This window comes from Paenibacillus sp. sgz302190, from assembly GCF_059820445.1.
Map to the genome: position 1 here is coordinate 1 of NZ_JBZYAO010000008.1, position 115,343 is coordinate 115,343.

At 49.7% G+C, this 115,343-nt stretch carries 102 protein-coding genes, 1 tRNA gene and 6 pseudogenes (1 of these 109 running past the window's edge); 30 read left to right on the forward strand and 79 right to left on the reverse strand.

The annotated features are described in order from the left end of the window. From AC6RNO_RS11385 to AC6RNO_RS11440, 12 genes and pseudogenes are all read right to left on the reverse strand, one after another. A pseudogene (locus tag AC6RNO_RS11385) lies at window positions 1-751 on the reverse strand (sensor histidine kinase); the annotation flags it as partial. Window positions 752-1,090: 339 nt separating this feature from the next. Beyond that, a complete protein-coding gene (locus tag AC6RNO_RS11390; RefSeq protein ID WP_474679291.1) occupies window positions 1,091-1,690 on the reverse strand; it encodes a flavin reductase family protein in 600 nt (199 codons plus the stop codon). Between the two features lie 38 nt (window positions 1,691-1,728). Further along, window positions 1,729-2,340: a dienelactone hydrolase family protein gene (locus AC6RNO_RS11395; RefSeq protein ID WP_497105517.1), complete on the reverse strand. Its 612-nt coding sequence runs from the start codon at window positions 2,338-2,340 to the stop codon at window positions 1,729-1,731. After that, window positions 2,337-2,672: pseudogene (locus AC6RNO_RS11400) on the reverse strand (VOC family protein); the annotation flags it as partial. The pseudogene AC6RNO_RS11400 and the gene AC6RNO_RS11395, both read right to left, overlap by 4 nt. A 612-nt stretch (window positions 2,673-3,284) precedes the next feature. Continuing rightward, window positions 3,285-3,461, reverse strand: a pseudogene (locus AC6RNO_RS11405) (transposase); the annotation flags it as partial. Window positions 3,462-3,518: 57 nt separating this feature from the next. Then, window positions 3,519-4,412: a LysR family transcriptional regulator gene (locus tag AC6RNO_RS11410; RefSeq protein ID WP_488434738.1), complete on the reverse strand. Its 894-nt coding sequence runs from the start codon at window positions 4,410-4,412 to the stop codon at window positions 3,519-3,521. A gap of 60 nt (window positions 4,413-4,472) precedes the next feature. Beyond that, window positions 4,473-5,354 (reverse strand): LysR family transcriptional regulator, encoded by an 882-nt coding sequence (locus tag AC6RNO_RS11415; RefSeq protein ID WP_474679294.1) that lies wholly within the window; start codon window positions 5,352-5,354, stop codon window positions 4,473-4,475. Between the two features lie 567 nt (window positions 5,355-5,921). Next, on the reverse strand, window positions 5,922-7,010 hold the full coding sequence (locus AC6RNO_RS11420) for a low temperature requirement protein A (protein ID WP_497105518.1): 1,089 nt from the start codon (window positions 7,008-7,010) through the stop codon (window positions 5,922-5,924). 28 nt (window positions 7,011-7,038) lie between these two features. Further along, window positions 7,039-8,037, reverse strand: coding sequence for a type I glyceraldehyde-3-phosphate dehydrogenase (locus AC6RNO_RS11425; RefSeq protein WP_474679296.1), 999 nt, complete (start codon window positions 8,035-8,037; stop codon window positions 7,039-7,041). A 71-nt stretch (window positions 8,038-8,108) separates the two neighbouring features. Beyond that, window positions 8,109-8,540: a cupredoxin domain-containing protein gene (locus AC6RNO_RS11430; RefSeq protein WP_474679297.1), complete on the reverse strand. Its 432-nt coding sequence runs from the start codon at window positions 8,538-8,540 to the stop codon at window positions 8,109-8,111. 255 nt (window positions 8,541-8,795) lie between these two features. Beyond that, window positions 8,796-9,749: a VOC family protein gene (locus tag AC6RNO_RS11435; RefSeq protein WP_497105519.1), complete on the reverse strand. Its 954-nt coding sequence runs from the start codon at window positions 9,747-9,749 to the stop codon at window positions 8,796-8,798. 199 nt (window positions 9,750-9,948) lie between these two features. Further along, window positions 9,949-10,113 carry a DUF1427 family protein gene (locus AC6RNO_RS11440; RefSeq protein ID WP_474679299.1) on the reverse strand — a complete coding sequence of 55 codons (165 nt, stop codon included), beginning with the start codon at window positions 10,111-10,113 and terminating at the stop codon, window positions 9,949-9,951. A 287-nt stretch (window positions 10,114-10,400) separates the two neighbouring features. On the opposite strand from AC6RNO_RS11440, the pseudogene AC6RNO_RS11445 reads away from it, so the two are divergent. Continuing rightward, window positions 10,401-10,588 (forward strand): annotated as a pseudogene (locus AC6RNO_RS11445) (IS5/IS1182 family transposase); the annotation flags it as partial. Window positions 10,589-11,158: 570 nt separating this feature from the next. Here AC6RNO_RS11445 and AC6RNO_RS11450 read toward each other — a convergent pair. From AC6RNO_RS11450 to AC6RNO_RS11535, 18 genes and pseudogenes are all read right to left on the reverse strand, one after another. After that, window positions 11,159-11,563 (reverse strand): annotated as a pseudogene (locus AC6RNO_RS11450) (family 43 glycosylhydrolase). A 38-nt stretch (window positions 11,564-11,601) separates the two neighbouring features. Further along, window positions 11,602-13,584 (reverse strand): YjhG/YagF family D-xylonate dehydratase, encoded by a 1,983-nt coding sequence (locus AC6RNO_RS11455; RefSeq protein WP_474679300.1) that lies wholly within the window; start codon window positions 13,582-13,584, stop codon window positions 11,602-11,604. A gap of 46 nt (window positions 13,585-13,630) precedes the next feature. Next, window positions 13,631-15,100 carry an alpha-ketoglutaric semialdehyde dehydrogenase GucD gene (gene gucD, locus AC6RNO_RS11460; RefSeq protein ID WP_497105520.1) on the reverse strand — a complete coding sequence of 490 codons (1,470 nt, stop codon included), beginning with the start codon at window positions 15,098-15,100 and terminating at the stop codon, window positions 13,631-13,633. Between the two features lie 53 nt (window positions 15,101-15,153). Further along, window positions 15,154-16,035, reverse strand: coding sequence for a fumarylacetoacetate hydrolase family protein (locus AC6RNO_RS11465; protein WP_497105521.1), 882 nt, complete (start codon window positions 16,033-16,035; stop codon window positions 15,154-15,156). A gap of 85 nt (window positions 16,036-16,120) precedes the next feature. Continuing rightward, a complete protein-coding gene (locus tag AC6RNO_RS11470; RefSeq protein ID WP_474679303.1) occupies window positions 16,121-16,885 on the reverse strand; it encodes an IclR family transcriptional regulator in 765 nt (254 codons plus the stop codon). Between the two features lie 193 nt (window positions 16,886-17,078). Further along, complete coding sequence (locus tag AC6RNO_RS11475) at window positions 17,079-18,629, reverse strand: family 43 glycosylhydrolase (RefSeq protein ID WP_497105522.1); 1,551 nt, start codon at window positions 18,627-18,629, stop codon at window positions 17,079-17,081. A gap of 68 nt (window positions 18,630-18,697) precedes the next feature. Continuing rightward, window positions 18,698-19,015, reverse strand: coding sequence for a helix-turn-helix domain-containing protein (locus AC6RNO_RS11480; protein WP_474679305.1), 318 nt, complete (start codon window positions 19,013-19,015; stop codon window positions 18,698-18,700). Beyond that, complete coding sequence (locus AC6RNO_RS11485; protein WP_488434959.1) at window positions 18,907-20,322, reverse strand: family 43 glycosylhydrolase; 1,416 nt, start codon at window positions 20,320-20,322, stop codon at window positions 18,907-18,909. Before AC6RNO_RS11485 ends, AC6RNO_RS11480 begins: the two co-directional genes overlap by 109 nt. Before the next feature lie 367 nt (window positions 20,323-20,689). Beyond that, window positions 20,690-21,088: a beta-L-arabinofuranosidase domain-containing protein gene (locus tag AC6RNO_RS11490; RefSeq protein ID WP_488434744.1), complete on the reverse strand. Its 399-nt coding sequence runs from the start codon at window positions 21,086-21,088 to the stop codon at window positions 20,690-20,692. 72 nt (window positions 21,089-21,160) lie between these two features. After that, complete coding sequence (locus AC6RNO_RS11495) at window positions 21,161-23,485, reverse strand: glycosyl hydrolase family 95 catalytic domain-containing protein (RefSeq protein ID WP_497105523.1); 2,325 nt, start codon at window positions 23,483-23,485, stop codon at window positions 21,161-21,163. 38 nt (window positions 23,486-23,523) lie between these two features. Continuing rightward, complete coding sequence (locus tag AC6RNO_RS11500) at window positions 23,524-23,694, reverse strand: beta-xylosidase family glycoside hydrolase (protein WP_474679307.1); 171 nt, start codon at window positions 23,692-23,694, stop codon at window positions 23,524-23,526. Window positions 23,695-23,934: 240 nt separating this feature from the next. Next, the gene (locus AC6RNO_RS11505) at window positions 23,935-24,732 is read right to left on the reverse strand and encodes a helix-turn-helix transcriptional regulator (protein ID WP_474679308.1); all 798 of its coding nucleotides are present in this window, start codon (window positions 24,730-24,732) and stop codon (window positions 23,935-23,937) included. A gap of 326 nt (window positions 24,733-25,058) precedes the next feature. Beyond that, window positions 25,059-26,609, reverse strand: a complete 1,551-nt coding sequence (locus AC6RNO_RS11510) for a carboxylesterase/lipase family protein (RefSeq protein ID WP_474679309.1) — start codon at window positions 26,607-26,609, stop codon at window positions 25,059-25,061. 165 nt (window positions 26,610-26,774) lie between these two features. After that, window positions 26,775-28,574, reverse strand: a complete 1,800-nt coding sequence (locus AC6RNO_RS11515) for a type 2 periplasmic-binding domain-containing protein (RefSeq protein ID WP_474679310.1) — start codon at window positions 28,572-28,574, stop codon at window positions 26,775-26,777. Between the two features lie 42 nt (window positions 28,575-28,616). Then, on the reverse strand, window positions 28,617-29,585 hold the full coding sequence (locus AC6RNO_RS11520; protein WP_474679311.1) for a carbohydrate ABC transporter permease: 969 nt from the start codon (window positions 29,583-29,585) through the stop codon (window positions 28,617-28,619). After that, window positions 29,582-30,505: an ABC transporter permease subunit gene (locus tag AC6RNO_RS11525; RefSeq protein WP_497105524.1), complete on the reverse strand. Its 924-nt coding sequence runs from the start codon at window positions 30,503-30,505 to the stop codon at window positions 29,582-29,584. Before AC6RNO_RS11525 ends, AC6RNO_RS11520 begins: the two co-directional genes overlap by 4 nt. 688 nt (window positions 30,506-31,193) lie before the next feature. After that, a complete protein-coding gene (locus AC6RNO_RS11530) occupies window positions 31,194-31,463 on the reverse strand; it encodes a copper amine oxidase N-terminal domain-containing protein (RefSeq protein WP_488434746.1) in 270 nt (89 codons plus the stop codon). A gap of 215 nt (window positions 31,464-31,678) precedes the next feature. After that, a complete protein-coding gene (locus AC6RNO_RS11535) occupies window positions 31,679-40,264 on the reverse strand; it encodes a family 43 glycosylhydrolase (protein WP_497105525.1) in 8,586 nt (2,861 codons plus the stop codon). Window positions 40,265-40,661: 397 nt separating this feature from the next. Here AC6RNO_RS11535 and AC6RNO_RS11540 point away from each other — a divergent pair. Both AC6RNO_RS11540 and AC6RNO_RS11545 read left to right on the forward strand, forming a co-directional pair. Then, window positions 40,662-40,928, forward strand: a pseudogene (locus tag AC6RNO_RS11540) (ISL3 family transposase); the annotation flags it as partial. 377 nt (window positions 40,929-41,305) lie between these two features. After that, window positions 41,306-41,851 (forward strand): hypothetical protein, encoded by a 546-nt coding sequence (locus AC6RNO_RS11545; protein ID WP_474679315.1) that lies wholly within the window; start codon window positions 41,306-41,308, stop codon window positions 41,849-41,851. Window positions 41,852-42,112: 261 nt separating this feature from the next. Here AC6RNO_RS11545 and AC6RNO_RS11550 read toward each other — a convergent pair whose 3' ends face one another. From AC6RNO_RS11550 to AC6RNO_RS11645, 20 genes are all read right to left on the reverse strand, one after another. Further along, entirely contained in the window at window positions 42,113-44,734 is a 2,622-nt protein-coding gene (locus AC6RNO_RS11550) for an adenosylcobalamin-dependent ribonucleoside-diphosphate reductase (RefSeq protein ID WP_474679828.1), read from the reverse strand. Between the two features lie 979 nt (window positions 44,735-45,713). After that, window positions 45,714-45,959, reverse strand: a complete 246-nt coding sequence (locus tag AC6RNO_RS11555; protein ID WP_497105526.1) for a hypothetical protein — start codon at window positions 45,957-45,959, stop codon at window positions 45,714-45,716. A gap of 42 nt (window positions 45,960-46,001) precedes the next feature. After that, on the reverse strand, window positions 46,002-46,193 hold the full coding sequence (locus AC6RNO_RS11560) for a hypothetical protein (protein WP_497105527.1): 192 nt from the start codon (window positions 46,191-46,193) through the stop codon (window positions 46,002-46,004). Between the two features lie 78 nt (window positions 46,194-46,271). After that, window positions 46,272-48,530 (reverse strand): glycoside hydrolase family 88 protein, encoded by a 2,259-nt coding sequence (locus AC6RNO_RS11565; protein WP_497105528.1) that lies wholly within the window; start codon window positions 48,528-48,530, stop codon window positions 46,272-46,274. Between the two features lie 135 nt (window positions 48,531-48,665). After that, window positions 48,666-50,405, reverse strand: a complete 1,740-nt coding sequence (locus AC6RNO_RS11570; protein WP_497105529.1) for a hypothetical protein — start codon at window positions 50,403-50,405, stop codon at window positions 48,666-48,668. A gap of 20 nt (window positions 50,406-50,425) precedes the next feature. Then, a complete protein-coding gene (locus AC6RNO_RS11575; protein WP_474679319.1) occupies window positions 50,426-51,094 on the reverse strand; it encodes a hypothetical protein in 669 nt (222 codons plus the stop codon). Then, window positions 51,094-52,065: a sugar phosphate isomerase/epimerase family protein gene (locus tag AC6RNO_RS11580; protein WP_474679320.1), complete on the reverse strand. Its 972-nt coding sequence runs from the start codon at window positions 52,063-52,065 to the stop codon at window positions 51,094-51,096. The genes AC6RNO_RS11575 and AC6RNO_RS11580 overlap by 1 nt, the downstream gene beginning before the upstream one ends. A 10-nt stretch (window positions 52,066-52,075) precedes the next feature. Then, window positions 52,076-52,948: a carbohydrate ABC transporter permease gene (locus AC6RNO_RS11585; RefSeq protein ID WP_474679321.1), complete on the reverse strand. Its 873-nt coding sequence runs from the start codon at window positions 52,946-52,948 to the stop codon at window positions 52,076-52,078. 27 nt (window positions 52,949-52,975) lie between these two features. After that, a complete protein-coding gene (locus tag AC6RNO_RS11590; RefSeq protein WP_474679829.1) occupies window positions 52,976-53,860 on the reverse strand; it encodes an ABC transporter permease in 885 nt (294 codons plus the stop codon). Window positions 53,861-53,973: 113 nt separating this feature from the next. Continuing rightward, complete coding sequence (locus tag AC6RNO_RS11595) at window positions 53,974-55,593, reverse strand: extracellular solute-binding protein (RefSeq protein WP_474679322.1); 1,620 nt, start codon at window positions 55,591-55,593, stop codon at window positions 53,974-53,976. 194 nt (window positions 55,594-55,787) lie between these two features. Further along, on the reverse strand, window positions 55,788-58,037 hold the full coding sequence (locus tag AC6RNO_RS11600; RefSeq protein WP_497105530.1) for a helix-turn-helix domain-containing protein: 2,250 nt from the start codon (window positions 58,035-58,037) through the stop codon (window positions 55,788-55,790). 95 nt (window positions 58,038-58,132) lie between these two features. After that, entirely contained in the window at window positions 58,133-59,143 is a 1,011-nt protein-coding gene (locus AC6RNO_RS11605; protein WP_497105531.1) for a substrate-binding domain-containing protein, read from the reverse strand. Between the two features lie 87 nt (window positions 59,144-59,230). After that, window positions 59,231-60,049 (reverse strand): 5-deoxy-glucuronate isomerase, encoded by an 819-nt coding sequence (gene iolB / locus AC6RNO_RS11610; RefSeq protein ID WP_497105532.1) that lies wholly within the window; start codon window positions 60,047-60,049, stop codon window positions 59,231-59,233. Then, window positions 60,046-61,083 (reverse strand): inositol 2-dehydrogenase, encoded by a 1,038-nt coding sequence (gene iolG / locus AC6RNO_RS11615; protein ID WP_474679326.1) that lies wholly within the window; start codon window positions 61,081-61,083, stop codon window positions 60,046-60,048. The genes iolB and iolG overlap by 4 nt, the downstream gene beginning before the upstream one ends. Beyond that, window positions 61,084-61,962 (reverse strand): class II fructose-1,6-bisphosphate aldolase, encoded by an 879-nt coding sequence (fba, locus tag AC6RNO_RS11620; protein WP_497105533.1) that lies wholly within the window; start codon window positions 61,960-61,962, stop codon window positions 61,084-61,086. A gap of 69 nt (window positions 61,963-62,031) precedes the next feature. Next, on the reverse strand, window positions 62,032-63,492 hold the full coding sequence (locus tag AC6RNO_RS11625) for a CoA-acylating methylmalonate-semialdehyde dehydrogenase (protein ID WP_474679328.1): 1,461 nt from the start codon (window positions 63,490-63,492) through the stop codon (window positions 62,032-62,034). A 34-nt stretch (window positions 63,493-63,526) separates the two neighbouring features. Next, entirely contained in the window at window positions 63,527-64,537 is a 1,011-nt protein-coding gene (gene iolC / locus AC6RNO_RS11630; protein ID WP_474679329.1) for a 5-dehydro-2-deoxygluconokinase, read from the reverse strand. 2 nt (window positions 64,538-64,539) lie between these two features. Further along, on the reverse strand, window positions 64,540-65,457 hold the full coding sequence (gene iolE, locus AC6RNO_RS11635) for a myo-inosose-2 dehydratase (protein WP_497105534.1): 918 nt from the start codon (window positions 65,455-65,457) through the stop codon (window positions 64,540-64,542). Then, window positions 65,454-67,340, reverse strand: a complete 1,887-nt coding sequence (gene iolD / locus AC6RNO_RS11640; protein ID WP_497105620.1) for a 3D-(3,5/4)-trihydroxycyclohexane-1,2-dione acylhydrolase (decyclizing) — start codon at window positions 67,338-67,340, stop codon at window positions 65,454-65,456. Before iolD ends, iolE begins: the two co-directional genes overlap by 4 nt. A 277-nt stretch (window positions 67,341-67,617) precedes the next feature. Continuing rightward, a complete protein-coding gene (locus AC6RNO_RS11645) occupies window positions 67,618-69,336 on the reverse strand; it encodes a methyl-accepting chemotaxis protein (protein WP_497105535.1) in 1,719 nt (572 codons plus the stop codon). Window positions 69,337-69,647: 311 nt separating this feature from the next. On the opposite strand from AC6RNO_RS11645, the gene AC6RNO_RS11650 reads away from it, so the two are divergent. Then, window positions 69,648-69,965 (forward strand): hypothetical protein, encoded by a 318-nt coding sequence (locus AC6RNO_RS11650; RefSeq protein WP_497105536.1) that lies wholly within the window; start codon window positions 69,648-69,650, stop codon window positions 69,963-69,965. Window positions 69,966-70,339: 374 nt separating this feature from the next. Next, window positions 70,340-71,170 carry a D-amino-acid transaminase gene (gene dat, locus AC6RNO_RS11655; RefSeq protein WP_497105537.1) on the forward strand — a complete coding sequence of 277 codons (831 nt, stop codon included), beginning with the start codon at window positions 70,340-70,342 and terminating at the stop codon, window positions 71,168-71,170. Window positions 71,171-71,387: 217 nt separating this feature from the next. Here the strand turns inward: dat and AC6RNO_RS11660 are convergent, their stop codons facing one another. Beyond that, the gene (locus tag AC6RNO_RS11660; protein ID WP_497105538.1) at window positions 71,388-72,227 is read right to left on the reverse strand and encodes a lipoyl protein ligase domain-containing protein; all 840 of its coding nucleotides are present in this window, start codon (window positions 72,225-72,227) and stop codon (window positions 71,388-71,390) included. A gap of 145 nt (window positions 72,228-72,372) precedes the next feature. On the opposite strand from AC6RNO_RS11660, the gene AC6RNO_RS11665 reads away from it, so the two are divergent. The 3 genes from AC6RNO_RS11665 to AC6RNO_RS11675 all read left to right on the forward strand — a co-directional run bounded on the left by AC6RNO_RS11665 (window position 72,373) and on the right by AC6RNO_RS11675 (window position 76,235). Continuing rightward, complete coding sequence (locus AC6RNO_RS11665; protein WP_497105539.1) at window positions 72,373-74,154, forward strand: SNF2-related protein; 1,782 nt, start codon at window positions 72,373-72,375, stop codon at window positions 74,152-74,154. Then, window positions 74,151-75,146: a YqhG family protein gene (locus AC6RNO_RS11670; RefSeq protein ID WP_474679335.1), complete on the forward strand. Its 996-nt coding sequence runs from the start codon at window positions 74,151-74,153 to the stop codon at window positions 75,144-75,146. The genes AC6RNO_RS11665 and AC6RNO_RS11670 overlap by 4 nt, the downstream gene beginning before the upstream one ends. A 132-nt stretch (window positions 75,147-75,278) precedes the next feature. Then, window positions 75,279-76,235: a hypothetical protein gene (locus AC6RNO_RS11675; RefSeq protein WP_497105540.1), complete on the forward strand. Its 957-nt coding sequence runs from the start codon at window positions 75,279-75,281 to the stop codon at window positions 76,233-76,235. A gap of 68 nt (window positions 76,236-76,303) precedes the next feature. Here the strand turns inward: AC6RNO_RS11675 and AC6RNO_RS11680 are convergent, their stop codons facing one another. From AC6RNO_RS11680 to AC6RNO_RS11690, 3 genes are all read right to left on the reverse strand, one after another. Further along, complete coding sequence (locus AC6RNO_RS11680; protein ID WP_497105541.1) at window positions 76,304-76,954, reverse strand: GDSL-type esterase/lipase family protein; 651 nt, start codon at window positions 76,952-76,954, stop codon at window positions 76,304-76,306. Between the two features lie 172 nt (window positions 76,955-77,126). Continuing rightward, window positions 77,127-77,330 (reverse strand): YqzE family protein, encoded by a 204-nt coding sequence (locus AC6RNO_RS11685; RefSeq protein WP_474679338.1) that lies wholly within the window; start codon window positions 77,328-77,330, stop codon window positions 77,127-77,129. A gap of 76 nt (window positions 77,331-77,406) precedes the next feature. Further along, window positions 77,407-77,688: a hypothetical protein gene (locus AC6RNO_RS11690; RefSeq protein ID WP_474679339.1), complete on the reverse strand. Its 282-nt coding sequence runs from the start codon at window positions 77,686-77,688 to the stop codon at window positions 77,407-77,409. 284 nt (window positions 77,689-77,972) lie between these two features. Between AC6RNO_RS11690 and AC6RNO_RS11695 the strand changes: the two genes are divergently transcribed. Next, window positions 77,973-78,383: a DUF2992 family protein gene (locus AC6RNO_RS11695; protein WP_497105542.1), complete on the forward strand. Its 411-nt coding sequence runs from the start codon at window positions 77,973-77,975 to the stop codon at window positions 78,381-78,383. 95 nt (window positions 78,384-78,478) lie between these two features. Continuing rightward, window positions 78,479-78,706, forward strand: coding sequence for a hypothetical protein (locus AC6RNO_RS11700; RefSeq protein WP_488434766.1), 228 nt, complete (start codon window positions 78,479-78,481; stop codon window positions 78,704-78,706). A 646-nt stretch (window positions 78,707-79,352) separates the two neighbouring features. Here the strand turns inward: AC6RNO_RS11700 and AC6RNO_RS11705 are convergent. Further along, window positions 79,353-79,694, reverse strand: coding sequence for a winged helix-turn-helix transcriptional regulator (locus AC6RNO_RS11705; RefSeq protein WP_497105543.1), 342 nt, complete (start codon window positions 79,692-79,694; stop codon window positions 79,353-79,355). A 105-nt stretch (window positions 79,695-79,799) separates the two neighbouring features. On the opposite strand from AC6RNO_RS11705, the gene AC6RNO_RS11710 reads away from it, so the two are divergent. After that, window positions 79,800-80,192, forward strand: coding sequence for a Rid family hydrolase (locus tag AC6RNO_RS11710; protein WP_497105544.1), 393 nt, complete (start codon window positions 79,800-79,802; stop codon window positions 80,190-80,192). Between the two features lie 176 nt (window positions 80,193-80,368). On the opposite strand, the gene AC6RNO_RS11715 is transcribed toward AC6RNO_RS11710, so the two are convergent. Both AC6RNO_RS11715 and AC6RNO_RS11720 read right to left on the reverse strand, forming a co-directional pair. After that, window positions 80,369-81,022 (reverse strand): Bax inhibitor-1/YccA family protein, encoded by a 654-nt coding sequence (locus AC6RNO_RS11715; RefSeq protein ID WP_474679344.1) that lies wholly within the window; start codon window positions 81,020-81,022, stop codon window positions 80,369-80,371. A 261-nt stretch (window positions 81,023-81,283) separates the two neighbouring features. Further along, window positions 81,284-82,024 (reverse strand): SDR family oxidoreductase, encoded by a 741-nt coding sequence (locus tag AC6RNO_RS11720; RefSeq protein WP_488434962.1) that lies wholly within the window; start codon window positions 82,022-82,024, stop codon window positions 81,284-81,286. Between the two features lie 208 nt (window positions 82,025-82,232). On the opposite strand from AC6RNO_RS11720, the gene AC6RNO_RS11725 reads away from it, so the two are divergent. Both AC6RNO_RS11725 and AC6RNO_RS11730 read left to right on the forward strand, forming a co-directional pair. Next, window positions 82,233-82,661, forward strand: coding sequence for a MarR family winged helix-turn-helix transcriptional regulator (locus AC6RNO_RS11725; RefSeq protein ID WP_474679345.1), 429 nt, complete (start codon window positions 82,233-82,235; stop codon window positions 82,659-82,661). A 54-nt stretch (window positions 82,662-82,715) separates the two neighbouring features. Beyond that, window positions 82,716-82,979 (forward strand): hypothetical protein, encoded by a 264-nt coding sequence (locus AC6RNO_RS11730; protein ID WP_497105545.1) that lies wholly within the window; start codon window positions 82,716-82,718, stop codon window positions 82,977-82,979. On the opposite strand, the gene AC6RNO_RS11735 is transcribed toward AC6RNO_RS11730, so the two are convergent. From AC6RNO_RS11735 to AC6RNO_RS11745, 3 genes are all read right to left on the reverse strand, one after another. Further along, on the reverse strand, window positions 82,931-83,536 hold the full coding sequence (locus AC6RNO_RS11735) for a TetR family transcriptional regulator (protein WP_497105546.1): 606 nt from the start codon (window positions 83,534-83,536) through the stop codon (window positions 82,931-82,933). The two genes, AC6RNO_RS11730 and AC6RNO_RS11735, sit on opposite strands and share 49 nt — an antisense overlap. A gap of 91 nt (window positions 83,537-83,627) precedes the next feature. Then, window positions 83,628-84,788, reverse strand: a complete 1,161-nt coding sequence (locus AC6RNO_RS11740) for an NAD(P)/FAD-dependent oxidoreductase (RefSeq protein WP_497105547.1) — start codon at window positions 84,786-84,788, stop codon at window positions 83,628-83,630. Between the two features lie 79 nt (window positions 84,789-84,867). Continuing rightward, window positions 84,868-85,095, reverse strand: a complete 228-nt coding sequence (locus AC6RNO_RS11745; RefSeq protein ID WP_497105548.1) for a hypothetical protein — start codon at window positions 85,093-85,095, stop codon at window positions 84,868-84,870. 532 nt (window positions 85,096-85,627) lie between these two features. Between AC6RNO_RS11745 and AC6RNO_RS11750 the strand changes: the two genes are divergently transcribed. Continuing rightward, the gene (locus AC6RNO_RS11750; protein ID WP_497105621.1) at window positions 85,628-86,572 is read left to right on the forward strand and encodes an acetylxylan esterase; all 945 of its coding nucleotides are present in this window, start codon (window positions 85,628-85,630) and stop codon (window positions 86,570-86,572) included. Window positions 86,573-86,703: 131 nt separating this feature from the next. Here AC6RNO_RS11750 and AC6RNO_RS11755 read toward each other — a convergent pair whose 3' ends face one another. The 3 genes from AC6RNO_RS11755 to AC6RNO_RS11765 form a co-directional block, all read right to left on the reverse strand. Then, window positions 86,704-87,360, reverse strand: a complete 657-nt coding sequence (locus tag AC6RNO_RS11755; protein ID WP_474679834.1) for a YidC/Oxa1 family membrane protein insertase — start codon at window positions 87,358-87,360, stop codon at window positions 86,704-86,706. Continuing rightward, complete coding sequence (locus AC6RNO_RS11760) at window positions 87,257-87,694, reverse strand: hypothetical protein (RefSeq protein WP_488434770.1); 438 nt, start codon at window positions 87,692-87,694, stop codon at window positions 87,257-87,259. Before AC6RNO_RS11760 ends, AC6RNO_RS11755 begins: the two co-directional genes overlap by 104 nt. Window positions 87,695-88,219: 525 nt before the next feature. Then, window positions 88,220-88,891, reverse strand: a complete 672-nt coding sequence (locus AC6RNO_RS11765; RefSeq protein ID WP_497105549.1) for a class I SAM-dependent methyltransferase — start codon at window positions 88,889-88,891, stop codon at window positions 88,220-88,222. A gap of 131 nt (window positions 88,892-89,022) precedes the next feature. Between AC6RNO_RS11765 and AC6RNO_RS11770 the strand changes: the two genes are divergently transcribed. From AC6RNO_RS11770 to AC6RNO_RS11785, 4 genes are all read left to right on the forward strand, one after another. Further along, window positions 89,023-89,919: a LysR substrate-binding domain-containing protein gene (locus AC6RNO_RS11770; protein ID WP_497105550.1), complete on the forward strand. Its 897-nt coding sequence runs from the start codon at window positions 89,023-89,025 to the stop codon at window positions 89,917-89,919. Window positions 89,920-90,185: 266 nt separating this feature from the next. Beyond that, window positions 90,186-90,440, forward strand: a complete 255-nt coding sequence (locus AC6RNO_RS11775; protein WP_497105551.1) for a hypothetical protein — start codon at window positions 90,186-90,188, stop codon at window positions 90,438-90,440. 292 nt (window positions 90,441-90,732) lie between these two features. Continuing rightward, window positions 90,733-91,143, forward strand: coding sequence for a MarR family winged helix-turn-helix transcriptional regulator (locus tag AC6RNO_RS11780; protein WP_488434775.1), 411 nt, complete (start codon window positions 90,733-90,735; stop codon window positions 91,141-91,143). Between the two features lie 109 nt (window positions 91,144-91,252). After that, window positions 91,253-92,092: an SDR family oxidoreductase gene (locus tag AC6RNO_RS11785; RefSeq protein WP_474679353.1), complete on the forward strand. Its 840-nt coding sequence runs from the start codon at window positions 91,253-91,255 to the stop codon at window positions 92,090-92,092. Between the two features lie 104 nt (window positions 92,093-92,196). Here AC6RNO_RS11785 and AC6RNO_RS11790 read toward each other — a convergent pair whose 3' ends face one another. Next, entirely contained in the window at window positions 92,197-93,093 is an 897-nt protein-coding gene (locus AC6RNO_RS11790) for a methyltransferase domain-containing protein (RefSeq protein ID WP_497105552.1), read from the reverse strand. A gap of 101 nt (window positions 93,094-93,194) precedes the next feature. Continuing rightward, window positions 93,195-93,596 (reverse strand): Rrf2 family transcriptional regulator, encoded by a 402-nt coding sequence (locus AC6RNO_RS11795; RefSeq protein WP_488434777.1) that lies wholly within the window; start codon window positions 93,594-93,596, stop codon window positions 93,195-93,197. 88 nt (window positions 93,597-93,684) lie between these two features. Between AC6RNO_RS11795 and AC6RNO_RS11800 the strand changes: the two genes are divergently transcribed. Further along, a complete protein-coding gene (locus AC6RNO_RS11800; protein ID WP_474679356.1) occupies window positions 93,685-94,299 on the forward strand; it encodes an epoxide hydrolase family protein in 615 nt (204 codons plus the stop codon). Next, window positions 94,289-94,792, forward strand: a complete 504-nt coding sequence (locus tag AC6RNO_RS11805; RefSeq protein WP_474679357.1) for a hypothetical protein — start codon at window positions 94,289-94,291, stop codon at window positions 94,790-94,792. Before AC6RNO_RS11800 ends, AC6RNO_RS11805 begins: the two co-directional genes overlap by 11 nt. Window positions 94,793-94,851: 59 nt before the next feature. On the opposite strand, the gene AC6RNO_RS11810 is transcribed toward AC6RNO_RS11805, so the two are convergent. The 3 genes from AC6RNO_RS11810 to AC6RNO_RS11820 are packed head-to-tail and all read right to left on the reverse strand — an operon-like array spanning window position 94,852 to window position 98,058. Beyond that, a complete protein-coding gene (locus AC6RNO_RS11810; protein ID WP_474679358.1) occupies window positions 94,852-95,832 on the reverse strand; it encodes an aldo/keto reductase in 981 nt (326 codons plus the stop codon). Between the two features lie 11 nt (window positions 95,833-95,843). Continuing rightward, window positions 95,844-97,046, reverse strand: coding sequence for an MFS transporter (locus AC6RNO_RS11815; RefSeq protein WP_497105553.1), 1,203 nt, complete (start codon window positions 97,044-97,046; stop codon window positions 95,844-95,846). 22 nt (window positions 97,047-97,068) lie between these two features. After that, window positions 97,069-98,058 (reverse strand): aldo/keto reductase, encoded by a 990-nt coding sequence (locus AC6RNO_RS11820; protein WP_474679360.1) that lies wholly within the window; start codon window positions 98,056-98,058, stop codon window positions 97,069-97,071. Between the two features lie 215 nt (window positions 98,059-98,273). Here AC6RNO_RS11820 and AC6RNO_RS11825 point away from each other — a divergent pair, with 215 nt between their 5' ends. Beyond that, window positions 98,274-99,191: an AraC family transcriptional regulator gene (locus AC6RNO_RS11825; RefSeq protein ID WP_474679835.1), complete on the forward strand. Its 918-nt coding sequence runs from the start codon at window positions 98,274-98,276 to the stop codon at window positions 99,189-99,191. Between the two features lie 93 nt (window positions 99,192-99,284). On the opposite strand, the gene AC6RNO_RS11830 is transcribed toward AC6RNO_RS11825, so the two are convergent. Next, window positions 99,285-100,163, reverse strand: coding sequence for a LysR substrate-binding domain-containing protein (locus AC6RNO_RS11830; protein ID WP_497105554.1), 879 nt, complete (start codon window positions 100,161-100,163; stop codon window positions 99,285-99,287). A gap of 113 nt (window positions 100,164-100,276) precedes the next feature. Here AC6RNO_RS11830 and AC6RNO_RS11835 point away from each other — a divergent pair, with 113 nt between their 5' ends. From AC6RNO_RS11835 to AC6RNO_RS11855, 5 genes are all read left to right on the forward strand, one after another. Next, window positions 100,277-101,662 carry an MFS transporter gene (locus AC6RNO_RS11835; protein ID WP_497105555.1) on the forward strand — a complete coding sequence of 462 codons (1,386 nt, stop codon included), beginning with the start codon at window positions 100,277-100,279 and terminating at the stop codon, window positions 101,660-101,662. 114 nt (window positions 101,663-101,776) lie between these two features. Continuing rightward, on the forward strand, window positions 101,777-102,043 hold the full coding sequence (locus AC6RNO_RS11840; protein ID WP_497105556.1) for a hypothetical protein: 267 nt from the start codon (window positions 101,777-101,779) through the stop codon (window positions 102,041-102,043). Window positions 102,044-102,490: 447 nt separating this feature from the next. Continuing rightward, window positions 102,491-104,080: a spore germination protein gene (locus tag AC6RNO_RS11845; RefSeq protein ID WP_488434785.1), complete on the forward strand. Its 1,590-nt coding sequence runs from the start codon at window positions 102,491-102,493 to the stop codon at window positions 104,078-104,080. After that, entirely contained in the window at window positions 104,070-105,299 is a 1,230-nt protein-coding gene (locus AC6RNO_RS11850) for a Ger(x)C family spore germination protein (RefSeq protein WP_497105557.1), read from the forward strand. Before AC6RNO_RS11845 ends, AC6RNO_RS11850 begins: the two co-directional genes overlap by 11 nt. Before the next feature lie 22 nt (window positions 105,300-105,321). Further along, window positions 105,322-106,431, forward strand: a complete 1,110-nt coding sequence (locus AC6RNO_RS11855; protein WP_488434786.1) for a GerAB/ArcD/ProY family transporter — start codon at window positions 105,322-105,324, stop codon at window positions 106,429-106,431. A gap of 32 nt (window positions 106,432-106,463) precedes the next feature. Here the strand turns inward: AC6RNO_RS11855 and AC6RNO_RS11860 are convergent, their stop codons facing one another. Continuing rightward, window positions 106,464-106,703, reverse strand: coding sequence for a YczF family membrane protein (locus AC6RNO_RS11860; protein WP_474679367.1), 240 nt, complete (start codon window positions 106,701-106,703; stop codon window positions 106,464-106,466). A 149-nt stretch (window positions 106,704-106,852) separates the two neighbouring features. Further along, window positions 106,853-107,215: an ATP-binding cassette domain-containing protein gene (locus AC6RNO_RS11865; protein WP_497105558.1), complete on the reverse strand. Its 363-nt coding sequence runs from the start codon at window positions 107,213-107,215 to the stop codon at window positions 106,853-106,855. A 145-nt stretch (window positions 107,216-107,360) separates the two neighbouring features. Between AC6RNO_RS11865 and AC6RNO_RS11870 the strand changes: the two genes are divergently transcribed. After that, a complete protein-coding gene (locus AC6RNO_RS11870; RefSeq protein WP_497105559.1) occupies window positions 107,361-108,182 on the forward strand; it encodes a MerR family transcriptional regulator in 822 nt (273 codons plus the stop codon). A 143-nt stretch (window positions 108,183-108,325) separates the two neighbouring features. On the opposite strand, the gene AC6RNO_RS11875 is transcribed toward AC6RNO_RS11870, so the two are convergent. Next, a tRNA-Leu gene (locus tag AC6RNO_RS11875) sits at window positions 108,326-108,410 on the reverse strand. Between the two features lie 146 nt (window positions 108,411-108,556). On the opposite strand from AC6RNO_RS11875, the gene AC6RNO_RS11880 reads away from it, so the two are divergent. Beyond that, window positions 108,557-108,733 carry a hypothetical protein gene (locus AC6RNO_RS11880; RefSeq protein WP_497105560.1) on the forward strand — a complete coding sequence of 59 codons (177 nt, stop codon included), beginning with the start codon at window positions 108,557-108,559 and terminating at the stop codon, window positions 108,731-108,733. A gap of 29 nt (window positions 108,734-108,762) precedes the next feature. Here the strand turns inward: AC6RNO_RS11880 and AC6RNO_RS11885 are convergent, their stop codons facing one another. The 3 genes from AC6RNO_RS11885 to AC6RNO_RS11895 form a co-directional block, all read right to left on the reverse strand. Then, window positions 108,763-109,011: a hypothetical protein gene (locus AC6RNO_RS11885; protein ID WP_488434790.1), complete on the reverse strand. Its 249-nt coding sequence runs from the start codon at window positions 109,009-109,011 to the stop codon at window positions 108,763-108,765. 169 nt (window positions 109,012-109,180) lie between these two features. Beyond that, window positions 109,181-109,507 carry a hypothetical protein gene (locus AC6RNO_RS11890; protein WP_474679372.1) on the reverse strand — a complete coding sequence of 109 codons (327 nt, stop codon included), beginning with the start codon at window positions 109,505-109,507 and terminating at the stop codon, window positions 109,181-109,183. Between the two features lie 77 nt (window positions 109,508-109,584). Then, window positions 109,585-110,154, reverse strand: coding sequence for a xanthine phosphoribosyltransferase (locus AC6RNO_RS11895; RefSeq protein WP_488434791.1), 570 nt, complete (start codon window positions 110,152-110,154; stop codon window positions 109,585-109,587). Between the two features lie 313 nt (window positions 110,155-110,467). On the opposite strand from AC6RNO_RS11895, the gene AC6RNO_RS11900 reads away from it, so the two are divergent. Further along, complete coding sequence (locus AC6RNO_RS11900) at window positions 110,468-111,178, forward strand: DUF4309 domain-containing protein (RefSeq protein ID WP_474679374.1); 711 nt, start codon at window positions 110,468-110,470, stop codon at window positions 111,176-111,178. Between the two features lie 75 nt (window positions 111,179-111,253). On the opposite strand, the gene AC6RNO_RS11905 is transcribed toward AC6RNO_RS11900, so the two are convergent. Then, window positions 111,254-111,862, reverse strand: a complete 609-nt coding sequence (locus AC6RNO_RS11905; RefSeq protein WP_474679375.1) for a DedA family protein — start codon at window positions 111,860-111,862, stop codon at window positions 111,254-111,256. A gap of 141 nt (window positions 111,863-112,003) precedes the next feature. Here AC6RNO_RS11905 and AC6RNO_RS11910 point away from each other — a divergent pair, with 141 nt between their 5' ends. Then, window positions 112,004-113,038: a YkvI family membrane protein gene (locus tag AC6RNO_RS11910; protein ID WP_474679376.1), complete on the forward strand. Its 1,035-nt coding sequence runs from the start codon at window positions 112,004-112,006 to the stop codon at window positions 113,036-113,038. Here AC6RNO_RS11910 and AC6RNO_RS11915 read toward each other — a convergent pair. The 3 genes in view from AC6RNO_RS11915 to AC6RNO_RS11925 are tightly spaced (at most 48 nt apart) and all read right to left on the reverse strand, a layout consistent with a single transcriptional unit that may run on beyond the window. After that, window positions 112,976-113,407 carry a hypothetical protein gene (locus tag AC6RNO_RS11915; RefSeq protein WP_497105561.1) on the reverse strand — a complete coding sequence of 144 codons (432 nt, stop codon included), beginning with the start codon at window positions 113,405-113,407 and terminating at the stop codon, window positions 112,976-112,978. The genes AC6RNO_RS11910 and AC6RNO_RS11915 overlap by 63 nt on opposite strands. 27 nt (window positions 113,408-113,434) lie before the next feature. Further along, complete coding sequence (locus AC6RNO_RS11920) at window positions 113,435-113,710, reverse strand: hypothetical protein (protein WP_474679378.1); 276 nt, start codon at window positions 113,708-113,710, stop codon at window positions 113,435-113,437. Window positions 113,711-113,758: 48 nt separating this feature from the next. Continuing rightward, a protein-coding gene (locus tag AC6RNO_RS11925; protein ID WP_497105562.1) for an AAA family ATPase crosses the window boundary here: on the reverse strand, window positions 113,759-115,343 show its end. The gene runs 1,670 nt beyond the window's last position; the window shows 1,585 of its 3,255 coding nt (coding positions 1,671-3,255); the start codon falls outside the window, past its right edge — the gene reads right to left on this strand; its stop codon occupies window positions 113,759-113,761.

Consider the following 115,343-nt stretch of genomic DNA (forward strand, 5'->3'; position numbering starts at 1 on the left):
TCACACTTTCCATCAATTGCTCCGCGCTGTGCTGCTTGAACACAGGTGAAGTCTTCAAGCTGAATACCTGTCCGCTCCTTGCTACTACGATCAGCTGGGAGTTCGTGTCCTGCACACTGCTGAACGTTCGAGTGAAGAAATTCGACAGCTTCATCGATATCTCTAGAATCCCGTTATGTGTTATGTTGTCCGCAAATTTGAATTCCTGCAAGTACGTCATGACGGGCTCATTCAGCGATGGTTCGGATGGTGAATCGGTGAGAACTTTTTCGTCCTGTACAATCTCCCACCAGGGCAAACCGCTCTGTTTCATCACCTTATCATGCCAGGGTTTGTCCTGAATACGTGACTCCTGTAGGATGACTGGCCAAATCTCATTCACATAAGGGTTGGCCGTGAACAACCGGACATTCGCAATTCGTGGATTGTTGAACAGAAAATATTGAAAGCTGCTGACCACATCATTCTTAATATGAAGAACACCAGCTGCATCCTGTCGTTGTTGAATTTGCAGATAACCGTTCATTTCCCCGTTGGATAACGAAAGCTGGGCGGTCCATTTCATCAGCTCCACGTTATTCTCAATGTTCTTTTTCTCGGCCGCCAGCACATTATCGTTGTTCACCGTTATTTCTTTTATTGTATTGGCGGACTCTTCATTAAGCATATACCAGAAGAATAGAATAACCGGTATGAAGATAACGAACACAAATGACAGGATCAGTTTGACTTGAAACGAAAGTTTAAACACAATTGCACATATCCCCGATAACCAACGTTTTGCCGGGAATCCCATCTCCTGCTTCACCTACTGCTTCTTCTATAGAACTATTAATTGAGCGACGACTTCAGCTTCTGTACATTTCGTTCATAGGCTGTTTGTTTGGCGAACTTAATGCCCTATTATTGGGGATACCTACCATATAAAAGCAGACTTACATTGCTAGAAGGTTATTGCAAGTAAAAGAAAAGTTTATATTACAGGTAGGGGTTGCAAGGCTACTATATTTCAGGTTTCCTAAGCCGCTAATGTGAATAAGCGAGCAAGACAAGGAAATATTCCTTTGTCTTGCTTGCTTATTCACGTTAGCTATGATGTTCTATTACGTGATAGATCATGGCATTTGCTTCTGCTCTCGTGCTCAAGCCTTAGTTTGACATCCAACTGGGGGCGCTTTATTGAAAATAGTTCTCCCAGCTTCGAATAGAAATCACCCGCGAGCCGGCTTATAGGCTGAAGTTTATTAGGATCAATCCGTCCATCCTGATATAAAGATTCATGAATATGGAAGTGAACGATGCGCCCGATCAATAGATCGCACCCTGGCATTGCTGCACTCGGAACAGGAGTTAAGCCAGCCCATTCGACCTCGCTTTCGTGTGACGGCAAGCTGACCGCTGTAAGATTGATAGCCTCAATATTCGACTCATCCGAAATGTGAACGACGAACGCTCCCTTTTCTATCGCATTTCTTGCGGTGTCCTTCTGTTTGCCCTGCTGCCGTTGTACGGAAATCGACAGCATAGGCGGATTTGAAGTTACGATATTAAAATAGCTGAAAGGAGCGGCATTAAGTATGCCGTCTGTCGATAAAGTCGTCACAAACGCTATCGGCCGAGGAAGAATACTCCCGATTAGCAGCTTATAATTGTCCCGTTCCGTTTGATTGTTGGGATTGATCGATATCAAAGTTACCCTTCTTCCACTTTTAAAGTATGTGAACAAGGTTAGGAATCGAAATGCTTTTTGAACCAATGAGCTGCCGCATTAATTTCTTGATGCGTTAACTGATGACCTGCATGTTCCCAGTGTATTTCAACGGAAGAGCCTGCACCTTCCAATAGCGACTGCAGCTCTCTGGTTTCTTGTTGAGAAGAGATTGGATCATTCGTTCCGGCACCAATAAATATAGGGATATGAGCTAATTCGCGAAGTATTACACCACGACGAGGAACCATGGGATGGAATAGAATTGCACCTCTTAATGCATTCCTACAATGAAACAAGAGGCTTCCCGCAATGTTGGCACCGTTAGAATACCCAATGGCCACGACATTCCGGCGGTCGAATTCATATTGGTTCGCTGCTTGATCAATGAATCCGTTCAACTCTTCCGTTCGAAACAAAAGGTCTTCCTCGTCAAAAATACCCTCAGCCAATCTCCTGAAAAATCGAGCCATTCCATTCTCCTGAACCTCGCCTCGAGCACTTAGAGCATTGGAGTCCGGAGCGATCTTCTGAGCAACCGGCAATAAATCGTATTCCGTCCCGCCCGTGCCATGTAATAAAAGAAGTGTCGGCAGTTTCGGATTTGAGCCTTTTTGAAAAATATGCTTCATGGCTTGAACGACTCCAATTCGCGTACTTGAATGGGCGGCAAGTTTTTTTCAATTTCAGCACGATTGCGTTGGAACCATTCTGGCAGCATTAATGCCTCACCTAAGCGATCTTGAGGCTCATCCTTTGCAAAACCCGGCGGATCCGTCGCAATTTCAAACAAGATGCCGCCTTCTTCCCGAAAATAGATGGCATGGAAATACTGCCGATCAATGATCGGTGTAGGGTGGAAGCCGTTGTTCTCAACATGGCTTCTCCATGCTGCGTGGTCTTCATAACCCTTGACTCGCCATGCGATATGATGAACGTTACCTGAACCCATGATCCCGCTCCCTTCCTCCCGCTCTAATTGCAAGCCGTCACGATCCGCAAATTTTACGGTACTCTTGTACGACACTCCTTCTTTTATATGAAAAAGATTTACTTGATTCCTATGATAGGGCAAAATGAATTAGCAAACCATTCCTTCATTTCTATACATTGTATAGCTAAAATCTATATATCCAGCACGCTGGCATCTATCTCCTTGATCGATTTCTTACCACAGCCCCAATGCCAAAAGCCGAGTATTTCTCCCTGCTTAATTGGAACGCAATGTATTTCTGCATTTGATCCTCTCTCCTACATAAAGAATCGTCCCTTAGACTTTCGAGCAAAGATGTTGGTATAAGCTGCTCCAAGTCCATGACGAACCCCCAAGGGAGGATCTAATATAAGCAAGCTTCGTATTGTGATGGGAATCGAACCTGCATGAACGGGCTATGATCCGAGGTCATCGCCTCGCGGTGATGGCTTCCTTTGTGGGTGTGAAAAAAACCAGCTCAGCAGCTGATCTCAGACTGTGGACAAAGCCCTGTTTTTTTAGGGCTTTGTTTTTTTATGCATGGTTTTGAATACCATGATTTCGAAAAAGCGAATTCTCGTATAAAATTAAGATGATCTGCCCTCATCCTGCTTTCTTGGCAAGGTGGTTGGCGATCTTTTTCGCGTTCTGACAGATGGCGGTCATGAAGGCCTGTTCCTGCACTTTATTCTTCCCGCGGAACCGGCAATAGCGAAGTCCGTGCAGCTCTTTGGCATCCGCGAAACTTCGCTTAATAGTTTGGTACCGTAATCGGTACAAGCCATCCACTAGGGAACGTATCCCCTTGACATTCTCGATTTAAACCTCATAATTTCCCTATTTGCAATGGCTGTAGTCTGCCAACTTTTTCGATTGTTCTAGAAAAGAATCGATACATTTTTGAACAGAAGGATTATTATAATGATACTTTTTAAAAATAAGCTTGATCTCACGAACAGGCGTTGGATCTATGAGACGAATCATTTTCAATTGCTGACCAAAGTTTCCAATTAAAGAAGCAGGTAAAATAGCTACCCCCATCTTTTGCAGTACCATAAAAAGAAGAATTGCCATGGAAGTTGACTCAAACTTTGATTGCAAGGATTTGGTGATCTTAGCGCTGAATGTATGAAGTTGCTCGATTAAACTTATATCACTAACAAATAAGGAAGATTCTAAATCTTCTAGCTCTTGAAAAGAAATAAAGGTTCGATCTGCCCATGGATGATCCGCATAAACGACCAATACTTGTTCTTCTTTATACAGGTGCATCATATGAATTTCTTTGTTTGGATCATGATTGTCGATAATGCCAATATCGATACTATTATTCAATAATTGCTGTGATATATTTTCTGCACTGGCAAATTTTAAAGTAGTATCAGGATACTGTTCATGGAATTTCAAAAAACGAGGTTTTAAACAAGAAAAGTCCATAGGTGAGATTCCTATCGAAAGTTTATTTGTTCGGGCATTGCGTAACTCGTGAGTTTCTTTCTTAGATTCTTCGATGAGCCTCATCACGGAAAGAGCTTTTTCGTAAAGTATTTTCCCGGCAGCTGTAATCTTTACCCCTCTACCAGCTCTCTCAAACAAAGGGGTTCCAACTTCTACCTCTAGAAAGCGGATCTGTTGACTTAAAGTAGGTTGAGAAATCATTAAAATGTCTGCAGCCTTAGTAAAGCTTCCTTCTTTGCAAATTTGAATGAAACATTCTAATTGCCTGAACATGAAAGATTCACCTCAACCTCACTCCTATTTTCCCAATAGAGTTGTAACTGTGTAATACCATCATCCCGCGTCTCCCATTCTTACATATGAATCTATCTCTTGAACGAATATGCGTGCAGTGGACCTCATACTAACGGAATTAAGATATACAAGAGATATATCCCAACAAGGAGCATGGCCTTCTAATTTTATAATACGCAAAGAATCGTCCCTTATACTTTCGAGCAAAGATGCTGGTATAAGAGCTGCTCCAAGTCTATGGCGAACCCAATGAATCAATACTGAAGTGGAGGACGTTTCTATGGTCGACTTCAAGGTAAACCCACACGAGAAACAATACCTTTCAATTAATGATTTGTTTTGTTCTAGAAACATGATCGAATTCATTTGCTTCAAGGATCGGAAAGGAATCGAAGATTTATCGGCCAAAGGATGTTCTGAGTGAATCAATAGCGCCATTTCTTGTCTATACAAATGAGTCGAAATGACCGAAGCATCAGAAATCGAATTTGCAGTGATTCCAAAGTCTACCACTTGCTCCAGAACTTTTTTCTCGGCATCCTCTGCATCGATAATTTTCAATAAAATATTCGGGTACTTTTGGTGAAATCTCATGAAATAAGGAGCAAGATATTCAAGTTCAGCAGGACAACACCCAATAGAAATTGTTTCTCTAGATATATTGTTTCGGCCATATATTTCATTTCGTGCATCTTCAAGAAGATTCATAATAGCGTTGCCCTTATTCAAGAGAATTTTCCCCGCTTCCGTTACTTCAACCCCCCTACCTACCCGATTGAACAATGGAATATTATACTCGTCTTCCAAAACCCGAATTTGCTGGCTTAGTGTAGGCTGAGTCACACCTAATTCTTCTTTAGCTTTGGTGAAACTTCCCGATTTGCATATTTGAATAAAATATTCAAGCTGGCGCAATTCCATAGTGTATCCCCCTTAGTTAGATGTACAGACCATCAATGGTAAAATCGAGGACGCTATAAGAATGTGAAAGAAAAATTTTAGTTCCGACCCAACTGATCCTTCGTATAATAGCTGATTGGTAGTGATGAGCGTGATCGGGGTGATCTCTGGATGACAATGACTTTGTAATCATTATAAGACGAACCTGTCATATAATATATCCGCTTGATTTCGGGTGAGGTTACTAGATTTTAGGGTTGGTCCGTGTAGTCTGAAAATATGAAGATCAGCCTGTTCAACATGGCCGATTACCTGAACCTGTCTCGCAACTATGTCACTTCCAACTCTCAGCGCAGGGGAGCGTTGTCGATTTTTCGTCTCTACTTTAAATAAAATGGACCTTCAGCATGTACTGAAGATCCATTTATTAAAATAGTAAACCATTTATTAATATTTGTTAACTACAGGTAACCCACTCATACAATTTGCCGAATGAATGCATCTTTCTGGGTGAAATAAAACTTCGATATCTTTCCCTACATATCGCTGGAATTCATCAGACACTTCCTTTCACACTCCTATATAAACTCAAGCCGATAACTTCGCATACACAATAAAAAATATCATGATTTTTCCAATAATTACAAAATTAGGTGCGATATAAACATTGTCCACCGCAAAAAAACAACCTAGCAGTCCTAATAATGTCGCCAAATGATAGGTTTTCAGCCTTAGATGTTTATGTCTGTATCGGTTAAAAACGAATGATGTAGAGATAAAATAAAGCAGAACTGATCCGAAAATAAAAGCCAACATAAATGGATAATGCAGTTGTTCCTGAAATATTAATTGGATCGAAGCAGCTATTAAGCCCATGGATACATATATGAATAAATGACCATAAATAATCGTTTGGCCAGCTGTTTGTATATCCTTCCTCACTTTCCTTTCAATACTATCAAAATATTGCCACCACATGGCAATCACTAATATAAAAGTAAATAAGGCGAACAACATAGTTGCCCAGTTCCAGTAACTAGACTGCAAGACCGAAAGGATACCAATGACCGACTCGCCAATAAGAATAAGTGTAAATAATGCAAAGCGTTCCAATAAGTGATGGGTATGTGTGGGTGTTATTATCAGATACCGCCGGCCGTATAACGGCTGCATGATATCTACGGCAATTCCAGTATACAGAATTGCATAACGGATCCATGAGTCACAGAAAAGTGAACAGCAAGAAATGAATATCCCAATCCAAAATCGCGTCCCCAAATATCGAGCGGTCATCCGCTGATGTGTGCCATTTGATTTGTGTACGGTAAGATATTGAATTGCTGTCAGCGCTCTCGAACCAATATAACCTACAAGGAAGGGAATATAGTATCGATCGAAATCTACGGATAGACTTGCTGTCATAATTAAAGCAAAGAATAATTGAAAGATCATGAATTTTCGATGAGTTCCTATATCTTGGCCAAAACGATTATTAAAGAGAGTTTGTCCCACCCATCCCCACCAAATTGGTATGAATATTAAAACAAATTTGGTTAAGTATTCAAAGGGAATGATCCCATGGTCTGCATGCAACAAGATGTGGTTCGATTTTGACACTGCCGCTACAAAAAGCAGATCATAAAAAAGTTCCAGCCATGTTACCTTTTTCTCGACCATACTAATACTCCCTTTTTATCTAACAATTTTACTTATTTACCAGATAAGCCGCGACTTCGGCTAATCGTGAAGCATAGCCCCACTCATTATCATACCATGCTGCGATTGAGAGAATTTCTCCTTGTACTTGGGTCAAAGGAAGGTCAATGATGGAGGAATGGGAATCGCCTACAATACGAGAAGACGCCCATTCCTCTTCCAAAACGTCCAAGACTCCCTTCAACTCGCCTTCCACAGCGGCTCTGCGGAACATATCGTTCACCTGTTGGACCGTGCACGGCTTTTCCGTCACCAGGTTTAATTCAGCAATACTGCCCGTACGAGTTGGAACTCGGTATGCCTTACCCGTAATCTGCAGATCGTTCCAAATGAACTTCAATGCTCTTGCAGCTCCGGATGAGGAAGGAATGATATTTTCCGCAGCGGCCCATGAATCCCGTCGATCCTTCATAGGCTGATCGGTTAGTGATTGTGTGTTCGTATAGGAGTGAACTGTTGAGAATAAACCGAATTTGATCCCGAAATTTTCCCTGACGACTTTGATGACCGCTGCCAATGCGTTGGTTGTACAGCTCGCCATACTTATGATCCTGTGCTTGACCGGATCAAACTGATCCAGATTTATTCCTTTCAGCAACACGGCATCGCAATCTTCAAAAGTTTTGCTTGGGCCGCTAACCAGCACTCTATTGGCACCACGTTCCAAATGGACCTCGGCAACGGAACGGGTAACGGCCCGGCCTGTGCAGTCGATAACCAAGTCCACATCCAATGCCTTCCAATCCGGGACTTCCTTCGACGAATTGATAAACTTTATTTCCCTGCCGCCGATAACGATACGGCCTTCATGCCCGGAAACATCTTCAGGCCAGCGTCTATAGTTGGTATCCACTTCGAATAGCGCCGCTAGCGTCGCCTCATCTTTGATGTCCGAAATGGAAACCGGAACAAAAAGCTCTTCCTGCAAAGCGACTCTTAGCAATTGCCTGCCAATGCGCCCGAATCCGAATATCGCTATTCCACCCATATTTTCCTCCATTTGATCATATATTGTATTTATAAATCGATGTTATGCGAAGATTCAGAGAGGTGTTACCATTATTTCACCGTAATCTTCGTTATCATCGTGCTGTGGCCGCTGCCACACATGAAAATGCAATTGATCGTGTACTCGCCGGGTTTGTCAGGCGTCCAGGTGACGTCTTTCGTTGCATTTTCGGCGACTTGCGCGATCTTCGAGTCAGTGCCGACGATGGCGAAACCGTGCATGCCCTGCTTCGAAGTGACGGTGAAATGGATCGGCGTTCCGGAGGTAAATTCGGTTTTATCCAGCTTCCACTCAAAATTGGACGCTTCGGCCTTCACTTCGACAGCAGCGGAAGCAGCCGGTTTGGCCGAGGCAGCGTTTTTGTCGACGGGCGCTGCATCTTTCGCCGCCGGAGCGGCAGTGTCTTTGCCGCAAGCGACAAGCTCTAAGGCGAAGAGGAGAATCAGCAAGGATATAATCGATAATTTCACAGTACGATTCATAATCACACCTCTATCCTAAATTTGTTGTATGTTCCCCAGCACTTTCGTGCCGCGTGGCTTCGTCACGAGCGCATCCGGCTCGGGCGTAATGCCGAAGCCGCCGATCTGGACGTCACATTCCCCCTTAGGGAAAGAACGGATGATGGAGGAAACGAGTTTGGAGTTTGGCCAGTGGCAATAAATCTTGCTCCGTTTCGCCTGTGAAAAAGGACAAGTGTAGGCACGTGTAAGCCGCTCCCTTTTCAAAGATATGTCTCATCTTTTGTCTCCATCTAGCGCCCTCACTTCAATTGGCAGCAAGTTAGCTTCAATTTTACCACGTACGGGTTCAAGCCATTCCGGGAGCATCAATTTTTCACCTAATGCATCAGGAGTTTCATCTCGTGCGAAACCTGGAGGATCGGTTGCAATTTCAAATAAGATGTGCCCATCTTCCTGGAAATAAAACGCATTGTAATATCGCTGGTCTACATTATGAGTAGGTACATAGCCACCCTCACTAACTTTCTGGAACCATTGCTCATGCTCCTGAAAGTCTTTTGCACGCCAGGCAATGTGATGAACGGTACCTGCCCCACCATGTCTCCATTGCTTATTCTCAAAAGGAACATCGATCAGGTTCCCGATATGTCCGAATGATTGAAAACGAGCGTAACCGACGTCTTCACCTACTTTTTTCAATCCCAATACGTTTTCAAGCATATGCATCGTTTTCTCTGCTTTCATGCTGAAAAGAACAGCACCGCCAAATCCTTTTATCGCTCTGTCCGTAGGAATTCCGTCAAACGACCACTCGCTGTTCAATCCATCTTCGCGCTCAACAATTTCAAGATGAAGCCCTTCGTGATCCCTAAACTGAAGGTATGATTCTTGAAACCGGACTGACTTTTGTGGGGTTATGCCGAAGCTGTTGAGCCGCTTCTCCCAAAAGTCGAATGAGCCGGGCGGCACGACAAACGTAGTTATTCCTACTTGCCCCCCGCCTACTTCTCCAGGCCTAGAGTCGGGCCAGGGATAGAAAGCCATAATGGAACCGGGGCTTCCGGATTGATCGCCGAAATACAAGTGGTAAACTTCCGGCGTGTCGGCAAAGTCGATGGTTTTCTTTACGAGCCTAAGACCAAGTATGCCTGCATAAAAATTGACGTTCTCCTGCGGATTACGAGCCAATGCAGCAATGTGATGGATTCCTGCAGTTTCTAATGTCAAATATGATCACCCCTAACTTTAAGATCGGACTATTTAACCCGATAATGGTAGCTCTTCTTTGGAGCGGAAACATTTCCATCGAATAAGCCAAAACCGACGGTGGGAACATGGATGCCAAAATGCCGCCCCGTACCTACTTAGTATCATTCGGTATCGATTTATCCCCTCCAAGGTTGAGTTAAAAAGATCAATGGTGATTCTAATTCAACAGCTTTTGAATCCACGGGATAAGCCGTTGTCCGAGAAACATGCCGAAGAGCCCTATCAACCCTAACATTGGAGGAGCTGGAGACGGTATACGGAGAGATTGAAAAACAACCCCTATCACGATCCCAGCACCTAACGCTAATAATATAGACCACATAAAATCTGCCTCCTCTCTCGGGAAACTTGGACTAAAATATTCTTCCCCATAATTTTATTAGCATCATAAGGTGTCCATCAATATGGATATATCTATACAACATATAGGAAATGCCTATGTTTCTTAGACACTGTTACCGCCACGAAATGTTTAATGATCCAGGTATTGGCCGCATCAGTAATATCCGTTTTATTTGATCGGGTAGTGCCTGCCATTGAGAAATTAAAACAGACGCTATTCGATAAATCAGAACAGTTCAAGGGCGTAGTCAAAGTGGACGCACCCATTTGCAGGAATGCACCCGGTCCCGAAATGTCGTTAGAAGACATGTTTGGAGGATAGTAAAGAGTGGGTAAAACAGAACAAAGTAGAAGCAAGTCGGGTAAATATCTTTACAGTTTTCGTTACCAAGCGATTGAGCGAAGCTTCGTGGATGCAAAAGAGCCCCCCCGGGCTTCGCTATTGCTGTTTCCGCGTGGTTCCGTTATTGTTGTTCCAGAATTGATTAGAATTTTCTATGCACCGTGGCGAAATTGACGGTTTGTTGCAGAATTCGTTAGAAAAAATATTTTAGCCTTTCAACTGCACATGCATATATACATTTATTTCAAACGAATTTTAGTTTTACGTATTTTCCATTTTCATTGTTCTCGATCCCCATATAAAAAGCGTATCGAATGATGTTTTCACGGATAGCATCTATCATACCGTAAATTTCATGCATGTAAGCATGGGCTGAGTTTCATTTCTTTACCAGAGCGGATTTATCGGTGTGGCACCCGCCCAATTTAACAAAACTGAGTACGCCAATTGCGCCGTCTGCGTGAACGTTTTCCCTACTTTACAACTTCTCATACTGAGCGTAAATCCTTCGATCACGGCGTCTTCGTCGACCTCAATTAATTATAGATTTCTCAACAATTTTGAGAATCTATCCTCACTAATTCTGAAAATTTTCTTGAAAAAATTGGTTAGACATAGAAGAAAAAGAGGGCAAACCCGGCTGACTGTTTTATGTAACGAACAAGGGCTATGGGATTCATTGTCAACCATCCCAAAATGATTTCGTTTGAAGTCGGCTCGAAAAAGGTTTCCAAAGTCCCATGCAGTGTAGCCGGCGAGGAGCCGGCATATTTTGTTTGCGGGAGTCCCAAAGCATATTGACGAGCCACTTGCGCCCATCATCGTCGTGAAACAAAGACGGATCGAATCCACTGCTATTCAGGTAAATAGGCTCCGACCAAGGCCCACTAATATCCGTAGCTGTTACCAAATAGTTGTGGGTATCCTTGAAAGCTCCAACTGCTTTTTACATCCGTGTAGATCAAATAAAAAACACCGTTCTGATATGATGAATTTGAACACCGGGAAACCATTCAAACGTAGACGTGGCAATATAGTAATTCTCATCAACCCTAAGAATAGAAGGATCTGGATTGAATCCTGGCAAAATCAGTTCGTAATATAGCTCATTTCATACTTCCCCTCCTAATTGTTTTGCACAGCCAAAGCTTTTTTCCCCGCTTCCAAGACAGCAAGAATCCGATCCACATCATAAACGCTCCCTGTCCAGGTTCCTCCGCTGACAGATTGTAATGCAGCCCATAAACGAGTATCGTCAGGAAGTCTTTCGTCTGCGGCGAGCTCCGGGTGAGGGACTCGGGCAGCAAGCACACGTGCTCCTTCTTCGGGGGTCAGCACTTCGTCACCATCGCCTAGAAAATGGATGCTGCCTTCCAAGCTGTTACGATCAACTACGATGTCAATCGTATCTCCATCCCGCAGCTTACCAATCGGTCCGCCAGCTAACGCTTCAGGTCCAACATGACCGATACAGGCACCTGTGGATACGCCCGAAAACCGAGCATCGGTAATTAGGGACACGTATTTGCCGAACGGCAAATGCTTTAGAGCTGAGGTTAATTGATAGGTCTCCTCCATCCCCGTACCCGATGGTCCGCGCCCCATCAACACCATAATATCACCGGCTTGAATACCGCCGATCTTGATTGCCGAGATAGCCGCTTTCTCTGAGGTAAACACCTTGGCTTTGCCCCGATGGCGGTAAACCCCATCCGCTCCAACGGTTGTCGGGTCAATCGCCGTCGATTTAATCACTGATCCTTCCGGAGCCAGATTCCCCATAGGAAACGTAACCGTCGAGGTCAATCCCCTTTCTTTGGCACGTTCTGGACTCATGATGACGTTGTCCGGATCTATGCCGTCCATTTCCATAAGCAGACTTCTCATCCGCCCTCGGCGCTCGCTCGTTTCCCACCAATCCAGTACAGTCCCCAGCGTTTCACCGGTTACTGTCAACGCATTTTCTTTTAGTACCCCCAGACGGCGGAGATGCAGCATCACTTCCGGCACCCCTCCGGCCAGAAACACTCGAACAGTCGGATGATATTCCGGACCATTCGGCAAAACGCTGACTAGTCTTGGTACGTCTTTATTGACACGAATCCAGTCTTGAACGGTCGGAACGGGCAGCCCTGCCACATGAGCGAAGGCAGGAATGTGCAGCAGCAAATTGGTCGATCCGCCAAAGGCCGCATGAACAACCATCGCATTATGGATGGACGCTTCGGTCAAAATATCCTTCATCCGGATTCCCTTTTCCTCGAGCGTCATCATAGCGCGGGCCGACTGCCTGGCCATCTCTTCCCATACGGGCTGTCCCGATGGTGCAAGCGCAGCGTGAGGCACCGTCATGCCCATAGCCTCTGCAATAACCTGCGAAGTAGCTGCCGTTCCAAGAAACTGGCAGCCTCCACCCGGTGTGGCACAAGCCCGGCAGCCGAGGTCGGCAGCGTCTTCCAGACTGATTTCACCATTAGCATACCTTGCACCTATGGTTTGGATTTTCCCAGCGTCCTCGCCCTCCGTGGGGGGTAATGACACTCCGCCGGGCACAATTACGCAAGGAAGTTCGTGCATCCCGGCCAGAGCAATCATCATGGCGGGCAATCCTTTGTCGCAGGTTGCTACACCGAGCACGCCTTTGCGCGTCGGCAAGGAGCGGATGAGACGCCGGAAAACGATCGCTGCATCGTTGCGGTAAGGAAGAGAGTCAAACATGCCTTCCGTACCCTGGGACCTACCGTCGCAAGGGTCGCTCACATATCCGGCGAAAGGAACCCCACCGCTTTCCGTGATCACCTCTGCTGCAGCCTGCGTCAGCAGGCCAACTTCCCAGTGACCGGTATGATAGCCGAGTGCGACGGGACTGCCATCTTCCTTACGTATGCCTCCTTGCGTGCTTAACAAAAGATACTGTTTACCCTTCAGGCGGGAAGGTTTCCACCCCATTCCAACATTTTGGGTAAGACCGAACAATTCTCCGCTTGGAGCATGCAATAACATTTCTTTTGTTAATGGCAATGAGCCTTTTGGGCCTTGCGCGTGCGTACGGATCGTAAACAAATCGTTATTTTCATGAGCCATAATCGATTTTAATTGCTCTTTCATCAACCCTCACCCTTCCGAATTAGGTTTTATAGCAAAAGTGATACGCTTACGCTTTGAGAAATACCGTTTTTATCGAGGTATAAAATTCGATTGCCGCCTGACCTTGCTCGCGCGAATGAGAACTGGACTGCTTCATCCCGCCGAATGGGGCCTGCAGCTCCACCCCGGCTGTCTCGGAATTAATTCTTACCAAACCGGCGTCCATATCTTGAATAAACGAAAGAATATTGCTTATGCTTTGCGTGTAAATGGAAGCGCTCAGACCATAATCCGAATTGTTAGCCAGTTGAATGGCTTCTTCCATGGTTTCGACTTGAATTAGCGCGAGGACCGGGCCGAAAATCTCTTCCCGGGCAATCGCCATTTCTGGCGTTACTTTATCAAACACAGTGGGCTGAATATAGAAGCCTTCGGCGAGATCTGGATGATCCGGTGAAGCACCGCCGAACAACAGCTCAGCTCCTTCCTCTATTCCTTTTTGAATGTAGGACTGCACCGTTCTTAGCTGATTTTCGTTTGCGCAAGGGCCGAGCCATGTACCGGCATCTAATCCATGACCAACTGTTAAACCTTTTAATTTGCTCAGGAGCTTTTCTTTGAAAGTTTCATACACATCACGCATCACAATGACACGGCTTGTTGCCGTACATTTCTGTCCTGTCGACCGGATTCCGCCACTGATCGTCGCGTCAACCGCCAAATCCAAATCGGCATCCGCAGCGATAATGATCGGATTTTTCCCGCCCATCTCAAGCTGGTATTTCGCCCCTCTGGCTAGTGCCGCCTGACCGACCCGTTTGCCAACTTGATTGGAGCCGGTAAATGTGATTCCGTTTACATCCGGATGCTCTGCAAGTCCTTGCCCGATTATAGATCCGCTTCCGGTCACTAAATTGATAACTCCGGCAGGAAGTCCCGCTTCAGCGATGCATTCTACGACTTTGGCAGCCGTCACCGCCGTCTCCTGAGCAGGCTTCAGCACGACCGTATTACCATAAATTAAGGCTGGCGCCATTTTCCATATCGGAATCGCCACTGGAAAATTCCAAGGTGAAATAACTCCGACAACCCCAAGCGGTATACGGGTCGTAAACATCAGCGCTTCGCTGTCCGTGGAGGGTATCACTTCACCGATCTTCCGCATCCCTTCACCGGCATAGTAGCGCAGGATGGCGATCCCTCGTGCCGTTTCGCCTTTTGCTTCCGGCAATGTTTTGCCCATTTCACGCGTCATCGTCTCGGCAATTTCATCGATGCGTCTTTCCAGCGCATTGGCCGCTTTAAACAAGTAGTCGCCTCTTGCCGAGCCCGATAACTTTCTCCAACCTTGCTGTGCCGCTTTGGCGGACGCAACCGCTTGGTTCACTTCCTCCAATGACGACGACTGCACATAGCCCACGACTTCACTTCTTTTGGCAGGATTTATGCTGGGGACGGTTTGCCCAGTGCCGGCTGGACACCATTCACCGTTAATATAGTTTAAATAGGTTTGCCCTCCAACAAATACAGATGCCATATATATTCCTCCTTGAATGTATGTATTTTATAAATCAAATGTATAATTACAGATTAGCTTCTTGCACCTACAACATGATTGACAAGTGTCCCAATACCGGTAATCTCAATTTCGATCCGGTCTCCGTGAGCGAGTGTAAATTCGTTAGGCGGTACAATGCAAGTTCCCGTCAGCAGCACGGTTCCGTCAAACAATACATTATCCCGAATCAAATATTCGGTCAATTCCTCAAGCTTTCGTTTTAGCTGATTGGTATTAGCCGTTCCCTCGACGGCTTTTTCCCCGTTACGATATATTCGGCTTGTAATCTGCAAGTTGTAAGGGTCGTCTACCGTTTCGGCCAAACGGATCGCTGGTCCCAAGGAGCAGGAACGCTTCCATACTTTGGCCTGTGGCAGGTAGAGCGGATTCTCGCCTTCAATATCCCGGCAGCTCATATCATTGCCAATGGTGTACCCTACGATTTTCCCCTTAGCGTTCAGAACAAGCCCTAACTCCGGTTCAGGCACCTGCCACACGGAATCGCTTCGAAGTTGTACGTCGCCGCCCGGTCCTACCGTTCGGGCAGCCGTCGATTTGAAAAAAATCTCCGGACGCACAGCGTCATAAACTTTATCGTAAAAGGTCAAGGCATCCAGTTTGCCTTCGGTTGCCTCATAATTTCGCGCATCCCGGCTTCGCTCATACGTAACCCCAGCAGCCCAAACTTCGGGCGCTTCAATTGGAACCAGAAGCTGCAGCTGATCGACTTGACCTGATAGCACTTCCCTATTTTCGATCGTTTTGAAAACCAACTCGAGCGGTGAAATCTCCGTTTCGTCAGCTTCTTGGATCAAGGTTAAAAAATCGCATTGCGGCAGTGCGAAAATTTGTTCATTGTCATTAACTGCAGCTAGCTGTGAAAGCCCTTCATTTACAAAACGGATAATTCTCATAGATAGCTCACTCCTTGAATTTGTTTTACATTATAAAACAGAGTTCTCGAATTCTAGTGTAAAGAATGCCTGGACTCGACATGCTTTACAAAACTTGCCGAAACCCCAGGGTCTGTGAAATCGTCTCTGCTTCTTTCTTAAGTAGGGCAATATACTGCTTAAACAATAGGTCATCTACCGTTGAAATTAAAGTTGATATGCTGATCGCTGCTACAACCGAACCATTATGTTCGAAAATAGGAGCTGCAGCGCATCGTACGCCCGGTTCGTTCTCCTGATTGTCAATGGAGTACCCTTGCTCACTTACCTGATTCAATTCGCGAAGGAATGCCTCTCTGTCCGTAATCGTCGCTTCTGTAATCTTGGAGAAATGGTAATTCCGAAGGAGCATATCGATCTCATCCTTCGTTCTAAAGGCTGTCAGTACCTTTCCTACCGCGCTGCTATGAAGTGATATTCTGCGACCGATTCGGGAATAGCGAATCGCAGCTTTTTCCCCCTCAACTTTATCCAAATACACGCCTTCCTTCCCATCAAGAATAACGAGATGGGTTGTCTGACCTGTCTGCTCCGACAAAGCAGTCAAGTGCTTTCGGGCAACTGTACGGATGTCCAGGCCTTGCAGCATAAGCTGTCCCTTTTCCAGGAACTTTAACCCTAACTTGTACTTTCCTGTTTCCATATCCTGATTGATATAACCGTGTAACTGAAGCGTTTTCAATAAGGAGTGTATTGTACTCTTGTGAAGCTCCATTCTCGCGCTGATTTCTGTAATTTTCAGCTCTGTCGTATGCTCGTCGAATAAATCCAATATTTTCAATGCTCTGTCCAGCGCTTGAATAATAGGCATGGTATCACTCCTATCCACAAGTCCATAATAATCTTTTACAACCATGGAATCAAGATAAAGTTATTATTTATCACTAAATATACACTGCGGTGTTATTGAAAAATCTTGACAAGGTATTAGCTGGTTTAGTTATTCAACTATAGTTTCCCGTCCCTCAATACTAAGGATTTATCTCATGTATGCTCACTCATCCTCAGGATTTCATCACATTGTACACGAACCTAGAAAACTGAGCCGTTCCTCCAATCTCCTTGGTAGAATATAGGAACAACCCGTAACGTGCCCCTACAAACTGATCCATTTTCCAGACCATATTATGGGTAATACCAAGCTTTTTCCAGTCTTCTCCGTCCATGTAATAAAACTCGCACTCGTCTGTATTGTTCACGAAATTGCCATAAGCCTTCAAAGTAACTTTGTCACTGTCCACTGGAATCCTTGCATATTCCACCCCAGTCTCTTTGTCTACTAGGTTTCCGAAGATCGTTTTATCGTCTGTGGTTCTTGCCAACATGACCAAGTAGTATTGTCCAGCTTCCTTGGTAAGTGCAATGAAGCCATAGGTGCTGATCAAGAAGCACAAGCCTGCATAATCGCCATCCTTTAGCTCGCTTCCATCCAAGGTAACGATAGCTTCGCATGCGGGCCCCATTGTACGCTGTGTCAATGTATTTACCGAAAATGTTAAATTGGGATTGATTTTTCCAGATTGAATACGATATGTACCCGGTTTATCCGTTACGGACCACAAAATATCTGTCGGGATATGATTCCACTGCCAGTAGTCTTTCAGATGAACCTTGCCGTTCTCATCCGGCTTGTAGAAGAAATCATCGCTTCCGACCAAAGGTTTGTATTCATATCCGGGTCTAGTACTCGGAATGTCGATATATGGGGGTGGCTTCCTATCGAATACCGGAACATCATTTTCCCAATGCAAAGGCACCAAGACAGGGATACGGCCAACGGCACCATGATCCTGAAACAAGAGGGCATACCATTTACCATCTGGCGTATCAACGATTCCGCCTTGTGCTATACCTGCATTAAAATACTCCATGTCATCATCAAACACCTCTCCGCCAACAAAGTCCCCCTCCAGGGAATCTGCTACAAAACAGGCTTGTGTTCTGCGACTATGTCTGGACTGTGTAATGTGTATAAAAAATGCGTAATATTTTCCATTAATCTTATAGATATGGGCACCTTCATAACCAAGATGATAAGGTCCTGTCTCCCTCACTATGATCCGGTTTAATCCACCAGGCTTGGGACCGGTCAAATCTTCCTTTAATTCTGTAAGATGAATCTCGGCATTTCCATATATAATATAAACTCTGCCATCATCATCAAACAAAAGTGAGCAATCATGATAGAATCCTTCGATATTCGGGTGCCTCATCCATGGTCCTGTGATTTCAAACGCAGAAAACAAATACGTTTGATGAGTATCGTTTGCTACGAAACATACATAATATTTACCTTGATGGTAACGCAAAGATGCCGCCCACATTCCCTTTCCATAGATCTGTCGGTCACCCTCCAGCCTCTGATCCGGTGTATCATCCAAAGCATCATATACATATGTTGCCACTTCCCAATGGATCAGGTCATACGACCTCAATATTACACACCCCGGCATAAAATGCATGGTCGTACTGACCATATAATAAGTATCCTCCACCCGGATCACATCGGGGTCCGGATAGTCAGCCCATATAATGGGATTCGGGTACATCTGCATTACCCCTTTCCTTCATTTAGTTCCTACAATAAACAGCCATGTTCAATAGTCGTGACGTCTTTCTCAACTCACTTCTTAGCTCGTAGGGCACCCCGATGCTCCAAGGGTGTCAAACCGGTCATTTTCTTGAAAAATCGGGTAAACGAGTGAGCCGCCTCGTACCCCACACGAAAACCGACCTCCGAAATTTTCAGCTCATCCTGCTTGAGCAGCTCTCTTGCTTTTCCAATCCTTGCTTTAAAGAACGTTGCCTGGAATGAGCAGAATCCTATGTTGGTTATTCCAATGTGAACGAAGCTAGACTCGCTCCTCCCGTACCCGTATACGTGAAATACAAGGCTTGTATGCCATCCGGTATAACGAGATCCGTAGAATATTCCTTCCATATATTTGTAAAGTCAACCGATATCTTCCCGAGAGCAGGACCGTCCCATGATGTTTTCACTTCAAAGGCACCACGGCAATATCCACGCACCCTGATTTTGACTTTCTTGATCCCATCGCACTGAAAATATTTAAATCCGGCTGTTGCGGAATCCCTCATATTGGCGATATATCCGATCTCCTCATCTCCATCTTTCCCATCTTGGGTAATCTTCGGAAACCGACAGTCCATCCATTCCCCGGGAGCTCCTGTATACAACGCCTCATCATTGCAAAACAGATTGCAAGCCAGGTACGAAGGATATTCCCCTCGACCGTCAAGCGGCCCTCCATTCGAACCGCAGGATGTCATTTCCACCTGCGGAATCGTACCATCCTCGCGGAATTCGATCTGTTCGATACAACCTTGCCGGCTGAAATTCGTTCCGTTGGTATGTCTATGATAAAAAATGTACCACTTTTCATTCATCTCAACAATGCTACCATGGTTATTGCCGCCATAATACATGGGTTTATTCGCCGGTTTGTATGAGCCGATATGAAGATCATTATTGCTGACAATGACTCCCTGATATACGAAATCCTTTGTTGGACATTTACTGGTCGCGTAGCACAGTTCATGCATGACGATGGATGAATAAATAAAATAATACGTATCGCCTTTCTTCCTTATAGAAGGAGCCTCAAAAAACTCATGCCCTTCGAATCCGCTGCCTTTGCTGTAAGGTTCACTTGGCGCGACAAATACCGGTTCCTCCAAAATCGTGAGCATATCGGGACCCAGGACCGTAGCCATGGCACCGCTTCTTGACTTGTCCCCAGCTGCACAGAAACCGGTATACAGGTACGTTCTTTCTCCTTCTGTCATCACTCCTGGATCAAATTGTGGCTCGTCGCCTTCTCTGTCTCCCAAACGTGTTCCATCGGCATATCGAACATAGCCATAAAATTCATATTTGCCGGCCGGGGTATCACAAACAGCGACCGAAACGATAGAAACCTTGTCAAGGGCATAGTACAAATAATAACGTCCATCCGGACCAACCGTGACATCTGGTGCATACAGACACATGCTTCCATCAGGATTAAGCGGATCATCTGTTTTTTTGTAAATCACGCCTTCATACCGCCAGTCTGCCGGGTCATCCTCAGGTGCCGACCAACAGACATAATCGTTCAAGCAAAACGCATGCCCATTGAAACGGTCATGAGAGCCATATACATAAACTCTGCCGTTAAAAACATACGGTTCTCCATCGGGAATATATTCCCATGATGGAAGATATGGATTTCTTGCTTGTTTTTTCATAATAATCTGTTCACTCCTTGCTAAATTCGATGTTTCTTTCATATACACTGAATATTCTTCTTCCTCGACTCTGAACAACGGTATGAATATCACCTGATTGCCCTGATCGTCATCCACAGCAAATTCCAGCCGGTCCTTTTCACGGTTAACGAGTTTATCATTGATATTCTGATTGGAAACTCCCTTCAGTTGCGAGTTTGACCCGATCTGAGCGAGTAAGATGCTGCCGAACATGACCGCCACCATACCATCTTCACCTTGAAACGGTACTAGATGCAGGAAAGCATCAATGTCAATTTCAATGTAGTCTTGGTCCTGAAACACACGATCTATGACAATATACCTTACCCTTTGAACTGCATGTTCCTTAAGACATCAGTTTAAAGGCCGTAAGTTCAGCAGCTTCAATCACGAGGGTTGACGTAAGTTTATCGGGGAATTCGGTAAACTGTGTGATCCTGACATTCTTTTCACTCCAAGCAATAGTAGATGATATAAAAGCATTTAGCAGTATACTTCCGTCGCTTTTAAACCAAATGTTCTTTTGGAGCTCACTCATCGCCTCGATCCCCGATACCGTGCAGCACCAGAAGGAGTCGTATAGGCCGCTGAATTTCTTAACAACGCCACTTCCCACAGGTTGATGGTATTGAGAAAGTCCTGTTTTATGGCTTGCACTATTAAGTACGGCGTTAAACTTGAGGGATTCCAAATGATTCTGATATTCGATAGACCCGGACCATTCTAGCAGCCGCTCCAAACTCATTCACCTGATTCACCTTCGTACAGCGGAGAATCCCATTCTAAGGAGTATTGGTTAGACGATAAAACCGAAATCTCAATTCGCGGGCTTGGATTCGGCCTTAGCAAGTACATGAACCGTAGTCCCTGCCTCCGCCTCAAACGAATAGGTTGATGCGTCGAGTTGCGTTGGCTCGTAAATCTCCCCTTCAATCCATAATTGGATGGGCAGATTGCAACGAATACGATACACCCCTTTATTATCTGGCTTCAGTACAGCATGCTGTAATTGACCGTCCTTCCATGCCATATCTACCGTTACCGCACCGCGGGCGCGAAGCCCCGTTACTTCACCATTGGACCAAGCATTAGGGAGAGCTGGTAACAAATGAATGGCGTCAGCATGGCTTTGCAGCAGCATTTCCGCGATACCCGCAGTCCCGCCGAAATTGCCGTCTATCTGAAACGGCGGATGATTATCGAGAAGGTTGGGCAATGTGGAGTGCGTCAAAAGGGCAGTTACATTTTCGTATGCTTCTTCCGCATCTCCCAGCCGAGCCCAAAAATTCACAATCCAGGCGCGACTCCAGCCTGTATGTCCGCCTCCGTTTGCAAGTCGTCTCTCAAGTGTCCGGCGAGCAGCAGCACTTAGGCTTGGTGTCTTCTCTGGAGTGATCTGTGTTCCCGGGTGCAAAGCGAACAAGTGTGAGATATGACGATGTCCTGGCTCCACTTCCTCATAATCTTCAATCCACTCCTGTATTTGCCCATGACGCCCAATCTGGGGCTGTGGCAGCTTATCCATTGTAAGTTTAAGCGTTGTCAAGAAGTCCATATCCGTCTCTAACTGTTCACCTGCCGCTAGACATGCGAGAAACAATTCGCGAGCAATCTGGCTATCCATGGATGGCCCATAGCAAAGCACGCCCGTTTCTCCATTCGGCAATCTATATGTGTTTTCAGGTGAGACAGAGGGGCAAGTGACAAGCACTCCACTAGGAAGTTCGACCATATAACCAACAAGAAAAGCAGCCGCTTCTTTCATCATCGGATAAGCACGTTTCAGAAAAGCCTCATTCCGCTCGAATTGATAATGTTCCCAAAGATGCAGACATAACCATGCAAGACCAAGGGGCCAATATGTCGAGGGTAGATAAAGATCCTGCGGTGCGGTATCCGCCCAAATATCAGTATTATGATGGGCAGCACTGCCACCGCACCCATACATGACTTGAGCGGTTCGGCGACCGTTTGGAATCATCCGTTCGATCAATTCAAAGAGAGGCTCATGGCATTCGGGTAAATTGCAGATCTCAGCCGGCCAATAGTTCATTTGCGCATTAATGTTAATGGTAAATTTGCTGTCCCAGGCCGGCAACATATCCTTATTCCAAATACCTTGCAAATTCGCAGGTAAAGATCCTGGTCTGCTTGAAGCAATAAGCAGATAACGGCCATACTGAAAATATAAAGCTAGAAGTCCGGGGTCTTCATCTCCAGCTTTCATCCGTTCCAATCGTTTCGAGGTGTCTTGTTCCACAGCATTGAATGCAGCATCAAGCCTTAACGACGTCCGCTCAAACAGTTTACAATAATCCTCAATGTGGGCCGTTAATAAATCGGTATACGTCCGTGAAGCAGCACGCTTGGCATTCGCAAACGCTGCGGATTCAGGATCGGACTCTCGAAAATCCGTGGCGGCGGAAATGACCAATGTGACGGCATCGGCATTGGTCACGACCAAGCGCTCCCCAATCGTACGCATTTGGCCTCCCTCTGGTTTGCACATCAACACACCGCAATAGTTAACACCTCCGCCACTATTGCCGCTCATCATGATCGAATTACCTTCTTCTGTGCGGATACGGTCTACGTATCGGAACCTTTCCCTTCCCATTCTTGCCGTAAAGGAAATTTGGCCCGGCGTATCAGCCGTCAATCGAATCACAATCGCGCCGTCCGGATAGCTCGCAAAGATCTTGCGACGATAATGAACCTTACCCGCCTTGAAGGAAATACTGACCACTGCTTCTGATAAATCGAGCTCCCGTTCATAATCGATGACTTGGTTATCGTCTAATGTTTGGAAATGAAGAAACAGATCGCCGAGCGGCACATAATGACGCTGGGTTTCAGGGATCGCAGTTAAGGCAAGCGAAGCGAGGGACTCGGCTTCTTTGAGCTTCCCTTCAAAAATGAGGCGGCGAATTTCCGGAAGATGTACCAAAGCATCCGGGTTATGCCGATCCCTCGGCCCTCCATACCATAAGGAATCTTCATTAAGCTGCAATCGTTCGGAGCATGGCCCTCCGAAAATCATAGCTCCCAGCCGTCCGTTGCCAATCGGAAATGCTTCGTCCCAATGCTTGGCTGGGGAGCGAAAAAATAGTCTTTCTTTGTACTCTAAACGTGCTCCACTCATGATGATTGCCTCCTTCACTTTACAATCGGATTCTATTTCTAATCAGCAGGCTTGTATTCGAACCAATCAAATGCCGCAGGTACATTAGACTGCTTACCGTTTCCCGTTGCATACATACCAAAAAACACGCCTGTGAAACCACCTGCCACTTCGGTATAAAATGATGCCGTCTTCACCGAACAAGTGAAATGGCATTGATGGCGTCCCACGAAAGCTGGGCTGTCCGTATCGTTGAGCGTGACAGCCGAACCGTTTAATAGTCATGAACCTTGCACCTCAGAAAGAGACCAGTCAGATGCATTTTTGTTACTATAATATTCTCTTGCCCGCCTTAAACAGCGATCAGAACTTCATGCTGACTTCGTCCAGGGGATCACCGTTTCGGGATTCAATGGTTCATGCAACCACGTAGGACGTTTGGCGAAGAGTCTTCTGTTTTGTTGTGTAAGTTACGGTTTGGCGGCCTTCTCAACAGATGCGCCTTCCATCTGCTTGTGAAATTTTCTTGGTGTAAAGCCCGTAATCTGCTTGAATTGACGGCAGAAGTGCTCCACGTTGTTATACCCGCAGCGTAAAGCGACCTCCGCGATGGATAGAGAGCCGTGCAACAAATATTCCTTGGCTTGGCGGATGCGGCTTGTAATCACGTCATCCATACAAGAAATCCCGAAAGTCTTCTTGTAAATTGTCTGCAAATACCCAGGACTGATGCGGATAGAGTCGGCCATTCTCGGAACCGCCCAGTCCTGGCTAGGATTACTGTAAATGGCGGTCCGAAGCGTTAACAAGTTGTAGTATTTGGGCGTAATTACTTCTTGAAAGTAAGATTCCAGCAGCTTGTTAAACAGGGTTCTCAGTAAGCAGTCAATGGATGATTCTTTATAATATTTTTGAAATGAGTGTTCGCTGACGAGGAGTTGGAATATTTTGTGGCAGTATTCAGGGTCATTCAATGAAAATGGCACTCCGAATGGAAGCGATGTTTCCGTTACATACGATTCGTTGGATTCGAAACGAATCCAGTCGTTCTTATATTGTTCCGCGCAGGCCCGGTAATAAATTTTTTGATGGGGATGGTATAAAACTCCACTGTGTGCCGGGTACTCCTTCAATTCTTCATTGACCCAGAACAGGGCAGGTGTATGGGTCACGACGAGCAGCCAACAGTTATGGCCCTCAGGGATATCGAACACAAAATTGCTTGCGTGCGCGGCATCATACTCAACATAGAAAATGTTGGTCATCATGATCCTCCAGTATCAAAAAAATGACAATACATCAATTATTTATTAGCATATATTACTGTTTGAAAACAGTCAACGAAGCAAAGGAACGACGGCTCGTTCGGCACTCTTGCCTAGATCGAAAACTAGATGTTCATTGAAATGGTAATGGGGCAGCTGGTTATGGTGATAGCACTCGATCAAAAAGAACAGGCGCGGTTTGCATATTCCCTGCGCTTTAAGTCGCCATCATGAATGATAACCTGTTTCCCTTTCAACTCTTGCATGGCTAAATATCCTCTCAGTGATATAGTTGCCGAATTCCAGTTTCATGGAACTTCCTCCCCTTGTCAATCTATACTTCCGCATACGAATTCAACGGATTTTCTCTTGAAATATTGTCTCACGAGGAGCTGCATCATATCACTGGGTTGTTCACTGGAAAACTCGGCTTGATCCACGAATCGCATGCCGTACGGTGCATTTGGCGTATAGGGCTCCCACCGCGGCAAGTCCTCTCCCGTAGAATCTTTGCCGTTCGGATCTCCACAACGAATGAAGTTCGCCCAGTAATTGCACATTTGGCGGGCAAGATCGTAATGTTTGCCGACGAACGGCCTCCAGCATTTGGCGAGGGTCTCGAAGAAGAACCAGAGATCCACCGAGTGGAACGTTCCAGGGTTATCCCAACCTGGGATTCCCGCATCGAAATTGTAATAGTACAACGGGAGATTGGCGCCGGTATCTGCATTGGCCTGCCCGGCAATCCGTATCGCGTATTCGATGCCACTTACCGAAGCTTTTTTCAAGACCTCATCGAAGTTGCTTGATGGAAATCCGCAAATTTCAAGAAATTCATTGGCATCATCGCCGAATAAGTCGACGGCCAAGTTCTTGATTTCGTCCAGCGAATCGGCCTCCGGAGCGCTGAAAAACTCGGATGACGTATGGCCGAACATCACCGGTACCTGCAAGCGCTTGTTTTGAAGGAACAATTCGAACGCGTTGCCATCACTGAACTTATTGTCGACGACGGTGCCCCAGAACGCATTGTACTCCAGCATCTTGTCTCGGAGAGAAACCGCATCAAGCTTCCGCGCTTCCACAAGCGAGGAAATGCCGAGAAATTCGAAGAATTGAACACCTTCCTGTTCGGCTTCCCTTATATCGCGCAGAAACCTGGGCGTGCGGGCTCCCGGGTAGAGCTCCGTGAATACCCCGCTCTGCACGATCGCTCTCTGAAAGAGGCCGTTGTTCTGCGGTGAAGTAAGCTGGCTCATGACGCTTCCGCCGCCGGCAGATTGTCCGCCGATGGTGATGTTGTCCGGATCGCCGCCGAAAGCAGCGATATTGCGTTTGACCCATCTTGTAGCAGCTTGTTGGTCGAGGTGGCCGAAGTTCGCGGGAGCTTCCGGCGATTCCGCCGTGATTTCAGGGTGGCATAGAAATCCGAACACGTTCAGACGATAGTTGATCGTGACTACGACGATGCCTCTTCGGGCGATGCGTTCCCCGTCGAACTCCATCTCGGCCGTATGACCGACCTGCAGACCTCCTCCGAAATACCATACGTACACCGGCAGCTTTTCATCGGCACGGTTAGCCGGGGTCCACACGTTAAGGTAGAGGCAGTCCTCGTCCATGGCGATGTCCGGTTCCACGGCCCATTCCCGGGTATAAATATTGTTTTCGTCGATTTCTTGTCTGACCTGCATCGAGACCGGCGCGAATTCGTACGCTTTGAGCACGCCCCTCCAGTCTTTGGCGGGCTGCGGGGCACGCCAGCGGTTCTCTCCTACGGGCGGAGCGGCAAACGGGATCCCTTTGAAAATCGTGATCCGGGGGTCGGCTGCTGGCAGCCCTTGTACCAATCCGTTTTCAACGTTTACGACTCTAAGCATGTTTGATTTCTCCTTTCATTAAGCGAACTCTTTCCACGAAAGCGTCTTTGCAAGAATCTGCAAAAGATCATCGACGGACGATGTATTAGTCTAGAATCAGAAAATGAATGAGGGATATATAAGATCAGATCATACATATCCCTCATTCATAAAAAATTATAATTTTTACTTTTTAGCTAATGCATCGGCACGCATTTTAATAATCTTTTGCGCTTTTTCCGTATCCGAAGCAAATACATCATTCCAGCCGAGGCCTATCACATCTTTCTTCAACATTTCCCAAAGCTTGTCGAACTCTGCTTGATTCTTTGCGAATACCATTTTCCAGGATGTGTTCTTTACATAGTCAGAAATCTGGCTGCGTTTGTTTTTAATATCTGATGAATCGCTTCCTAAACTTGTATTGATATTGGGGACGATATCGATCATCTTATGTTTCAGGTAGTAATCTGTTGCGTTTTCTGCATTATAGGTGTTCTGCCAATCCGTCGTTAACGCTGTCTTGTTCGCTTCAATTGTTGAGCCCCAGTAATTGCTGTTATAGAACTCCCCTGTCTTTGGATCTTTGGCAAAATCGCTTATGATCATCGTGTTAAGCTTGCTTTGTCCGTCCTGGTATCCGCCGCCTCCGTACTCTTCCGGAACGGGTGTATTTTTCTGGAATGCGGTTTGACCCACTTCGGTCAGCTTAAATTTACCGTCTGCCGTCTTTTCGTAGTTGAAGCCTTCAAATCCATTCACATAGTAGCGCAGGCCTTCAGGAGAAGCAAGCCAATCCATGAATTCCATGATCCGATCGGGATCATTGGCTTTGGAACCGATAGCAAATACTCTACCATTGCCGTAATAAGCATCGCTTGCCTGAATGATGTGCATGTCAGCGATCGGAACAGCAACATTCCCGTCACCCTTTTTACCTCTTTCAATTGTATTGTAGAACCCTGTTTCCCATGAGTACCACAAGAGAAGCACCTGCTTGTTGGTCAGCTTTTCTGATACTTTGTTCCAATCCTGGGTTGGTGAGTCAGGATCAACCAAACCCATCTGATTTGCTTTAAAATAGAATTGCAGAATCTTCTTGTACATACTGTTGTCATCAATGAGCGGAACGATGTCGCCTTTTGCATTCAACTGGATGGTGGTGGTTCCTTCTGGCTGCTCATAACCGTACCAATTGCTCAACCAGCGTGCATTTTCCATAGTGCCTCTGCTGTCCCAATCCTTCCACAAGGTGATCGGAGCGATCGCTTTACCGTCCGGAGTCTTGGGAAATTTCTCATGCATTTGCTTCAGAACATTTAAAAGATCATCCAGATTGTTCAGCTTGGGAGCCCCAACTCCCTTGAAATAATCCCAAGGCATTATTGGGCTTGAGTAAGGGGTTTGTTCCGAGAATGTCGTTGGTGAAGTATCTGCCTCAAAAGTCGGCAAAGCATAAATCTTGCCATTCGGATTTACTTTTTGAAATGCTGCATTGAAAGGTTTGAAATGATTATCCACATATTTGGACAGGTTCTGCGTATTCTTGATCTTATCCGTGAGATCCATAATCAGACCGGCTGGAATTAATTCTTCCAACTGATTGTTATTGACGATCAGGAGATCGCCCAAATTTCCTGCTGCCGATCTTGTCTTGTATAGCTGATCGCCGGCAATCTGCGGAGCAAGAATGTTCAATGTGATATTGAACTTATCCTTAATAAGCTTTCCATACCACCCTTTCTGCTCACCTTGATAATTTGCTGCATTGTCAAAAACGGTAATGGTCAGCGGTTTACTGTGATCTAGTGCTGTACTAGCCTTGGATGTAGCTCCAGTACCGGAGTCTGGTGACTTACTTGGTTCCGTTGATGCAGCCTTATTGTTAGATTCGCCTCCACAGCCGGTCAATGCTATCGAAACCATTAAGAGGCTTGCAAACAATAACAACATCGATTTTTTTACTGCTTTACTAGGTTTACTCATACTCAACCCCCATATTGTTTCAATTTATTAAACCGGTGCAAGTTATCCTTTCACTGCACCGATCATAATCCCCTTTACAAAAAACCTTTGGAAAATCGGATAAACCAACATAATGGGCGCTACAACAATAATGGTCACCGTCATTCGAATTGAAGTAGTGGTTTGCTTTGTTGCCAGACTTGTTATCGCTGTCGAACCGGCATTCTGCAGGTTTACCATGCTGGATATGGAACTTGCCTGATTAATATAGTTATATAGAATAAACTGCAAGCTATATAGTTTGCTCTCCGTGACCAACAACAACGTGTCCTGGAAGGAGTTCCACTGATCCACTGCAGCGAATATGGCAACTGTAGCCAATATGGGCTTACAAATCGGCAACATGATTTTGAAAAAAAGGGTCATGGTCCCGGCCCCGTCGATACTTGCCGCATGTTGCAATTCCTTCGGCGTTGATTCCACGAAAGTCTTTACAAGAATGATGAAAAACGGAGCTACGATTGTCGGCAGAATATAGGCCAAAAAATTGTTTGTCAGATGCAAAGACCTCATTGTCAAATACCATGGAATAACCCCGGCATTAAAAAACATGGTTAAAACCGTATAGCGATACCATAATTTTCTCCTCCACATGTCCTCCTGGGTAAACATGAATCCCAGAAAGGCGGAAGCCCCTACCGTCAAAGTGGTTCCAATCACGGTCCTTCCTACAGATACAATGGCTGCATCCCACAACCCCGGTATTTTAAACGCATCCACGTAGTTATGAAATTGGATATTTATCGGGTAAAAGATAACATCACCTTTGGCACTGATATCGTTTGCACTTATCGTATTAATAATGATTGAGTAAAATGGATATACACAAATAAGCGCATACAGGGAAAACAGGAAATATATTAAAACAGTAATCATTTTGTCTGTTGGGCTGACCTGGACTTTAATTTTTCTAGTGAGATGGCTGCCATGCACTTTATCATTCGGCGCCAGCCCTACTGCTTTATCACTCATACAATACTCTCTCCTCTTAGTCTTTTTGATAGTCCGTTCACAGAAAAGAGAAGTACAACACTAATCAAGCTCTTTAGCATACTGATCGCGACGGACACGGAATAGCTGCCGCCTCCCATTGCTAGGTTGTAAACATATAAGTCTAAAGCCTGTATGGAATCCTTGTTAAATGCATTTTGAAATACGAAATATTGCTCCAAGCCATTATTCAGAAAACTCGCAATTTGCAGCATCAACAAAACAAAATAGGTCGGCACCATACTCGGCAATACTACATGCCAGATCACCCGCATTCTTGTCGCGCCGTCTACATAGGCCGCTTCATATAGAGAATCATCAATACTCATAATCGCCGCTATATACAATATGGCTGACCAACCCAATGTTTTCCAAGTCGTCCAAATCCACATCATAATCCAAACATGGTCGGAGTTTTGAAGAAGTAATATCGGGGAATCGATAAATCCAAGTTGTTTCAAAAGGCCGTTGACTATACCTTCACTAGAGAACATTGAAAATGCCAGTGAATAGACCAATACCCAGCTGATGAAGTTCGGCAAGGTTGTTACCGTCTGTATAAACCTCCGGAAACGTACGGATTTGATCTCCGTCAGGAATATGGCAAAAATCATTGGAAGCCAGGAGAATAGCAGATTCAAGCCACTCATCCCAAACGTGTTCTTGAGTATTTGAAGCGTTTGATCGATCTTTACTTGGTTTTCGACCAAGGTATGAAACCACTTCAGACCAACAAACGGCGATTGGGACAGCGGAATCGGCGGCGTATAGTCAAAGAATGCATAAACCCAACCATATAGCGGGTAATATGCAAAGACACCAAGTAAAACCATAAAAGGCATAATAAAGAGGAATTTTATTGTTGAGATGCTTTTCTTGCTGTATTTTTCTATTCGTACCATGTCAGGCCCCCTATTTTATATTCAACGTATTATTGACAAATAACGATATCCAAAAAAAATATGAAGTGCCCAAATGGCAGTTTCACTCTACTCCAGCGCAAAAGGTCATCGATGAATTTGAGGACGTACCTTGTTTTGGTAGCGTTTTCATTCGGTTTCGTTAAAGCTATTATAAGATATCAATTTTTTCAAAACAATGACGTATTCTCATCGATTATTGATCTATTCTCATATAGCTCGGTGAATCACGATGATGGCATCTATGAACAGTGGAGAAAAGGTTGTGGTGCAAAGCTCTAATTCATGATAACGTAATTGATAATGAAGTCATCAGATGGAGTAACTTACTTTGGAAACCAAATTGGATTTTTTTAAATGGAAGCAATATTTCTCATCAATTCTGAAAATCCAGTCTCAATAATTCTGAAAATTTCCTCAAAAATTATGACTCCACACAAAAACAATGAAGAAAAAAATGTGATATTCCAGAAATAATTAGAAAACGGAGCCCGCAAACCCGCGTGGCTCCGTTTTAGTTGTTTCAGAATTCGTTAGAAACTACACTCGCCAGTGGCGAAGATGAAGTATTTGTTGCAGAATTCGTTAGAAAAAAATATTTAAAATAATTATACTTATACATAATTATACAAAGCTTTATTTGATCCTAATCATTCCTTCAATATTGTTACTAATTGGTTGTTATTACGACTGTCTTGTTTAAGGTATCCCATTTGACCTCAGCGCCTAATGCTTCACTGACGAGCCTTATTGGGATGGGACAAATATACTTCCGTTGATTATTTGAACTTCTGTATCTAGTTCCTACTTCGCCATTAATTTCCACTTCATTAGAACCTACCCGAAGTTTTAATGACAAATCTGATTTAGCTGCAGTAATCGAACGAGTATCATTCACCCATGTTACTTTTGCATGTAATGCCTCGAATATTTTCCTCATAGGAACGGATTATTAGCTAAATATATTACCCAAAGTTGACTTTGACTTTCTAAAATTGAAATATCCGATAAATCATTAATAATAAGAGATACCCTTCTCAGATCCGTTTGATTGTATTGGGGGTATTCAATATCAAGCCCGGGTTCATGTTCATACCCGGGCTTGTTTGGTGATAGGGAATGTTTGATGATCAATTTTACAGATTCCTACAGATTCTACTTGTTGTATATTCTGTAGATCAGAACAACTGCTTCCGCTCTTGTAGCGGTATCTAGAGGATTTATTTTTGCTCCATCACCAGTAACAATTCCGTTCTTGATTAGGGTTGATACGCTTTGTGCTGCATAGGGTGCAACACTTGCATGATCCTCGAATTGGGCAAGATCCGCATCCGAACCTGCGGCCAGTTCCTTCTTGGCGATTTTCATCGCGCGGTCAATCAGTATCATCAGGTCCTGCCTGGATATCTTCTCATCGGGATTGAACCTGTTGTCTCCGACGCCAGCTGCGATTCCAAGTTTTTTAGCCACTGCAAGAGCATCTGCATAATAAGCGTCCTGCCGTACACCAGTAAAATTGCTGTCTGTCTTTGCAGAAAGTCCGAGGGCTTTTACCAAGATGAACACGAAGTCTGCTCTCGTAATATCACGGTCCGGCGCAAAACGGTCTGCAGCCACTCCGTTGATTACCCCTTTGGAAGCCATGACCTCGATGGCCTTCTTCGCCCATGGGTAGTTGTTAATATCGCTAAAAGAGTCATTCACATACGTTACGGCATACCTGCTGAAATATGTGGTAATGAAGGTGATTTTGCCGGACTCCGGATCGTATTTGGCTGTCGGCACTGCAACAGCTTTCCCGTTTCCGTCAATATACCATACCGTAATATGTTCAGGATCTGCCAATTCAGCAGCGGTTGGAGTATAGGGTATTGTTACGGTAACAGGTGCATTTGGATTGCTCCATGACCTTGTTGTACCATCAACCTTAAGGTTAAGCTCAATGACAGGCCTTTCGCCGATGGCGGCTTTTGTCTCACTGTCGAGCTTTGAGGTATCCGCTTTTCCTATCGCAATGTCAACCTTATCTGCCCCAACTAATTCGGATGCCTCCAGCATATTGGTAGGAACCGCTAAATCAGCTGTTTCTGTTTTCAATTTTACTATCTTTGCAGCATCCGTGGATGCCAGAGCCGGAGCCGGCAATCTGATAACGAATGAATTTGCGCCTTCAGCCTTTGGTATTTCAACCAACGCAACGTTGGACTCTTGAAGTGCCTTATCCAAGGCAGCTGAATCGACAGTTGCCGTTGCCGTGCCTGTTGCTTGATCAACAACTGGCGGGGCCACCTCAACTTTGCCAGGAGTTCGTGTTGGTTCTGGTTGTGCTGGCGTTGAAGTAGGTGTTGACGTAGATGTTGGCGTAGGTGTTGGTGATGGTTTAGCAGTTATGGTAATATCACATTCTCCTACAACGCCTGAACCATCGTTCGCTGTAGCCTTAACTGTAACGGTTCCGGCGCCATTCGCTGTTAACAATCCGGTTATATCGATTGTTGCCTGACCGGTTCCATTTACAACACTCCATGTAACCGTCTTGTTCGCTGCATTCTCCGGTGTTACGGAAGCATTCATTTGAAGCGTTTTACCTGCTTCTACAGTCGTTCCGCCCGTTACGGTTATACCTGTTACGGGTACGGCTATTACAGGTTGGGTAATACCCTCCAGGGTTGGCGTTACAACTTTCATCAACCCATTTGCATTAAACTCCAGCTTATCGATGCTAGTCTCCCGATGGAAGCCGAATCCGCTGGTGTACTGTCCCAATGGCGTTACAAACCTATGGTAGGCGATATAATACTCGTCCTTGCCGGGCACCTTGACGATTGACTGGTGTCCTGTACCTAGGATATCTTTGCTTGTGTCCTTCGCCAACAACGTATACTTGAAATCAATTTGACCATGCAGGTTGCTTGACGTACCGTAATTGACATGATAGTTTTCACTGCCTGCATCATCGCACGTCCAAGTAAAGTGGTAAACTCCGTTTCTCTTTATGACTACCATGGATTCCCTAAAATCGGTTGCTCCGGTCAGGCTTCTCATCGTTCCCGGTTTTAAGCTTACCATATCATCATTGAGCTGAACGATGGCAGGAGATCCGTTACCAAAAGTCATATAGGAAGTACCATCGTCATCCGTGAAGATGGAGGGGTCGATGGTCTGCCACATGGTTGTAATACCGGCATTCTTCACGATCTCAGGAGTTATCAACGGTGTGCTTTGCGCTATAAATGGACCCGTCGGGCTGTCAGCTACAGCTACGCCGATTAAGGAAGCTCCATCTTGACGCTTCGCACAGAAGTAGAAATAATATTTTCCGTTCTTTTCTTCAATGGTTGGCGCCCATGCGCTTCCGATCGACCAAGGGACGTCTTTGCCTGCTCCCGCATCCAAAATAACTCCTTCATCTTTCCAAGCCGTCATATTATCGGACGAGAATACGTGGAATTGTGTTCCGTTCCAGCCTTCAAATCCGTCGGTTGTCGGGTAGATGTAGAATTTCCCGTTAAAAACGTCAACATCAGGATCTGCAAATTGACCGCCCAAAGCCGGATTGTTGGCAAATACGCCTTGCACGGTCCATACCTGCGTACTTTGATCCGGTAAATGGATGGTAACGGAAACAGGATTCGATAGATCCACAGTCTGACCGTTTGTTCCATCCATCGTGCACCCTTCGGACAGCACGTAGGTTAGCGGCACTTGTTTCAAATCTTTTTTCGTGCTGTTGCTGCGGCTGAAATATACCGTAGCCTTATGGTTCGCCGCATCGGCTTTCGTTGTAACAATACTGTAGCCGTCTGCTGACGCACCCTTAATCAGTGGAATATCCGTAATGTTGAATTCTTTGGCGATTTCTGTTTCCGTAAGCGCGCGGTTGTATACCTTGATATTATCAAAATAGCCTTTAAAGTACGGGTCATTATAGAATGATTTTCCTAAATAGGCCAGTAAGTCCTCGCCTAAATCGGAAATGGCTATATTTACATGATTGTTTTTACTGAGCAATCTTCCATCCTTATAAATGGCCATGCTTGTAGGTGTAACGACAAGCTTGATATTCATCCATTTGCCTGCTATAGGATCCGTAGTGGCTTTGACCTCCTGCTCAGAGCCCCATGAGCCTGTTGTAATGGCATTCCGCAGTTCAGTATTCCGTGTTCGGAAGAACATATACTTGTTGTTATCTTTACCGATCGCAAAGGTAAAGAAGTTTCCATCTACCATTACCGGCTTGATATCCATGGAAACCGTTACCGTATCCCTTCCATCAAAGAAGCCTTGGGGGAAAGCTGCATATGTGCTGTCCGAACCATCCAGGTACAGGACTTGTGAGTTCGTATCCGAATCGGTTACGTATGTTGCATTCCCGTTCAAGGTGCCTGTGCGGTTGTTGCCTGAGGTATCCCGGATTGCGTTTCCTGTTTTTGTTTCGTCGAATTTATATTCCAGCACAGGATTTGTTTGGGATGGTTCTGCAACTATAATCTTGACTTTAGCTTTCACAGATGACAGCACTTTTCCATCAGCAACAGGTGCTCCAAAGTTCGGTGTACCATCACTGTTCCAATACAATTTCTGAACTCTGGTATGCCTGCCTGCATCATATAACGGTTCATAACCATTGCCGATGTACTTTTCTTCCTCACGCGCATGGTAGACAAGAATATCATCCTTACCATCCTCGGACACTGTAAAGCTATTGTGTCCCGGTCCATATTGCCCGTTTGCAGCATCGGATTTAAATACCGGATTAGGTGACTTCTCCCACGAACTAGGGTTCAGCAAATCACTTGTATCGGAAGCCGTTAAAAGTCCAAGGCAGTAAAGGGCATCCGTAGCACTTGCGGAATAGGAAATGAATATTTTTCCGTTTTTCTTTAGGACACTTGGTCCCTCATTAACCTCATATCCATGTTTTTCCCAATCATATAGGGGGGATGATATTTTTACTGCATTCGTATCGATCGTTAATGGATCCTTCATTCTTGCTATATATAAATTTGAAACAGAATCAATCTGAGCCCATACAAGATATCTCGTTCCATTATGTTCAAAGGTTGTTGCGTCTAAAGAAAACCCATTAAAAGCCATGTCTGACGGATTGGTCTTCTGCATCTGCCCCATATACTGCCAATTTTCTTTTACCATAGGGTCCAGATTTCCTGGACACATGAGTACTTGTGGACGGATCTGCCAAATATCGGTATTGGATATTGTGGCCGCATAATAGATATACCAATTTCCATCCATATAATGGATTTCAGGTGCCCAAACATGGGGGCTTTGATTCCCGTTAATGGGGTCCTTTGTATAGATTACCTTCTCCTCAGCAGTGGCAAGTCCCTGTATCGTTGTTGCTCTTCTCAGTATGATTCGGTCATACTGGTACATGCCTACATTGTTGTGACCTTCTGAGCCGTCCGTATATGAAGCAGTAAAGTAGTAATAACCATCTGTATGCTTATAAATATATGGATCTGCTCGGTTCATTATAAGTGGATTCCCGTACTCATTATCATATAAAGATCCTTGTACGGTTACGGCTCCTGGGTTTGCATACTGATGCGGATCGATGGCATCCCATGTTACAGGAACGGTGCCTGTCGTGTTATTACTGTATCTCACATTTACATTTGAAGGCAATTGAGGTGCTTGGCCAACTGTTGTAGTCATTGTTACATCTTCTGCGCTTATTATTTTTACCGAATCATCCTTAATACCAAATTCACTTTCGATTTCCTGATCCGTAAGCGCGCGGTTGTATACCTTGATATTATCAAAATAGCCTTTAAAGTACGGGTCATGATAGAATGATTTTCCCAAATAGGCCAGTAAGTCCTCGCCTAAATCGGACATGGATATGTTTACATTTTTGTTTTTACTGAGCAATCTTCCATCCTTATAAATGGCCATGCTCGTAGGTGTAACGACAAGCTTAATATTCATCCATTTGCCTGCTATGGGATCCGTAGTTGCTTTGACCTCCTGCTCTGAGCCATATGAGCCTGTTGTAATGGCATTCCGCAGTTCAGTATTCCGTGTTCGGAAGAACATATACTTGTTGTTATCTTTACCGATCGCAAAGGTAAAGAAGTTTCCATTTACCGTTACCGGCTTGATATCCATGGAAACCGTTACCGTATCTCTCCCATCAAAGAAGCCTTGGGGGAAAGCTGCGTATGTGCCGTCTGAACCATCCAGATACAGGACTTGTGACTTCGTATCCGAATCCGTTACATATGTTGCATTCCCGTTCAAGGTGCCAGTGCGGTTATTGCCTGAGGTATCCTGGATTGCGTTGCCTGTTTTAGTTTCATCGAATTTATATTCCAGTACGGGGTTTTGCTGTGGAGCTTCCACAGGTTTCCATGCCCCCCATTTGGCCTTAACGGCATCGTATTCCGCCTTTGTAATCGGCATTACTGTGCCGTGACGCGGTCCTGGCGGCAACCTATACTCGGAAGGGGCAAGCTTCCTGAATACCCCTGATGCGATGTCAGTGGATACCATAGGAAAGTAACCTCCACCGCCATAGTTGTCCAACAGCAGGCACCATTTATTCTCACCGTTGAATTTGAAAATTGCCGGACCTTCCACACCCTGCTGCGCTCCAACGCTATCGGACGAAAGTACGTTGTAGGGCTTCCCCAACAATTGATCGGACGTATCAATAAGAATATTGGAATGTGTCTCATCTTTTGAGAATCTGTAATAGGTTCCATTGTACTTTGTTATATCTACGTCTATTACATCAACCGGTCTTTCAATCCATATCTCAGGTTTCGAAAAGGTATAGAAGTCCCTGGTCTTGGAAATGTAAATCCTTTGTTTCGCATAGTTATCCGATCCAACTCGTGATGCCCAGAACATCACATATTCTCCTGTTTTGTCATCATATACAACTTCAGGAGCCCATGTATTTCCCCCATCATCCGTGGCAACCCTGACCAATCGTTCACTGGACCAGTTCACCAAATCAGTGGATTCCCAGATGACCACCGACTTGCTTCCGGATGTTTGTGCCGAACCCCAATCCGTATCAGCGATCCGAAGATCCGTTGCAACCAGATAGAACTTGTCGCCCTCAGGCGAACGCATGATAAACTGATCCCGTACTCCTTTGGTTCCAACATGTGAAGTCAGTACCGGATCGTTACCATTCATTGCGTCCCAATGCAATCCATCCTGACTTAATCCGAAGTAAGTCTGTTCCGCATCAGGCCGATTGGCACCCGTAAAGTATGAAAATAAATATCCTGCATAATCGGATTCATGGATCGGTGCCGGTTTTGCCTTAACGGTAATGATGATATCCTTTGTTCCGGTTGCTGTTCCATGCGTCAAGTGTGCGGTTAATGATACCTGTGTATCTGCTGCCTGTCTTGTAACGACACCGGGAGGTGTATGATCATAATTTCCATTTACCTGTTCGTTAACATTCACAACATCAGATTTGTCAGTTATCCAGGTGATATTCACGGTTTCCGTTCCAACCGTCATTGTGCTTGGCAATGTGATGTTGCCGCGTATATCGCCTGCATTGGGAATCACCAATTGCTTTTTTGCCAACTCTATCTCTGGATCTTGAAGCTCATCTGCACTTGCTGCTACGAACACAACGCAAGTTGCAGTTTTGCCTCCGTCGGCAGTTGAAGCTGTAATGTCCGTATTGCCTGCTCCAACTGCTGTAACCAAACCTGCAGCGTTTACCGTAGCTACGGCAGGGTTATTACTGGTCCAGGTTACTACCTGATTTGTTGCATTTAAAGGTGATACTGCAGCTGTTAATTGTATCGTATCTCCAACTACAGCACTTGCTCCGATTTTATCCACCTTGACACCTGTCACTGCTACATTAGCCAGTGATGATGCAGCAAGTGCACTTATCTCATCTGAAGTAAGGGCTTTGTTGTAAATACGGAAGTCATCCACCCGTCCATCAAGAAGCGGATCATTAAATTGAGACTTTCCGATATAGTTTGAAGTGGTATTGCCCAAATCCGAGGGTTTGAGCGTCATGGAGCTGTTGCGTCCTACTTCAACACCGTCAAGGTAGAGAATTCCCGTCGCTCCATCTAATGTGACCGCAACATGATGCCATGAACTAGCCGGAACGGGCGATGTTCCATTGATGATTTGTTCATTAATAGCGGGTGTTCGTATGGCAAAACGGAGGTTTCCGGCTTCTGGCGTGACAAACATATAATTCGTTTGGGATGAGCCAAAATCAAAAATTCGGTTCCACCATTTCACCGTATCCAAATTAACTAAAGTTGAAATGGTGCAAGTTTGGAGAGTAGATACAATCCCATCAGGAAGATCGACATATTGATTGGATCCGTTAAGGTCTACGGCGTTTGCAATTTCTCCGCGAACCCAAGAAGCTCCACCAGTAAGAGTGGCTTGATGATTGTTTCCGGAGGAGTCCGCTGCCGTCGTTCCGCTTGCCTCATCAAACTTGTACCATGAAACCAAATCTTTAGTTACTGTAACAGATACTTGCCATGTTTGTCCGTTGTATGTTACGGTTATCGTCGCATTTCCCCTACTGATCCCCGTAACCACACCTAAGGCATCTACTGATGCTACCGTTGTGTCCGAGGATCTAAACGTTGCACTGCTGGTGACATTTGCCGTAGATAAATCATCATAGGTGACAGTTAACAGCGTTGCGTGGGTCGTATTTTTTTTCAGCGTGTATGAAGTGGAATCCAAGGAATATACGGTCCCGCTTTTCAATACATTCGCAGTGAAAATCTTTGTATCGATTGCACTGCCCCTGGTTATCGTAGCAGTCAGGTTTACCGTTGTATTTACACCTGACGGTCTAGTTACAGTACCGTCATTCTGGATAACGCTCTGGTTATCGGAAGTCCATGCGATGGAGGCGCCGGCATATGCGGCAGGCAAACTGACATTGCCTTTTACCGCAGAAAGATCCCCTAAGTCAAGAATTCCTTTTACGGTTGTGACAGCATCCGTATCATTTAAAGACTCAATCCAGACATTTTTTACCTCACTGGAGGATAAAGCATGGTTGTATATGCGGAAATCCGATACTTTACCTTTGAGATACTTGTCTGCCGAGTACTCAGGTTTGCCGATATAGTTGTACAGATCGCCAATATTCTTAGGAGCATTCGTAACATTTGTCGTTTGGGCAATCACTACCCCATCTTCATACAGCGTTCCTGTTGTTCCTGACAAAGTAAAAGCAACGTTTTTCCATACCCCTTTGGTTAAAGGCGCTCTCTTTGCTGTGTTTTGTTCATTTTCCCACCGGTTTAATGAGATCGTGCTTCTAAGATTCCCGCCCCCGTCTTCCAATAGTGCGAAATACGTTGTACTCGGTGCACCAGCGTATTCAGAGGAGCCAAAAGTATATACCCAGGCCGGGTCAGCATTCGCTGTGTCAAGATAGACGCTGGTCGTTACGGTAATATCCGTTACCCCTGTTAGAATACCATTCGGCATTTGTACGAAACCGCTGCTTCCGTCCAGTTCGACCGCTCCCGATCCATTCGCCGCGGTCCCCCAAGTGTAACCACCATTCAAGGTGCCATTGCGGTTGTTACCGGAGTAATCAGTAATTGTTGTTCCACTTCCCTCATTAAACTTGTACCACAGCATCAAACTGTTATCTGCCGCAACTGCCTTGACTGGTGGTGTAAATGGGATTAACCCTGTAAGCATTGTAACAATTAACAAGACTGCCAAAACCCTCATTTTCGCCATAATCTTCTCCCTTCCTACTTTTTCTGGTATTGGGCATGATGTATCTTGTGAATCCGCTTACAAAATATTTTATAGGATAAATAGAAAAATAATAATAGAATTACTTTCGGTAAAAGTTTGATTTTTTTTGCTCTTCGCCGCTAGCAATGCTACCTGCATAATCACGCTCGGGTCTAATCAATAAATATAATTCTTCATTGGTATTTCTCACTAGAATAAATAAAAAAAGGAGCGCTTAATCATTCTGCGCCCCCATAGATGATTTGAAACAATTTTCTCAATCAATTCAAATAACACTCACTAATACTGAAAAGTAGAAAACGGTGATATTCCATAATTTATTAGAAAACGGAGCCCGCAACACGCGTGGCTCCGTTATTAGGAAACACCGGAGAAGGCAAAACTGTTCCTGGACAGTTGGTACTACTGGGCGACGCACAGCCAAATCCCTGATATGGTGAAGGCTGCGAAAACCATTCGTCAGCATGAAAAAGGAATCTTACGATGGTTTACATCGAAAGTGACAAACGGCATTATGGAGGCTATTAACGGCCTCATTCAAAGCGCTAAACGACGTGCGCGCGGCTACAGGCCGGTCAAAAACCTAAAAACGATGATTTATTTAATTGCAGGTGGACTGAAGTTCAAAACAGTCGAAATTTAAAACAAAAAAGAACCGCGATCAGTTTGGAGCCACAACCCGCTCATCTCACCGAACACGATTCCCTTGTCCAAGTTTTATAGATTTATATTACCCATGTGAAACTGCGAATAGCCAGTATTTCAATCGTCGAAGAAGCAATAAGTGCATCTTTGCTAGCATCCGTCATATTTCGTTTCATATCTTGAGGAGAAGGCAATCCTTCTTGTTGCTTTCTAAGCATCTCAAGTTAAACATTTACTATTTTAATGGTATATGTAATAATTAGGATAAGCCGGAAAGAGGGAGGAAGTGTATGAAGTTCTACTGAACTTGTATGGACTGAACTTTATAACAAGCTTTGCACCAGAATTAAAATACTATTTAGAAAAGAGGTTATTATGAAAAAGATCTCATTAATTTTGTTTGCGGTATTCATGCTTCAGCTCTCTATTGTCTCAGCAGCGTCTGCAAAGAGTACGCTCGTAGCTGGTGAAACACTTGAAAAAGGTCAAGTGTTAACTTCGAATAATGGTATATATTCCCTCATCTTTCAGAACGATAGAAATCTAGTACTTTATAAGAATTTCAATAATACCACAACGTCTCTCTGGGCTTCAGACACTGTTAATTTTCATGCTGATTATTATGATTCATCTGCTGGTTATTACAAATCATATTATCCCGAATATTTAGGTTTCGCCGCAAACCAACCTCCTTCTTCCCCACAAGCTCTTGGTTTACAAGAAAGGGTAAAAGGCTATACTATATGGAGATTTGCTCCCGAATTATGGGCTCCAGGCCATTACGGAAGAAATAATGTGCCAGCTGACCTTTCTGGCGACATTCTAGTTGTTCAAGATGACGGTAATGCAGTTGTTTATAACACAAAGCACGCTGATAAAGGCTGGTATCCTGTCTGGGCTACAAATACTGGCGGGCGTTAAGTTTATTATGAGAGCCGCAGTTTAATGTGGCTCTTTTTTTGTCAAGCCACGTGTCTCTCCCCCCAAATAATTTTATTTTGCTTTAAACTTTATCACTTTGGATCCTTGCGTTCAGATATAAATGGTAACGGGTCAAAGCCTGGAGTTTATCCAGAATTTGACCCGTTTTCTTGTATTATCTTAACTTCAACGTGAAAACCAGAGCAGCTCTGGAATTTCACACAGCTGAAAAAAAGCCAGGGGCATCGCCCTGGCTTTCTTTTATGAACATCTGCTGTAGCCGCAGTTGGCGCAGTTCTTGCAGCCTTCGCTGTTGATCAAGGATGCTGAGCCGCAAGATGGGCACAGGTCCTTCGACGCGGACGCGTCCTGAACAGGCGCGCTATGGCTGTGGCCTCCGTCGCTGTAGCTGCTGGCCGCAGCAGGTGCCGGGGCATCCGGCACTTCGCTGGTCGCGGTCACGAAACTCCGCGCATCGTCCGATTCGTTCATCACTTCGTCGTGCTGCTCGAGCGCTTTGGCGACCGCGTCCGCGATCGATTCGACGCGGTTGTTGCCGAAACCGATAGCGCCGGAGCCACCGATGCCTTTGAGATGCTTCACGAGCAGCTTCACTTTATCGCCGTGATCGCCGTACCGCAGGAACAACGAGCACACGCGGCCCAGCGCCTCGGACATGGCGAATACGTCGGAGCCTGCCTTGCCTACGTTCAGGAAGATTTCGCTTGGCGTGCCGTTCATATCGTTAATCGTAATATACGCCATGCCGAAAGGCGTGTTGACTTTATACGTGGCGCCGCGCAATACTTGCGGACGGCGTTTGTATTGTTTATCGAAAACCTGCTCCGTTTTCGCGTCTACATTGACGGCGAGCTGACTCGAAATGTCGGCGAATGTTTCGGCTTCCTGCTCTTTCGGCGATTTTTCCGCCGGCGCCGCAGCTTCTTCCTTCTTCTCAGCGCTGGTGCTGAGCACCTGCACGTCGCGGCTGCCGTCGCGATAGATGGTTACGCCTTTGCATCCGAGATCGAATGCCAATTCGTACAGCCTTTTCGTTTCTTCCACCGTAAAATCGGACGGGCAGTTGGCAGTCTTGGAGATCGAGCTATCCACCCACTTTTGAATGGCGGCTTGAGCACGGATATGGTCTTCCGCGGTCAGCGACATCGCGGTGACGAAGTAATCCGGCAAGTCCTGATCCGGATGCTGATCTTTCCACTCCTGTGCGATCGGCACATACTGTTTATCAAAGCCAAGGCGGCTTTGACGGTAATACTCGAAAGCGAAGTAAGGTTCGATTCCCGTGGAAGTGCCTACCATCGTTCCCGTACTGCCGGTAGGAGCCTGGGTAATGACCGTTACGTTGCGCATGCCTTTCTTTTGAATAGCGGCTCCGACTTCGGGATATACCTGAGTCATGTTTTTCATAAAGCCGCTTTGCAAAAACTTCTCAGCATGGAACTGTTTGAAGGAGCCTTTTTCGCCTGCAATTTCCGCTGACGCCAGATACGCTTCTTTGGCCATGAAGCCGTAGATCTTGTCCAGGAATTGCAGCGACTCCGGGCTGCCGTAACGGATTTTCAGCTTAATCATCAGCTCTGCCAGCCCCATGGTTCCTAAGCCCACGCGACGCTCGCCCTGCTGATTGAGCCGGTTTTCTTCGAAATGATACGGCGTTTTGTCAATAACGTTGTCAAGGAAGCGCGTCGAATAACGAACGACTGTAGCCAGGTCTTCCCAATCCACATCATGCTTGTCGGCATCGTAAAACTTGGAAAGATTAATGGCCGACAAGTTGCATACGCCCCACGCCGGCAGCCCCTGCTCGCCGCACGGATTCGTGCAGATGATCGGGTTGAAGTACCAACTGTTGGACATTTGGTTGTAATATTCCATGAACACAACGCCGGGCTCCGCCGATTTCCACGCCGATTCGATAATCGTATGCCATACGTCGCGGGCCCGCACGGTGCGGTAATGCTTAACTTCTTTGCCGAGCTTTTTCCAGGCGTCGAGATTGCCGTCCCACTTGTCGTTATATTCAGGATCAGTCGTATCCGGGAACACAAGTTCCCACTCCAGATCTTCTTTCACAGCTTTCATAAAACCGTTGCTGACGCAAACGGACAAGTTCGCGTTCGTAATCTGTCCCATCGTGGATTTCACGGTAATAAAATCCTCCAGGTCCGGGTGCCAGTCGTTGATCATCAGCATAAGCGCGCCGCGGCGGCTTCCGCCCTGTTCGATCAGCCCTGTCGTATAGCTGAACAATCCGCCCCACGAAACCGCGCCGCTGGAAGAACCGTTAACGCCTTTGACAACGGAACGCCGCGGGCGCAAGGAGGACAGATTGATGCCAACGCCGCCGCCGCGGGACATAATCTCGGTCATTTCGCTCAATGTGCTCATAATTCCGCCGCGGCTGTCTTGCGGGGAAGGGATGACGTAGCAGTTAAACAGCGTCAGCTCGTCGCTGGCATCGGCACCGGCCGCAATCCGGCCGCCCGGAACAAGCTTCCAATCGTCGAGAATGTACCGGAACTTCTCTGTCCATTCTTTCTTTTTCTCCGGGGTCGTCTCTACGGAAGCCATCGCTCCCGCCAGCCTGTCCCACATTTCTTCGGGAGTTTTTTCTATATTTAAAGTGAGCTTCTCCACCGCGGATTCGACGACTTCGCCGCTGCGTGTCCTCACCTTGACCGTTTTGCCGTCGCGGCTTATGATTTCGCCGACTTCTTTAGCTGGAAATTTGGGATCATCTTTCGTCAGAACAAGCACGGTATCGCCAACCTTGGCCAGGCTGGTATCCGCATTTTTAAGCGCGTACCGGTCCAAAAAGATTTTCTCGCTTAAACCATCCAACTTCTTCCTTGTTTGCATCATTTCCAACAACAACACCCTCCCAATAGGCCTCAAAATTATGCAACAACATAGGTCAAGCATATCTTGATAAAATATGTAGAAGCACAATATATTGTGTGCGAGTTCCATTATACAACACTATATTTTGTGCATCTAATAGGTTTTGGACTAAATTCGGCGATTAGTGCAAGCTTATATTCGTTTTTCGGATTTTTCCTTGCTATTGCTCTCTATCTCAGATTTATTTTATCGCTCAGGATATTAATCGCCGGTCAGTTTTTTGCCGTAAGCGACCTTCCAGGCAGGACGCGGCCCCCCGGCTGTAACCCGAATTTCGGTTCGTTTTTCATAGATCCAGTATACCACAAACCGACAAAAATTAGAACATAGGTTCGTAAGTTTTTCTTTTTTCGTTCGAGTTCTGCAAAGCTAAAGGATGCCCTCCATCGAAGATGAGCGACCGCGTTCAGAAGACAGATTGATTCGCCAATTTGCATGCTTGCTTTTCACGATTCGGCTATGAAAAAAAAGGATCGCCGCCCGGTCGCCTCAATCATTGGTTCGGAGAAAGACCCGGAATCGGAAAGTCGACTGCCCCACAAGGCCTCATATGGGGTTCGCCCCCTGCACGCCGGATGAGGTACTCATTGGGAAATCAGCGGCACTGATACACCGGAAAACCTGCGAAAGTCAGATTGCCGAGAATGTGACGTGGCAAGGGAATCAGAGAAGGCGCGTCCCCTGGCAGTACGAGTTTCAGTGCAGCAAAGTGGGGGGGTGAGGCGTCTTGGCCGGAAGAAAGTCTGCAAAAGTGCAGGCTGCCCGAGCAAGTCGCGACACTCTACGAGGGCTAGGAGAACGAGTGCGGCTAATTTGGGGACAGCCGCCTTTTCTGGGCTTGCGCCTCTCCAGGTATAGGTCGTGGGACTGCACGACTGGACAGAAATCAGCTTGCTAGGAAAAAAACTGCGAAAGTGCATGCTTTTTCTCCGAAATTCGCTTATTTTGGCGAAAAACCTGCAAAAGTGCAGGCTTTTTCGCTGAAAGTGAGCATGAGTCCATGTGTTCGGTGAAAAGCCTGCACTTTTGCAGGAATTGTTCGTGGACAGCCAGCGATCAAGGACGCAAATTCATGTATTTTTGCAGGTTTTTTCGTGCGGCCAGGCAGATTATGGCTATCTCCTCTAACGTGGGGGTTTTTCAACAGCTTGCGAAAGTGCAGATTTTTTCGCTGGGAGCGGCCCATTTCGGTGAAAAACCTCCCACAATTGCAGGAATTGTTCGTTTGTCAGCGTATCTGCAGGCAAAAGACCTTTTTATCAGGTTTTCTTCGTACAACCAAGCAAATTGTGCTGCCGGCTCCGACGTTCGGGGTTTCCGGCAGGGCAGGTTCTCGCGCTCCCAACCCGCTCACGACCGGCCAGGCCTGTGCCGGTTTTGCATCTTTGGGCGGCAGCAGCGCTAGCAAATCATACATCACCCTCGCGACCTCCCCTCGCCCATACGGCACAGCAAAAAAAGCCCATTTGCATACATGCAAATGAGCTGAAACTTTTTTTCACACATGAACGATATGCTCCCTGACATCCTGCCAAAGCTTCAGCTTCAGCACCTCGGTTCCGGCCAGCATCATGATGCCGATGCCGTGGTTGTCGTTTAGAACGGTAAGCAAATCCTCTTTGTAGTATTCCGCCGTAAACGAGTACCGCGAGCCGCTGCATACGCCGTGAACGTTGCCTTGGCTGTCGATCGCCAGCCGGGTCAGGCCTTCCCACGCCTTAAACGCGGCTTCCATATACGGCGCCGGGTCGCTGAGCCAGCCGAAACGGACGCCTCGCGCGAAAGCATAGGCGAACATGGCCGTGCACGAGGCCTCCTGATACGCTTCGGGATCGTTCAGCACTTGATGCCACAATCCGTTGTCTCCCTGCAATTTAACGTAGCCTTCGCACAATTGATGGAAGAACTCGATCAGAGCGGGACGGTCGGGATGCGCTTGCGGCAGCGCCTCCAGCACTTCCGACAGGGAGAAAATCGTCCAGCCGTTTCCCCGTCCCCACGGAATTCCGGTCGCCCGGCCGTATTTAAAATCAAATACGTGCGACATGATTTTTTGCTCGGGCATGTACAAATAGCTTTTGAACAGCAGGAACTGTCTGGCGGCCTCGTCCAAATACGCTGTGCTTCCCTTAATTGCGGCATATCTCCGCAAGAAAGGCGTGCTCATGTACAAATCGTCCGCCCACATCGTATTTTCCGCATACTCCCCCGGGCATTCCCGGAAAAAGACGCCGTCCTGCTTTCTTTCCAGGCGGTTGGCAATAAAATCAGCGATGACGTCAGCGATTGCAACAAAGCGGGAATCCTCGCACTCCGGATAAGCTTCCAGCATAGCCGATCCGAAAGAACCGCAGTTGTCCAGCATGCGCATGAGCACCAACTGCTGGTTCAGCGCCGGAAATCCGTACTCCTGCCGATCCCAGAGCGAGTATTCGTACATGTCCGTACAAGCGCGAATATGCGAAACCGCATATTCGATGAGGTCCGGGCGATCCAACACCCGGCCCGTCTGCAGCAGTCCGTACATCGTCACGCCTAGCGGGTAATCCCATCGGCCGAAGTTCGTCGCTCCGCTCGTCGTCCATTTATTGCTGAGCATCGCATTCTCATAGAACGGGCGGGGCCGCGCACCAGGCGCGTCCAGCTGCCAGTAGACCCGGCCCGCTCCGCCGTTCTCCGTGCCGGACGCTTCGTCCAGCAGCCGCGACATCGTCATGATGCCGGAAGGCTTTCCGGCATCGTTCGCGTCAACGACTCCGGCGTAGAGCCAGGGCTCCGCGTACCCTTGAATGGGGCACGGCTGCACGAAAGCGCATAAAGCGCCGCCCGCAAACAGGCGGAGCGAGAAGCCCCAGCGGTCCGCTCCGCATACGCTTTTGACCAGCACTTGGCGCTTGCCGGAAGGAAGCTCAAGGTCCGTTTGAAAATCTCCGGCCTGCTTGCACACCGCCACCTGCTCGCCGTCGATCCATACCGTCAGAGGCCCTTCGGCACGCCCCTCCAACCGGCAGGCTTGACGGCCGCCCGTTCCGGGCACGGCGGCCAAGGTCCAGCCGTAAGCCGCGCCGCCCAGGCGGATGCCGAACAGCCGCTCGCACGGCAGCTTGTCCTGCTCCTCCGGGCTCCAGCTTGTACGTGGCAGCCAAGTCACGCCGCTGCCGATCTCCGTCGACAGCAGATCGGGGAACGCCCCGCCCGCGAATATGTCTTCGTCGCAAGGCTCGGAGAATACCCAGCCTGCCTGGCCCTGGCGCTCCGCGAACGGAGCGAGCACGTTCAGGATGCGTACCTTGGCCTCCTCGGCGCCGATCCGGCAGCCGAAGCCTGCGGGCGTTTTGCGCAGCTGAAAGGCCAGCATGTTCCAGCCTTTGCGGAAATCGAGGCTAAGCTTGACTTTCGCATCCGGCTTGATCTCGTCGATTACATTGGATCGGTACGCCAATTGCCCGTTGAAGTAAAAACGCAGCGGCCCCAGACAATTGATGCCGATTTCCAGATTCCGCTCGCTCTCGCTCCATACCAGCGCGCAGGCGTACGCATATTGGCCCACCCGGGCGTCAGGCAGCTTGTCGGCCAGATTGATGTCGTACATCCCTTCGGCCGTCTGCAAAATCCCTGTTTTGTAAAAAGCGCGGTACATAAAAGGGGCGGCAGGATTCGCCCCCTTGTAGCGGTCGGCCAGAAGCGTCAAAATAGCCTCGTCCTTGTCACTGAACCTGTAATGCGAGCTGTCCAATTGTTCAAAATATGCTGTCAATCCGCTCATCCTTTCCAAAGGCCTGTTTCGTTTCTCCTCCGCGTGTTCCGGTACGCATCGTCCAGTACGCATGTTCCCGCAAGTTCCAGCGTGCTCCGGCACGTTCCGGTACCTAGCTCTACTTCACATGTTCCATTAAAGCAAATGAATCGTAAAAGTTCTATCAAACGGCGTCAGCAGGTTCACATGAACGTACTTGCAGCCGCCGGGGTGCTGGTCCTCCCGCAGACCCGGCAGCCAGTGCTCGTAGGCGCCCCCGGTTATTCGTATGGCGTTCCGGCCCGACTTGTACAGACAAGATCCGCTCTGCAGGAAAAACCGGCCGTCGCCCGAAGCGTGCAAACCGTCGCCTTCAAGCGTTCCTTCCTCGCCGAAAATGAAAGTAAGCTGCGTGTAAACGTCCTCGCGCTCATCCGACTTCACGCGGATCGACCACTCGGCGCCCCGCTGCGTCAGCTCCGCCTGAAGTTTGTGCGTTTGCACATGAGTCATTGGCCTGTGCTGGTGCGGGAGCAAATACCACGGGCTGACCCCTTCCGGCCTGTTCGCTGCCTGGAGATGCGCTGCAGGAATCGGCCCGTTGTAGCCCTTCTCTAGCGTCGCCGCCAGCCGGAACGCCGCCGCATCGCCATCGCCGAGACGCTCGAATTCGTCGAATTTGACGATGCCCGGCGAAAATGAGGTGGACAGCTTCACGCCGAGCAGCCGGGCCTGGCCGTGCCGCAAAGAGAAGAAAGACGGCGTTCCGGCCATGACCGTTACGCTGTCCTCGCGCTCGCGGATGCGCACGACCGGGCTTCCGAAGGCGAAGTGCATGCTGCTGTGCTGAATTTTGGAATGGTGGCCGACTGCGTCCACCTGTTCCAGATGCTCTTTGAGCGGATGCCGACCGTTAATAATCTGAAAATAACGGTCAGGCAGCGGCGCTCTTTCCAAACCGTCCAGATGGATGTCGGGAAACAGCAAATACCCCAGCATCGCGTTATGATGAGCTGTGGATTCCCCGATAAAGCTTCCCGCATAGTCGGACATCGCCGCGAACAATGGGTCGCGGTCGAGCGCCGCCATCAGGCGGTATATGAGAAAATATCCCGACATGTCGGAGGGCTGTCCGAAATCCTGACGGCCGGAATATTCGGTCACCACTTCCCCTGAAGGGTGGACCAGGTACACCATCATGCGCAAATTCCGCCGCACGGGCTCAAGCAGCTCGGGGCGATTCAGCAGTTTTGCCGCATGGTACAGGGCGATGTCGCTTACCGCATTGTAAATGCCGTTGCTCCGCTCCGTCCACTCCCCGTCCGACGTAATATCCATGCCTTCGGCCAACCATTCGTCAGCTCTTGCCACAAGCTCGGGCAGGGCGAATATGTCATGCAAAAAAGCGAGCGCCGCGGTTATGACCCAGCGGTGGTTCGGGGTATGACAGCCGCCCGTCAGCATGGCCGGGACCGTTCTTTCCAAAAACAGCTTCAGCTTGTCGGCGACAGGCTGCGTCCCCTCCTGCCGATGCTTTTGCAAAAGCTGATACACCGGAGCTGCGATGCCGACGACAAAAGCGGTATCCGGCGGGGAATTGAAATTGGTAGAACCAAGAGAGATCGTGCCGTCCGCGTGCTGGCGATTCAGCATAAACGCGGCTGCACGATCTATAGCTGTCAAAAGTCCGCTATCCTGGTAGTAAGCGGAATCCGGGTTCAGAAGCGCGGGAACCCATTGGGCCAATACGGCCGCGGTTCCTACGTGGCTTGGCCTGGCAACCCCGCTAACGGGGTCGGTAATGCCTCCGTAGAATCGGCTGTCCGGATCGGTGACCTGCCTTTCCAAACCGGCTGCAGTCCATTTATTGTTGATTTTTACTAAATCCGCATACATCCTATTCACCTCTCAAAATATTAGCTTCCGCTATGCGATTCGCGAATCTCGGCAAGTCTGGCTGCAATCCGCCCGGGAATTTCCTCCAGCAGCTCCGACCAGGGAACGAAAAGCTCCTTGTCCAACCGGTACTCGTTATACGTCAAGGACGGCTTAAACGCACAGGACCGCAAATAAGCTTCGACCAGCTTGTTCGTAGCCTCGTCCGTAGTAACCCGCCCCTCCAAAAAATAAGGGACCGTCAAGCCGTCCGCTCCCGCATCTTCATCCGCAGCCGTGAACAAATGAGGCACGAGCTCGAAAAACTCGGCGACCGGGCTGAACGCATGCTTGCCGGGCTGCGAGTACAGCCGCACGTGCGTCTCGTCCGCCAGATTGCTGCGATCCTTCAACAGCCCTTTCAAATATTTGCCGTGAAAGCTCGCTTCGCAATCGATCACTTCCCCCTCATGCCCGACATAGACCCATACATGCTCAAGCTCATACAAATGCTGGATATCGTAGTCCCAATATATCGCATACTCGATAACCCGCTTCAGACGCGGGTCGCGAAAAGGGAACGATCTTCGAAACGAAGGGGACGCCCCTTCGCGCTCCAGCACCGTCACCCCGACGCGAACCGGGAAGAAGGGCTCCCGGTCGTCAAAGTATATATACGGCGCATAAGTTTGGATCAGCTCGAGATCCATCAGTCGGCCACCTTCCCCTTGCCCGCGCCCCGGCCGCCGGCTATCCGGCTTGTGATTTGCGCATGGCTCTCATGAATCTCGTCCGGCTGACAAGCGGCCTTCAATTCATACACTTTCAGAGGAGCCTGCTCGATCGCACCCAGAAAATGATCGAAGTACGTTTCCTTGCTGTGCACGTAAGGACACCAGTGATCGGACAGCTCCAGCGTTTCATGAATGTGCACGCCGTAAATATAAGGCAGCACCAGCTCCAGCTCGCGCAAATTGTCGTAGAGACCCATACGGTCCATCATCATGGCGTGGCCAATATCGTACCACAGCCTTACAGGGCTGCCCTGCAAATGGTCGCAAATCGCCTTCGCTTCCATAAGCGAAGGCATTTGATAGCAGCGCGAGCGCGTTTCAATGCCGATCTTGATGTCGTACCCTTTTTTCGCGGCATGCTCGCACACTTCTTCCAGACTGTCCTGAATCCGTCTCGTATACTTCGGACTGCCTGCCTCCCGCTGGTCCAACATTTCCCGCCACAGCTTCTGATAAGCCGGGGAATCTTTGCCCTGCTCGCGGTACAGCTTTTTCAGCTCTTCGTCGATGTTGTAGGCAAAAGGCACCTCGCCCGGATGCACGACGACCGCCTTCGCCCCGTACCTGTCGGCGTATTCGATCGATTGAATGAGCAGTTCGATAGAACGCCGCCGCTTGGCTTCATCGTCAAAGCCGAGCATGACCGAATCCGTATCGTAGTCTTTATCGGCGATATACGGGAACACGTTGTGCACGCTCGATATCGCGATTTCGCCTTTTTCGATCATCGGCTCGATCGTTTTCAGATGCTCCGCCTTAATGTTGTAGTTCAGCTCCACGAAGCGGAAGCCCAATTCCTTGATCTCTTCGATCAGTTCCCGCCCGCCGGACGGATGCTTCTTGATGTTCCAGCAGGTCGAAAATGAATACTCGCCTTTATCCGGCATATGAATCCTCCTAACCTTTGACAGACCCGAGCATAATGCCCGACACAAAATATTTTTGCAGCCACGGATACACGATCAGAATCGGCACCGTAGCGAACATGATGCTCGCCGCTTTCAAGCTCTCCGGCAGCACCTGCACCATCCGCGTGCCTTCCATTTGCAGCTGATCCGTGATCTGGCTGTTCATGATCATCTGGTACAGCTTGAGCTGGAGCGGATACAATTCCGGGTCCGTGATGTAAAACAGCGTATCCATAAAACCGTTCCAGCGGTTGACCGCGTAGAACAGGCTGAGCGTCGCGATGATCGGCATCGAAAGCGGCAGCATGATGCGGATCAGCGTGCCGAAATGGCTGCTTCCGTCAAGCTCGGCGGATTCCTCCAGACTTTTCGGGATCGACTGGAAGAAAGTGATCAAAATAATCAAATAAAACGGATTGATCATGAGCGGCAAAATGAGCGACCAGGTGGAGTTGAGCAAATGCAGTTCCTTCACCAAAATATACTCCGGAATGATGCCTCCGCTGAAAAACATCGTAAATACGATCAAATACATGAAAAACTTGCGGCCTTTCAGCTCCATTTTGGTCAGCGGGTAGGCGGCTATAATCGTCATCGCCATGCAGATGACCGTAAACAGAACCGTCAAATAGATCGAATAACCGAGCGATTTGAGCATCATCGAGTCCATCAGCACCCGGGTATAAGCTTCAAAATTGATATCGACGGGAAAAATGCTGACTTTGCCGGTCAAAATCGGCGCATTAGAGCTCAGCGAGATGGAAATGATATGCAGGAAGGGCGCCAAGCTAAAGAACAAAAACAAAATCAAAAATGCGATGTTGATCATATCGAACGTACGGCTGGCCGCTTTGGCGTTCATAATTCCACTCCTTTCCGGGACAAGCGTCTACACAATGCCTTGGTCGGTCGTTTTTTTGGAAATATAGTTGGAAGCGAGAATGAAGACTAGGCCGACAACGGCCTGGAAAAATCCGACCGCCGTAGCGACGGAATATTCGCCCGCCTGCATCCCCATTTTATAGACGAAGGTACTCAGTACTTCCGAAAACTCGCGAACCTGCACATTGCCGATGACAAACGGGCGGTCGAAGCCGATCTGCACCATCTCGCCCAGCTTCAAAATGAGCAGAACGACAATGGTCGGCTTGAGGCCCGGCAGCGTAATGTGCCAAATTCGTTTGAGGCGTCCCGCCCCGTCGACTTCCGCCGCTTCGTACAGGTCCTTGCTGATGCCTGTCAGCGCCGCCAAATAAATGATCGTGCCCCAGCCTGCGCTTTGCCAAACACCCGTAACCAAATAAGTAAGCAGCCAGTAATATTTATCCGATAAAAACGGAATCGGTCCGATGCCCAGATTGCCCAGCATCAAATTGAGAATGCCCGTATTCGTGCTGAATACTTGGTAGACGATTCCGCCGATAATGATCCAGGATATGAAATGCGGCAAATACAGTATCGTTTGCGAAATCTTTTTAAACCAGGCCGCTCTGAGCTCGTTCAGCATAATGGCAAGCAGAATCGGCGCCGGGAAGGAAACGACGAGATCGAGAAAATTGAGCATGAACGTATTTTTAAGCGCGATGTAAAAATCTTGCATTTTGAACACGGCCCGAAACGAATCGAGCCCGATCCACGGACTTTCCGTAATCCCTCGAAACAGGTTGAAATCTTTAAAAGCGATCAAGACTCCGTACATAGGACCATATTTGAAAAGGATAAAAAAAGCGACCGGGAGCAGAAGCATGGCATACAGCTGCCAATATCTGATCATGTACACATTGAACCGTTTCAATCTTTGCACCCTCTTTCGCTCAAATCGGCAAATGTGCGGCTTCATGCATGAAAACCGGTTCAGTCTTCATGCATGAAGCCCGCATCCATCCGTTACTTCTTCATGTTTTTGTAGGCTTCCGTGCGTTCTTTTTGAATCGCTTCTCCGCCGTTGGTCATGTAATCCTTCAGCATGTCGTCATACGTTTTGTCAAAGTCGGCCGGCTTCGCCAGAATCGATTTGACCAGAAGCTGCTCGTATTTGTCGGCCAGCGCCTTGCCGTATTTCGACTCGGCCTCGATCGGATGGTCGAAGCGGAGCGGTGCGATTCCGTCGGCAAGCCCGTTCTTGGACGCTTGAGCCGCATCTTTGCGACGGTCTTCCGGTAACGCCAGCGCCAGCGCTTCGGTGTTTTTATCGGCACTGCCGAAGTCGGTTCCGTTCGTTACGAGGACGTAGTCGCCGAAGTTGTAGAAGTTCTTTTTCGTTTCCTCGTTGTCCAGCGGCACCGGCAAACCGTTAACAGTCGTGTAGTTTTTGCCTTCTACGCCGTAGCTCATCGCGTACATGACGTCTTTTTGCGCCATCCAATCCAGGTATTGCACCGCTTCGGCGGCGTTTTTGCTGGACTTCGGAATAATAACGTTAATACCCGCAGGGATATAAGAAGGCTTGGCATGCTTGCCGTCCGCGTTCGTATACGGATCGATCGGAGTCAGCTTGGCGCCCGGCACCGTTTTTTGCAGCACCGTGTACGTGTCAGGCGGCTGGATTTTGTAGGATTCGCCCGCATCTTCCCCATACATGCCGACTTTTCCGGTGGCAACGTCCTGATACAGTTTCTTTTTATCTTTATCCAATGCGAAATCGGTGCTCATCAAGCCTTCGTTATACAGCTTGTTCAGGAAGCGGACGCCGTCCTTATGTCCGGGCAGCAGAACCGGATAGTCTCCCGAACCGAGCTTTTGCGTCAAGGTGTAGCGCTCTTCGTCCGTCGTGTTTTTGATGAACGTCCAGAGGATCGGCTCATAGGACGAAACCGCCAACGAGAATCCGAGCGGAATCGTTTGGTCGCCTCCAGGCTTTTTCTCCTTGAACGCTTTCAGCGTCTGGTACACCTCGTCCGTCGTTTTCGGAGCCGGGAGTCCGAGCTTGTCGAGCCAATCCTGGCGAATTTCGGAGGAATATTTGCCCAGATAAACGCGCTTGGCCGGGATCGCATATTGCTTGCCGTCAAACGTTCCATACGCCAGCGTATCTTTGCCGAGATAGCTTTTCAGGTTCGAACCGTATTGGTCGATCAAACTGCCGAGCTCGGTAAGCCCGCCCTGCTGCACATACTTGTACACGACGTTCGAATCGTAAGTGAACACGATATCAGGCGCGTCGCCGCTTGCCATCAGCACGTTCAGCTTCTCCACTTCCTGCGATCTTGGCACAGGCACGTATTCAACCTTAATGTTCGTTTTCTTGGTAAAATTGTCTTCCACGTACTTCGTAATATAGTTGTTTGTGACAGACATGCCTGCCGGGGAATTGCCGCGGTCGAACACCTCGACTTTAATCGTCACCGGTTTCTTTGCAGCGGTTGATGCGCCTGCCGTCTCTTTTGCTGTCTCTTTGGCAGTCGTTTGACCCTCCTTGCCGCTAGTGCATCCGCTCAGAACACTGACCGTCAGAATGGTGCTCAGGACGGTGAATACGGTCCCTTTAAGCGCTTTCTTTTTTACCATAGCCAATCCTCCTCAGTTCTTTCGCTCTTCATTCGCCTGTACCCGAACGGCCGGAGCCGCCGGGCTTGCGGTGAATGTATCTCAGTTATAACGGCACCATGGGCAAAGGGTCAATCAACATCATTCAGCCGGGTGAACAATATTCAGAAACGCCCGATAAACCGTTTTCCGTCAACATACTTTTTCGCTGTTTATCACGTATTCATGTATTTGCGGTAGTCTCCGGGCGTTACGCCGACGACTTTTTTAAACGTTCTGCCAAAAGAGATCGCATGCAGGTAGCCGACTTTGACGGCGATATCATTGATCGATTCATCGGTTTGCAAAAGCAGCGTCTTGGCATGCTCCATCCGCAGGTTCACGAGGAAATCGACGAATTTCATCCCGAACTCTTCCTTGAACAGCTGGCTGGCATATTTCCCGTTCACGCCGAACATGTCGCTGATGTGATTCAACGAAAGATCCGGGTTCGCATAGTTGTCCTCGATATAGGTGCGAATCGCGCTGATCATGCCGTAATGCGTATTCGATTCGCGGATCGCCGCATACTGCCCGTATAGCTCTTTGAGCAGGGCAACCATCTGCGGCCGAATCTGCTCCAACGTTTCTGAAGACTCCGTCAGCTGAAGCAAAGACGGCGATATTCTCTCCGACCACGCCCGCGAAGCCTCGAGCGGCAGCTCTTCCATTTCGCTGTTAAAAAGGCGGATTAAATAGTGCAGCACGTAACGGATTTCAACGTCCTGAAGCGTCTCTTCCTCCAACTCGTCGAAAAATTGCTCAAGCTGCGTCTCCCACGACGCATGCATAAGGCGAAAATCGGGGACAAGCCGGTTGCCCATCTGCACGTATTTGTGCGTATCGTTCGATGCCGTGCCGGTCAAATCGCTGTAACGGAGCACGCGGTTGGCGCCTTCGGACATTTTGTACTGCAGCGCCGTAATCGACGCTTTGAACAAGCTGTGGATCGAGCCGACATCGCCGGTTACGCCGCCGAGCCCGACCGTAACGGACTGCTTCAGGTTCACCATGATCCAGGTGCGGAATTTGTCCAACAGCGTATGCCAGCTTTCGTCGATATCGGGCTCCGCCTGACCGGAAATAAACAAAACCGCAACCCGCTGGCCCGAAATCCATTCCGCCCAAATGCTGTGCCCTTCTGTCGCGGCAAATTCGTTGAGGACGTTCATGATGCCGAACTTGAGCAGGCCCTGATCTCCCGGGCTGTATTTGCGCTGAAATTCCGCGTATTGGTCGATCTCTATGACGGCAAAAGCGAGATGGCGGAACTCGCTCGGCAAATGAAGCCGGTCCATGTGCGTCTGCCAATCCTGCAGCTGAATTCTGCGGTGTCCCTCGATCAGTTCCAGGAAAAACTGCTTCCTGCGAACGAGAAGATCTTCCTGATACTGCTTTTCGTACACTTGAGTCCGGTCGATCAAGGTATCCAGCACTTTGCCGATAAAAGCGAATTCGTCCTTGCCGCTGCCTTTCGATTCATGGCGGTTCTGGAAAGCGTTAAGCTGCTGCATGATCGCCTCGATCGGCTTATAATTGCGGCGGGTCATATAAATGATGTAAACAATGCTGATCAAAATCGTCGCAATCCCGATGCCGAGCCACATTCGGGAAATAAAAGAGACCCAGCCGTAAATTTGGCCGACTTTCAGACCGCTTACAAAGTCCCACCCGATATAGTCGGAATGAATTTGCGACATCATCGTTCCTTGCAAAGCGGCGCTCTCTTTCGCATCATTAGCCGCGGCATACGAATAGTTCGGGTACACGCGCTCGTGGTTCCCGCTCCAAATGTCCATAAACGTAATGTTGCTGTTGATCATTTGATCGACAATCCGCAGCAGCACATCGACCCGCACGCTAACGACTACGACACCTTGATCGCCGAAAGGAAGCAGCGCTTTTTTGCTGAGCGTGATCACTTTTTGGCTTGAGTCCGACCCGTATTCCTTGTAATCCCGCACAGCCGACCACTGCATGGAAACCGGCTGGCGGTAAGCTTGCAGCGCGTAATCCTTGTCCGCAAAATTGTCGAGTTTTTCAATCAGGTTTTTGGAAATAATCGTTTGATCTTTGGCCCTGTATAAATAAATCGAATAAATCAAGGAATTGTCGTTGATCATTTTGCCGAGCTCTCTGGATGTGTCGTAATTGACAAGTCTTTGATCCGAATTGTTGTCTGGTTCAAAAAACGCTTTCAATTTATCGTTGTTGCCGATGCCGTCCAGCACCGTCTGTTCGATTCCGCGAAGCGAAGTTTCCATTGAATTAATGACATAATTGGAAAAGATTTGATTGGCTTTCTCGGTTTCCTTCACCGATATTTCGTTAATGACCGAAACGGCAATAAAAATAATCATCGTCGTCGTGATGACGAGAGCAGGAAAATAAGACAGCAATAACCGGTTGTACCATGTTTTCTTCATAGCAGCCCTGCCTTCACTCGAGTTGACAAGATGAGAAACCCGCTAACGCTCTTGTTCAAGAACGGAAACGGGCCATTTACAAGTATGGATCCATACTATCTGGAACCGATCGCAGCCGTCGACTCCCGAATCGTGAGCTCCGGCCGCAGCACGGTCCTCTGCTTCACTTCCATGTTCCCCTGAAGCTCCTCAACGATCATATTCACGACCAGCTTGCCCATGTGCTCCATAGGCTGAGCGATTGTCGTGAGCGGAGGGTCCGTCACTGCTGCAAGTATCGTATTGTCGAAGCTGACGATGGAGAGCTCGGCGGGAACTTTGATTCCCGCCTCTTTAGCCGCCTGCAGCGCTCCGACAGCGAGCATGTCGTTGCAGGCGAATATCGCCGTCGGCGGATCTGCCGAACCGAGCAGTTCCAAAGCTTTGGTCTTGCCGTCTTCCACCTTGTAGTCGCAATGCTTCAAGTTCTCCTGCCGGAAGACGGCGCCGTAGTCCTCCATCGTCTGCCGGAAGCCCCTGACCCGCTCCCGGCTGCTCCGCACTTTTTCCCGCTCGCCGATAATGCCGATGTTGCGGTGTCCCAGCTCAAGCAGATGGCTTGCCGCCAGACAGCCCCCTACGTAATCGTCGACCACGACCGTGTTCACCGCGACGAGCGGCATATCCCGGGCCAGCAGCACGACGGGGATGTTTTTGGACAGCAGTTGTTCCAAAATTTCCTTATTGTCGATACCTGTCGCAATAATGATGCCGTCCACTCGTTTTTGCTGCAGCAGGGAAATATATCTTTCGACTTTCTCGTCTTTATTGTCCGTGCTGCACATCATCACGCTGTACCCGAGATGCTCCCCCTGATCTTCGATCGCTCTGGCGATTTCCGAGAAGAACGGGTTGGAGATGTCCGGAACGAGCAGGCCGAGCGTATACGTTTTTTTGCCTGTTAATGCGGATGCGATGACGCTCGGCTGGTAATCGAGGCGCTCCATAATGGCAAAGATCGATTCGCGCGTCTCCGTGCTGATCTTCCCTTTGCCGTTCAGCACTTTCGAGACGGTCGCGATCGAGACGCCCGCTTCCTTGGCGACATCGTAAATCGTTGCTTTCATGCCCTGTTCCTCATTTGCAGTTGATTGGATAAGTTCAATACCTTCATTATGAGGATGAACCGGATGAGTTGCAACTGGAAAGAACGGCTAACGCTGCGAAGGCGGCTGCATGATCCAGGCATGGGCCGGATCGTTGGCGAACTTCCAGGTGCGCGTCGGCCCCGCCATCACGTTCAAATAATATACCTCATAGCCGGGAGGAGCCGAAACCGGATGGTACCCCTTCGGAACGAGAACGGCCTCGCCGTTTTTGACAATGAGCGTTTCGTTCAGCGACTCATCGTCGGTGTAAACCCGCTGCACCGCAAATCCTTGTTCCGGCTCGACCCGGTAATAGTACGTTTCCTCCAAAAAGGACTCTTCGGGCAGATTGTCCCTGTCGTGCTTATGCGGCGGATAGCTCGACCAATGGCCGCTCGGCGTGAACACCTCCACGACCAGCAAGCTGTCGGCCGGCTCCTGCTCCGGCAAAATGTTATGAATTTGCCGCTCCAGATTGCCGTAACCGCGGGTCTCGACGCCCACCTGCTCCGGCGCGATCAGCCGCGCCTCGTAGGTTCCTTGCCCGGGCGCTTCACATACGGCAATTGTTAGCGCAGTCAGCGCCTCGACTTCATAGCTGTCGTCCGATGGCACGTAGACGGAATAAGGCGGTATTTTCTCAAATACGCTCATCCGTTTACCCAAACGCTCGAAGCTCGCCTTATTCGTCTTCACGTGAGCTTGCCCCGTCAACAGGACGATGCAGACTTCCTTGCTCCCCGTCTGCTTGCGAAGCGTTTGGCCCGCTTCAAGCTCATACACGGAAAATCCCACGTACGTCCATCCCGCCGACTCGGGCGTGATGCTCAGCACATTGCCGTCCGCAAGCGGCTGCTTGCGCGCCGGAACGATCAAATCGCTCATATGCCCACCTCTTCCGCCAGCCGCATCGCTTCGTCAATCCGCACCGGTTTGCCGAGCCGGACGGACAGCTTGGCGGCAAGGGCGATCAATTCCGCCTGGAAGCCGTCATTGCCGTCGACAGGGACGTCGCTTCCGCTGCGCAGACTGTCGATAAACATGCGCGTCTCATCGATGTATGCTTCGTTGTAACGCTCCAGGAAAAAGTGCAAGGGCTTGTCTCGGTAAATGCCTTCCGACGTGCTCAATTCCGCCGTGTTCGGGAAATCGTTGTCCGCGGATACGCTGCCTTTGGAGCCGAAAACTTCAATCCGCTGATCGTAGCCGTAGACGGCCTGGCGGCTGTTGTCGATAACCCCGATCGCGCCGTTCTTGAACGTGAGCGTCGTAATCGCCGTGTCCACATCGCCGTATTTGGCAAATACCGGATCGACGAGCACCGCGCCGCGGGCGTACACTTCCTCCACGTCGCTGCCGGACAGGAAACGGGCCATGTCAAAATCGTGAATCGCCATATCCATGAACAGTCCGCCGGACTTTTCGATATAGTTCTCCTGCGGCGGATTCGGGTCTCTGGAAGTAATCTTTACGATGTGCGGATCGCCCAGCTTGCCTTCGGCCACCCACTCGCGCACGCGCTTGAAATTGTGGTCGAACCGGCGGTTAAATCCGACCTGCAGCTTAACCCCTGCCGCCGTGACCGCGTCCAAGGCCTGCTTTGTCTGCCGAATATCCATACTGATCGGCTTTTCGCAAAAAATATGTTTTCCGGCTTTCGCCGCCGCTTGTATAAGCGGAACGTGCGAATCCGTAAGCGAACATATAAATATCGCATCGATGTCCGGATTGCCGATGACATCATCGCTATTTTTCGTCACCTGCGCGATGCCGCGGGCCGCCGCCCATTCCTGCAGCGCCTCGTCGGCGAACAAGTCCGCCACGACGGCGACCGCCACGTCCGGCAAACGAAGCAAATTGTCCGCGTGAATTTTGCCGATCCGGCCTGCGCCGATAATGCCGATTTGTAATTTCTTCATCTAGTCTCTCCACCCTCTCGCTTTGCCTGACGAACCGAACTGACGGATTTTGCTCTGTACCCCTTGCTGGACGGCATCCCGGGCCGGCCCCAAATATTTTCTCGGGTCGTATTCCTTGTCGTTTGCTTGCAGCCGCTCCCTGACGACGGCCGTGAACACCGATTGGTTATCCGTATTCACATTGATTTTGGCCGTCCCCAGCGAAATCGCTTTTTGGATAATTTCATCCGGGAGGCCGCTGCCTCCGTGCAGCACTAAAGGCAGTCCCGTGAGCCGCTGGATCTGCTCCATCCGCTCAAAGCCGATGCGCGGCTCCCCGCGGTAAGGCCCGTGCACGGAGCCGAGCGCCGGAGCCATCGCGTCGATGCCCGTTTCGCGGGCCATGCGCACGCATTCCTCGGGAATCGCGTACATCGCTTCCGCCTCGTCGACGTTGATGTCGTCCTCCCGGCCGACGATGCGGCCGAGCTCGGCTTCTACGGAAACGCCCCGCGCATGGGCCGCATGGGTGACTCTTCCCGTCACCTCGATGTTGGCCTCCAGCGGATGATGGGAAGCGTCGATCATGACCGACGTGAAGCCGGCCTCGATCGCTTTCATGCACACCTCGTAGCTTGAGCCGTGATCCAGATGCAGCGCCACCGGGACGGTGATGCCGTAGTGCCCGATCAGCCCTTTGACGATAGAGGCTACCGTCTGCAGTCCTCCCATGTAAGGGATGTAGGCTTCGCTCAGCCCGAGAATGACGGGCGCTTGCTCCGCCTCGGCAGCCTGCAAAATCGCCTGCGTAAATTCGAGGTTGTTCAAATTAAACTGGCCTACTGCATATTTATGTTGAACTGCGGTTTGCAGCATGTGTGTCATCGATACTAGCGGCACGGCGTTTCCTCCTTGCGTTGATGTCGAAGCCTGGGCCCGGCTACTCGGGCCCGCTTCATGCAACTGTTTTTACCAGCGTGCTGTGACCATTTTTTTGCGGGTATAAAACTCGACGCCATCCGTGCCGTTGGCATGCAGATCGCCGTAGAACGAGTTTTTCCAGCCGGAGAACGGGAAGAACGCCATCGGAGCAGGCACGCCGAGATTGATGCCGAGCATGCCGGCGTCGATCGTCTCGCGGAACTGGCGGACGTTGCTGCCGTCCTGCGTGAACAGGCAGGCGCCGTTGGCGAAATCGGAGCGGTTGGAAAGCTCGATCGCCTCTTCCAGTGTCGCCACGCGGACAATCGAAAGCACGGGGGCAAAAATTTCGTCCTGCCAAATTTTCATGCCGCCCTGCACATGATCGAAAATCGTAGGCCCGACGAAATAGCCTTTATCCGACACCGCCGAATCCCGGCGGCCGTCTCTGACGAGAATGGCGCCTTCCTGCTCGCCGATTTCAATGTATTTCAGCGTTCTCGCTTTTTGCGGCTCGCGGATGACCGGACCGAGGAACACCCCATCGTCCATGCCGTTGCCGATCTGGATCTGGTCACCGGCTTGAATCAGTTTCGCTACAAGCTCGTCGGCAATATCGCCGACGGCGACGACAACTGAGCAGGCCATGCAGCGCTCACCCGCCGAACCGAAAGCGGCGTTAATAATTTGCGTGACCGTGCCGTCAAGGTCGGCATCGGGCATGACGATGGAATGGTTTTTAGCGCCGGCCAAAGCCTGTACGCGCTTGCCGTGAGCGGTGCCTGTTTTGTATACGTACTCGGCGACCGGCTGAGAGCCGACGAAAGAGATCCCTTTGATCCGGGGATGCTCCAGCAGCCCGTTCACGACATCGTGAGCGCCGTGCACGAGATTCAGGACACCGGCCGGCAAGCCGGCTTCGGCGAACAGCTCGGCGAGCCGGTTCGCGAGCAGCGGCGTGCGCTCCGACGGCTTCAGGACGAACGTATTGCCGCAGGCGATAGCCAATGGGAACATCCAGCAAGGTACCATCATCGGGAAGTTGAAAGGCGTAATGCCGCCGACGACGCCGATCGGATATCGATACATGCCCGATTCCACATTCGTGGCGATGTCGGGAAGCTGCTTGCCCATCATCAGCGTAGGGGCGCCTGCCGCGAATTCGACGCACTCGATGCCGCGCAGCACTTCGCCGTGCGCTTCATGATAGCTTTTGCCGTTCTCCTTCGTGATCAGTTCGGCCAGCTCTTCCCAATGATCGACCAGCAGCTGCTGGTATTTGAACAAAAGCCGCGCTCTCCGCGGAACCGGCGTTTTGCTCCAGGAGGCGAACGCTTCCGAAGCGGCGGCCACCGCCTTGTCTACGTCCTCTTTGCTCGAAATCGGCACATGGGCGATAATTTCTTCCGTTGCCGGATTGTAGACCGGCTCCGAGGTTCCGGCAGAAGCCTCCACCCACTGGCCGCCAATAAAGTTTTTCAAACGCTGTGTCGTTGCCGATGTCGTCATATCGATAAATCCTCCTTATTTCGCTCGAAAATGTTTATGAAATTACGATTTCGCCTTTGTTGCATTTCTCCATATAATCCGCAACCTGCTCCGCCGTAGGCATCGCGTCGGAACAGCTGTGGCTGGACACGACGATCGCCGCGGCCCCGCTCCCGAACTCCATGCTTTTGTCGACCGCCCAGCCGTTCATCAGGCCGTACAAAAATCCGGCCGCATAAGAATCGCCGGCGCCGAACGTTTTGATCACTTTGGCCGGGAAGCTCGCGGCGGTATGGCTTCGGCCATCCTGCGTATAGGCGATCGAGCCCTGTTTACCGTGCTTGATAACGACGATTTTCGCGCTGTACGAAAACCATTTGGACGCCGTCGTGCGGTCGTCGGGCTGCTGCCGCTTCTCGAACTGCTCCATCATATCGAACTCTTCCCGAGTGCCGATAATAACGTCGCATTTCTCCGCGGCCAGGTTATAATAAACCGCCGTTTCTTCGGGGGAAGTCCACGTATACGGGCGGTAATCCAGGTCGAATACGATCGTGGCTCCGTGCTTTTTGGCGTAATCCAGCGCCAGGAACACCGCTTCTCTGGACGGGCTTTGCGCCAGCGCTGTGCCGGAGATGAGCAGCACTTTCGTCCTGGCGATCATCTCTTCCTGCACTTCGCCCGTTTCCAGCAGCAGGTCGGCAACCCGTTCGCGGTACATCAAAATGCTGCAATCGGTCGGGCTTTTAATTTCCGTAAAAGCGAGCCCGGTCACCGCGCCGGTGCGATCCGTAACGACGTTCCCGGTCTCGATGCCGTTCTTCTCCAAATACCGGACGATGAAGCGGCCCATCTGATCGTCGGCCACTTTGCCGATAAATCCGGTCTTCATCCCCAGGCGCGACATGCCGATCGTAATGTTGGCCGGCGAACCGCCGACATATTTCGTAAATGTCATCGTATCTTCCATCGGACGGTTGATTTCATTGGCGTTCAAATCGATGCACAATCTCCCGATAGCGACGAAATCCAGCTCTTTTCCTTGCGGAAGCTGCAAATAACTCATTCTTACACCTCTTCTTTCCTAGCCGAAGCTATCGAATGGATATAGGTCAACGCTTTTTGAGCGTATTCGTATGCCGGATGAACCGCAGGGTCCTGCTCGCCTTCGAGCAGCGCCCAGCCGCTGTACCCTCTCTGCGCAAGCTCGCCGATAATCGGAGCAAAATCGATGCAGCCGTCGCCCGGAACGGTAAACACGCCTTTGCGAATGCAGGTGACAAAATCGCAGCCTTCTTGTCTCGCTTCATCGAGCACTTGCTGACGGACATCCTTCAGATGGACGTAAGCGATCCGGTCATAATGTTTGCGGAGCAGGCTCAGCGGATCGTAACCGCCGTAGTAGGCATGGCCCGTATCGTACAGCAAATAGACGAGTCCCGGGTCCGTCAGCTGCATCAGGCGGTCGATCTCTTCCGGCTGCTCCACGGCCGTGCCTCCGTGATGGTGATAGGTCAGCTTCAGCCCGTGCTCCCGGGCGATGGCTCCCGCCTTGTTAAGCCCGTTAGCCAGATGCTCCCATTCGTTGTCGTTCAATCTGGCGACCTTCGTTTCGTGCGCCGAACGGCGCGGGTCCCAGTGCAGTGAGCCGCCGATTTCGCAGGTGCTGATGACTTTTGCGCCCATTTCCTTCAAAAAGAGAACGTGCTCCCGGTAAGCGTCAAGCTCCTGCTCTAGCCGCGAAGGCTCGGTGAAAAAAACGGATTTCCACTGCGAGACAAGCTGAATGTCTCTGGCAGCCAGCTCGCGCTTCAATGTCGGAATATCTTTGGGATATTTCCTTCCCATTTCCGTACCCTTCAGCCCGAGCGCCCGGATGTCGGCCATAATTTGCTCGAAGCTCGTATCCGATCCGTGCTCCTGCACATCCTCGCCCACCCAATTGATGGGATGAATGCCGATTTGAAAAGGCAATGCTTTCGTCATCGCAACCGCTCCTTTAATATGTTTTTGAGCGCATTCACTTGCGCATTCATATCCCGGTACGCTTCAAGCACTTTCTCGCTGCCGGACACTTCCGGAACGCCAATGCGCCACCATGACTCGTAGCCGGATGTGCCCGTTCCCGGAAGCACCTTGATGTCGATCAAGGTGGAAATCTTCTCCGCCTTCGCCTTGGCGAGCGCTTCGCGCAGCTCCTCCATCGTCGCCGCGGAGTACGACGCAGCCCCAAAGCTGCGGGCATGCGCCGCAAAATCAACCGGCATGTACGCGCCGGTCAACCGCCCGGTTTCCGCAGAACGGTAGCGGAATTCGTTGCCGAAGCTGTCGCTGCCGTGGCCCCGCTGCAAATTGTGAATGCACTGGAAGCCGTGATTGTCGAGCAGCAGCACCGTAATTTTGCGGCCTTCCTGCAAGCTGGTCAGCAGCTCCGAATGCAGCATCAAATAGCTGCCGTCACCGACGATCGCGTACACTTCGCGGTCCGGTTCGGCCAGCGCCGCCCCGAAAGCTCCGCTGACTTCGTACCCCATGCAGGAGAAACCGTACTCCATATGGTACGTCTTCGGCTCCTCGCATCTCCACAGCCGGTGCAGATCCCCCGGCAGGCTGCCGGCCGCACAGACGATGACGTCGCGCGGGCCTAGAAACCGGTTGATCTCGCCGACGACAGCCGTCTGAACGAGCCCTTCCGGGCTGCTCAATCCGTACAACCGGTCGGTTTCGTCGTCCCACGCCTGCTTGAGGCGGCTCAGGGCATCCCGGTCATAAGCGGCGCTATAACCACCTTGTTCCAAAAGCGCCTGGCGCAAAGCCCGGAGCGCTTCCTTCGCGTCGGCGGTGACGCGCAGCCCGTTCATTTTGAAAGCATCGAAGGCGCGGACGTTAATATTTAAGAAAGCGACTTCCTCATGCCCGAAAGCCGATTTCGAAGAGGTCGTAAAATCGGAGTAGCGTGTGCCGACGCCGATGATCAGATCGGCTTCTTTGGCGGTCAGATTCGCCGCCAGCGTGCCTGTCACGCCGATGGCGCCGAGCTGCAGCGGATGCTGCCAGTTCACCGCGCTTTTCCCCGCTTGCGTCTCCGCCAGCGGAATGCCGAAGCTTTCCGCAAACTCCAGCAGCTCCTTGTAGGCGCCGGAGTAATGCACCCCGCCCCCGACGACGATCAGCGGCTTCTTCTTGCTCCTGATCAGCTCCACCGCCCGCGCGATCGCTTCCGCTGCAGGGGGACGGCGCTCGATGACATGCACCCGTTTGGCAAAGAAAGACGCCGGGTAATCGTAGGCCTCGGCCTGCACATCCTGCGGCAGCGCCAGCGTAACCGCGCCCGTCTCGGCCGGATCGGTCAGCACCCGCATCGCGTTCATCGCCGCGCTCATCAGCTGCTCGGGCCGCTCGATGCGGTCCCAATACGCGCTGACCGGGCGGAACGGATCGGTCGCCGACACCGTGTAGTCGCTCGTCACTTCAAGCTGCTGAAGCACCGGGTCCGGCTGCCTGCAGGCAAAATTGTCGCCGGGCAGCAGCAGCACCGGAATCCGGTTGACGGTTGCCGTCGCGGCGGCAGTCACCATATTGAGCGCGCCGGGCCCAATGGAGCTCGTGCATGCAAAAATTTGCGTACGGTTATGCTGCTTGGCAAAAGCGGCTGCGGCATGGACCATCCCCTGCTCGTTCTTCCCCTGGATGAACAGCAGCTCGCCGCTGTCATTTTCCAGAGCTTCTCCTATGCCGGTTACGTTGCCGTGCCCGAAAATTCCCATGACGCCTTTTACAAACTTGCTTTCCCGGCCGTCAACGGACACATACTGGTTATCCAGAAACCTCAGCAGCGCCTGCGCCATCGTTAAACGTATCAGCGACATCATCTACCTCCGAATGAATGTATTTTTGTAGAATAAGGTAAGCGCTTAACTCGTGAAAAAAAATAGAAAGCCTTTAAAAACCGTTCGAATCTCAGGAAAAAACATGTGCATTCACAAGTTCTGTTTACGGATTTGACGGCTTATGCTTCCAAGTATACCTGTTCTATCAAACGCTTTCAATACTTTTTTTCGCAAACTTCAGTTAAGCGCTAACCCTTGTTCGCGGGATGAAAAAAAGACCTGATTTCTCAGACCTTTTCCCCTATCCCGATTATTTTTATATTTGGAATTTGCCCGCCGCGCCGTGCAGCTCTTCCGCCACGGACGTTAGCTGGCCGGCCGACTCGGCGATTCCGTCAATCGACTCCAACTGCTGTCCTGTCGTATCTGCAATATGCTGGGCGTATGCGGAAGACGTTTTGGCCAGCGAGCTTGTCTCCGCCATAGATGCCGCGACCTCTTCGGAGCTTGCCGCCATTTGCTCGGCGGCGGCCGCGACTTCCTGAATGCGCAGCGTGACTTTCTCCGACGCCCGGAATATGCGCTGAAACGATTCTCCTGCGGTATGTACAACGGCAAGGCCGGCATCGACTTCCTGCAAACATTGCTGCATCGTGCTTACGGCCGTCTGCGTTTGGCCGAAAATTTCCCGAATCAGCTCCGTAATTTGGGCGGAAAATTGCCCGGACTGCTCGGAAAGCTTTCTCACTTCTGAGGCGACGACGGAAAAGCCTTTCCCCGCTTCGCCCGCCCGCGCCGCTTCAATCGAGGCGTTCAAAGCGAGCAAATTCGTCTGCTTCGCGATGCCGCCGAGCATGCCTACCATGCCCTCAATTTTTTGCGAATGGACCTCCAGTTCCCGGATGACCTGATCGGCTTTCCTGACGATGCCGCTCATATCCTCCATGCAGCCGACGAGCGACTGCAAGTCCTGTTCACCCTGCTTCGCCTCGCGGAAAGCTTCCATCGATATTTCCGAAACTTCCGACGACGTTTCCGCAATGCGCTGCACGCCGACAGTCATTTCATTCATCGCCGTGTTCGCTTCCTCGAAGTTTTGCACCTGCTTCTCCGAGCCTGCCGCGACTTTGCGCATCACTTCCGCCACTTGATGCGTCGCTTCCGACGTATGTCCGGAGCTGTCGAGCATCTGCTTGGACGAATCGGCAACCAGCGAAGAAGCCTGCTGAATGCGGCGCAAAATATCTCTGAGACTCGCCTTCATCCGGTTCAAAGAAGCGACCAGCTCGCCGATCTCGTCTTTATTCGCCACCTTCACGTCCGCCTCGGTCAATCTGCCCTGCGAAACGGCCTCCAGTGCAGCCGAGACAAGCCGGACCGGCCTGGAAATGTTGCGCGTTATGAAAAAAGCGAGCGCGAACCCGGATAAAGCGGCCGCAAGGAGAACGTACAGCGTGCTTTCTTGGCCGGCCTGAAAAATATCCAGGCTTTCCTTGGAGGCCGCAAGCGCTCCGTCATGCTTGATACGAACCAAAGCGTCCAAATAATTGTTCAACCCGCTGAACGATTTCTCCGCTTCGCCGAGCAGAGCCTGCACCTCTTGCGTTTTTTTGCCGGAGCCGTTCGTCAGGTTCGCTTCTTTGCTGAGCTCGACGAATTTCTGATGGTTCGCTTTGTAGGAGTTCCATTTATTTGTAAATGCTTCAAAGGTGCGCTGCTCCTGTTCGACCGTCAGCGTCGGGGCGATTTCCTTCAGCTTGTCATCGACCATATTAATCGCCGCCAACGCTTGAGTCTCCGTCATCTGGCGCTGGTTCGGGTCCGTCATGACAAACATCAGCGCCTCCATCGCATGCACCCGTTCGGTCAAATAACTGATGTTATTGACGGCCTCGACTCCCGGAAGCCATTCATTGCTGATTTCGTCGCTTTTCGCCTGCATCTGTTTCATGTTCGCGATACTGTTCCAGCCGACCGCCCCCGACAGCAGCAGTACAATGATAAATCCGGAAAAAAGCTTGCGTCCGACTGTCATTCGCGGCACCCTAATTCGCATCCGATCACCATACCTTAGTTCATAGTGTTTTTTCTAAATTATATAAAAATGTAACCCCAGAATTCGACATTTTTTATGTAATTTGTTTGTAAATACAAAGAGCCCGGGCCCCCGCACAGAACGTGCATTCCCAAGCTAAGAACGGGCGCCGCCCAATGGGCCAAAGATGGCGCTGCCTTCTGGCGAAGCGGCCCCGACGTCCGCAATGTCTGCAGCATGTGGTCGACCGACCGCCGTCATACAGCGCAACACCGCGCACTGGGAGCTGCGCGCGGTGCGAAAGCGGCTTGTTGGACGCACGCAAAACCTGCGATTGCTGCAGTTTTTCGCTGGAAGCGGATCGGTTTTGGGAAAAGCCTGCGAAAGTGCAGGCTTTTTCGTCGGGAGCGGCCCGTTTTATGGAAAAGCCTGCACTTTCGCAGGAATTTCCTAAGAAAACGTGCCAGTGCTCGTGTATCCGCTGGAAAAACTGCACTTTTGCAGCAATTTTCCGTTGCAAGCGAATTGTTGAGCAAAAAACTGTACTTTTGCAGGTTTTCTTCTTCTCGCCAAGCAGATGCGTGATCTCTCAGCAGACAAGTTTTTCAACAAGCTCAAAAGTGCTCTAAGCGAACAGTTCGTTAGAAGGAAGAAGCCTGCGATTGCGCGATGGTGCAGGAATTCCCCGCCACGTTAAGCCCGAATCCTATATTTTAGCGAAATTACAGCAAATTCTCCACACAGTAACCGGCCTAAACAGTATCTCCACTCTGAGAGGTAACGCCCATAGCTTCACAAGAGTTTTCGCACGTTTTCCGCGCATCGACCGCCATCATATGACGGTCTTTTTGGCAGCGTTCCAGGCTGCTGTGCGGCAGTGACCCAAAAAGGGGCTGCCTGTCCCCAGCGCTCCTGCCCATCAGCCGATTGCAAAATTGCACACGAGTGCTAACATATAGAGATGGATGTATGTTCATATGAACTTTTTGAGGAGGCTGCGCTCGTGTACTTTTACAAAGATCAATTTGTGGATAAAAAAGATATGGCCGTATCGCCGGACGATCGGGGTTATTATTTCGGAGACGGAATTTACGAAGTGTTTCGCATTTATAACGGGGAATTGTACGAGCAGGACGCCCATCTTCGGAGATTAGTCCGCAGCGCCGAAGACGTCCGGATCGAGCTGCCTTATTCGACGGAACAAATCAAAGATATTTTGGCCAAGTTGGTCCGGGAAAGCAGTGTCGTGGAAGGCACGCTGTACATGCAGATCACAAGAGGCGAAGCCTCGCGCGCGCATCCTTTTCCCGCTCAGGCCAAACCAGTTATGATGGCTTACTGTACGGAGGTAAAAAGGCCGGAAGCGACGATGAGCAGCGGCATTTCCGCCATTACGACGGACGACATCAGGTGGCTGAGATGCGACCTGAAGACGCTCAATCTGCTGCCTAACGTCATGGCCAAGCAAGCGGCTCTCGACCACGGCGTGCAGGAAGTCATTCTGCATCGTAACGGTACCGTAACCGAGTGCAGCGCCTCCAACGTAATGATGATACGCAGCGGAGTGCTATATACGCATCCGGCCAACAACCTCATCCTTCACGGCATTACGCGGGCCGTCGTGCTGCGGCTTGCCGGGTCGCTGGACATGGATGTGCGGGAGGAACCGTTTACGCTGACGGATCTGGCGGAAGCCGACGAGATGTTCATCACCGGAACAACGGTCGAAATTACGCCTCTTGTCCGCATCGACGGCCGGCCGGTCGGAACGGGCGAACCTGGGCCGCTGACGCGCAAGCTGCAGCAGCAATTCGAACGGACTTTTGCGAAGTAAGGAGCCGTCACGCCTTCTTTCCCTCCAACAGACTGAAGTTTTTACAGGTTTTCCGTACGAGTTTGCAACAGTCTGAAGTTCCACAATCTTCCCGGCCATTTGCCGGTCAGCCGGCGATATCCGAGCCACCGTCATGCCCGGATACCGCCGGGCAAGCGGCCGTCAGCACAAAGACGCCCCAGAGCTCTATTCGAGCCGCTGGGGCGTCTGCCTTCGCTTATCTGCGCAAATTCCACTCGTCCGTCCCGTACTTTTCCCGCACGAGCCGGTCCGCCAGCTCCGCTTCATAAGGCGCCAGCTCCGCCTCCTCCAGTTCGACGCCCAAACCGTCGGCAATTTCCCTGCGGAACGCCGCCTCCACCTGCTGCAGCGTTACCGGCTCCTTGCCTTGGGCGCGCAGCAGCTCGTTGATGGCGACCGCTTTTTTCAGGAAGCTTTGCTTCATCCGTTCCGCCACCTTCTCATTCGAAAAACGCAGCAGACGGAACAGTTGGTCCGTGTCCATATCGAGCAAAATCGAGCCGTGCTGCAGGACGACGTCCTTTTGCCGAACCTGGGCGCTGCCCGCCACTTTGCGACCTTCGACGACGAGCTCGTACCACGAAGGAGAGTCGAAGCAGGCGGCCGAGCCCGCAGACGCATATTTCTCCTTCTCTTCGTCGGTCGCCAGTTGAACCATCTCCGCGCCGAGGCCGAGCGCCCGGAAGCCTTGAAGCAGCCCGACGCTTAGCACGCGGTATGCTTCCGTTACATTTGCCGGAATGCCCGGGTACGTCTCCGATACAATGATGCTGTACGTCAGCTCCTTGTCATGCAAAACGGCTCTGCCGCCCGTCGGCCGCCTTACGAAGCCGATCCCTTCCGCAGCAGCCGCCTCGCGGTCGACCTCCTGCGCTTTTTGAAAATAACCGATCGACAGCGTCGCCGGACTCCATCCGTAAAAGCGAACGGTCGGCGGCACCTTGCCTTCGCTGTGCGCCGTTAAAATCGCCTCGTCTATAGCCATATTTTCAGCAGGAGAACGGTCTCCTGTGTGTACGAACCGCCATGTTGCCATCGTTATGCACTCCATTCTTTCATTTATTGCTGCATCCTCTGCATTTCATCATACCACAACCGGGTGGAAAAGTTATGAAAGCCCCCTTTTTGGACATACTAACACGTATTCGCACGTATGTGCACGATCAGGAGGAGGCCTACCCATGCGCCATAACGAACAGCAGGAGAACATTCGCCCCATTCATGATCACCTTCATATGCATGTTGACCGGGAATGGTTTGCCGAACTGGACAGCCGTGTGCGCGGAGGCGGCCCCTGGGACGACTGGACGTTGTACCAGCTCGCCTACGAATCGGAAGAATCGGCCCTTATCCCCAGCTTCGACGAGCTGCAATGCCTCGTTCATTTGGGACAGCTCGAACCGATGCCCCATCAGCTTGAGACCGCCAGGCGGGTGCTGAACGAAATGCGCGGCAGGGCCATACTGGCCGACGAAGTCGGGCTCGGCAAAACGATCGAAGCCGGGTTGATTCTCAAGGAGTACATGATCCGCGGCTTGGTCCGCAAAGCGCTGATCCTCGTCCCCGCCTCCCTTGTGCTGCAATGGGTACGGGAGCTGAACAGCAAGTTCGGCATCCACGCCGCCGCGCAAAAGAAAGCTTACATGTGGCAGCAGTGCGATGTCATCGTTGCCTCCATGGACACCGCCAAGCGCGACCCGCACCGCGAAATCGTCATGGGCCTGGAATACGACATGCTGATTGTCGATGAAGCGCACAAGCTCAAAAACAAAAAAACGACCAACTACACGTTCGTCAACGAACTGCGTAAAAAATATTGCCTGCTGCTGACCGCCACTCCGGTCCAGAACGATCTGAAGGAGCTTTACAATCTGATTACGCTGCTCAAACCCGGCCAGCTCGGCGGGCAAAGCAGCTTCAAAACGAATTTTGTCGTCGGCAAACGGATACCGAAAAACGAAGACATCCTCCAGCAGGAGCTGGCCAAGGTCATGATCCGCAACCGGCGCGGAGAAGGCGGGCTTCAATACACGAAACGTATCGTCAAAAACATCCCGCTTACGCTTTCGCCTGAAGAACAGGCGCTTTACGACGGCGTGACCGATTTTGTGCGCACCCGCTACCAGGAAAGCGCCGGCGATCTGACCAGCATGCTGTCGCTGATTACGCTGCAGCGGGAAGTGTGCAGCTCGCGTGACGCGATATTTATTACGCTCGTCAACCTGTTCAAAAAAACGGCCGAAGATTCGCCGGTGCGGGCCAAAATCTGGGATCTCGTCGAGCTGATCCGCAGTATCAAAGCCAATACGAAAGCCGAAAAAACGATGCAGCTCGTGCAGGAGATCGGCGAGAAAGTCATTATTTTCACGGAGTACCGCGCTTCTCAGGAATATTTGCTGAATTATCTCAAAGAACGCAAAATTAGCGCCGTTCCTTACCGCGGAGGCATGAACCGGGGGAAAAAGGATTGGATGATGGACTTGTTCCGGGGCCGGGCCCAAGTGCTGGTCGCAACCGAAGCCGGCGGCGAAGGGATCAATCTGCAATTTTGCCATAATATGATCAACTTCGATCTGCCGTGGAATCCGATGCGCGTGGAGCAGCGAATCGGGCGCGTGCATCGGCTCGGCCAGACGCATGACGTGAACATTTACAACTTATCCACAACGAATACGATCGAACAACATATCCTGTCCCTGCTGCACGAAAAAATCAACATGTTCGAAATGGTGATCGGCCGGCTGGACACGATTTTGGAGCGGATCGAAAAAAAAGGTTCACTCGAATCCTCCTTGTTCCGCATGGTGATGGAATCGGGCTCGCAGGACGACATCCGCAGAAAGCTCGATGAAATCGGCTCCGCCTTCTCCGACATTCAATCCGAGGTGGAGTCGGAGGAGCAGGCTGCCAGCCGCCTCCGCTCCCTGCTGAACGCTGCCGGCGGCACTGAGGTCGGACCATGAACAAACGAAACATTCATACGTTCGTCATGCGGTTTCTCGAAGCCTACGGCTGCACGATCATGGAGAAAACGCCTGCTTATGTGACGGCGAAGCTTTCGCCCGAAGCCGACAAAGAGTTGACGGGCCGCCCGTATTATTGGAGCTTTGTGGAACGCACAGGCGCACAGGCGGAGACGATGACCTACAAATTCATCTTCGACCCGGAGCAGATGAAAGCGGAAGCAAAGCCGAAGCAGCAGGCGGCGGGCGCACGGGGGCCGGCGGACCCGAACGGAGCTGCGGCGGGTTTCCCTGCTGCTGCTGCGACAAAGGACGGCGGTTCCGATAGCATTCTCGGCCGTTATTTCGGCTTTGTGCCGACCCAGGTGATGACCCGCGTGCCGCAGGACGAAGTGACGTTCGGCAGCCGGCGGCTTGAGCAAATGTTCGGCATCGTCAGACAGCGCGGACGGTTCGTCCATTTGTTCGAGGAGCCGTTCCCGCTGCAGGCCTCCGCCCGCAGCACACTGACGTACGACCGGTGGTTCTGCGTCAACTACAAAGTCGAGCTGGCGTGCGACCGCAAGCGGAGCGAGATCCACTCGCTGGCCATCCGGCTCGCCGGCGGCGAAATCCGCGAGCATTTTCACAAGCATCTGCTTACCAAAAGCTTGTCGCCGAAGCTGCCTGTCGGGAGCTACATGCTGCCTGACACGCTCTCTCTTCCGAAAGCGGTCAACGCTTTGGAGATGGTGCTGGAGAGTAAAATCCGCACCATCGATCACAGTTGGGCGGACGAGGCCAATGAGCAGCACCGCAGTGAAATCAAGCGCGTCGAATCGTTCTACAACGGCCTCCTGCTTAGTGTCGAGCCGCAGCAGCGGCCCGAGGTGGAGATGCAGTGCCGCAACCGCTTGCAGGAAATCGATTGGCAGTATAAGCCGAGAATCGTCGTTTCTGTCGTCAATTGCGGACTGTTTCATTTAAACTCGGGGAGTGCGACCAGAAACTGACGCAAGTCGCTAAAACTTTTCAAATATGCCGCTACAGGTTCTAACATTCTTTTTAATGCATAAGTTTTACAATAAGGACATACAAATATCGGTTGGACATATCCTTATAGACGGGTAGGTGAACGGTTGCCAATGAAATGGATCGCTTGGACTGCCGCTTGTCTGATTAACGCGGGCGCTCTCCTCTTTGCCCCGGTTCATACGTCTGCGACTGACGATTTGAGCCGGACAAGCCTTATCGTTGTTCAAAAGGAAACGAACCGGGCGCCTGTACCCGCCGCCGCTCCGCAGCAAGCAGTGCGAGGGGCCAAGCCGTCAAGCATAGATGAGGCGGTCGGCAGCTGGAAAGCGGCGCTGGCCAAGGAAAAAGGCTTCGAAAGCTGGCAAACGGCGACCTGGACCCGGTATCCGCTTGGGCCGGGAACGCACGGATGGGTCGTCATCGTCAGTAAAGACGGACAAGAAGTCGGCTACATGGTCGTAAGCTCAGCGGACGACGGCTCGTTCCAACTTACCGAATACGGAACCGGCGGCAAGCCGTTATTCAGCCTTGCAACGCTGTATCGAACTTTGATGCAGCAGGAACTTATTCCCGATACTTTATCGTATTCCGAATTTATCGATAGTACGGCGGTCACCAAAGAACGGCTGTATACGGACTCGTTCGCCGCAGTCTGGAAAATTGGCAGGGAAGGCCAAACTTATTACGTGGACGCAAAATCGGGGGAACTGCTGCCTATTAAGGCAGACCCGAAGCCGGCGAACGAGCCGCAGCCGAGAGCCGGCACGCAGCTTACGGGAACCGGCCAGGAGCTTCTGCTGCCCTCCTTCGATCCTTACGAGCGGCTTCAGTGGGTGGTCGGCAGGCCGGCGGCTATCGGCGGCCCGCAGGACCTGCAGGCCGAGCTTCAAGTGAGCAAAAACCTTACATATGTAGCCGAGCTGTTCGATCACCAGGTTACGCTGCCGCTCGCGGTCATCGGCTACCGCCAGTGGGATGCGAATGAGCCCTACCTCATTCTCGATCATGAAGGCCCGCGTTACGTTCTCTTTCGATCGGCTGTCAAGCAGGGCAGCATCTACCCGTAAACAGCCTTTTCAAACGGCAAAAGCCTTAGCACCGCAGTACAAACTGCGGCAGCCAAGGCTTTGTTCGTTTAGTTCCAGCGGAACCCGATGCCGCGCAAAAATGCGTTGGCCAGCAGCGTATGCCCCACATGGTTCGGGTGAACCCTGTCCCAGGCGACGTACGCCGGATAAAACGTTTTCAGAAGCGGTTCAAAAGCGGCTTGCGTATCGACAAAAACGGAATTTGTTTGTTCCGCTATGCGCTTCACTGCCGCGCCGTACTGATCCATCAGGCTGCGCATGGCATCCTGCGGATTCGGCTCGATGTAGAACGGCGTCATCAGCACGATGCCTTTTACATGCGGCAGGGTGGAAGTTACAAGCGTCCGCAGCGTCGCCTCGTACGTTTCGAGATCGACATGGCATTCCGGCTGTGTCGGGGAGTCGAACTGCCGCCACACATCGTTAATGCCGATCATGACGGACAACCAGTCCGGCTTTTGATCCAGCACATCCGTCTGCCATCTTTGCTGAAGATCGAGCACCGTATTCCCGCTTGTGCCTACATTGACTGTGCGAATTTCAAGCTCGGGGTACAAAGCGTTCAACTGCCCGTCGACCAACGCGACATATCCTTTGCCCAAAGCGCCGAACAGCCCTTCGCCAATCGGCCTCGCCCGCTCACAGTCCGTAACGGAGTCGCCGATCATGACCAGTTTGTCGTACATTTCCAACTTCATCTGATTACTCCCTTTCTGCTTGTTCATACCTAATCCTATTCCTAATTCGCTATGCAGCCCAAAAAACCTCCCGGCAAAAGGCAGGCAAAATGCGCTGCCGCTCGCCGGGAGGCTTCATGAGTTTGTCCCGATGAACTCCAATTGATATGTATGCAAAATAGCGTGCAGACGCTCAGGGAGATTTTCTTTTGCCCGCTCTGATTTTATCGAACAGCATCCGCGCGGCCAGCGGCAGCATGCCAAACCAGCGGGTTTGCCAATGTTCCCGCTGCTCCTTCGTGCTTGTTTTCGCCTGTTTGCGCACGTCTTTCGGCGTTTCTATGTATGTCACAACCTGCTCCGTGATGTATTTGACCAGATCGTCGTTCTTAGCCATTGAGCCACCTGCCCTTCCCTCCCTAGTGTTGCCATTGCCGCGCAAGCTTAACCGGGTCGGACAGGCGGGAAGGCGTTTAAGAGACTCTGCCGCCGCTCTCGAAAATGATCTTATCCGCAAACGATTTGATCGTGCTGCAGCCCACCAGTATCGGCTTGTTTACGCACTGCAGCAGCAGCGTCTGGCTGCCCACATCCCAAGCGTACTGAAATCCGACATTGAGGCCGGATACCGTAATCGCAAACCTTCCGGAGGGAGCGTTCGGGATGGAAAAGCCCTGTTTTCTGCCAATATTTTGCAATCCTTTGAAAACCGAAGACGAAATACCTCTATAAGTCCATGTGCTGCATGCCGCCATAGGTCATCTCCCCTTCACCATTGTGATCAATTAATTGTATGTGCCGGGGATGTGAAAAAGTGCTTGTACATAAACAAATCCAACGCCTAACCTGCTCGCCCGGCGCGCGGATTTGTTTCTTTGCAATCGTTTTTTCCTTTGGTGGCGCAGCGCAGTCCTTCTATAATGGGAATGAGCGAAAAAACACAGTCCGGTTGGTAGTCCGGATGCATAGATGACGCTATGCCATATCCTTCCCCCTCGGGATGTCCATCGCTGTTTGTTGAATCAGGAGGGGAATATGCATGAAATTGACTGTTTTTTTTGAACAGGCCTTCTGGGTGGGCGTCATCGAAGAAGAGCGCGGGGGCAAGCTGCGCGCCGCCCGCTACGTTTTCGGCTCCGAACCGGGCGATGCGGAGGTTCTGGAATTCGTCCGTACCCGGATGATCGGCTGGCTTGAACGGGTACGGCAGTCCGCCGCCGTTCAGCCGGCCGCCGAACGGCGGATCAATCCCAAACGCGCCCAGCGCCTCGCCGCGCAAGACATGCAGCGGAAGGGCGTCTCTTCGGCCGCCCAGGAAGCCATGAAGCTTGAGCTTGAGCAGCGCAAGCAAGAACGTAAAACGCGCTCGCGCGAGCAGCGCGAAGAGAGCAAGCAGCTGAAGCGCGAGATGAAGCGCATGAAGGCAAAAGCGAAGCATCGCGGCCGGTGACGCCGGTTTACAAGAATAGAAGCCGAAATTCGGCTTCTATTCTTTTTTTTCCCGCATATACTAGAACAACTAGAGAGAAAGAGGTGCGTTCCGGAATGTGGAAAAGCATGCTTCACACCGATCAATTGAAAATTTTGATTCATCCGGGAGACAAGCTGATGGAGCTTCATGTCTCCACGCAGGAGGAGACCGCGGTCCCGGGTGCCGTCCGGTTCAATCATGGCGAGCTCATCCAGTTGATTCATACTTTGCTGGAAATCAATCGGATTTTCCGCGGCGACATCCCTTTTTATGCGGCATCCTCGGCCGAGCGGTCATCGTAAGTAAGGCTGCCGTAAGTCGTAGGGCGGGGAACCTGTTGATGCCCGAGACAACACCGGCTATTCTGAGGCCCCTCGCAAAAGCGGGGCTTTCCCCGCCAACGAACCGGCAGCAGTGCGCGAAAACCTGCAAGCTTGCCCGCCGGAACTAACGTTCATCGGCACTTTTCGGAAAACCTGCGAAAGTGCAGGCTTTTTCTGCAAAAATGGATCGTTTTGGTGAAAAGCCTGCGATTGTGCAGGAATTTTCGCTTAAAGTGGCACTGAACCCATATTCGCGGCGAAAAGCCTGCACATTTGCAGGAATTCTTCGCAGCCAGCGGATCAACCGAGCAAAAACTGTACTTTTGCAGGTTTTCTTTGCGAACCCAGACAGATTGTGTGACCGGCTCTGGCGTATTGGTTGCTGAGCAGCCTGCTACGCGGTCTTTTCGCCAAAATGAACAGTTCTTCCACAATAACCCATTAAAACCCGCGCTTTGGAGCAATCTCGCGGGTTTTCTCCCCAGTCCGGCCTGTCAAGCCGTCTTATGACCGTCCGCCGTACCGCAATAGCCCACACCTTGTTAGCAACTCAACTTTCGCGTCTACATTTCTTGTGATCAACAGTACGGACTCTCTAACACCGAGCGCAATTGGAAAACCGGATTTAATTATTTCGGTTTTTTGCTCCCCACTCACATAACCCTTCCAATATGGGTAATAGAGTTTCCGCTTTATCCGTGAGACTGTACTCGACTTTAGGGGGAACTTGAGGATACTCTTTCCGTTTCACAAGACCATCCGCTTCCAATTCTTTTAGTTGTGAACTCAATGTTTTAAAAGTAATAGTTCCTATTTGTCTTTTCAGATCATTAAAGCGAACCGGTTGGTTTTCTGCTAAAAGGTAAAAAATGACCATTTTCCATTTACCGCCAATAATCGACATTGTATAGCCAAAAGGTGTATCTTGAATATTTTTAACCTTACCTTTATATTCAGCCATACTCATATTTACACTATCCTTTCAGGTAGTACCTGTCAAAAAAGTGCGTACTACTTTTTAATTTGTGCTCAGTTTATACTAACCTTACTTTGAAGTAAAGGAGAGAAAAAAATGACTATTGCTCAAACCTACAATCACGGTGTTGCATGGGAAGAAGCTTTCGGCGTCACCCAAGGTTACAGCGTCAACGGCACCATCTACATCTCGGGACAATTTTCCCACGATATGCAGGGAGCGTTCGTTGGCGAGGGCGATATCGAGGCACAGACCCGGCAGACGCTGGAGAACCTCGATAGAGTGCTGGCGGGATTTGGTGTCACGAGGTCGAACATCGCTGAGATGGAGGTCTTTCTGACAAATCCGCGGGAGCATTTCGAGCAGTGCGTCGTTCTGTACAAGGAGTATGTAGGCGATCATCGGCCGGCCGTCACCCTCATCGGCGTGTCGGGTCTGGCGTTCCCACATCAACTGATCGAAATCCGCGCCGTCGCACACATCGACTAACTCGGGCACCGCGGTCGGCGCAGCGCCGGGCGGTCAGGCTTCGAAAGCGGCAAGGGACTATCGCGGATGCCCTTTCATGCCGCCGGGACGTCGACAAAACAAAAGCACCTCCGGCAGCCGTACGCCACGTACGGTCCGAAGGTGCTTGTTCTGCCGGCTTGATGCCGATCCGCCGATTAATTCCGGTTAATTCCGGCGATAGAGGCCAGAAATCTGAGGATGTACAAGAACAAATTGATGAAATCCAGATAAATGTTCAGCGCCGCTAACGGCACTTCCTCTGCGGCTACGCCGTCGCGGTACTGGGACACGTCGTAAAGCACCCATCCGCTGAAAATCAGAATGCCGATCATCGACCATACGAGATTCATGACCGAACCGAAGGACACAAACATAGAGATGAGACTCATGATAACGAGTCCGATTGTCGCAGCAAACAGGAAACCTCCAAGAAAGCTGAAATCTCTTTTGGAACGGTGCGCGTAGAAAGCCAAGCCGCCAAAAATCGCAGCTGTCGCAAAAAATGCGCCGGATACGACTTGCGCGCCGAGCAAGCCGCCGTATTTCATAATTACCGGATACAGCGTTACGCCGGAAATAGCGGTGAAGGCGTACAGGAATCCGTAGCCGATATTTTTGCCGCGCATCCGGATTACGATGGCCGCCACCAGCATGACAAGTTCCGCCACCACGAACAGCATAACTAATTCCGCAGGAACGACCAGGGCGCCGATCAACGTTCCGATAAAGGAAACCAGCAGCGATAACGCGAATGTCTGCAGCACGTGAGCAAAGCTGCCTGAGTGAGAAGCTGTAATTGTTCTTTCCACGAACGTTCATCCCCTTTGTAAAAAGTTGTACAATCTATACTATGTATTATATCCTTATTTCATGTAAGATGCCACATACAGGATGCTAAAACGCGTACGCGATTGGGAAACAAGCGGAAAACAAGTCAAAGATGAGGAACATAAAACCCGCGAAAAGCCTTGTAGAATCAAGGTTTTTCGCGGGTTTTTCCGTCTCTTTCAGACACCACAAGGCTTGAAGAAGTCCACGTAATGCGCTGTACGATTTTTATATGAAAAGCTTTAATTAAGTCCTCCATTTACATGCAAGGTTTGACCAGTAACCCACTGGGATTTATCGCTGACCAGAAACTCAATTACATTTGCGATATCCTCCGGCATACCGATACGGCCAAATGGACTCATGCTTTTCATGAATTCGATTTCTTCCTCCGTTTTCCCCACTTTAAAATGTTCGGTGGAAACAGGACCCGGTGCTACGGCGTTAATGGTAATTTTTTTAGGACCGAATTCCATCGCGAGCTGACGAGTGAGTTGTTCAACCGCCCCTTTTGTACCCGTATATACACTCATTTCAGGAAATATTAGTTTTGTCCCAGCTGTGGAGATATTAACGATTCTTCCGTTCTCCCCCATGTGTTTCATTGCTTGTTGACAAGCAAAGAAGATACCTTTGACATTAACTGCGAATTGTTTATCGTACTCAGCCTCTGTTACCTCAGCAAGGGGATTGGTTATCATCACTGCCGCATTATTGATTAGAATATCCACTCTGCCGAACTCGGCTAGTGTTTTTACGAACATTTCCTCGATCTCATTAACCTTACTGAGATCAGCACGAACCGCTATCGCATCGCCGCCTTTTTGAATAATGCCTTCTGCCACCGCTGCTGCTTCTTCCGGACTACTGGAATAATTTATGGTCACTTTAGCACCTAAATCAGATAGCTGCTCGGCTATAACACGTCCAATTCCTCTGGAAGATCCAGTAATAATCGCTACTTTTCCTTTTAAATTATTCATGTGTATTTTACCAACTTTCATATTTTCTCCCATCAAAGATAAGGGTATATAATAGCCCCTCTCTTCATTCGAACTTTAACACTTAGATATCTAACTGTCAATGATCTAATTATATTCACACCTGTTGACAAGCCCATTAAATCCTTATATAGTTCCATTACTGACAATTAGAAGTATAACAGTTCAAGAGCAAGAGGGGAGAACCTTAATGGATACCAAGCAAGATACACCCTACCTGGATTTGCTGCAGCTCATCGGAATGAAGTTAAAGAAACGAGCTGATCAGAGCATAAAAGAACTGGGATTAAATGCTCAGCAAGGAAAGATGATTGACTATATTTTTAATCATCAAGAGAAGGGCTTAATTCAAAAGGACCTTTCCGATCATTTCCATGTACGCGGAGCGAGCATTACGAGCATGCTTCAAGGTCTTGAAAGAAAGGGATACATCGAACGTAAAATTCCAGCCCATAACGAGCGACAAAAAAATATTTATGTTCTGCCGAAAGGCGTTGCACTAATCGAAGCCTTCGAGCAGTCCTTTCAACGGGTGGAGGATGTAATACTTCAATCCCTTTCCGATGATGAACAACAGACCCTCAAAGAATTGTTAACTAAAATCAATCAAAATTTGTAAACAACAAAAAGGTTTCTGCTCTGCCAGAAAAAGCAGATCAGAAACCTGTTGCTGATGAAATGGTGCGGTCGGGAGGACTCGAACCTCCACGGAACACGCGTAAAGCCGCTGGCCGCCCGAGTTACGCTTTATATTATTTTGGGCGGCATAGACGGGGGGCTCATTTTTCATTACATGTATGACGATTACTTTATTCGCGGGTACGACTTAAAGATCGGCAGCGCAGTGATGATCTTCAGCGCATTCGGTCTGCTTTACTCCATAGCCGATCAGCTTTCCGGTTCACGGGTTACAAGCCGTAATAACATGTCGACCTGAGGCGTTCGATAGCCTCCCAGTTGCTGCATATCCAATATCATTAGTCCGCTAAGCACCGATAAATAACAGGAGATTTGCTCATCAGGATCGTCTGCCGCAATTTCTCCCGTACGCTGTCCCTCTATGAATAACGGACGAAGCTGTTCGACAAAAGCCTGCATAGAATACTTTTCGATGAGCTGTTTGACCTTCTCGGGAACGCCCTCGGACGTACGAGCCAGATGGATTAGCATGAAATATGGCGCTCCGCTTTCATCGAGTATTTTCTCAGTCAACATTCTTATTTTATCGATCGGCGTTCCCGGCAGACCATAGACGTTCTTCATTTCGGCCTCAGCTTCTATCATGGCCCCATGAACGAGCGTAGTGAAAAGCTCGTCTTTCGAATCGAAATAGTGGTAAAGCAATCCGTGACTGATTCCGGCTTCCGCAGCGATCATACTCATTTTCGTTCCGGCGATGCCCCGTCGTGCAAAGACTTTAACGGCTGCAGCTATAATTTGTTCTTTGCGTTCATCACGAATTTGATGCAGTTGATCTTCATTTAATGGCGCCAACGATCAATTACTCCTTTGCGCTGAAATATCGAACGATTGCGGGTGGGTTCGCTTATGAGTATACCATTTCAGATAGTCGAAAACTACGGCCTCATCGATTCAACAGGTATCCCGGAAAAGCTGGGTAAAATCTCATCCAATATTGCTGGAGCGGCTGATCGTATTGCTGCGAAAGCTCGGCGAGCAGCTGCCGGCCTTCGGCAGATGCGGAAAGCACTGACGTAACAATGTGCGGATTCAACATTTCACGCGGCGAGACCGACAATGTATTTACTGCCCAATACAGCCCGTACAGCTCAAAATTGCGCTCCATTGTTGCATATTTGAGATGCAGATCCATGTACTTCATACCAAAAGAAATTCCTTTCAGAGGCTCGGAAGCCGCATATTCGACACCTTCCCATTGCAAGTCCGTAGCGCAATTCAACCACCAGGCAGGTTCGATGACATGTTGAAACTTTTGTAGCGTTCTCTGCTCGAAACCGGGCTTGGGATCGTTTTTCTGATCGGCCAGACTGGCTGCCAGCACCTCCGCTTCCATCGCGGCAACGGTCATTCCCTGCCCAAAAATCGGATCAAATATGCAGAACGCATCTCCCAGTACCAACAATCCGGACGGCCAACGATTCATTCTTTCATAGCGGTTGCGATATAATTCAGGCACACGGTAACTTTTGGGGGCAGTAATCGGGTCAAGCTCTTGCAATATTTCCGCAATGATCGGATTAGGGAGTTGGGCAACTGCCTGTTCGTACTCTTCAGCATCCGCAGGAGGAAAGTGTCCCCCTGGATGATAAAGCAGCAGCTCCGCTATATTGTTTTCAATAAAGGAAAAAATTCCTGCGGATGTGCCCTTGGCAGGCTGACCGGCGATATTGATGACATCCCTTTTTTCCGTAATATGCGCTGCGCCGGAAGGGACCTTGTAACGGCGGGTACTGTAGCCGAGAGCGGTTTTCAGAATGTCCGGGTTCGGCACATCATACCCCGATTTTTCAAGCCAAGCCGCCAGTTTGGAGGAGCGCCCGCTGGCATCGACTACGAGATCGGCCGTCAGCGTTTTTTCTTGTATGAATTGCCCGCGTTCACGTACTTGGATGCCGGTGACAGTTGTGTGGTCGGACGTCGTTAACAACCCTAGCACGTCATGTTTCGAAAGAAAACGAACATTGGGAATTTTCTCCACGCGTTGGCGAATGACCCACTCCAGCACCGCTCTGCTAAACTTGATATCATTCCGCGGGTATTGCATGACTATGCTTCCATACTGATTCATCTGGTAAACAGTCTTGTTCAGAGACGTCGGAGCTCCCAGAGCCAATAATTCATTCTCATATTCCGGAAAAAAGCGCTCTGTTGCCGCGCCATGTGAAGCGATGGGGATGAAAGGCTTGCGGAGTGCCGAGACGATCCTCCGGTTTTTCGGGAAACTCGTCTTTATCCACGATCTGAACCTCTTCATAATAATCCGAAAGCACTCTTGCAGTCAGCAGCCCGGCAATACTGCCTCCAATTACCAAAGCTTTTCCCCATTTTTGTTCGTTATTCAAGTTCATCATTTATCCTCTTAATTTATGATTGACTAATTCAGTCAATGATTAAGCAAAAAAAATCACGCAATCAATGACGATTGGTTCAATGATTTCGACATCGCCTGCAAATTGCGCATCTATGATCCGTCAATCCATTGTCCGACGGTCATATTTCATGGCTCCTTTCGACGGGTTCGGTTTTTTGATTGATTTGTTCAGTCAATAATAGGATATTGCAATTTTCAGCAGGTGTCAATGAGAAAAACAGCAAGATCGGCAATATACGCTCGCTGCCTTCAGTTTTTCTATTGGGTAAACCCTCCGGATCTTTCTTAAGGGCTTCGCTTGTTAAGGTCAAGAAAGACTCGAACTTCCACGTCTGCTACACTACTGGGAGTCTGGTGGCTGGAGTTGCAGACTACTAGAACCCTGAAATCTGCGGGTTTTCATTTTTGATGCGCCGGTTAGCCAGTCGTGCTAGAATAAATAAGATGCATGACTGATGCATCATCCAGCTTAAAATTATTGGAGGTAAGCTTAATTGGGACAACCTTACGATATGCCTTTGGAGCAATTGAAAACGTATAAGCCGGATCTGACCAGGCCGCATGATTTTGATGATTTTTGGGCTGGCGCGCAGGCCGAATTAAAGCTGGTGCCGCTTAAATACGATTTGGCGCCCTATGATTATCCAGTGAAGGGAGCGCGGGTCTACCGGATTCAATTTGCCGGCTTTGCCGGAGCTCACATTGACGGCTGGCTCGCCTTGCCGGAGGGAGAGGGGCCTCATCCCGGCCTCGTCATGTATCACGGCTACAACTGGGCGTTTGAAGGCAATCTGCACGATACGGTCAACACGGCGCTGCACGGGTATGCCGCCCTGCAAATGTTCGTCAGGGGACAGCACGGCAACAGCCAGGACAACATCGTGTCCTCCAACGGCCATACAACGGGATGGATGACGAAAGGGATTTTGAATCCCAATGAATACTACTACCGCGCCGTATACATGGATGCCGTCAGAGCCGTCGAAGTGCTCGCTTCCATGGATCAAGTGGACGCCGCGCGGGTCGGTGTAGCCGGAGGAAGCCAGGGCGGAGCCCTGACGCTGGCGGCCGCAGCTCTTTCGCGCATACCTGTCGTTGCCTGCGCGGACTATCCGTATTTGTCGCACTTCGAAAGAGCGATCGACATCACGCCGGCAGGCCCGTACCACGAGCTGAACGAATATTTCCGCCGCAACGGCGACCCGGCCATCGAGCAAAAAGCGAAGCAAACCCTTGCCTACTTTGACATCATGAATCTCGCTCCGCGGATCACCTGCCATACATGGATAAGCATCGGCTTGATCGACGAGATTACGCCGCCTTCTACAGTTTTTGCGGTCTACAATCATTTGAATTGCTCGAAAGAAATATCGGTGCACCGCTACTTCGGGCATGAGGGAATCCCTGGGGCGGCCGAAAAAAAATTGCGCACTTTGCTGAATTATTTACATAAATAAGACAAAAGGTTGCGGCTGATAAAAACACCCCGCTCTGCCATGCCATGGCGAGCGGGGTGTTTTTGCGTTGAGCGGACCGCGCGCTGGGAGCTGGCGGTGTTACGCTGCTTGACGGCGGTCGGTCAACCACGCTATGCGAGCGCCGAGGGCAGCTTAACCCCTTGCATCACCCATCTTTTGCCGACAGCAGTCCGGAAAAAGACACGTTCCGCAATGGCAATCAGCGAGTTCGTCGTCCAGTACAATCCGACCGCCGATGGCGTCAGCCAGATGACCGCTGTCATGACGACGGTCATCATGAGCGGAAGCCCGACCCGGCTGAGCAGCGATCCCGCTGTGGCCGCTTCGCTCGTCAGCGGAATCAGCATGCTGGCGAAGGTAACCAGCGCATAGACGAGCGGAAGAATATGCAGCGGATCGTACACGCCGAGTGTGGACATCCACGGCAAAATCTGCGAAGTCATGGTCGCGCCATGCGCAGCGAACAGACGGTACAGGCTCAAGAAAACAGGAGCCTGAATGAGCGACATCGCGATCATTGAAACCGGTTTGACGCCGAAGCGGCGGTACACGTCCATCGTTTCCTGCGCCAGTTTGGCACTATCTCCGGCAAATTTGCCGCGCAGCTCGGCCAGCGCCGGCTGCATTTTCGCTTGGCTGATCTGCTGCCTTGCCATCCTTAGGCTAAACGGGAACAGCAGCAATCGGATCAGCAAAGTGAGCAGTACAATTGCGATTCCCCAGTCCAGCGTGAAGCTGTGAAGCGATGTTAGCGCTATATTCAACAATTCGACGATCGGTTGAAGCAGTATATTCATTTTTATTTCCTCCTCGATTCATGTGTACGTACTCGTCGTTCATGAATGAGTCGAAAGATGCGGCGTCCTCGTCCGCCCGTCCCCGCCCTTTCGCAGGCTTAACGGGAATTTTTCTGCGCACCCGCAGCAGCCTTGCGCCGGCAGCAAGTGTCGTGCTCTGCACGATGCGGGCAGCCATGCCGGCATCGCCGGCTTTCGGGTCAGGAAAGGGAGAGGGACGGACATCATAAAAATAACCGGCCACAAGCCCGCTTAAGCCGAGCAGCAATACGATTAGCGACACATCGATCGTCAGTTCCATCATTGTCCGTATCCTCCTTTCCGCGCCGGCGTTGGTGCTGATGTTGGTGTTGGCGTTGGCTGGTATCATCATTGCCTGCCGGATGCGCAGCATCTTACTTTAGATACGAAACCGGGGACAGTCAGGTTTCAAATGCCCATAATGCGCACCGCCGGCAGCACGTGCGCTTCGCGAAAAGCCTGCGAAAGTGCAGGTTTTTTGCGCAAAAATGGTTCGTTTTGGCGAAAAGCCTGCGATTGTGCAGGAATTTTTGATGAAAATGAATCTAAGCCCTTGTTCTCAGCAGAAAGCCTGTACAATTGCAGGAATTTGTCGTGGCCAGCTTATCCATCGGGCAAAAACTGCACTTTTGCAGGTTTTCTTCGTGCAACCAGGCAGATGGCGCGACTGGCTTTGGCGTGTGGGCTTCTGAGCAGATGATGCGACCGGCTCTAGCCTGAGGGCTGGGCGGATGGTATGACTGGCTCTGGTGGGTGGGCTTTTGGGCAGATGGTGCGACCAGCTCTAGCCTGTAGCGCTGCCGGCTTTTTAGCTATTTACGATTCCTATTGCGAAGCCGTCGTACCCTTTGGAGCCGACAGTCTGGATGGCGGTAGCGGTAATCCTCGGTTCTTCAGCCAGCAGATCGTAGAACTTTCTTACTCCGTTGACGCGCGGATCGGTGCTATGCTCATTAATAATCTCGCCTTCGCGAACGACATTATCTCCGATAATGACCGTGCCCGGACGCGAATACCGGAGCGCCCATTTCAGGTAGCCCGGATTGTTCGGCTTATCCGCATCGATAAAAATAAGATCGAAGGGCGCCGTATTCTCTTCCTCCATCTCGGCCAGCAAATCCATGGCATTCCCCTCCCGAATCTCGGCAGTCCCGTCCAATTGGGCCAGCGATATATTGGCGCGCGCTACTTTGGCATGACGCGGATCAAGTTCAAGCGAAATGATTTTTCCGTCCGCAGGTAATGCTCTTGCCAGCCAGATCGTGCTGTAGCCTCCCAAAGTGCCGATTTCCAAAATTCGTTGTGCCCCTTGCATTTGAGCAAATATATGCAGCAATTTCCCTTGGTTTGGCGTTACGTCGATCTCCGGAAGACGCTCCTGCCGATTGGCCGACAATACTTGCTCCAGCACGGAATCGTGTGGAATAAGGCGCTCCACAATGTACCGGTCCACTTGATCCCACAAATTCGTTTGACTCATAACGATCGCTCCTCTATATGAGATTTGACTTTCTGATTTCATTGTAGAGGAACATATGTTATAAATAAAATATATATTTTCACCCGATTCATAATTAAAATATATGATTTAATGCGAGGATGATCTACCGTATGAATTTGCATGCACTGCGTTTATTTCACGTAATCGCCTCGACCGGAAGCGTAACGCGAGCTTCGGAACTGTTGAATGTAAGCCAGCCGGCCATTACGGCACAAATCAAAAAATTCGAAAAAGAGCTCTCCCTGACACTGTTAAAGCCGCAAGGAAGAGGGATTTCTTTAACGGAGGCGGGCGAAAAAATCGCGGCGCTCACCAAGCGGCTTTTTGCGGTTGAGCAGCAAATCGAACAATTCGTCCATGAATACCACAGCGGCTCGAACGGGCATATTCGATTGGCCGCCACCTATTTGCCCGCCCATTTCCTGATACCTACCTGGATTGCAAAGTTCAAACAACAATATGAGCAGGTCGAAATGACGATTACGACGACCAATTCTAGCGACGCTCTCAGGCAGCTTTTGAATGTCGATGTCGATTTGGCCATTTATGGAGGTTTGCCGGAAGAATACCCGGACACCGTTCAGACCGAAGAATTGTTTCAGGATGAATTGTGGTTTGTCGTTGCGCCGAATCACCGGTTTGCGAACCGGCACGTTTCCTTGCTCGAAATGATGAAGGAACCTTTCGTCATGCGCGAGGAAGGAAGTTCGACACGGGAAAGATTGCTGGCTCTTTGCCGAACTTATAACACTCCGGCACCTAAAATCAATCTGCAATTTAACGGCTTGCATGAAGCTATTACAGCGGTCATTGCCGGATACGGCGCGAACTTCGTTTCTTCGCTGGTAGTGCGGGAACATGTAGAACGCGGCCAATTGTGCCGGGTGTACGTCGAAGGCATTCATCTGCAAAATACGATCGCCATCTGCACGCTTAAAAACGAACCGCTGCCGCCCGCCGCAGCAAATCTCATCCAAATGATCCGGCAAAATCCGTATAAAAGCTAACAGGCGCCCGTCGACACCTGCTGCATCAAGATGAAATGATGGTTATCCTCGTGCAAAATCTCTTTCGTCAATAGGCGACCAGCAAAACACGCACCGAGCGCATTACCCAGCGCGTAGTGTTGCGCTGCATAGCAATGGTCGGTTACGAGCCAGCGGAACCGGAGGGGATGCGACGGGCTAGAAAAACCGAGGGGGATGCAGCCCCTCTTCTCCAACCCACGCCTCTCCTGTAAGGGTTGTGACGCTGAAGTGGGGATACGGCGGCTTTGACAGAGGAAAAACCTGCAAAAGTGCAGGTTTTTTGCGCAAAAATGGTTCGTTTTGGCGAAAAGCCTGCGATTGTGCAGGAATTTTTGATGAAAATGAATCTAAGCCCTTGTTCGCAGCAAAAAGCCTGCACAATTGCAGGAATTTGTCGTGGCCAGCATTTCCATCGGGCAAAAACTGCACTTTTGCAGGTTTTCTTCGTGCAACCAGGCAGATGGCGCGACTGGCTCTGGTGTGGGGGGCTGGGCAGATAGTGCGACAGTTTCTGACATGTGGGCTTCTGGGCAGATGGTGTGACAGGTTTTGGTATGTGTGGTGCTGGATAGATGGTGCGACCAGTTCTGGCGCACGGGCCTCTGGACAGCCCGACTTTCTTTCGCAGGCTTCTTCGCGTCACCAGCCAGTTGGGGCGACCGACCCTGACGAGTGGACCTCTGGGCAGCCTGACTTTCACAGGTCTTCCCCCCATCAGCGCAAACCGGGGTGTATTTTAACCAGCCTGTTGTTATAATGTATAGATACTAAACAATACAAGGGAGACTTCGCATGGAGCATGAACAACTGATTATATACAAATTTCGCGAAATCAAAAACGCGCTCACATCCTATCTCACTCAAGTTCTTCCGAGCTATCATATATCCCCCGTGATGATGTATACGCTGGAATTTTTGCGTAAACATCCGGACTGCATGGCCGTTGAAATTGCCGACGAATTTGGCCTGACCCGGGGCGCCGTTACACAACTGCTGGATAAACTGGAGAAGCAAGGCCTCATCGTCCGCAAGCCTCATCCCACCAGCCGCAGAAGCTTGTCGATTCAAGTGACCGATCAGGGCGGCGAATTAATAAATGAGATTTTAAAAGCATACAATAAAAAAATCGAAAACCTGTTTGCCAACTATTCGGCTGATGAACTAATTGCCTTGAAACGGCTTTTGGAGAAGTTGCCGCTGTAATTCCAACATTTGTTTGTTGGGATTTTTTTATTGCTTGAATTGTTTGTTTAACTGATATATTATTTAGTTTGTAAACAATTAAGAATATGAACAATGGGAGTGTTCGTACATGAATAAAATTATTGCCATCACAGGCGCCTCCTCAGGGATCGGATTAGCGACCGCTTTGCTTTTTGCGAGCAACGGTTGGACTGTCTACGCGGGTACGCGCCATGTCGAGCGCGATCGGGAGCTGCACGGCCACCAAGCCAATCTCCATTTTCTTGAAATGGAAGTGACGCAGCCGGAATCGCTGGAGCGGGCATTTGCCGTTATCGAGCAAAACCACGGGCATTTGGACGTCCTCTTTTGCAATGCGGGTTTCAGCATTTTGCGCACGTTAGGCCAGGCCTCTTTTGAAGAAATCCAAAACATCTTTAATACGAATGTCTACGGAGTTATGCATACGATTCGCGCGGGACTTCCCCTTCTCCGCAAAGCCGGGGCCGGGCACATTATCGCAACGTCCAGTGTCGGCGGGCTAGTCGGCCAACCTTTGAATGAAATTTATTGCTCAAGCAAGTTTGCCGTGGAAGGTTTGCTGGAAAGCCTCGCTACCTACTATAAGCCGACTTTTAATATCGACGTCACTTTGCTCGAGCCCGGGGCGATTGCAACGAACTTCGTCAGTACCGCTTTAGCCCACGCAGACAAATCCGGCGGCCTCCGGGACGATGAATACAAGCCCGTTATGGACAGGTATATCGACATGTTCAGAAAACGCAACTCCGTACCGCAAACTTCGGAATCCGTCGCTGAAGTCATGCTGGAGCTCGTGAACATGGAAACAAAGCCGCTGCGGATTCGCACATCCGAGCACGCCGAGTCGTTCGTACGGTTTAAAGTCGGCCAAGATCCTACCGGTTTGGACGGTATGTTGCATACGCGCAAACTGCAATTGGATTTGTAAGCACGCAAAAAAACGCTAAACCTTCGAGCATGACAGGCTTAGCGTTTTTTCATGTCTTCATGCGTCTGCAGACTTTCATCGCGCTGCCGATCCGCAAGTAAATTTTACAGACTTTCTCTTGTGTACATACTCTGATCCTGCAATCGAATCAGCACCTTGCCGTAACGCCCGCCCTGCCGGATGACCACTTTGTCCGACGGATAAGTCCGCTCCAAATACTCGGCGACGATTGCCCGGTTCCGCTCATCCGCAGGCAGTTTATAAATTCTCAGCCACTCCATAACCTCCTGGAGCGCCATCTCTCTGGTTGTCTCCGTCGTTTTCATCTCGCGGGTTACCAGCGATTCGTAGGAATAGCCTTTGAGATACAGCAAATGGAGCAAATAAGCCATCTCCAAATGTTCATTTTTCATGGGCTGATCGGTGACCAACGGCCAAATTTCATCCAACAGGCTGTGCTCCCTGGAACCTGCGGTCATACTGATATAGCAAAATTGCCGCGCGCAGCTCAGCACCCTCTCCACACTCTCCCAATCGGCAATGACCGGGCACATGGATACAAATACGAAATCGAAGGCGTTCCTCCATCCTTTTGCCTGAATATCTATATCTTCAAATGGTTCAGTGACAACCTCGACCTTCCCGTTCGTCAGTCCCGTTATATTTTCCTCCAGCAGTTCGACCAAGGGAAGACAAGGCTCCACGGAAGTAACATGGGCCCCTCTCTCCGCAAACGGTACCGTAAATCCGCCCGAGGCGGCTCCAATGTCCAGAATGGAGGCATCTTTGAAAATCACGCCTTGTCCTTCCAGCCAATTCATAATCCGTTTTGCCCGCTGTCTTCCCTCAGCATTGAACGTCTGCTCGTTGAACGATTTTGCCTTATGGTCAAAAGCGCGCGCTGCATCAATTCCGGCATTTTTCATCTTGTTGACTCCCGTATGCGGGTCTTCCTTCCAAGCTTTCTCCCAAATCGATTCATTAAAAAAATCGTTTGTCATGATACGCATCCTCTTTTCATTATTTATATGCCTTACGATCAAAAAATAAAGATTTTAAAGACATTTTATATCTATGATTAAGCTAAAAAAATAGCCGCGGTTCACTGAACCACCGTTATTTTTTTGGCAAGATCGGACAATTTTTGCTTTCTCAAAAAATTCTCCATTCCCTCTTCCGCCGATACCATCACCTTTTGAATCAAACATTCCGGACCATGGTTCAAGCCGCAATCGAATAAGGAGGCTGTGCCTTCAATGGCATAAATAATATCAAGGAACGAAATTTCTTCCCAATTCCGCTTTAACCTATACCCGCCATTGGCCCCTGAAGCAGATTCAATCATTCCCGCTTTGACCAGCTTAGTCAATATTTTGGACAGATACGTAGGCGATACCTCCTGCCGCTCCGCCAACTGCTGCACGCCGACAGGTTTATTCGTGGTGGCTGCCGCAAGAAAAAGCATTGTGTGAAGGGCATAGTTCGTCGCTTTTGAATATTTCATGCGAAATCATCCACCTTGATCAAAGACTTTTCTTATCCAGAATAACTTTTATTATTCAACTGCGTCAAGCTTTTTTCGCCCTGCACTTATGACAACAGCTCGTTTTGCGCTTGAACCGAGTCCGATCCGCGTATCGGATGAGTTGCTTGCCGATCTCCACAATCGTTTAAAGTCCACCAGATGGCCCCTTGATGCCGGTAATGATGACTGGTTTTACGGCGTTAACCGGAACTATCTTGAGGGACTCGTCGACTACTGGGTGAACAAGTTCGACTGGCGCAAATCCGAAAATGCGATCAACGCCTACGAACACTATAAAGTAAATGTTAACGGAGTTCCTGTGCACTTTATGCGCAAACCTGGCGTGGGACCGAACCCGATACCATTGATCCTGTCCCATGGCTGGCCTTGGACATTTTGGCATTGGTCCAAGGTCATTGATCCGCTAGCGGACCCCGGCGCATTCGGGGGTGATCCGGCTGAAGCTTTCGACGTTATCGTGCCGTCCCTTCCCGGTTTCGGATTTTCGGCGCCGCTGCCAAACAACCCGGACATGAACTTTTGGAAAATCGCAGATCTCTGGCATACGCTCATGACTGATATTCTCGGCTATGATAAATACGCGGCAGGGGGATGCGATGTAGGCGCTCTCGTGACCGGCCAACTGGGGCACAAATATAGCGACGAGCTCTATGAAGTTTGACCGCCGTTTTGCGTCTCATCTCGCCGTGCACGTTCTTGATCCCGGCACACTCGCCTACGGGCTAAACGACTCGCCGGTGGGAATGCTCGCATGGATCTTGGAACGATGGGCCAAATGGAGCGATAATAACGGCAGCGTCGAAAATGTCTTTTCGAAGGACGACATCCTTACACACGCAACTATATTCTGGGTCAACAACGCCATCGAAACCTCAATGCGCGTCTATGCAAACAATAACCGCTATCCATGGACACCCGCTCATGATCGCTGGCCTGTCATAGAGGCGCCAACCGGTATAACCTTCGTGGGCTACGAAAATCCGCCGGGTATCACGACCGAACATCGCGTGCGGAATTTTCTCGACAGTGATCGCGCTCCTTGGTATAACCATGTCAACATCGCAGCCCACGAACATGGCGGGCATTTCATCCCTTGGGAAGTTCCGGACAAGTGGGTTGAGGATTTGCGACGAACTTTCCGCGGTCGCCGATGAGTGCCCGGTAAAGCAAGAACGCCCGGCGCAAATGGCAGTGCGTTCTTGTCGTTTTTGTATCAAAGTGCGCCAATGACCGGATGAGGAACATACGGCTCTTCCAGCGACACAATTTCTTCAGGTGTTAACTTAACCGAAAGAGCAGCTGCCGCATCTTCGAGATGAGAGATTTTCGTAGCACCAATAATGGGAGCTGTTACCGGTTCTTTCTGCAGCAGCCAGGCAAGTGCGATGTGAACGCGGGAAACGCCGCGTTGTTCTGCGATTGCAGCAACGCGCTCCACAATCAATCGATCCGTATTGGCTGTCGCATCGTATTTAGATCTCTGTACTTGATCGGTCTCGGAACGATGTGTTGATTCCGACCAATCACGCGTCAATCTTCCTGACGCAAGCGGGCTGTACGGGATTACACCGATTTTTTCATCCCTGCAAAGCGGCAGCATCTCCCGCTCCTCTTCGCGGTAGATCAGGTTTAAATGATTTTGCATCGATACAAAGCGGGTCCACCCATTTTTCTCTGCCACATGTAACGCTTTCAAAAACTGCCACGCGTACATGGCAGAAGCACCGATGTATCTCGCCTTCCCGACCTTCACCACATCATGCAAAGCTTCCATCGTTTCTTCAATAGGCGTACTGTAATCCCAGCGATGGATTTGATAAAGGTCTACATAATCGGTCCCCAGCCTCTTAAGACTCTTATCAATTTCACTCATGATGGCCTTTCGGGAAAGACCGGCGCCGTTCGGACCTTGATGCATGCGAAAATGAACCTTAGTCGCGAGGACAATTTCATCGCGATTGGCATAGTCCTTGAGAGCCCGTCCAACGATTTCCTCGCTTGTTCCGTCTGCATACACATTCGCCGTATCAAAAAAATTGATACCAAGCTCCAGAGCTTTTTTTATAATAGGACGGCTGCGCTCTTCATCAATTACCCACGGATGAACCCATCTCTCTGCTACCCCAAAGCCCATACAGCCAAGACAAAAACGCGATACATCCAAGCCGGTATTTCCAAGTTTCACATATTCCATTTCGCAGTTCCTCACTTCCCGTTAGAAATTGTCTCATTCATAGGTAGTTTACTCTCTGGAGTTAACTCTAAGTCAAGAGATCGTCCTGCGCTATGCATTTTGACCAAGACAGTGAATAGCAGCAAGGACAACGCGACCGACACAGCGCTGACCATGAACACAACCTGGTAGCCGGTGTACTGGGAAACCCAGCCTAGCACGATCGCACCCAGCCCGATGCCGAGGTCGGTAGCCGTCAACAAAGAAGCATTGGCGACCCCTTTACGCTCCGGATTGGCAAGACGTATCGTTGCCGCTTGAAGAGCCGGCTGCGCGGAACCGAAACCGATACCGTACAGCACCGCCGAAACGAGCACCCCGAGCAATCCGGTCGAGAAGCTCAAGGCAAGCAATGCGGAAATCGTAATCGCAAGGGCCGGTATGATGACAAACGTCTGCCCGTACCGGTCGGAAAGTTTTCCCGAAATGGGACGGCTCAGGACGAGTGTAGCGGCATAGGCCAGAAAGAACGCGCCGGAATTGACTTTGATCGAATTCGCGAACAGCGGGACAAAGGCGGTAATGCCGCCATACGCGATATACATAAAAAAGACTGATGCTGTGACGGGTAAGACCGATTTTTCGAAAAGTTCGATTTTCTTTGCGCCTGCTTGCGGCCGGAAAGTGGTTTTTGCTCCAAACATCAGGAGCAGCGCTGCGGTAGAAAGAAGGGTGGCGAATAGAAACAGAGCGTGGAATGACACGTTCTGTGTAATCCAGATGGCAAGCATCGGACCGATCGCCATAGCCATGGTCGAGGCCGTGCTAAACCACCCCATCCCTTCCCCGCGGCGGTCGGACGGGATGATATCCGTTATCGTCGTGTAAACGGCGGTTGTGGAAAAAGCCCAGCTCATCCCGTGCAAAATTCTGAGCCCCAGCAAAACGATAATCCCGCCGATCCAGCTATACATATACATCACCAAAGTGAAGAGAAGCAGCCCCCAGATGATAAAAGGGCGCCTGCCGAACCGGTCCAGCAGCCCGCCGACGATCGGGCGAAAAATAACGGCAGACAGCATAAACGCCCCCGTCGATAGACCGACCTGCGCTTCGCTGCCGCCCATTTGTTTGATAAACAGCGGCAGTGCCGGGAGCAGAAAATAAAATGCAGTGAATAGAGAAAAATTCCCTGCAGTCATAAAAATAAACGGCTTCGTCCATAGTCGTTCCACACTGCATCCTCCTAAAGGTTCGTTATTTGCCCGCTCTATTTGCGTATTCCGAACCTGCCGGATAGCGATCTCCCGAAATCTTGATCTTCGAGAGCGCGTCGTTCAAATGAATGAGTTCCTCGGGAGTCAGCTCTACGTCCGCGGCGCCAAGATTTTCTTCCAGACGCTCCAATTTCCGCGTGCCGGGAATCGGCACAATCCAAGGCTTCTGAGCAAGCACCCATGCGAGTGCGATTTGAGCCGGCGTTGCGTTTTTCCCTTCGGCAATCTTCTTGATCAGCTCGACTAGAACTTGATTTGCTTCGAGATTGTCAGGTTGGAAGCGTGGAACGATGCTGCGGAAGTCGGTTTTATCAAATGTTGCATGTTTATCAATCGCTCCGGTAAGGAAGCCTTTACCCAGCGGGGCGAACGGAACGAAGCCGATCCCGAGCTCCTCGAGCGCAGGCAGCAGTTCTTCTTCAGGACTTCTCCACATCATGGAGTACTCACTTTGAATCGCAGTGAGCGGCTGAACCGCGTGTGCGCGGAGAATCGTTCCCACTCCTGCTTCAGAAAGTCCCCAATACTTGACTTTGCCTTCCTTGATAAGGTCATGTACGACTCCGGCTACTTCCTCGACCGGCACATTGGGGTCAACACGATGCTGATAGTATAGGTCAATGGCGTCAATTTTAAGGCGTTTCAGCGAGCCTTCGACGGATTGCCTGATGTGCTCAGGCTTGCTGTCCATCACCTGCTTGCCATCCACCCTTTTAATACCGAATTTAGTGGCGATCACGACCTTTCCCTTGAATGGGGCAAGCGCTTCGCCTACCAGCTCCTCATTCGCATATGGACCATAAATTTCGGCGGTATCGAAGAACGTAACGCCGCGGTCAATCGCCGCATGGATCAGCGATATCATCTCTTGTTTGTCCGATGCCGGACCAAATCCGCTGCTCATTCCCATGCAACCGAGCCCGATAGCGGAAACCTCTAGGCTACTTTTCCCCAATTTTCGCTTTTGCATGATTGATCTTCCTTTCTTTCATTATTCATCACCCCGGCCTTGCCTTAACCGGTCAAAGGGCGTAACCTTATTATGCAGTAAATGAAAAAAAGACCGGTATCTCATTTATCTTAAATGATTGCCTAATCCTCTCAATGCACTAACACTGTAGACTGCATATGCTTTATAATTAAAACAGAACGCAAAACAAGGAGGATAATCGGAGGATGGATCTCATGTCTGAACGTATATATGAACAGCAGAATGAGCTGGCCAAACTGATTGAGCGTCATTCGGGTCAGGACGGAGTTAACGAGACCGCTATCCCGTCTTTATTTCTTATTCGCCGAGCTAATGTGACCGAGCCCGTCTTCAGAGTTTACAAGCCTTCCTTATGTTTCATAGCTCAAGGTTTGAAAGAAGTATTGCTGGCACAGGAACGTTTTGAGTATGGCCCTGCCGACTACCTGATTTCGTCCATGAACTTGCCGGTGATCGGCCAGGTCATTCAAGCTTCCCCCGACGCTCCGTTTTTAAGCTTTAAACTTGAATTTACGAAAAATCAAATTTTAGAGGTTTTAGAGGACTCTGACATTCAAATCACCTCTCAAGAACATGCAGAGCGAGCAATGATTGTAGGCCAGATGGAATTATCTTTACTGGATGCGATACTCAGATTATCGCGTTTGCTGGACAATCCCAAAGACATTCCGTTCCTTGCTCCTATTTACACAAAGGAAATTTTATACAGGCTTCTGCAAGGCCAGTATGGAGTTGCACTGGCACAAATCGCCATGGAAGGAAGCAGCACCTATCGAATCAGGGAGGCTGTCGAACATATTATGAATAACTGCGAGAAGCCTTTACGAATTGAAGAGCTTGCAGACATAGCCAGTATGAGTATTTCTACGTTTCACAGACACTTCAAAGAGGTAACCGGCATGAGCCCGATACAGTTTCAGAAACAGCTGCGATTGCAGGAAGCACGGCGCCTTTTAGTGTCCGAGTCGGCGGATGCCGCTGATGTGGCATTCCGGGTAGGCTATGAAAGTGCTTCTCAATTCAGCCGTGAATATTCCCGCATGTTCGGTTCCCCGCCTAAAGAAGATGTCAAGCGTCTGAAGCTGAAATATGACCAAAGGATGCAGGCATAAATCCCCTGCTCCACGGAGGCAAAACACGCATGTAATGAGCGCATAATAAAACAAGGAGCTGCTGCCTTAGGCAAACCGCTCCTTGTTTCGTATCTATTTGGATATCGCCCCAAAATAGTCTACAACGACCTCACGGAATTCATGAGCAGCCCGCGAAATGTACCGACTCCTGTGCCATAATAAAGCAATCTCCCGTACCAATCCGTGTTCCTCTACTTGGAGATATCGGATATGATCCCGTGAATTCCTTACCGTGCTTGGTATGAAAGCAATCCCGATTCCGGCTTCCACAAGATCGCTTAGCCTTGCAGGTTCATTTCCTTCATACACATATTTAGGTTCAAATCCAACCGTTTGGCATACATTGTCTATTAAATCGCGAGTACCGTGGCCTTTCCTGACACCGACAAACCATTCATCCTTTAGTTCCGTCAAAGATACGCTGCTGCGGTCTGCCAGCCGGTGCCCCATTGGAACAGCTATGAGGATGGGGTCGATGTGCACGATTTGACATTCGATGTCATCCCCTTGTAGGGGAGGTGAGGACAAGCAGAAATCGACCTCTCCGCGATGAAGAAGTGCTGCCATTTCCTGCGTGGTCATCATTTGCACATGAAATTGAATATGGGGCCGCTTTTTCCGAAATTCCCGAAGGATATTGGGCAGCGTGCCTGCGGTGGTCACCGCCAATTTGAGCGTGCCATGTTCCGGGCAGGACAAATCGCTAATCTCCTGCTTCCCCTGTTCCAACTCAAACAAAGCCCTTTCCGCACGGCGAAGGAATCTGCTTCCGAATTCATTCAACCGCAGCTTCCTCCCTGTTCGATCGAATAGAGGGACCCCCAGATCCTCCTCCAGGCGCTGAATCGTTTTGCTTAGCGACGATTGAGTAACGTGCAGACTTCGTGCAGCCTCGGTCACATGTTCCAATCGAGCTACCGCGATAAAATATTGCAGTTGAAGAAGTTCCATTACACACCCCGATTCATTCCTTCAAGTCAATGAAATTATAACATGAAATGCGTTGGAATAAATAATCAATTTCAATTAAGATGTCATCAATACACTTTAGGGGGAACTCAAAAATGAATGCTCGCAGCAGGTGGTTGATGATTTCCGTTGGGCTGGGGATACTGCTCAACCCATTGAATTCTTCGATGATTTCCGTCGCTATTCCAAGACTGCAAAATGTGTACCGCCTTGACTTTACAGTTGTTTCCTGGATTATTTTTTCTTTCTACATTGCAAGTGCTATCGCTCAGCCTGTCATGGGAAAAGCCAGCGATTTATTCGGCCGCAGGAAAATATTTCTTACCGGGCTTGTCGTAGCCTTCGCTGCATCATTATTAGCTCCATTTTCGCCAAACTTCGGGTGGCTCATCGTGTTCCGCATCGTGCAATCCATAGGTACAAGCATGATGGTTGCAGTTGGAATGGCCATTGTGCGAATTCATATTACGGAGAAACAAGGGACTGCGCTGTCCGTTTTGTCCATATTTCTATCCGGAGCGGCAGCAATCGGCCCCTTTATTGGCGGGGTCTTGATTCATTGGTGGGATTGGCATGCTATCTTTTTCGTCAATATTCCGTTCGTGGCGGCGAGCTTTCTATTCTCTTGGAGGATGATTCCTAAGGACGAAACGCCAGCAACCGCTGCAAAGGGCATGTCTTTTCGCAAGTGGTTGGAATTGATCGATGCGCCAGGGATCCTGCTCTTCACAGTGGCCTTGATTGCCCTGCTTGTGGGATTACTGTCGGCAAAATCATCCGGACATATCTCGTTAATAGATGTCATTGTCGGGCTGATTGGCCTCGTTGCGCTCGGGGTTTTCGTACGACATGAGTTAAAAACGGCGTCCCCCTTTATCCCTTTGCGAACGTTCGCCAAATATCCTGCGATGACTTGGGTCAATGTCGAGTTCATACTCGTTAACGTACTTTTTTACACTCTCTTTTTCGGGGTACCGTCCTACTTGCAAATGGTGCGCCATGTCAGCGAGTTCCATACAGGGCTTATCATGCTAACCTTAGGCTTGTGCTCGCTCGTCGCTTCTCCGATAGCAGGACGATGGATCGATAAATCAGGACCTCGGCCGGCACTTCTTGTGTCCGGAATGCTGATGACATTCGGGTCAGTGTGGATTGTGACATTGAGTCCAAATTCACCGGTTATCAGTGTGTGTTTGGCGTTAGCGGCATTCGGTATTAGCAACGGATTGAACAGTGTCGGTATGCAAGCGGCTTTGTTTAAAAGCTCTCCAAAAGAAATGGCCGGCGTAGCATCCGGACTATTTAATACATCGAGATACCTGGGAACCATTTTATCTTCATTGTTGATAGGCATCGTAATGGGAGATAAGTTCAGCTTCGGGGGATTTCGATGGCTTGGGGTTATCCTCACGGTCATTGCGTTGTCCTTGGTATTTATGAGTTGGCGGTGCCGGGAGTCAGGACAATTAGAGAAGTCGTAGGCTCTAAAAGCAACAAGACTCCTGTCATACCCAAAATATGTAAGTATTCCCCTGCGCGTTATTGATAACAATATACCTATGCAAAAATCAAACCATCGAAGGAGAAAAATGAAAATGGATAACAACAACAATGCCAATAATAACAGCAACAGCAATAGCGGTAATAACAATAATAATAATAACAATAACAACGATGACAGCGGCTGGTACGGAGGGGGATGTGAACCCCATCACCCTGTTGGCCATTACGGCCATCATCATGACGACAATAACAGTAATAACCCTAGTAACAATAATACTAATAATCCAAGTAACAATAGTAATAACCCGAGTAATAATAGTAATAACCCAAGTAACAATAACAGTAATCACCCCAAGTAACAAAAAGTTAAAGTGGGGGACAAGTCGGTTTGCAAGTCAAAAAACTGCGATTGTGCAGGCTTTTTAGGTGTCAGTGACCTATTTTGAAGAAAAGCCTGCGATTGTGCAGGAATTCCCGCCCCTGACGGGCTTAAGCTCGACTATTCGCGAAAAAGCCTGCACATTTGCAGGAATGTTTCGTTGCTAGCGTATCCGCGAGCAAAAAACTGCACTTTTGCAGGCTTTCTCTGCGTTGACAAGCACCTACCGGCCATCCCCGCAGAAAGACCGCCAATGCGATGTCGTCTAAAGTCGATCTCGCCATGTCCTCCCAAAAACTTCGCCCTAACCCCCTTCATTATCTTCTTTCCTTACCTTTCCAAGAAACCTGTGATTCAGGTATAAAAATGGGTACTGCGGCAAAAAATGTTACAGTCCGAGCCAGAAACGTTAAAAGAAGGGATGTCTATGTGGAATCGATTTAGTAAAACGAAGCCAAAGCCGAACCGGGCAAACATCGAAATCACCGCATTGGACACAGATTGCCTCCCTCTTGACCGGGATTTAAAAACAAACCTTGCTCTGCTTAATCAAAAAGCGGGGAATAGCCCGGATATCGTAATTCGCGAATTTGAGTTCGGTGGCAGCGTGAAGATTTCCGCTGCAGCAGTCTATACGGAAGGCTTGACTGACAAGCAGATGGTCAGCGATTTTGTGACGCGCTCTCTAATGATCGATCATGCCGAAGCGGTGCAACAAAGCGCAGTTCCGGAACAAGACATGTTTCATTTCATCAAGAATAACGCTTTGACCATTGAAAAAGTCAATGTGATCAAGGACTGGAACGGATTTATTTTATCGATTCTTTCCGGAGATACGGCGATACTGATTGACGGCTGGCCTGAAGCCATTATCGGCCATACGAGAGGCGGAGAATCGCGAGGGATTTCCGAGCCGACGACGCAAGTCGTCATTCGCGGTCCGAAGGACAGCTTCAGCGAAACGATAGGAACGAATATTTCCCTTGTCCGGCGGCGAATCAAGAGCCCGAATCTTTGGCTGGAGACGTTCCGGATCGGAGAGGTTACGCAAACGGACGTAGCTATCATGTATGTCAAAGGCATTGCACGCGATCGGCTCATTCAAGAAGTCAAACAGCGGCTGCAAACCATTACAATTGACGGAATCCTCGAATCCGGCTACATCGAGGAATTGATTCAGGATCAATCGTTTACCCCCTTTCCGACGATTTATAATACCGAACGTCCAGATGTCGTGGTGGGAAATTTATTGGAAGGCAGGGTAGCCATCTTGGTGGATGGAACGCCTTACGTACTGATTGCACCTACAAGTTTTTTTCAATTTTTTCAGTCCGCGGAAGATTACTATAACCGGTATGATATTTCGATCGCGATCCGGTTGTTACGATATATGGCTTTGATTATTTCCTTATTGGGACCTTCCGTTTATATCGCAGCCGTTACGTTTCATCAAGAAATGATTCCAACCCCGCTCATCATCAGTCTGGCGGCGCAGCGGGAAGGTATTCCCTTTCCTATGTTTGTCGAAGCTTTAATCATGGAAATCAGCTTTGAGCTGCTGCGGGAGGCCGGGATTCGCATGCCGCGGGCGGTCGGTCAAGCCGTATCGATCGTCGGCGCTCTTATACTGGGACAAGCAGCCGTGCAAGCCGGGATCGTGTCCGCCGCAATGGTCATCGTCGTAGCCACAACGGGTATCGCCAGCTTTGCGACAGCAAGCTATGGTCTGGCAACCGCTATACGCTTGCTCCGTTTTGCGAACATGATTTTCGCCGCCATGTTCGGCTTTTTCGGCATCGCGATCATCGGCATTATCATCATCGCCCATCTTTGTAGCTTGCGTTCATTCGGAACTCCGTATATGGCCCCTTTTGCTCCGTTTATCCCGGCTGATCAAAAGGATGCGGTGCTGCGCCTCCCCATCTGGGCACTTCTGACGCGCCCGAAGGTGCCCGGCTCCAAAGACTGGAAACGGGCGGAACGAAACCAACCTGCAGGTGATCCTGATGAAAGCTAGAATGCTTTTTCTAACTGTGACGATCGCAAGCGGCATGCTCTTATCAGGCTGCTGGAACAGTCGGGAACTCAAAGATCTTGGTCTTGTGATGGCCATGGGGATCGATCAGTCGCCGAAGTCAAAGGAATACCGGATTTCGCTGCAGTTGGTCAATCCCGCAGAAATTTCGGGGGGATCGATGGGAGGGGCCGGGGCAGGAAGGGCGCTGCCGGTGACGATTGTGACCGAAACGGGAAGCACGATCTTCGAAGCGATTCGGAAAGCATCGCAAAAAGAGTCGCGGCAAGCCTTTTTCGGACACATGCGTTTGATTGTGCTTGGGGAAACGCTAGCCAGAGACGGGGTTCGGGATATTTTTGATTTTTTCGAAAGAAATCATGAACCGCGCGACACGACAAACGTGCTCGTAGCCAGAGGAAATACGGCCGAACAGATTATTAGCATCATAACCCCGATCGAAAAAATTCCTGCAAACAGTAAAACGGGCAAGTTGACGCAATCGGAAAAATTATGGGCGGAGAGCATTAAAGTCGAGATCGACGACGCGATTAATATGCTAACCGGCGAAGGAAGCGAACTCCTCCTAAGCGGGGTGGAAATCAGCGGCAATCCCCAAGAGGGAAGAAACAAATCCAACAATGAACATACAAAGCCTCCGGCCGTCGGCCAAATTCATGGAATCGCTCTGTTCAAGGACGGGAAATTGAAAAGTTGGATGGATGATAAAGAAGCTCGCGGAGCGTTGCGGATTCATAACAAGTTGAAGAGCAGCATCATCAACATCGATTGCGGCAATAAAAAAGATGCGATCGGCATCGAGGTCAAACGTTCAAAGACGGGAATAAAAGTGAACATCAGAGATGATAAACCAATAATCGAGATCAAAATTCGGGAGGAAGGAGATGTGGGGGAAATGAAGTGTCCTGTTGATGTAAGCGAACCGAAGGAAGTCGAGAAGCTAGAAGCTGCATGGTCCGAAGAGACGAGGAAGGAAGTTCTGGCTGCTGTCCAAGCGGCTCAACGCGAAAAATCCGATATTTTTGCTTTTGGGGAAGCTATCAATCGCCAGGAGAAGAAAGCTTGGAAAAAAATTAAAAAAGACTGGAGGAAGGAATTGTTTGCGGAAAGCCAAATTCATGTAAGCGTGAAATCCTTTATTCGACATACCGGCATGAGGACGAAGCCGTATTCGTTTGAGGAAAAAAAAGCGAAAAAATGACCTCAAGGGGGAGCGTTATGTCATGGAAAAAGAGAAAATCACTGCATGGCAATTGTTTTCCTTGGTTGTATTGTTCGAATTGGGCACTGCCATTGTGGTCAGCTTCGGGCTTGACGCCAAAAAAGATGCTTGGATCGCAAGCCTTCTTGGCTTGGGAATGGGGCTCTGCCTGTTTCCTGTCCATGTTTATATGTATAAAAATTTCCTAAATATCCCTTTAACAGGATATATAAGAGCAATCGTTGGGAAATACTTAGGCTGGCCTCTTGGTCTGCTGTATGTCGTTTATTTTATTTATGCCTCTGCAAGAGATTTAAGGGATGCAGGGGATTTGCTGCTCGCTTCCGTTTACGATCAAACACCGCTGTTCGCGATTGTTGCTTTGATGATGTGCGGAGTTTTTTACGTTCTTCATAAAGGTATCGAGGTGCTGGCCAGAACTTCAGAAATTTGTTTGCTCATCCTGATTGCTCTGGGAGTCTTAGGAAATTTCGCTGTTCTGGCTTCCGGCACCATCGATCTCAATCATTTGCTGCCCGTACTGGAGAACGGCTGGAAACCCATCATCACGACCGCTCTAACGCAGACATTTGTTTTTCCTTTCGGCGAAATGATTGCCTTTACCATGATTCTTCCCTATTTGGACCGACCGCAGCAAGCCGCAAAGAGCGGATCGTTAGCCATTGCGATCAGCGGCGTCCTTCTAAGCTATACGACCTTGCTGAACGTCGCTGTCCTTGGCGTCGATGTCGCCGGCCGTTCCACCTTTCCCTTGCTTACGATGATAGGCAAAGTAAACATTATCGAGTTTATCCAACGCTTGGACGCAATTGTTGTATTGACTTTGATTATTGCGGATTTTTTTAAAATATCGATCTTTATGTACGCCGCTGTTATCGGGACTATGGATCTGTTCAAAATCAGGGAGCATGGCCCGCTCGTATTTCCGATCGGAATTATCGTTATGTTTGCGTCCATGATGATGGCAAGCAATTATCTGGAACACATCGCCCAGGGGAGATTTTCCCTGAAAACGCTGCATGTTCTTTTTTCCGTAGCCATTCCTCTGTTTCTGCTCGCCGTACTCTCGATTCGCAAACGATTCGGTTCCCCGGGCAATAGCGTCGTATGACTATATAGCGGTCGACCTCCGGGCCAGCTTTTCTATACACGCCTCCTTTGTCTGTAAGAAATAACAGCGTAGACGGCCCAAGACAAAAACAAGAGCAGCGTAATGACAAATTCCTCCCATCCTTTAACCCAAAAGGGGTTAAAGAGATTGGTCAACGATCTGCGCAAAGGGAGGCCTATGAAAAAATCCATAGTCAGAATTAACGCGATTTCCAACCCGAATAACAGAAAAAAAACAGCCAAAATTTTCAACTGGACTCTCCCCTTTGGCAATGAATTTCCCCCGGATCACGACGGATGCTCAATTCTTAATATAACTAATCCTGAACATATCATGCACGCCGGAAACAAACAGCTGGCGATAAACCCCATGCTGCATGATAAGCTCGTTATGATTGCCTCGTTCAATAATTTTGCCCGCTTCAAGCACCATAATCGCCTCGGAATTTCGGATTCCGGGTATCGATGGAAGAGGTCGCCTCATCCAGGATCATAACAGGCGGATCGGCTATAGCCGCGCGGGCGTTAGCAATCAACTGACATTGGCCTTGTGAAAGACTGCTGCCGCTTGCTCCAAATAGAAGTGAAATCAATGCAAAAAACACAAGCACAAGACCGTATTTCCAAATCATGCTCATGCTGCCGCCCTCTATCCCTTTATCGATCAGTTCTGCCATGATGAGCGGAATCATAACTTCAAGCGCAACCTCACCGAGCAAATAAAGCGGTGTCAGCATGGTGTCTTTTTTATATTCTCGAACACTTCGCAGAAGTCTTTTTATCATATTTTATCCCCTCATAATAATGTCTAGTTGATTGTTTCACCTGTGAATCCACGGTTTGAACGCTTAAGCGATAGTTGCTATAATAGGATGTATAGAAACTATACAGTCAATAGTTTTTTAAAATTATTTTGGAGGGTAAATAATCATGCATCATTCAGACCTGTTGTCGATTAGTTCATTTGCGCATGTTTCGGGTATTGCGCGTAAAACGCTGATTTTTTATGATCGCATAGGGTTGTTTAAACCTGCTGTCATTGCCGACAACGGTTATCGGTATTATCATCGGAATCAATTGGATATCATTGGCGTCATTCAGGCGCTCAAGGACCTTGGTATGCCGTTAGAGGAAATCAAGAAACATCTGGAGACACGTACACCTTCCCGAACGCTGGAGCTGCTGCGCAAACAGGAGCAGGTGATCAAGCAGGAAATTTTAAAGCTTAGGGGGGTGGAAAACATGATCTTCCAACGTGCTGCCAGTATTGAACTTGCGATGTCTATTGATACTGATACAAATCGAATACAAATTATCAAACAAGGTGCAATTCCGTTGATGTTGAGCAATCCAGTGTATTATCCGAAAAACTCGATCTCCGATGATTTGTGGATCCAATTCCAGTCACAATTGCTTGCCGAGAACATCCCCTTAGGGTATCCGAATGGTGTTGTTATTCCTTGCGATGATATGCGTAATCAAAACGGCGATATGATCTCGCATATGTTTGTACGTTTAAAGACCGCCCTCTACAAGCAAGACTATATGCCGGAAAGCTACTATCTGGTGTGTTATGCTCACGCTGACTATGGAGAAACAGAAAAAATATATCCTCAAATTTTTGACTACATTGACAAGCACAAGCTGACGGTTATCGGCAACGCTTACGAGGAATATCTACTGGATGAGGTCACCATTTGTAATCCGGAGGAATATCTCGTTCGAGTGATGGTGCAAATTCAGGAGCCTTAATTTAAGTCGGCATGCTCGTCTGGACTATAGCTCGAAAATTTCTTCAGACCAGATGATGAGCGCCACATTGCATATTCGAGGTATGCAAAAAGCTCTTGAATTGTCCAAAGACAAATTCAAGAGCTTTTTCATTGCTAAGTTGATGCGGTCGAGAGGACTCGAACCTCCACGGGGGGTTAGCCCACACGGACCTGAACCGTGCGCGTCTGCCAATTCCGCCACGACCGCGTGTTACCGAAATGAATAAATCATTTAACAGCGACAAAAATTAATATACCATGCAACGCCTTCAAAGTCAACTGCACCCCTTAAAAAAACTTGTATGGCAATGGCTCGAAACATACACAATAAACACAAAAGGAGGTTTACATCCGATGAAACAGGAAGAAATCGATGCCCTTGAACCTAAATATACGGGCAACCAAAGGCAGCTCACGGAAGGCGAAGCCGAAGCAATCGTGAACGACCCCAATTATAAACAAGAAAACGCCGAAAGCGACCTCGGCGGCATTTCCGCCGCAGCCGCTTACGGTTTGTTCAGAAGAACTTAGCATAACGCTCATGCCCTGTCCCTGCGGTACTACTCTTCCTCAGGGACAGCAGGCTCCTTGGGAAGCGTATATTCAAGCGGCCTCGCTTCCGTAAAAGGTTGATACACGTAGCTGCGGGCCAGCTTTACGACTCTTCTGTTCTGCTTCCTTATAAGCACGCTCTCATCGTCCCACGCAACGACGATGCCTTTCACATCGTTGCCCGGATTGACGTCGCGAATGACACGCAGCACTGTGCTTTCCACTCTGAATGCATCGAGCTGATCGTCCGAGATCATTGCATTGCGCCCCTCCTTTACAAATCCTTTCCTTCATTCTGTATTAGCATACACCAAAACCGCTGCGGATGAAAATGACGCGCCGCCGCGCCATCCGCGGCTTTTTCAAATTGCAAAAAAAAGCCCGAGGGCGCTAACCCCCGGGCCTCTTTCGTATATAAAACTGAATTCAGCTGACATGCTCCTTGGAATCGTTCGTCTCGAACCAGAAATCAAGGACTTTGCTTGACATGACCCGCTTCTGAATATACTCTACCTGGTGCTGGGAGAATTGCTGTTCCCACTCGATAGAAAGTTCTGTGCAAAGTTTAACGACAGTTAGCAGCTCCGACCATGCGACATAGCGTTTGTACCAAAAAAATTGCGGGTGTTCGATCATATAGGGATACAGATCATCGAATTCTGTATGCTTGCAATCGAGCGCACGTTCAAAATGATTTTTCGCTTCAGCCAACTTGGTCATAAAATAGTCAACAGATACATTTTCAATACCCATAGATGCCAGCCTCCTCTCATACCATGTAACCATTATAAAGGAAAAATCGTTTTCAGGAAAGATTGATCCGACAAAAATCAGTCAAACACGATTTGTCCGTTTGCAAGCGAAGCGATGCGGGCCAAAGATTCTACGCGGATGCCGCGCTCGCGAATCGACCGGCCGCCGGCCTGGAACAGCTTTTCCACGGCGATCCCAACCCCGACAAGTTCGGCTTCCGCCTTCTCGATAATGCGGATCAAACCGCGGGCGGCGTCGCCGTTAGCGATAAAATCGTCGATGAGAAGTACGCGCTCCCCTTTGTTCAATAAGTGAGATGATACCATAATGTCCGTCACGATGCCTTTGGTAAATGAAGGGACGCGCTCGCTGTACGTATCCTGATCCATCGTAAGCGTCTTTTTGCGGCGGGCGAATACCATAGGAACTCCGAGCTGCAGAGCGGTTGCAAAAGCGATGGGAATACCCGAAGATTCCACAGTGAGCACTTTATCCGGTCTCGTCTCCCCAAACAGTCTGGCAAACTCCTTCCCCATCTCCACGATCAGCACCGGATCCACCTGATGATTCAGAATGGCGTCCAGCTTTAATACTTGATCCGATACGACGACACCCACTTCCAAGATCCGCTGCTTCAACAATTCCATAAAAAACCCTCCATACCCTTGTATTATGAGTAAGGTACCATATTGATCAACTAGGTTTCAAGTCCCAATTTACCGGGTTAGGTCTTTTGGCGTGAAACTTTTTTGCACTTTCGGGTGTCTATAATGTTGTAAGGCTTTGAAAGGACTACCATTGCCGTGAAAGCACCGTTTTGAAAATGGAATTTGTCCGTTTTCATGGAATAGGAAGGTAATTTGCCTACTTTTGACTCTTGTGAGAGGAAGCCCAAAAGCATTATGATAAGTGATGTTGCCTTTACATATGATGTTAGCATGAAAGAAAGGAAAGATGACGATGAACAAACGTATACTACTAGCGGTAATTAGCTGCGTGCCTGTTGCGTTCTCCGCAATACTGTTATCCGGCTGCCAAAAGTCATCTGTTCCGATTGTTCAACCGCCTGCGGAGACGTCTGCTTACCGGCAGCCGATCACGGCAGTAAGTACGGCCCCCGTACCAAGCACGGCCTCGACGGAACCGACAGCAACGCCATCGGAAGAAACCAAACACGAAGCGCAGGTCGCCAACAGCGTCAAAAGCGCCGATCCTTCCGTCGGAATGCCCGTAAGCGCGACAGCCAAGCCTTCTCCCAAACCGAAGGTTAATGCCGAAGACACCTATCAGCAGGAAAAGCCGACCTTGATGGGTCTGAAGCTGGGCACGTCCAAAACTACGGTTCTGAACAAATTCGGCAAAGCCAAAAAACAGTTCGTCATGGATGACGATACGGATCCTGTCAACGTATACGATTACACCGACTTCTCGGTAGGCTTCAACAAAAAGGATGAGCTGGTATTTGTCGACGTCCATTCTGCGGATATCGATCCCGGCCTGGGCGGAGTGCGGCTCGGCCAAAAATCCGATGATGCCATAGCCACCCTCGGGAAGCCCGATTCCAATACGACGTTCGTGCTTTCGTACAAAGCGCAGGGCACTATTCTTAAGCTGGATATCGATCCGAAGGAAAGCACGATTCAATCGATCAAACTGTTCGCCGACCGCTAGGGCGCGCAAGCGGCATACTAAATAAAGACCATCGATTCTTGCCGAATCGAGGTCTTTTTTGCGTCGAAGCGCCGTCTACTGCACCGTTCTCCGTTTGCGGATGCGCAAGTATATATAAATCCCGATGAGGACGGCAGCCGCAACGATCAGCAAGCTCATCCCCATATACCGGTGAACCAGTCTCATCAGTTCATCCAAATTACTGCCGATAAAATGCCCGAGCGTCAAAAACGTCGTGCACCACAATAATGCGCCGGTTCCCGCAAAAAACAAATATTTGTAAAACTTGACCCCGCTTACCCCTGACAAATAACACGTAAAATGCCGGACACCCGGCACGAAATAGCCGAAGAACACGGCCCAGAGCCCGTACTTATGAAACCAGCCTTCCGCCCGTTCGATACGGCTTGGAGTCAGCTTGAACCATTTGCCGTAGCGGTACAGGAACGGCTTGCCCACGCGATGCCCCAGCACGTAGCTGACCATCATGCCGGTCATCGTCCCCGCATAAATGACCAACAGCGTCATCGAAAACGCGAAGGGGCCCCCCGGCGCGGTCAAGGAGCCGACGAAAGTCATCAAGGTTTCGTCCGGCACCGGAACGCCGACTATGCCTGCAGAAAGCAGGATGTATAAAGCGATATACCCGTAATGATTAATAAAATCATAAAGTGCTTGCTGCACGTACGACACTCTCCCGAGCGATCAAAATCATAAAACATCCAATTTATACCATAAAACAGGGCTTGCCCCATTTTCCTGTCATGTGTTTGCAAACCATAACATACCTTGTACTATATCAAAGGACAGGGAGTGGAGCAACAGATGCGTACAGGACTTTCGATCCTGCAGGTCGCTTTTACCTATATCGGCACGATTGTCGGCGCAGGTTTCGCTTCCGGTCAGGAGATTTTGCAATTCTTTACCCGCTACGGCTGGATGGCCACCCTGACGATTGCGCTTTCCAGCCTCCTGTTCGTATGGCTCGGAATCAGGCTCATGCTGATGGCTCACGATCTGAAAGCCGCCTCCTACGAAGATTTGAACGCCTTGCTATTCGGCAAAAAAATAGGAAACTGGATCAGTTTGTTTACCATGATCGTCCTGTTCGGCATTACAACGGTTATGCTCGCCGGAGGCGGCACCGTCTTTCAAGAACAACTGCATCTGTCTTACCAGACGGGACTGTTGGTTACTTTATTTTTCGGCTATGTCGTCCTGTCGAAGGGTATCCGGGCGATTATGACCGTCAATTCCGTCGTCGTGCCGATCATGATGCTGTTCAGCCTGGGAATCGTCATCTATACGTGGCATTCACCAGGCTCCGGAAACTGGCTGGTGCTCACGACCGATTATCACCCTGGGAAAATATGGTTCGCGCCATTTCTTTATACGGCGTTCAACCTGGCCATGGCCCAAGCCGTGCTCGTCCCCGTTGGGGCGGCTGCCGACAATCGGTCCGTACTGTTCTGGGGCGGCTTGCTGGGCGGAGCGGGCATCGGGCTGCTGCTGCTTTCAGCGCATTACGCTTTGTCCGCGCAAATGCCCGGCATCGCACAATTCGAAATTCCGATGGGCAACATCATTAACCGGCTTGGCCCCGTCGCGCAGACCGCTTATTTGCTTGTCATTTACGGAGAAATTTTCACCACGTTTATCGCCGACGCCTACGGGTTGTCTCTTCAACTGCAGCAGCGCTCCAACATTCATCCCAAGGTGCTGATCATCTGCATTTTGATCCTCAGCTATTTGGTCAGCCTGATCGGCTTCAAAGCGCTGCTGTCCGCGCTGTATCCGTTATTCGGATTGATCAGCGTCGTTTGGCTCGTTTTGATGATCTGGCGAAACCGCGCCCTGTAGCGCTCCCGCCTGCTTGATCTGAAGGACGACGAGCAGCCGGGTCACGAGCAGCAGCATCCCCATCGCGGAGATGACGATGCCTAATAATAAATAGGCAAAATGAAAATTTTCAATAGCGGTCTTATCGCGCATAACGGCAAATAACTCAGCCAGCAATAGCAAAAGCCCGATCGCAAACAGACCGACAGTCGAATAATCCAGAATAGTCCATTTCGACAAGTACACAGCCGCAATCTGCGCTTGACTGGACGGCTCCGGAGCTGCGGCCTGCTGCTTCCAAAGCTGATGAATCATCCACGCCGTATAGACGGCGGCACCGGTCACAAACAGGCCCAGCACACCGCCGAAAATCGCCAAAACCAAATTCATGGGCAAATCCTCCCTAAAAAACGTTCGCTAAAAGACACTCCTCAGGCCCCAGATGAGGACTAGCGTCAAAACAAAGCAGGCGGCAGGCAGTGCATATAGCAGCGGGAGCGCGACGCCGGCCGGCCAAGCGGGAGCCGCTTTCCACAGCCGGCCAAGCTGCTCGTCCCCGCTGCGGACAAGCTCTGCTGGCGGATCGGAAGCGGCGCCGGAAGCAGCGTCACTCCACTCGATCCTGCCTTTTTTCCATCCGACCTGGTACGTAATTTCGCGGTGCTCTTTTTTCTTTTCCGTGCCTGTTGCCATATGTATTACCTCCTGAAGGGGGACATGTATCCCGAAAAAAGCAGACACTTACAGCTCGATCAGCCGATGCCCGGGAATCAATCGGGCCGCCGCGTCGCGAACGTGGCTGTGGCAGGTGAACAGCAGCACCTGATGGCGGCTGCTCAGCTCGCCGATCACTTGCAGGCAGCTTTCCATCCGCCGCTGGTCGAAGTTGACGAGAATGTCGTCCATCACTAACGGAAGCACCGCCTTCCCCGCATACTCTTCCGCCAACGCAAAACGCATGGACAAGTAAAGCTGCTCGGCCGTTCCCCGGCTGAGCAGGCCCGTGTCCACCGGCTCGTCGTTCGCTCTGACCGCAACGAGCTTTTGCTGGCCGAACGGCGCTTTGATCTGTTGAAATTTGCCGTCCGTCATCTTGGCAAAATAGACGGAAGCCCGCTGCAGAACGCCGGGCTGACGCTCCCGCTCGTATACGTCGCGGGCTTTTTTGATCAGCGTGGCGGCGAAGGACGCGACCGCGTACCGATCCGCCAGCCTACTGATCTGCGACCGCAAAGCTTCCGCCTGCAGGAGCCGGTCGGCCTGCGCAGTCCCCTGCTCCAACTGCTCGATTTCGCCGGCCAGCTTGCCGAGCCGCTCGCGCAGCTCGCCTGCTTCCTCCGACGCTTGGGCGAGCTGCCGCTCCAGCTGCTGCATGCTGCGAGCCCATTCCTCTTCGCCCTGAGCATCCAGAAGCTGCTCCAGCTCCGCCAGCCAGCCGCTCCCGGCGAGAGCTTCCAAAGATGCCTCCAGCGCCTTTTGCTCGCTGTCCAGCTTGCTGCGCAGCTCCCGCTTCGTTTCGTTCAGCCGGAGCTGCGCTCCGTCCGCCGCCGAAGCTTCATTCAGCAGCTGCGCCAGCCGTTCCTCCGCCCGCTGCCGCTGCTCCTCAAGCCCATGCGCTTCTTCATCGCCGGCAGCCAACAACTGCTGCGTCTGCTGCCGCTCCGCCAAAAGCCGAAGCTGCTGCTGCTCGAGCTCCTTCCAGCGCTTAAGGGCAAGCAAAACATCTTGCCCTTGCACTCGCTCAAGCCGGAGAAGCTGCGCTGCGGCTGCTTCGAACTGCCGGGCTTGCTCGCCGAGCACGCGCCGCTTTTCTTCGAGCTTGCGCAGCTGCCGCAGCAGCTCGTGGCCTTGTTCGGCCGCCTGGATCGTCTCCAGCGCCGCATCCGGAGACAGCGCGCCGCTGAGCGAAAGCGCCCTGAGCCATTGCTGCCAATCGCTGCGCAGCTTGTCCGTTTGCAAAGAAAGCTGCTCCAGAACTGTCAGCAGCTGTTCCTCCTGCCGCGCCAGCGCCTGAGCCGCAGCGCGCGCGTCCTCCAGCTTCTCCAGCTTGCGGCTGTACTCGCCTGCCTGCTGCCGCTTCAGCTCGGCTTCGCGCATCCAACTTTCAATCTGCGGCTCCAGCTCTTGTAAATACTTGGAACCGTCGAACCGGCCCAAACCGGCTTCCCGCGATGCCGCAGCCTCTCCGACTGCACCAAAGCTTTGCAAGCGTTCGATTTGCTCCTGCAAGCTCCGCTCCAATTGACGCTGCTGCTCGCCAAGCCGCCTCGCTTCCGGCGACTCGTCCCCGGAATCCGCGAGATCGGCAGCGAGCGTGCGTGCGGAT

Bases quoted from the DNA above. Each gene is read 5' to 3' on its own strand.
- AC6RNO_RS11505 (WP_474679308.1), bottom strand. From the start codon at position 24,732: ATGATGACCAACATTTTCTATGTTGAGTATGATGCCGCGCACGCAAGC.
- AC6RNO_RS11675 (WP_497105540.1), top strand. From the start codon at position 75,279: ATGAAATGGATCGCTTGGACTGCCGCTTGTCTGATTAACGCGGGCGCT.
- AC6RNO_RS11575 (WP_474679319.1), bottom strand. From the start codon at position 51,094: ATGGATCTCGAGCTGATCCAAACTTATGCGCCGTATATATACTTTGAC.
- AC6RNO_RS11585 (WP_474679321.1), bottom strand. From the start codon at position 52,948: ATGAACGCCAAAGCGGCCAGCCGTACGTTCGATATGATCAACATCGCA.
- AC6RNO_RS11490 (WP_488434744.1), bottom strand. From the start codon at position 21,088: ATGAGTTTGGAGCGGCTGCTAGAATGGTCCGGGTCTATCGAATATCAG.
- AC6RNO_RS11720 (WP_488434962.1), bottom strand. From the start codon at position 82,024: ATGAATAATTTAAAAGGAAAAGTAGCGATTATTACTGGATCTTCCAGA.
- AC6RNO_RS11495 (WP_497105523.1), bottom strand. From the start codon at position 23,485: ATGAGTGGAGCACGTTTAGAGTACAAAGAAAGACTATTTTTTCGCTCC.
- AC6RNO_RS11455 (WP_474679300.1), bottom strand. From the start codon at position 13,584: ATGAAAGAGCAATTAAAATCGATTATGGCTCATGAAAATAACGATTTG.
- AC6RNO_RS11855 (WP_488434786.1), top strand. From the start codon at position 105,322: ATGGAAAAAGAGAAAATCACTGCATGGCAATTGTTTTCCTTGGTTGTA.
- AC6RNO_RS11645 (WP_497105535.1), bottom strand. From the start codon at position 69,336: ATGACAGTCGGACGCAAGCTTTTTTCCGGATTTATCATTGTACTGCTG.
- AC6RNO_RS11910 (WP_474679376.1), top strand. From the start codon at position 112,004: ATGCGTACAGGACTTTCGATCCTGCAGGTCGCTTTTACCTATATCGGC.
- AC6RNO_RS11625 (WP_474679328.1), bottom strand. From the start codon at position 63,492: ATGACGACATCGGCAACGACACAGCGTTTGAAAAACTTTATTGGCGGC.
- AC6RNO_RS11545 (WP_474679315.1), top strand. From the start codon at position 41,306: ATGAAAAAGATCTCATTAATTTTGTTTGCGGTATTCATGCTTCAGCTC.
- iolD (WP_497105620.1), bottom strand. From the start codon at position 67,340: ATGTCGCTGATACGTTTAACGATGGCGCAGGCGCTGCTGAGGTTTCTG.
- AC6RNO_RS11690 (WP_474679339.1), bottom strand. From the start codon at position 77,688: ATGGCGGCATGCAGCACATGGACTTATAGAGGTATTTCGTCTTCGGTT.
- AC6RNO_RS11870 (WP_497105559.1), top strand. From the start codon at position 107,361: ATGCATCATTCAGACCTGTTGTCGATTAGTTCATTTGCGCATGTTTCG.
- AC6RNO_RS11800 (WP_474679356.1), top strand. From the start codon at position 93,685: ATGACAACAGCTCGTTTTGCGCTTGAACCGAGTCCGATCCGCGTATCG.
- AC6RNO_RS11515 (WP_474679310.1), bottom strand. From the start codon at position 28,574: ATGAGTAAACCTAGTAAAGCAGTAAAAAAATCGATGTTGTTATTGTTT.
- AC6RNO_RS11410 (WP_488434738.1), bottom strand. From the start codon at position 4,412: ATGTTCAGGCAATTAGAATGTTTCATTCAAATTTGCAAAGAAGGAAGC.
- AC6RNO_RS11830 (WP_497105554.1), bottom strand. From the start codon at position 100,163: ATGGAACTTCTTCAACTGCAATATTTTATCGCGGTAGCTCGATTGGAA.
- AC6RNO_RS11740 (WP_497105547.1), bottom strand. From the start codon at position 84,788: ATGCAATACCCGCGGAATGATATCAAGTTTAGCAGAGCGGTGCTGGAG.
- AC6RNO_RS11475 (WP_497105522.1), bottom strand. From the start codon at position 18,629: ATGCAGATGTACCCGAATCCCATTATATGGGCTGACTATCCGGACCCC.
- AC6RNO_RS11710 (WP_497105544.1), top strand. From the start codon at position 79,800: ATGACTATTGCTCAAACCTACAATCACGGTGTTGCATGGGAAGAAGCT.
- AC6RNO_RS11850 (WP_497105557.1), top strand. From the start codon at position 104,070: ATGAAAGCTAGAATGCTTTTTCTAACTGTGACGATCGCAAGCGGCATG.
- AC6RNO_RS11840 (WP_497105556.1), top strand. From the start codon at position 101,777: ATGGATAACAACAACAATGCCAATAATAACAGCAACAGCAATAGCGGT.
- AC6RNO_RS11415 (WP_474679294.1), bottom strand. From the start codon at position 5,354: ATGGAATTGCGCCAGCTTGAATATTTTATTCAAATATGCAAATCGGGA.
- AC6RNO_RS11790 (WP_497105552.1), bottom strand. From the start codon at position 93,093: ATGACAAACGATTTTTTTAATGAATCGATTTGGGAGAAAGCTTGGAAG.
- AC6RNO_RS11580 (WP_474679320.1), bottom strand. From the start codon at position 52,065: ATGCCGGATAAAGGCGAGTATTCATTTTCGACCTGCTGGAACATCAAG.
- AC6RNO_RS11510 (WP_474679309.1), bottom strand. From the start codon at position 26,609: ATGCTTAGAGTCGTAAACGTTGAAAACGGATTGGTACAAGGGCTGCCA.
- AC6RNO_RS11680 (WP_497105541.1), bottom strand. From the start codon at position 76,954: ATGAAGTTGGAAATGTACGACAAACTGGTCATGATCGGCGACTCCGTT.
- AC6RNO_RS11895 (WP_488434791.1), bottom strand. From the start codon at position 110,154: ATGGAATTGTTGAAGCAGCGGATCTTGGAAGTGGGTGTCGTCGTATCG.
- AC6RNO_RS11395 (WP_497105517.1), bottom strand. From the start codon at position 2,340: ATGAAGCATATTTTTCAAAAAGGCTCAAATCCGAAACTGCCGACACTT.
- AC6RNO_RS11480 (WP_474679305.1), bottom strand. From the start codon at position 19,015: ATGGAAGGAATATTCTACGGATCTCGTTATACCGGATGGCATACAAGC.
- AC6RNO_RS11780 (WP_488434775.1), top strand. From the start codon at position 90,733: ATGGAGCATGAACAACTGATTATATACAAATTTCGCGAAATCAAAAAC.
- AC6RNO_RS11825 (WP_474679835.1), top strand. From the start codon at position 98,274: ATGTCTGAACGTATATATGAACAGCAGAATGAGCTGGCCAAACTGATT.
- AC6RNO_RS11485 (WP_488434959.1), bottom strand. From the start codon at position 20,322: ATGAAAAAACAAGCAAGAAATCCATATCTTCCATCATGGGAATATATT.
- AC6RNO_RS11555 (WP_497105526.1), bottom strand. From the start codon at position 45,959: ATGGGCCGCTCCCAGCGAAAAAATCTGCACTTTCGCAAGCTGTTGAAA.
- AC6RNO_RS11420 (WP_497105518.1), bottom strand. From the start codon at position 7,010: ATGGTCGAGAAAAAGGTAACATGGCTGGAACTTTTTTATGATCTGCTT.
- AC6RNO_RS11685 (WP_474679338.1), bottom strand. From the start codon at position 77,330: ATGGCTAAGAACGACGATCTGGTCAAATACATCACGGAGCAGGTTGTG.
- AC6RNO_RS11520 (WP_474679311.1), bottom strand. From the start codon at position 29,585: ATGAGTGATAAAGCAGTAGGGCTGGCGCCGAATGATAAAGTGCATGGC.
- AC6RNO_RS11915 (WP_497105561.1), bottom strand. From the start codon at position 113,407: ATGAATTTGGTTTTGGCGATTTTCGGCGGTGTGCTGGGCCTGTTTGTG.
- AC6RNO_RS11890 (WP_474679372.1), bottom strand. From the start codon at position 109,507: ATGGGTATTGAAAATGTATCTGTTGACTATTTTATGACCAAGTTGGCT.
- iolB (WP_497105532.1), bottom strand. From the start codon at position 60,049: ATGAGCGATTTGATCGTTCCGGCGCGCAAGCAGCCGCTTGCGGACGGC.
- AC6RNO_RS11595 (WP_474679322.1), bottom strand. From the start codon at position 55,593: ATGGTAAAAAAGAAAGCGCTTAAAGGGACCGTATTCACCGTCCTGAGC.
- AC6RNO_RS11665 (WP_497105539.1), top strand. From the start codon at position 72,373: ATGCGCCATAACGAACAGCAGGAGAACATTCGCCCCATTCATGATCAC.
- AC6RNO_RS11795 (WP_488434777.1), bottom strand. From the start codon at position 93,596: ATGAAATATTCAAAAGCGACGAACTATGCCCTTCACACAATGCTTTTT.
- gucD (WP_497105520.1), bottom strand. From the start codon at position 15,100: ATGGCATCTGTATTTGTTGGAGGGCAAACCTATTTAAACTATATTAAC.
- AC6RNO_RS11820 (WP_474679360.1), bottom strand. From the start codon at position 98,058: ATGCAAAAGCGAAAATTGGGGAAAAGTAGCCTAGAGGTTTCCGCTATC.
- AC6RNO_RS11695 (WP_497105542.1), top strand. From the start codon at position 77,973: ATGAAATTGACTGTTTTTTTTGAACAGGCCTTCTGGGTGGGCGTCATC.
- AC6RNO_RS11745 (WP_497105548.1), bottom strand. From the start codon at position 85,095: ATGATGAACTTGAATAACGAACAAAAATGGGGAAAAGCTTTGGTAATT.
- AC6RNO_RS11805 (WP_474679357.1), top strand. From the start codon at position 94,289: ATGAAGTTTGACCGCCGTTTTGCGTCTCATCTCGCCGTGCACGTTCTT.
- AC6RNO_RS11600 (WP_497105530.1), bottom strand. From the start codon at position 58,037: ATGAAGAAAACATGGTACAACCGGTTATTGCTGTCTTATTTTCCTGCT.
- AC6RNO_RS11835 (WP_497105555.1), top strand. From the start codon at position 100,277: ATGAATGCTCGCAGCAGGTGGTTGATGATTTCCGTTGGGCTGGGGATA.
- AC6RNO_RS11765 (WP_497105549.1), bottom strand. From the start codon at position 88,891: ATGAGTCAAACGAATTTGTGGGATCAAGTGGACCGGTACATTGTGGAG.
- AC6RNO_RS11590 (WP_474679829.1), bottom strand. From the start codon at position 53,860: ATGATCAGATATTGGCAGCTGTATGCCATGCTTCTGCTCCCGGTCGCT.
- AC6RNO_RS11770 (WP_497105550.1), top strand. From the start codon at position 89,023: ATGAATTTGCATGCACTGCGTTTATTTCACGTAATCGCCTCGACCGGA.
- AC6RNO_RS11885 (WP_488434790.1), bottom strand. From the start codon at position 109,011: ATGATCTCGGACGATCAGCTCGATGCATTCAGAGTGGAAAGCACAGTG.
- AC6RNO_RS11660 (WP_497105538.1), bottom strand. From the start codon at position 72,227: ATGGCAACATGGCGGTTCGTACACACAGGAGACCGTTCTCCTGCTGAA.
- AC6RNO_RS11920 (WP_474679378.1), bottom strand. From the start codon at position 113,710: ATGGCAACAGGCACGGAAAAGAAAAAAGAGCACCGCGAAATTACGTAC.
- AC6RNO_RS11880 (WP_497105560.1), top strand. From the start codon at position 108,557: ATGAAACAGGAAGAAATCGATGCCCTTGAACCTAAATATACGGGCAAC.
- AC6RNO_RS11425 (WP_474679296.1), bottom strand. From the start codon at position 8,037: ATGGGTGGAATAGCGATATTCGGATTCGGGCGCATTGGCAGGCAATTG.
- AC6RNO_RS11440 (WP_474679299.1), bottom strand. From the start codon at position 10,113: ATGTGGTCTATATTATTAGCGTTAGGTGCTGGGATCGTGATAGGGGTT.
- AC6RNO_RS11430 (WP_474679297.1), bottom strand. From the start codon at position 8,540: ATGAATCGTACTGTGAAATTATCGATTATATCCTTGCTGATTCTCCTC.
- AC6RNO_RS11470 (WP_474679303.1), bottom strand. From the start codon at position 16,885: ATGCCTATTATTCAAGCGCTGGACAGAGCATTGAAAATATTGGATTTA.
- AC6RNO_RS11845 (WP_488434785.1), top strand. From the start codon at position 102,491: ATGTGGAATCGATTTAGTAAAACGAAGCCAAAGCCGAACCGGGCAAAC.
- AC6RNO_RS11465 (WP_497105521.1), bottom strand. From the start codon at position 16,035: ATGAGAATTATCCGTTTTGTAAATGAAGGGCTTTCACAGCTAGCTGCA.
- AC6RNO_RS11705 (WP_497105543.1), bottom strand. From the start codon at position 79,694: ATGAGTATGGCTGAATATAAAGGTAAGGTTAAAAATATTCAAGATACA.
- AC6RNO_RS11700 (WP_488434766.1), top strand. From the start codon at position 78,479: ATGTGGAAAAGCATGCTTCACACCGATCAATTGAAAATTTTGATTCAT.
- AC6RNO_RS11750 (WP_497105621.1), top strand. From the start codon at position 85,628: ATGCCTTTGGAGCAATTGAAAACGTATAAGCCGGATCTGACCAGGCCG.
- AC6RNO_RS11785 (WP_474679353.1), top strand. From the start codon at position 91,253: ATGAATAAAATTATTGCCATCACAGGCGCCTCCTCAGGGATCGGATTA.
- AC6RNO_RS11730 (WP_497105545.1), top strand. From the start codon at position 82,716: ATGAAATGGTGCGGTCGGGAGGACTCGAACCTCCACGGAACACGCGTA.
- AC6RNO_RS11865 (WP_497105558.1), bottom strand. From the start codon at position 107,215: ATGATAAAAAGACTTCTGCGAAGTGTTCGAGAATATAAAAAAGACACC.
- iolG (WP_474679326.1), bottom strand. From the start codon at position 61,083: ATGAAGAAATTACAAATCGGCATTATCGGCGCAGGCCGGATCGGCAAA.
- AC6RNO_RS11900 (WP_474679374.1), top strand. From the start codon at position 110,468: ATGAACAAACGTATACTACTAGCGGTAATTAGCTGCGTGCCTGTTGCG.
- AC6RNO_RS11725 (WP_474679345.1), top strand. From the start codon at position 82,233: ATGGATACCAAGCAAGATACACCCTACCTGGATTTGCTGCAGCTCATC.
- AC6RNO_RS11525 (WP_497105524.1), bottom strand. From the start codon at position 30,505: ATGGTACGAATAGAAAAATACAGCAAGAAAAGCATCTCAACAATAAAA.
- AC6RNO_RS11535 (WP_497105525.1), bottom strand. From the start codon at position 40,264: ATGGCGAAAATGAGGGTTTTGGCAGTCTTGTTAATTGTTACAATGCTT.
- AC6RNO_RS11530 (WP_488434746.1), bottom strand. From the start codon at position 31,463: ATGAGGAAAATATTCGAGGCATTACATGCAAAAGTAACATGGGTGAAT.
- AC6RNO_RS11810 (WP_474679358.1), bottom strand. From the start codon at position 95,832: ATGGAATATGTGAAACTTGGAAATACCGGCTTGGATGTATCGCGTTTT.
- AC6RNO_RS11760 (WP_488434770.1), bottom strand. From the start codon at position 87,694: ATGATGGAACTGACGATCGATGTGTCGCTAATCGTATTGCTGCTCGGC.
- iolC (WP_474679329.1), bottom strand. From the start codon at position 64,537: ATGAGTTATTTGCAGCTTCCGCAAGGAAAAGAGCTGGATTTCGTCGCT.
- AC6RNO_RS11570 (WP_497105529.1), bottom strand. From the start codon at position 50,405: ATGTATGCGGATTTAGTAAAAATCAACAATAAATGGACTGCAGCCGGT.
- AC6RNO_RS11605 (WP_497105531.1), bottom strand. From the start codon at position 59,143: ATGAAAGCAACGATTTACGATGTCGCCAAGGAAGCGGGCGTCTCGATC.
- AC6RNO_RS11550 (WP_474679828.1), bottom strand. From the start codon at position 44,734: ATGATGCAAACAAGGAAGAAGTTGGATGGTTTAAGCGAGAAAATCTTT.
- iolE (WP_497105534.1), bottom strand. From the start codon at position 65,457: ATGACGAAAGCATTGCCTTTTCAAATCGGCATTCATCCCATCAATTGG.
- AC6RNO_RS11670 (WP_474679335.1), top strand. From the start codon at position 74,151: ATGAACAAACGAAACATTCATACGTTCGTCATGCGGTTTCTCGAAGCC.